The sequence below is a fragment of the Caproiciproducens puteiluti genome (assembly GCF_052442865.1).
In the GTDB taxonomy this organism is placed as follows: Bacteria; Bacillota; Clostridia; order Oscillospirales; family Acutalibacteraceae; genus Caproiciproducens.
This window is the reverse complement of the sequence record NZ_CP194790.1, coordinates 114,023-229,365: the sequence shown is the minus strand read 5'-3', so window position 1 is coordinate 229,365 and position 115,343 is coordinate 114,023. Positions and strand designations below refer to the sequence as shown.

General features: G+C 52.6%; 107 protein-coding genes and 2 pseudogenes (1 of these 109 cut by a window edge). 58 read left to right on the top strand and 51 right to left on the bottom strand.

Annotation, left to right across the window (positions count from 1 at the left end; genetic code table 11):
* Positions 1 to 13 precede the first annotated feature (13 nt).
* The 11 genes from ACRQU7_RS01095 to ACRQU7_RS01045 all read right to left on the bottom strand — a co-directional run bounded on the left by ACRQU7_RS01095 (position 14) and on the right by ACRQU7_RS01045 (position 12,438).
* Complete coding sequence (locus ACRQU7_RS01095) at positions 14 to 859, bottom strand: 3-hydroxybutyryl-CoA dehydrogenase (protein WP_444645648.1); 846 nt, start codon at positions 857 to 859, stop codon at positions 14 to 16.
* Positions 860 to 877: 18 nt separating this feature from the next.
* Positions 878 to 2,062 carry an acetyl-CoA C-acetyltransferase gene (locus ACRQU7_RS01090; RefSeq protein ID WP_444643067.1) on the bottom strand — a complete coding sequence of 395 codons (1,185 nt, stop codon included), beginning with the start codon at positions 2,060 to 2,062 and terminating at the stop codon, positions 878 to 880.
* Positions 2,063 to 2,086: 24 nt separating this feature from the next.
* On the bottom strand, positions 2,087 to 3,388 hold the full coding sequence (locus ACRQU7_RS01085; protein ID WP_444643065.1) for an acetyl-CoA hydrolase/transferase family protein: 1,302 nt from the start codon (positions 3,386 to 3,388) through the stop codon (positions 2,087 to 2,089).
* A 70-nt stretch (positions 3,389 to 3,458) separates the two neighbouring features.
* Positions 3,459 to 4,601 carry an acyl-CoA dehydrogenase gene (locus ACRQU7_RS01080; RefSeq protein ID WP_444643063.1) on the bottom strand — a complete coding sequence of 381 codons (1,143 nt, stop codon included), beginning with the start codon at positions 4,599 to 4,601 and terminating at the stop codon, positions 3,459 to 3,461.
* 246 nt (positions 4,602 to 4,847) lie between these two features.
* Positions 4,848 to 5,816 carry an NAD(P)H-dependent flavin oxidoreductase gene (locus tag ACRQU7_RS01075; RefSeq protein WP_444643061.1) on the bottom strand — a complete coding sequence of 323 codons (969 nt, stop codon included), beginning with the start codon at positions 5,814 to 5,816 and terminating at the stop codon, positions 4,848 to 4,850.
* Between the two features lie 155 nt (positions 5,817 to 5,971).
* Complete coding sequence (locus ACRQU7_RS01070; protein WP_444643059.1) at positions 5,972 to 6,493, bottom strand: DUF1097 domain-containing protein; 522 nt, start codon at positions 6,491 to 6,493, stop codon at positions 5,972 to 5,974.
* A 28-nt stretch (positions 6,494 to 6,521) separates the two neighbouring features.
* Entirely contained in the window at positions 6,522 to 7,271 is a 750-nt protein-coding gene (locus ACRQU7_RS01065) for an N-acyl homoserine lactonase family protein (protein WP_444643057.1), read from the bottom strand.
* A 297-nt stretch (positions 7,272 to 7,568) separates the two neighbouring features.
* On the bottom strand, positions 7,569 to 8,774 hold the full coding sequence (locus ACRQU7_RS01060) for an MFS transporter (RefSeq protein WP_444643055.1): 1,206 nt from the start codon (positions 8,772 to 8,774) through the stop codon (positions 7,569 to 7,571).
* A gap of 140 nt (positions 8,775 to 8,914) precedes the next feature.
* Positions 8,915 to 10,333: an NADPH-dependent glutamate synthase gene (gene gltA, locus ACRQU7_RS01055; RefSeq protein WP_444643053.1), complete on the bottom strand. Its 1,419-nt coding sequence runs from the start codon at positions 10,331 to 10,333 to the stop codon at positions 8,915 to 8,917.
* A 1-nt stretch (position 10,334) separates the two neighbouring features.
* Positions 10,335 to 11,177, bottom strand: coding sequence for a sulfide/dihydroorotate dehydrogenase-like FAD/NAD-binding protein (locus ACRQU7_RS01050; RefSeq protein ID WP_444643051.1), 843 nt, complete (start codon positions 11,175 to 11,177; stop codon positions 10,335 to 10,337).
* 121 nt (positions 11,178 to 11,298) lie between these two features.
* Positions 11,299 to 12,438, bottom strand: coding sequence for an acyl-CoA dehydrogenase family protein (locus tag ACRQU7_RS01045; RefSeq protein ID WP_444643049.1), 1,140 nt, complete (start codon positions 12,436 to 12,438; stop codon positions 11,299 to 11,301).
* Positions 12,439 to 13,180: 742 nt separating this feature from the next.
* On the opposite strand from ACRQU7_RS01045, the gene ACRQU7_RS01040 reads away from it, so the two are divergent.
* From ACRQU7_RS01040 to ACRQU7_RS01010, 7 genes are all read left to right on the top strand, one after another.
* Entirely contained in the window at positions 13,181 to 14,689 is a 1,509-nt protein-coding gene (locus ACRQU7_RS01040; protein WP_444643046.1) for an amino acid adenylation domain-containing protein, read from the top strand.
* Between the two features lie 434 nt (positions 14,690 to 15,123).
* Positions 15,124 to 15,927 (top strand): electron transfer flavoprotein subunit beta/FixA family protein, encoded by an 804-nt coding sequence (locus ACRQU7_RS01035; protein ID WP_444643044.1) that lies wholly within the window; start codon positions 15,124 to 15,126, stop codon positions 15,925 to 15,927.
* Positions 15,928 to 15,943: 16 nt separating this feature from the next.
* Positions 15,944 to 16,951, top strand: a complete 1,008-nt coding sequence (locus tag ACRQU7_RS01030; protein ID WP_444643042.1) for an electron transfer flavoprotein subunit alpha/FixB family protein — start codon at positions 15,944 to 15,946, stop codon at positions 16,949 to 16,951.
* A 605-nt stretch (positions 16,952 to 17,556) separates the two neighbouring features.
* Positions 17,557 to 18,012, top strand: coding sequence for a MarR family winged helix-turn-helix transcriptional regulator (locus ACRQU7_RS01025; protein WP_444643040.1), 456 nt, complete (start codon positions 17,557 to 17,559; stop codon positions 18,010 to 18,012).
* Positions 18,013 to 18,202: 190 nt separating this feature from the next.
* Positions 18,203 to 19,579: an MATE family efflux transporter gene (locus ACRQU7_RS01020; protein ID WP_444643038.1), complete on the top strand. Its 1,377-nt coding sequence runs from the start codon at positions 18,203 to 18,205 to the stop codon at positions 19,577 to 19,579.
* 184 nt (positions 19,580 to 19,763) lie between these two features.
* Positions 19,764 to 20,402 carry a TetR/AcrR family transcriptional regulator gene (locus ACRQU7_RS01015; RefSeq protein ID WP_444643036.1) on the top strand — a complete coding sequence of 213 codons (639 nt, stop codon included), beginning with the start codon at positions 19,764 to 19,766 and terminating at the stop codon, positions 20,400 to 20,402.
* Positions 20,399 to 21,379, top strand: coding sequence for a ketopantoate reductase family protein (locus tag ACRQU7_RS01010; protein ID WP_444643034.1), 981 nt, complete (start codon positions 20,399 to 20,401; stop codon positions 21,377 to 21,379). The genes ACRQU7_RS01015 and ACRQU7_RS01010 overlap by 4 nt, the downstream gene beginning before the upstream one ends.
* Positions 21,380 to 21,566: 187 nt before the next feature.
* On the opposite strand, the gene ACRQU7_RS01005 is transcribed toward ACRQU7_RS01010, so the two are convergent.
* The 8 genes from ACRQU7_RS01005 to ACRQU7_RS00970 form a co-directional block, all read right to left on the bottom strand.
* Positions 21,567 to 22,157: a histidine phosphatase family protein gene (locus tag ACRQU7_RS01005; protein WP_444643031.1), complete on the bottom strand. Its 591-nt coding sequence runs from the start codon at positions 22,155 to 22,157 to the stop codon at positions 21,567 to 21,569.
* The gene (locus ACRQU7_RS01000; RefSeq protein ID WP_444643029.1) at positions 22,154 to 23,158 is read right to left on the bottom strand and encodes an ABC transporter permease; all 1,005 of its coding nucleotides are present in this window, start codon (positions 23,156 to 23,158) and stop codon (positions 22,154 to 22,156) included. The genes ACRQU7_RS01005 and ACRQU7_RS01000 overlap by 4 nt, the downstream gene beginning before the upstream one ends.
* A gap of 18 nt (positions 23,159 to 23,176) precedes the next feature.
* On the bottom strand, positions 23,177 to 24,682 hold the full coding sequence (locus ACRQU7_RS00995) for a sugar ABC transporter ATP-binding protein (protein ID WP_444643027.1): 1,506 nt from the start codon (positions 24,680 to 24,682) through the stop codon (positions 23,177 to 23,179).
* Positions 24,660 to 25,775: a substrate-binding domain-containing protein gene (locus ACRQU7_RS00990; RefSeq protein ID WP_444643025.1), complete on the bottom strand. Its 1,116-nt coding sequence runs from the start codon at positions 25,773 to 25,775 to the stop codon at positions 24,660 to 24,662. Before ACRQU7_RS00990 ends, ACRQU7_RS00995 begins: the two co-directional genes overlap by 23 nt.
* Before the next feature lie 203 nt (positions 25,776 to 25,978).
* Positions 25,979 to 27,022 (bottom strand): NAD(P)-dependent alcohol dehydrogenase, encoded by a 1,044-nt coding sequence (locus tag ACRQU7_RS00985; protein ID WP_444643023.1) that lies wholly within the window; start codon positions 27,020 to 27,022, stop codon positions 25,979 to 25,981.
* 27 nt (positions 27,023 to 27,049) lie between these two features.
* Positions 27,050 to 27,994 (bottom strand): transketolase family protein, encoded by a 945-nt coding sequence (locus tag ACRQU7_RS00980; RefSeq protein WP_444643021.1) that lies wholly within the window; start codon positions 27,992 to 27,994, stop codon positions 27,050 to 27,052.
* Positions 27,994 to 28,824, bottom strand: coding sequence for a transketolase (locus tag ACRQU7_RS00975; RefSeq protein WP_141826881.1), 831 nt, complete (start codon positions 28,822 to 28,824; stop codon positions 27,994 to 27,996). Before ACRQU7_RS00975 ends, ACRQU7_RS00980 begins: the two co-directional genes overlap by 1 nt.
* A gap of 3 nt (positions 28,825 to 28,827) precedes the next feature.
* Positions 28,828 to 30,324: an FGGY-family carbohydrate kinase gene (locus tag ACRQU7_RS00970; RefSeq protein ID WP_444643018.1), complete on the bottom strand. Its 1,497-nt coding sequence runs from the start codon at positions 30,322 to 30,324 to the stop codon at positions 28,828 to 28,830.
* Between the two features lie 285 nt (positions 30,325 to 30,609).
* Here ACRQU7_RS00970 and ACRQU7_RS00965 point away from each other — a divergent pair, with 285 nt between their 5' ends.
* Complete coding sequence (locus tag ACRQU7_RS00965; RefSeq protein WP_141826879.1) at positions 30,610 to 31,422, top strand: DeoR/GlpR family DNA-binding transcription regulator; 813 nt, start codon at positions 30,610 to 30,612, stop codon at positions 31,420 to 31,422.
* Between the two features lie 212 nt (positions 31,423 to 31,634).
* Here the strand turns inward: ACRQU7_RS00965 and ACRQU7_RS00960 are convergent, their stop codons facing one another.
* The 3 genes from ACRQU7_RS00960 to ACRQU7_RS00950 form a co-directional block, all read right to left on the bottom strand.
* Complete coding sequence (locus ACRQU7_RS00960) at positions 31,635 to 31,823, bottom strand: hypothetical protein (RefSeq protein WP_444643016.1); 189 nt, start codon at positions 31,821 to 31,823, stop codon at positions 31,635 to 31,637.
* A 25-nt stretch (positions 31,824 to 31,848) separates the two neighbouring features.
* Positions 31,849 to 32,481: a GyrI-like domain-containing protein gene (locus tag ACRQU7_RS00955; RefSeq protein WP_444643014.1), complete on the bottom strand. Its 633-nt coding sequence runs from the start codon at positions 32,479 to 32,481 to the stop codon at positions 31,849 to 31,851.
* Between the two features lie 61 nt (positions 32,482 to 32,542).
* A complete protein-coding gene (locus ACRQU7_RS00950; protein WP_444643012.1) occupies positions 32,543 to 32,986 on the bottom strand; it encodes a SufBD protein in 444 nt (147 codons plus the stop codon).
* Positions 32,987 to 33,598: 612 nt separating this feature from the next.
* Between ACRQU7_RS00950 and ACRQU7_RS00945 the strand changes: the two genes are divergently transcribed.
* The 15 genes from ACRQU7_RS00945 (at position 33,599) to ACRQU7_RS00875 (ending at position 46,549) form a co-directional block, all read left to right on the top strand.
* Entirely contained in the window at positions 33,599 to 34,138 is a 540-nt protein-coding gene (locus tag ACRQU7_RS00945) for a flavodoxin family protein (protein ID WP_444643010.1), read from the top strand.
* A 15-nt stretch (positions 34,139 to 34,153) separates the two neighbouring features.
* Positions 34,154 to 35,014: a DUF362 domain-containing protein gene (locus ACRQU7_RS00940; RefSeq protein WP_038322186.1), complete on the top strand. Its 861-nt coding sequence runs from the start codon at positions 34,154 to 34,156 to the stop codon at positions 35,012 to 35,014.
* A gap of 17 nt (positions 35,015 to 35,031) precedes the next feature.
* Positions 35,032 to 35,442 carry a cupin domain-containing protein gene (locus tag ACRQU7_RS00935; RefSeq protein ID WP_444645646.1) on the top strand — a complete coding sequence of 137 codons (411 nt, stop codon included), beginning with the start codon at positions 35,032 to 35,034 and terminating at the stop codon, positions 35,440 to 35,442.
* Positions 35,443 to 35,459: 17 nt separating this feature from the next.
* A complete protein-coding gene (locus ACRQU7_RS00930) occupies positions 35,460 to 35,834 on the top strand; it encodes a MerR family transcriptional regulator (protein WP_038322188.1) in 375 nt (124 codons plus the stop codon).
* Positions 35,835 to 36,077: 243 nt separating this feature from the next.
* Positions 36,078 to 36,914, top strand: coding sequence for a BglG family transcription antiterminator LicT (gene licT, locus ACRQU7_RS00925; RefSeq protein ID WP_444643007.1), 837 nt, complete (start codon positions 36,078 to 36,080; stop codon positions 36,912 to 36,914).
* A 112-nt stretch (positions 36,915 to 37,026) separates the two neighbouring features.
* Positions 37,027 to 38,433, top strand: coding sequence for a glycoside hydrolase family 1 protein (locus ACRQU7_RS00920; RefSeq protein WP_444643005.1), 1,407 nt, complete (start codon positions 37,027 to 37,029; stop codon positions 38,431 to 38,433).
* Between the two features lie 43 nt (positions 38,434 to 38,476).
* Positions 38,477 to 39,865: a PTS transporter subunit EIIC gene (locus ACRQU7_RS00915; RefSeq protein WP_038322190.1), complete on the top strand. Its 1,389-nt coding sequence runs from the start codon at positions 38,477 to 38,479 to the stop codon at positions 39,863 to 39,865.
* 165 nt (positions 39,866 to 40,030) lie between these two features.
* Positions 40,031 to 41,479, top strand: coding sequence for a M81 family metallopeptidase (locus ACRQU7_RS00910; protein ID WP_038322272.1), 1,449 nt, complete (start codon positions 40,031 to 40,033; stop codon positions 41,477 to 41,479).
* Positions 41,480 to 41,495: 16 nt separating this feature from the next.
* Complete coding sequence (locus ACRQU7_RS00905; protein WP_444643002.1) at positions 41,496 to 42,872, top strand: M24 family metallopeptidase; 1,377 nt, start codon at positions 41,496 to 41,498, stop codon at positions 42,870 to 42,872.
* Between the two features lie 77 nt (positions 42,873 to 42,949).
* Positions 42,950 to 43,462, top strand: a complete 513-nt coding sequence (locus tag ACRQU7_RS00900) for a PTS glucose transporter subunit IIA (RefSeq protein WP_038322192.1) — start codon at positions 42,950 to 42,952, stop codon at positions 43,460 to 43,462.
* Between the two features lie 103 nt (positions 43,463 to 43,565).
* A complete protein-coding gene (locus ACRQU7_RS00895; protein ID WP_444642999.1) occupies positions 43,566 to 43,823 on the top strand; it encodes an HPr family phosphocarrier protein in 258 nt (85 codons plus the stop codon).
* A gap of 235 nt (positions 43,824 to 44,058) precedes the next feature.
* On the top strand, positions 44,059 to 44,199 hold the full coding sequence (locus tag ACRQU7_RS00890; RefSeq protein WP_156103882.1) for a hypothetical protein: 141 nt from the start codon (positions 44,059 to 44,061) through the stop codon (positions 44,197 to 44,199).
* A 249-nt stretch (positions 44,200 to 44,448) separates the two neighbouring features.
* Positions 44,449 to 45,138, top strand: coding sequence for a class I SAM-dependent methyltransferase (locus ACRQU7_RS00885; protein WP_444642997.1), 690 nt, complete (start codon positions 44,449 to 44,451; stop codon positions 45,136 to 45,138).
* The gene (locus ACRQU7_RS00880; protein WP_444642995.1) at positions 45,135 to 45,758 is read left to right on the top strand and encodes a class I SAM-dependent methyltransferase; all 624 of its coding nucleotides are present in this window, start codon (positions 45,135 to 45,137) and stop codon (positions 45,756 to 45,758) included. Before ACRQU7_RS00885 ends, ACRQU7_RS00880 begins: the two co-directional genes overlap by 4 nt.
* Entirely contained in the window at positions 45,755 to 46,549 is a 795-nt protein-coding gene (locus ACRQU7_RS00875) for a class I SAM-dependent methyltransferase (protein ID WP_444642993.1), read from the top strand. The genes ACRQU7_RS00880 and ACRQU7_RS00875 overlap by 4 nt, the downstream gene beginning before the upstream one ends.
* A 111-nt stretch (positions 46,550 to 46,660) precedes the next feature.
* On the opposite strand, the gene ACRQU7_RS00870 is transcribed toward ACRQU7_RS00875, so the two are convergent.
* From ACRQU7_RS00870 to ACRQU7_RS00860, 3 genes are all read right to left on the bottom strand, one after another.
* The gene (locus ACRQU7_RS00870) at positions 46,661 to 47,479 is read right to left on the bottom strand and encodes a MerR family transcriptional regulator (protein ID WP_444642991.1); all 819 of its coding nucleotides are present in this window, start codon (positions 47,477 to 47,479) and stop codon (positions 46,661 to 46,663) included.
* A gap of 107 nt (positions 47,480 to 47,586) precedes the next feature.
* Positions 47,587 to 48,474, bottom strand: coding sequence for a GGDEF domain-containing protein (locus ACRQU7_RS00865; protein WP_444642989.1), 888 nt, complete (start codon positions 48,472 to 48,474; stop codon positions 47,587 to 47,589).
* A 187-nt stretch (positions 48,475 to 48,661) separates the two neighbouring features.
* Positions 48,662 to 49,009, bottom strand: coding sequence for a DUF6176 family protein (locus tag ACRQU7_RS00860; RefSeq protein ID WP_038322199.1), 348 nt, complete (start codon positions 49,007 to 49,009; stop codon positions 48,662 to 48,664).
* A 409-nt stretch (positions 49,010 to 49,418) separates the two neighbouring features.
* On the opposite strand from ACRQU7_RS00860, the gene ACRQU7_RS00855 reads away from it, so the two are divergent.
* The 8 genes from ACRQU7_RS00855 (at position 49,419) to ACRQU7_RS00820 (ending at position 57,997) form a co-directional block, all read left to right on the top strand.
* The gene (locus tag ACRQU7_RS00855) at positions 49,419 to 50,024 is read left to right on the top strand and encodes an MptD family putative ECF transporter S component (protein ID WP_444642986.1); all 606 of its coding nucleotides are present in this window, start codon (positions 49,419 to 49,421) and stop codon (positions 50,022 to 50,024) included.
* A 2-nt stretch (positions 50,025 to 50,026) separates the two neighbouring features.
* Positions 50,027 to 50,695 (top strand): energy-coupling factor transporter transmembrane component T, encoded by a 669-nt coding sequence (locus ACRQU7_RS00850; RefSeq protein ID WP_444645644.1) that lies wholly within the window; start codon positions 50,027 to 50,029, stop codon positions 50,693 to 50,695.
* 13 nt (positions 50,696 to 50,708) lie between these two features.
* Positions 50,709 to 52,100, top strand: coding sequence for an ABC transporter ATP-binding protein (locus ACRQU7_RS00845; RefSeq protein ID WP_444642984.1), 1,392 nt, complete (start codon positions 50,709 to 50,711; stop codon positions 52,098 to 52,100).
* A 1-nt stretch (position 52,101) separates the two neighbouring features.
* A complete protein-coding gene (locus ACRQU7_RS00840; protein ID WP_444642982.1) occupies positions 52,102 to 53,055 on the top strand; it encodes a helix-turn-helix domain-containing protein in 954 nt (317 codons plus the stop codon).
* Between the two features lie 125 nt (positions 53,056 to 53,180).
* Entirely contained in the window at positions 53,181 to 54,962 is a 1,782-nt protein-coding gene (locus ACRQU7_RS00835; protein ID WP_444645642.1) for an ABC transporter ATP-binding protein, read from the top strand.
* Positions 54,955 to 56,703 (top strand): ABC transporter ATP-binding protein, encoded by a 1,749-nt coding sequence (locus tag ACRQU7_RS00830; protein ID WP_444642980.1) that lies wholly within the window; start codon positions 54,955 to 54,957, stop codon positions 56,701 to 56,703. The genes ACRQU7_RS00835 and ACRQU7_RS00830 overlap by 8 nt, the downstream gene beginning before the upstream one ends.
* Positions 56,704 to 56,825: 122 nt before the next feature.
* Positions 56,826 to 57,590: a peroxide stress protein YaaA gene (yaaA, locus tag ACRQU7_RS00825; RefSeq protein WP_444642978.1), complete on the top strand. Its 765-nt coding sequence runs from the start codon at positions 56,826 to 56,828 to the stop codon at positions 57,588 to 57,590.
* Positions 57,587 to 57,997, top strand: coding sequence for a peptide deformylase (locus ACRQU7_RS00820; protein WP_444642976.1), 411 nt, complete (start codon positions 57,587 to 57,589; stop codon positions 57,995 to 57,997). The genes yaaA and ACRQU7_RS00820 overlap by 4 nt, the downstream gene beginning before the upstream one ends.
* 73 nt (positions 57,998 to 58,070) lie before the next feature.
* Here ACRQU7_RS00820 and ACRQU7_RS00815 read toward each other — a convergent pair whose 3' ends face one another.
* The 6 genes from ACRQU7_RS00815 to ACRQU7_RS00790 form a co-directional block, all read right to left on the bottom strand.
* Positions 58,071 to 59,804, bottom strand: a complete 1,734-nt coding sequence (locus tag ACRQU7_RS00815) for an ABC transporter ATP-binding protein (RefSeq protein ID WP_444642974.1) — start codon at positions 59,802 to 59,804, stop codon at positions 58,071 to 58,073.
* 15 nt (positions 59,805 to 59,819) lie between these two features.
* The gene (locus tag ACRQU7_RS00810) at positions 59,820 to 61,577 is read right to left on the bottom strand and encodes an ABC transporter ATP-binding protein (RefSeq protein ID WP_444642972.1); all 1,758 of its coding nucleotides are present in this window, start codon (positions 61,575 to 61,577) and stop codon (positions 59,820 to 59,822) included.
* Between the two features lie 55 nt (positions 61,578 to 61,632).
* A complete protein-coding gene (locus ACRQU7_RS00805) occupies positions 61,633 to 62,259 on the bottom strand; it encodes a TetR/AcrR family transcriptional regulator (protein ID WP_444642970.1) in 627 nt (208 codons plus the stop codon).
* 145 nt (positions 62,260 to 62,404) lie between these two features.
* A complete protein-coding gene (locus tag ACRQU7_RS00800; protein WP_444642968.1) occupies positions 62,405 to 63,631 on the bottom strand; it encodes a GLUG motif-containing protein in 1,227 nt (408 codons plus the stop codon).
* Between the two features lie 44 nt (positions 63,632 to 63,675).
* Positions 63,676 to 64,881 carry a helix-turn-helix domain-containing protein gene (locus tag ACRQU7_RS00795; RefSeq protein WP_444642966.1) on the bottom strand — a complete coding sequence of 402 codons (1,206 nt, stop codon included), beginning with the start codon at positions 64,879 to 64,881 and terminating at the stop codon, positions 63,676 to 63,678.
* A 95-nt stretch (positions 64,882 to 64,976) separates the two neighbouring features.
* Entirely contained in the window at positions 64,977 to 65,354 is a 378-nt protein-coding gene (locus tag ACRQU7_RS00790; protein WP_444642964.1) for a metal-dependent transcriptional regulator, read from the bottom strand.
* Positions 65,355 to 65,734: 380 nt separating this feature from the next.
* Between ACRQU7_RS00790 and ACRQU7_RS00785 the strand changes: the two genes are divergently transcribed.
* The 4 genes from ACRQU7_RS00785 to ACRQU7_RS00770 all read left to right on the top strand — a co-directional run bounded on the left by ACRQU7_RS00785 (position 65,735) and on the right by ACRQU7_RS00770 (position 68,464).
* The gene (locus ACRQU7_RS00785; RefSeq protein WP_444642962.1) at positions 65,735 to 66,331 is read left to right on the top strand and encodes a TetR/AcrR family transcriptional regulator; all 597 of its coding nucleotides are present in this window, start codon (positions 65,735 to 65,737) and stop codon (positions 66,329 to 66,331) included.
* Between the two features lie 57 nt (positions 66,332 to 66,388).
* Positions 66,389 to 67,111, top strand: coding sequence for an alpha/beta fold hydrolase (locus ACRQU7_RS00780; protein WP_444642960.1), 723 nt, complete (start codon positions 66,389 to 66,391; stop codon positions 67,109 to 67,111).
* 3 nt (positions 67,112 to 67,114) lie between these two features.
* On the top strand, positions 67,115 to 67,630 hold the full coding sequence (locus ACRQU7_RS00775; protein WP_444642958.1) for a hypothetical protein: 516 nt from the start codon (positions 67,115 to 67,117) through the stop codon (positions 67,628 to 67,630).
* Between the two features lie 183 nt (positions 67,631 to 67,813).
* Complete coding sequence (locus tag ACRQU7_RS00770) at positions 67,814 to 68,464, top strand: metal-dependent transcriptional regulator (protein ID WP_444642956.1); 651 nt, start codon at positions 67,814 to 67,816, stop codon at positions 68,462 to 68,464.
* A gap of 346 nt (positions 68,465 to 68,810) precedes the next feature.
* On the opposite strand, the pseudogene feoB reads toward ACRQU7_RS00770, so the two are convergent.
* Together feoB and ACRQU7_RS00760 are read right to left on the bottom strand one after the other, a co-directional pair.
* A pseudogene (gene feoB / locus ACRQU7_RS00765) lies at positions 68,811 to 70,954 on the bottom strand (ferrous iron transport protein B).
* On the bottom strand, positions 70,941 to 71,195 hold the full coding sequence (locus ACRQU7_RS00760) for a FeoA family protein (RefSeq protein ID WP_038322217.1): 255 nt from the start codon (positions 71,193 to 71,195) through the stop codon (positions 70,941 to 70,943). Before ACRQU7_RS00760 ends, feoB begins: the two are co-directional and overlap by 14 nt.
* Positions 71,196 to 71,644: 449 nt before the next feature.
* Between ACRQU7_RS00760 and rsgA the strand changes: the two genes are divergently transcribed.
* The 5 genes from rsgA to ACRQU7_RS00735 all read left to right on the top strand — a co-directional run bounded on the left by rsgA (position 71,645) and on the right by ACRQU7_RS00735 (position 75,328).
* A complete protein-coding gene (gene rsgA / locus ACRQU7_RS00755; protein WP_444642954.1) occupies positions 71,645 to 72,727 on the top strand; it encodes a ribosome small subunit-dependent GTPase A in 1,083 nt (360 codons plus the stop codon).
* Entirely contained in the window at positions 72,727 to 72,894 is a 168-nt protein-coding gene (locus tag ACRQU7_RS00750) for a hypothetical protein (RefSeq protein ID WP_444642952.1), read from the top strand. Before rsgA ends, ACRQU7_RS00750 begins: the two co-directional genes overlap by 1 nt.
* Positions 72,895 to 73,051: 157 nt before the next feature.
* Positions 73,052 to 74,137: a helix-turn-helix domain-containing protein gene (locus ACRQU7_RS00745; RefSeq protein ID WP_444642950.1), complete on the top strand. Its 1,086-nt coding sequence runs from the start codon at positions 73,052 to 73,054 to the stop codon at positions 74,135 to 74,137.
* Between the two features lie 258 nt (positions 74,138 to 74,395).
* Positions 74,396 to 74,815, top strand: a complete 420-nt coding sequence (locus ACRQU7_RS00740) for a YjdF family protein (protein WP_444642948.1) — start codon at positions 74,396 to 74,398, stop codon at positions 74,813 to 74,815.
* A gap of 42 nt (positions 74,816 to 74,857) precedes the next feature.
* The gene (locus ACRQU7_RS00735) at positions 74,858 to 75,328 is read left to right on the top strand and encodes a VOC family protein (RefSeq protein WP_444642946.1); all 471 of its coding nucleotides are present in this window, start codon (positions 74,858 to 74,860) and stop codon (positions 75,326 to 75,328) included.
* A 118-nt stretch (positions 75,329 to 75,446) separates the two neighbouring features.
* Here ACRQU7_RS00735 and def read toward each other — a convergent pair whose 3' ends face one another.
* Positions 75,447 to 75,932, bottom strand: coding sequence for a peptide deformylase (gene def, locus ACRQU7_RS00730; RefSeq protein ID WP_444642944.1), 486 nt, complete (start codon positions 75,930 to 75,932; stop codon positions 75,447 to 75,449).
* The gene (locus ACRQU7_RS00725; protein WP_444642942.1) at positions 75,904 to 76,167 is read right to left on the bottom strand and encodes a helix-turn-helix transcriptional regulator; all 264 of its coding nucleotides are present in this window, start codon (positions 76,165 to 76,167) and stop codon (positions 75,904 to 75,906) included. The genes def and ACRQU7_RS00725 overlap by 29 nt, the downstream gene beginning before the upstream one ends.
* A 147-nt stretch (positions 76,168 to 76,314) precedes the next feature.
* Here ACRQU7_RS00725 and ACRQU7_RS00720 point away from each other — a divergent pair, with 147 nt between their 5' ends.
* Positions 76,315 to 77,862, top strand: a complete 1,548-nt coding sequence (locus ACRQU7_RS00720) for a ClC family H(+)/Cl(-) exchange transporter (RefSeq protein ID WP_444642940.1) — start codon at positions 76,315 to 76,317, stop codon at positions 77,860 to 77,862.
* 181 nt (positions 77,863 to 78,043) lie between these two features.
* Here the strand turns inward: ACRQU7_RS00720 and ACRQU7_RS00715 are convergent, their stop codons facing one another.
* On the bottom strand, positions 78,044 to 79,864 hold the full coding sequence (locus ACRQU7_RS00715; RefSeq protein ID WP_444642938.1) for a PrpR N-terminal domain-containing protein: 1,821 nt from the start codon (positions 79,862 to 79,864) through the stop codon (positions 78,044 to 78,046).
* Between the two features lie 189 nt (positions 79,865 to 80,053).
* On the opposite strand from ACRQU7_RS00715, the gene ACRQU7_RS00710 reads away from it, so the two are divergent.
* From ACRQU7_RS00710 to ACRQU7_RS00685, 6 genes are all read left to right on the top strand, one after another.
* Positions 80,054 to 81,067, top strand: coding sequence for a 4-hydroxythreonine-4-phosphate dehydrogenase PdxA (locus ACRQU7_RS00710; protein WP_444642936.1), 1,014 nt, complete (start codon positions 80,054 to 80,056; stop codon positions 81,065 to 81,067).
* A 21-nt stretch (positions 81,068 to 81,088) separates the two neighbouring features.
* The gene (locus ACRQU7_RS00705) at positions 81,089 to 82,441 is read left to right on the top strand and encodes a four-carbon acid sugar kinase family protein (protein WP_444642934.1); all 1,353 of its coding nucleotides are present in this window, start codon (positions 81,089 to 81,091) and stop codon (positions 82,439 to 82,441) included.
* An 87-nt stretch (positions 82,442 to 82,528) separates the two neighbouring features.
* Positions 82,529 to 83,494: a 2-keto-3-deoxygluconate permease gene (locus ACRQU7_RS00700; RefSeq protein WP_444642932.1), complete on the top strand. Its 966-nt coding sequence runs from the start codon at positions 82,529 to 82,531 to the stop codon at positions 83,492 to 83,494.
* 27 nt (positions 83,495 to 83,521) lie between these two features.
* Positions 83,522 to 84,133, top strand: coding sequence for a class II aldolase/adducin family protein (locus tag ACRQU7_RS00695; RefSeq protein ID WP_444642930.1), 612 nt, complete (start codon positions 83,522 to 83,524; stop codon positions 84,131 to 84,133).
* Positions 84,134 to 84,364: 231 nt separating this feature from the next.
* Positions 84,365 to 84,982 carry a lactate utilization protein gene (locus ACRQU7_RS00690; protein ID WP_444642928.1) on the top strand — a complete coding sequence of 206 codons (618 nt, stop codon included), beginning with the start codon at positions 84,365 to 84,367 and terminating at the stop codon, positions 84,980 to 84,982.
* Between the two features lie 132 nt (positions 84,983 to 85,114).
* The gene (locus ACRQU7_RS00685) at positions 85,115 to 85,675 is read left to right on the top strand and encodes a flavodoxin family protein (RefSeq protein ID WP_141826845.1); all 561 of its coding nucleotides are present in this window, start codon (positions 85,115 to 85,117) and stop codon (positions 85,673 to 85,675) included.
* Between the two features lie 164 nt (positions 85,676 to 85,839).
* Here the strand turns inward: ACRQU7_RS00685 and ACRQU7_RS00680 are convergent, their stop codons facing one another.
* Entirely contained in the window at positions 85,840 to 87,123 is a 1,284-nt protein-coding gene (locus ACRQU7_RS00680; RefSeq protein ID WP_444642926.1) for an ROK family protein, read from the bottom strand.
* Between the two features lie 262 nt (positions 87,124 to 87,385).
* Between ACRQU7_RS00680 and ACRQU7_RS00675 the strand changes: the two genes are divergently transcribed.
* The 6 genes from ACRQU7_RS00675 (at position 87,386) to ACRQU7_RS00650 (ending at position 95,671) form a co-directional block, all read left to right on the top strand.
* Entirely contained in the window at positions 87,386 to 89,032 is a 1,647-nt protein-coding gene (locus ACRQU7_RS00675) for a peptide ABC transporter substrate-binding protein (protein ID WP_444642924.1), read from the top strand.
* Positions 89,033 to 89,216: 184 nt separating this feature from the next.
* Entirely contained in the window at positions 89,217 to 90,158 is a 942-nt protein-coding gene (locus ACRQU7_RS00670; protein ID WP_141826842.1) for an ABC transporter permease, read from the top strand.
* A gap of 4 nt (positions 90,159 to 90,162) precedes the next feature.
* Positions 90,163 to 91,089, top strand: a complete 927-nt coding sequence (locus ACRQU7_RS00665) for an ABC transporter permease (protein WP_444642921.1) — start codon at positions 90,163 to 90,165, stop codon at positions 91,087 to 91,089.
* 12 nt (positions 91,090 to 91,101) lie between these two features.
* Positions 91,102 to 92,112: an ABC transporter ATP-binding protein gene (locus tag ACRQU7_RS00660; RefSeq protein WP_444642919.1), complete on the top strand. Its 1,011-nt coding sequence runs from the start codon at positions 91,102 to 91,104 to the stop codon at positions 92,110 to 92,112.
* Positions 92,102 to 93,085: an ABC transporter ATP-binding protein gene (locus tag ACRQU7_RS00655; RefSeq protein ID WP_444642917.1), complete on the top strand. Its 984-nt coding sequence runs from the start codon at positions 92,102 to 92,104 to the stop codon at positions 93,083 to 93,085. Before ACRQU7_RS00660 ends, ACRQU7_RS00655 begins: the two co-directional genes overlap by 11 nt.
* Before the next feature lie 33 nt (positions 93,086 to 93,118).
* Positions 93,119 to 95,671 carry a transglutaminase domain-containing protein gene (locus ACRQU7_RS00650; RefSeq protein WP_444642915.1) on the top strand — a complete coding sequence of 851 codons (2,553 nt, stop codon included), beginning with the start codon at positions 93,119 to 93,121 and terminating at the stop codon, positions 95,669 to 95,671.
* A gap of 86 nt (positions 95,672 to 95,757) precedes the next feature.
* Here the strand turns inward: ACRQU7_RS00650 and ACRQU7_RS00645 are convergent, their stop codons facing one another.
* From ACRQU7_RS00645 to ACRQU7_RS00590, 12 genes are all read right to left on the bottom strand, one after another.
* Positions 95,758 to 96,192, bottom strand: a complete 435-nt coding sequence (locus ACRQU7_RS00645; RefSeq protein WP_444642913.1) for a GNAT family N-acetyltransferase — start codon at positions 96,190 to 96,192, stop codon at positions 95,758 to 95,760.
* A 107-nt stretch (positions 96,193 to 96,299) separates the two neighbouring features.
* Complete coding sequence (locus ACRQU7_RS00640) at positions 96,300 to 97,007, bottom strand: effector binding domain-containing protein (RefSeq protein WP_444642911.1); 708 nt, start codon at positions 97,005 to 97,007, stop codon at positions 96,300 to 96,302.
* A 66-nt stretch (positions 97,008 to 97,073) separates the two neighbouring features.
* Positions 97,074 to 97,988, bottom strand: coding sequence for a helix-turn-helix transcriptional regulator (locus ACRQU7_RS00635; protein ID WP_444642909.1), 915 nt, complete (start codon positions 97,986 to 97,988; stop codon positions 97,074 to 97,076).
* A 144-nt stretch (positions 97,989 to 98,132) separates the two neighbouring features.
* Positions 98,133 to 99,107: a Gfo/Idh/MocA family protein gene (locus ACRQU7_RS00630; protein ID WP_444642907.1), complete on the bottom strand. Its 975-nt coding sequence runs from the start codon at positions 99,105 to 99,107 to the stop codon at positions 98,133 to 98,135.
* 67 nt (positions 99,108 to 99,174) lie between these two features.
* A complete protein-coding gene (locus ACRQU7_RS00625) occupies positions 99,175 to 100,143 on the bottom strand; it encodes an ABC transporter permease (protein ID WP_444642905.1) in 969 nt (322 codons plus the stop codon).
* A gap of 16 nt (positions 100,144 to 100,159) precedes the next feature.
* A complete protein-coding gene (locus ACRQU7_RS00620; protein WP_444642903.1) occupies positions 100,160 to 101,665 on the bottom strand; it encodes a sugar ABC transporter ATP-binding protein in 1,506 nt (501 codons plus the stop codon).
* A gap of 81 nt (positions 101,666 to 101,746) precedes the next feature.
* Positions 101,747 to 102,724: a substrate-binding domain-containing protein gene (locus ACRQU7_RS00615; protein WP_141826833.1), complete on the bottom strand. Its 978-nt coding sequence runs from the start codon at positions 102,722 to 102,724 to the stop codon at positions 101,747 to 101,749.
* Positions 102,725 to 102,788: 64 nt separating this feature from the next.
* Positions 102,789 to 103,640 (bottom strand): class II fructose-1,6-bisphosphate aldolase, encoded by an 852-nt coding sequence (gene fba, locus ACRQU7_RS00610; protein ID WP_444642900.1) that lies wholly within the window; start codon positions 103,638 to 103,640, stop codon positions 102,789 to 102,791.
* 16 nt (positions 103,641 to 103,656) lie between these two features.
* Entirely contained in the window at positions 103,657 to 104,589 is a 933-nt protein-coding gene (gene pfkB, locus ACRQU7_RS00605) for a 1-phosphofructokinase (protein WP_444642898.1), read from the bottom strand.
* A gap of 40 nt (positions 104,590 to 104,629) precedes the next feature.
* Positions 104,630 to 105,274, bottom strand: coding sequence for a dihydroxyacetone kinase subunit DhaL (gene dhaL, locus ACRQU7_RS00600; RefSeq protein WP_444642896.1), 645 nt, complete (start codon positions 105,272 to 105,274; stop codon positions 104,630 to 104,632).
* Positions 105,275 to 105,318: 44 nt separating this feature from the next.
* Positions 105,319 to 106,311 (bottom strand): dihydroxyacetone kinase subunit DhaK, encoded by a 993-nt coding sequence (locus tag ACRQU7_RS00595; protein ID WP_038322288.1) that lies wholly within the window; start codon positions 106,309 to 106,311, stop codon positions 105,319 to 105,321.
* Positions 106,308 to 107,114, bottom strand: coding sequence for a DeoR/GlpR family DNA-binding transcription regulator (locus ACRQU7_RS00590; RefSeq protein ID WP_444642894.1), 807 nt, complete (start codon positions 107,112 to 107,114; stop codon positions 106,308 to 106,310). Before ACRQU7_RS00590 ends, ACRQU7_RS00595 begins: the two co-directional genes overlap by 4 nt.
* Before the next feature lie 540 nt (positions 107,115 to 107,654).
* Here ACRQU7_RS00590 and ACRQU7_RS00585 point away from each other — a divergent pair.
* From ACRQU7_RS00585 to ACRQU7_RS00565, 5 genes are all read left to right on the top strand, one after another.
* Entirely contained in the window at positions 107,655 to 108,971 is a 1,317-nt protein-coding gene (locus ACRQU7_RS00585; RefSeq protein WP_444642892.1) for a putative DNA modification/repair radical SAM protein, read from the top strand.
* Entirely contained in the window at positions 108,950 to 109,780 is an 831-nt protein-coding gene (locus tag ACRQU7_RS00580; protein ID WP_444642890.1) for a TIGR03915 family putative DNA repair protein, read from the top strand. The genes ACRQU7_RS00585 and ACRQU7_RS00580 overlap by 22 nt, the downstream gene beginning before the upstream one ends.
* A 252-nt stretch (positions 109,781 to 110,032) precedes the next feature.
* Positions 110,033 to 111,643, top strand: coding sequence for an efflux RND transporter periplasmic adaptor subunit (locus ACRQU7_RS00575; RefSeq protein WP_444642888.1), 1,611 nt, complete (start codon positions 110,033 to 110,035; stop codon positions 111,641 to 111,643).
* On the top strand, positions 111,640 to 112,365 hold the full coding sequence (locus ACRQU7_RS00570; RefSeq protein ID WP_444642886.1) for an ABC transporter ATP-binding protein: 726 nt from the start codon (positions 111,640 to 111,642) through the stop codon (positions 112,363 to 112,365). Before ACRQU7_RS00575 ends, ACRQU7_RS00570 begins: the two co-directional genes overlap by 4 nt.
* Positions 112,352 to 113,587, top strand: coding sequence for an ABC transporter permease (locus tag ACRQU7_RS00565; RefSeq protein ID WP_444642884.1), 1,236 nt, complete (start codon positions 112,352 to 112,354; stop codon positions 113,585 to 113,587). The genes ACRQU7_RS00570 and ACRQU7_RS00565 overlap by 14 nt, the downstream gene beginning before the upstream one ends.
* Before the next feature lie 278 nt (positions 113,588 to 113,865).
* Here the strand turns inward: ACRQU7_RS00565 and ACRQU7_RS00560 are convergent.
* Together ACRQU7_RS00560 and accD are read right to left on the bottom strand one after the other, a co-directional pair.
* Positions 113,866 to 114,636: pseudogene (locus tag ACRQU7_RS00560) on the bottom strand (acetyl-CoA carboxylase carboxyltransferase subunit alpha); the annotation flags it as partial.
* Positions 114,633 to 115,343 carry the 3' portion of an acetyl-CoA carboxylase, carboxyltransferase subunit beta gene (gene accD, locus ACRQU7_RS00555; RefSeq protein WP_141826823.1) on the bottom strand. The gene runs 159 nt beyond the window's last position, so the window shows 711 of its 870 coding nt (coding positions 160–870); its start codon lies beyond the right edge, outside the window; its stop codon occupies positions 114,633 to 114,635. The gene accD and the pseudogene ACRQU7_RS00560, both read right to left, overlap by 4 nt.

Genomic DNA, 115,343 nt, shown 5'->3' with positions numbered 1-115,343 from the left:
CCGTGTTGCACATTTATCTGTAGCAGTAGAAGCCCTCGCCTGTCTTTCTGCCCAGCCTGCCGCTGCGGACCATCTTACGAAGCAGCGGATATGCGCGGTACTTTGGGTCACCGGTCTCAGTGTACAGCACGTCCATGATCGCAAGACATACATCAAGTCCCACAAGGTCGCCCAGAGCGAGGGGGCCCATCGGGTGGTTCGCACCCAGCTTCATGGCGGTGTCTATCCCCTCGGCCGAAGCAACGCCCGTCTCAACGAGGCCTACAGCCTCGTTGATCATGGGGATAAGGATCCTGTTCACAACAAACCCCGGCGCTTCGCTGACCTCCACAGGCTCCTTACCGATCTGCACAGCAAGCGCCTTTATCGTCTCTGTGGTCTCGTCAGAGGTGCTCGCGCCCTTTATAACCTCCACCAATCTCATTATTGTCGCCGGATTAAAGAAATGCATACCGATAAACCTGTCCTGACGCTTCGTGGCGGAAGCGATTGCCGTCGTGGAAATGGAGGACGTGTTGGAAGCAAGTATCGTCTCCGGCTTGCAGATGCCGTCAAGCTCCGCAAAAATATCCTGTTTTATCTTTAGGTTCTCTATTGCCGCCTCAATCACAAGGTCGGCATCCGCCGCCGCTTTCAAATCCGTCGTAAAGCGTATCTTTGACATTATCGCGCTCTTGCCTGCTTCATCCAGCCTGCCTTTTGAAACAAGCTTGTCAAGGCCCTTATTCAGCCTGTCCTCGGACCGTTTTATAATTTCGTCGGAGATATCGCGCACCGTCACCTCAAAGTCCGCGTTGGCAAAAACCTGCGCAATGTCCAGCCCCATCGTTCCGGCACCGACCACCATGATCTTCTTCATAGCCATTTCATTCCTCCTTCAGCATTTCTCATATATTGTGGCTACGCCCATGCCGCCGCCAATACACAGCGTGGCAAGGCCCCTCTTGGCGTTCCGGCGTTTGTTCATCTCATGCAGCAAAGTGACTATGATTCTCGCCCCGGAAGCCCCAACAGGGTGGCCGAGGGAGATGGCGCCGCCGTTCACGTTCACCTTGTCCATGTCGAAACGCAATTCCCGCGCCACAGCGATCGACTGAGCGGCAAAGGCCTCATTGGCTTCAATAAGATCCATGTCTTCCACCGTGAGTCCTGCCTTCTCAAGCGCGTTTTTACAGGCTGAGATCGGGCCGGTTCCCATGATTTTGGGGTCCACTCCGCCCTGGCCCCAGGCTACGATCTTCGCCATGGGCTTTAAGTTGTATTTCTTCACCGCCTCGTCCGACGCAAGGACAATGGCCGCGGCTCCGTCGTTGATTCCGGAAGAGTTGCCCGCTGTCACGATGCCGCCCTGTGCCTTAAAAGCGGGCTTTAATTTTGCAAGGCTCTCTTTTGTTGTGTTGTTCCGCGGAAACTCATCGACCTTAAACGCCATCGTCTCCTTTTTCACCTTTACGCCGACGGGTACGATCTCGTCGTCAAATCTGCCCTCAGACTGGGCCTTCGCCGTCTTCTGCTGTGAGGACAGCGCAAACTCGTCCAGTTCCTCGCGGGTAATACCCCACTTCTCGCAAACATTCTCCGCCGTGACACCCATAAGGTAATTGTTATACACGTCGATGAGCCCGTCAACCTGCATGGTGTCGATCAGCTTTTCCTGGCCCATCCGGGCACCCCAGCGCGCCGCCGGCATTGCGTAGGGTGCAGCCGACATGTTCTCTGTACCGCCCGCCACAACGATATCCGCATCCTCAAGCTTGATTGCCCGGGCGCCCTCGATCACACTTTTCATTCCGGAGCCGCAAACCATGCCCACGGTATAAGCCGGCACCTCCACAGGGATGCCCGCATAAATGGAAACCTGACGCGCCACATTCTGCCCAAGCCCACCCGTCAGCACGCAGCCGAACATGACCTCGTCCACCTGCATAGGCTTCATTCCGCTTCGCAGGAGAGCCTCCTTCACCACGATTGTTCCGAGCTCGACTGCAGACGTGTCCTTCAGCATGCCTCCGAAGCTGCCGATTGCAGTCCGGCAGCAATTGACTACATATACGTCTTTCATTACGATTCCTCCTCATTCATTTTTTCAGATGATAATGTTCTGCTTTCTGGCCGCAAAGGTCAGTTTGTCTCTGAAATCCGGATGAGCTATGGAGATGAGTTCCCTGGTCCTTTGGCTGAGCGTCTTTCCGCGCAGCTTTGCTATGCCGTATTCCGTCACGATGCAGTCCACGTCGTTTTTTCCGGTGGTCACAATCGCGCCCGTCGTAAGTGCCGGGGTAATCTTGCTCACCGTACCCTTCATCGCCGTAGAGGGAAACGCAATGAAGCTCTTGCCGCCCCTGGCGCTTATGGCCCCGCGGACATAATCCACCTGTCCGCCGGTTCCGGATACATGACGCATCCCTATAGACTCTGCGCAGACCTGCCCGTAAAAATCCACCTCAAGAGCCGCGTTTATGGAAACAAAATTCGGATGCTTCGCAATCGTTGCCGGGTCGTTCACATAGTCCACCGGCAAGATTTCGACGGCCGGATTGTCATTGATAAAATCGTAAATCCGTTTTGAGCCGAAAGCAAAAGCAGCGACCGTCCTGCCCCGGTGTACAGGCTTCTGGCTGTTGTCCACGGCGCCGCATTCGATGAGCTCCACCATGCTGTCCGTAAGCATTTCCGTGTGTATTCCGAGGTGGCGCTTACCCTTCAGGGCCAGCCCGACCGCATCCGGTATCGCGCCGATACCAAGCTGCAGCGTGGCGCCGTCCGGAATTTCCGCCGCGATGATCTCGCCGATCGCCGTGCTGATTTTGTCCGGCCTGGACTTGGGCAGCACCGGCAGGTCCTCGTCTACCTCACACAGACCGGTAACCTGCGAAACGTGTATGACCGGAGCTGCCAGAGCGCGGGGCATGTTTTTATTGACCTGTATGTAGATTCTCTTTGCCTTTCGTATGAGCGCCTCGCTCACGGACCCGTCGCAGCCCGTGCTGAAATACCCGTGATTGTCCATCGGCGACACGACGGCTAAAAAGGCATCGACATTCACATAGTCTGTGAACAGAGAGGGCATGTCTCTGTAATAGCAGGGCATCACATCCGCAAAGCCCGCATTGACGGCCTTACGCATTCGCTCACCGGAAAACCACGAAACGCCTCTAAGCGTTTCCCTGCAATCCTCGCTAAAAAACGGAAGAGGCCGCGTATCCAGCATCGTGTGCAGTGTAACGCCCGAAATTTTGCCCTCTCTGGCTTGATTTCCTATGGCGTCGCAGATGGCGTACGGTGCACCGAGGGCAATATCCGCACAGCAGACCCAGCCGGGTTCCACCTGTGACGCTATTCCCTCAGGCGTCGTCAGCCTGTTTTTATATTCTTCAACGATGTTCATGGGACTTCCTTTCCTCTGTAACCTGTATCCTTCGCGCCCCGACTTAAAAATCAGAGCGCTTTTTTATTTTTTACTTAAGTCCCATCCAGCTCGAAATGACCATGCGCTGAACTTCGGAGGTGCCCTCATAGATTTCGGTGATCTTAGCGTCGCGCATCATGCGCTCAAAGGGGTACTCCCGGGTATAGCCATAGCCGCCGATGAACTGGAGGGCACGGCGTGTTACGTCGCTCGCCGTCTCAGACGCAAAAAGCTTTGCCATTGCCGCAAGATGGCTGTAAGGTTCGTGGTCCTGCTTAGCCTGTGCCGCGCGGTACACAAGAAGTCTCGCCGCATCCACCTTCGTCTGCATATCTGCGAGTTGGAATTGGGTATTCTGAAACTGTCCGATCTTCTTGCCAAACTGTACCCGCTGGTTGACATAGCTTACGCATTCTTCTATCGCGCCCTGCGCAATACCCAGAGCCTGAGCCGCAATGCCGATGCGTCCGCCGTCCAGCGTGCTCATCGCAACCTTAAAGCCTTTGCCCTCTTCTCCGAGAAGGTTTTCCTTCGGAACCTCTACGTTGTTGAATATGAGCTCATAGGTGGCCGAACCTCGGATTCCCATTTTCTTTTCCTTCGTTCCAAATGTAAATCCCGGCATGCCTTTCTCAAGGATAAACGCGGAAATGCCTTTATGTCCCATATCCCTCTGGGTCATCGCAAAAACCACATAGGTATCGGCATAGCTTCCGTTTGTAATAAATATTTTGCTGCCATTCAACAGGTAGTGGCCGCCCTTGTCCTCCGCGAACGATTTCTGCATAGCCGCATCCGTCCCCGCGCAGGGTTCCGTGAGGGCGAAGGCCCCGAGCTTTTCGCCGCTCGCGAGCGGCGTCAGATACTTCTTCTTCTGCGCTTCCGTCCCGTATTCGCTGATGGGCCAGCTGCACAGGGAACTATGCGCCGACAACATGACGCTTGTCGAAGCGCAGTACTTTGCTATTTCCTCGCAAGCCGCGATATAGGCCAGATAGCTCATTCCCGCTCCGCCGTATTCCTCCGGAAATGCGATGCCCATCATCCCCATCTCTGCCAGCTTTTCACGGGTTTCCTCCGGAAAACGTTCGTTTTCATCGATTTCGGCCGCCAGGGGCTTTACTTCTTTTATGCAGAAGTTGTGCAGCATCCCTAATATCTCCTGCTCCTCTTCCGTAAATTTAAAATTCATCTTATTCATCCTTTCGACAGTAAATTTTGTTAATAAGGCTCATATTTTTCAATGACCACCCTCTTTTCCGGATATTTGTGGAGTATCAGTAGAAAGCGTTTAATGAATAACAGTGAGCTGCCCCAAACGGTAGGGCTTTCGTTCCGCGCCGGATGTCCTTGCCATCAGCAGGATGAGGCACGCTCCCGCCTTAGCGGGCACCGTATTTATCCGTTATACATCGCGTCCCGAATATTGCCGGAAACGTCAGCTCAGATGAATCATTCTGTCAAGGGTTTCCCTATATTCCCGCATGATGCCGTCAATAACGCCTTTAACGGTCGGGACATCGTTGATCAGACCGATCGCATTTCCGACAGGGAACAGGCCGCTGTTGACGTCGCCGGTTTCATATGCGCTAAGGCTGTGTGATCCCGAAATAACCGTCATCAGTTTTTCAAGCGTTATACCCGGCTCCTGTTCAAGTACCAGGCACTTTTGGGCACAGTCGTTATTTGCCACGCGCATCATATTGTGAATTGATTTCTGGCATAGCACCGTATCGTTTTCAGAGGACTTTACAATCCACTTTTTGAAATTGCCGTGTACTGTGCATTCTTTTGTGGCTACAAAACGGGTTCCCATTACAATGCCCTCTGCGCCCAGCGCCAGTGCCGCCGCAAGGCCCCGCCCATCGGCATATCCTCCTGCGGCAATGATCGGAACACGGCATATCCGGGCCGATTTATTTGTCAGAACCAGCGAGCTGATTTCCTCTTTTCCGGGATGCCCGGCGCACTCGAAGCCTGCCACGGTGACGGCGTCACAGCCGGCTTTTTCGGCGCTCAGAGCATATCTGGCCCCGGGAACTTTATGAATATGTATGATGCCGGCCTCGTGAACATAAGGGACCAGATCCTTTGGATTCGTCCCGGCCGTTTCAATGGCCCTGACGCCTTCCTCGCCGCAGATCCTGATCGTTTCCCTGACGTCATCCCCCACGGAAATATCGGGCAGCAGCGATATGTTCACAATAAACGGCCTATTCGTCAAAGATTTCATCTCTTGAACCGCATTTCGAAATTCTTCATTTCCGGAATAGATTGTTCGGTTAATCGTACCGCAGCCTCCGGCGTTACTCACCGCCGCAGCCAGCGTAGGAACGCCAAGATTCTGCATTCCTCCCTGAATAATCGGAAATTCGATTCCTAAAAGTTCAGTCAGTCTTGTTTTCATTTTTTCACCTTTATAACGGGCATTCCTTTTGCCGCTTTTTGTCCGTATTTAAGCTAAAAGTCATTTGCACTAAATCAATAATACCCCGGCGGTGATTACGCTGGGGTATTATTGGGTTTCTCTCGCACCAAAAAGTCGTGCGTTCAGGTATTTCCTTACATGATCTCTTTCTTCTCAGCGTCTGCATCCTCCGGCTTCGCGAAGCGGGCAAATATGAACTTCTCTCCCAGGCTGCAGGCAGCGGCAAGCAGCAGACCGGCAACCAGTGTGGAAACAAGAGCCACTTCATTCCCCCCGTTTTGAGAGAAAGTTAAAGCAACGGTTGCGAAAATGAAAGGCAGCTTGTTAAAAGGCGTTTTCCTGAGAACCGTGAGGTGCAGTCCCATGGTGATTGTAGTCATAAAAGTGATTCCAATGAACATTGCAGCCGCGGCAGGCACTCCGAAAGAGGCTTCAAAGCTGATGAAAGCATAATCAAGCTGCCCCCATATTAAGCCCGCAATGATACAGCACAGGCAGGAGGGAACATCTTTGAGTGTGGAACCCATTCCAAAAAACACCGCCAGAATGATAAAACTCATCCAGCCGATTGTAAGTCCGGTATACCCATATAGGAAGAAAAAAACCGCTGACAAAAAGGAAACCCAGAGGCTGTAAATCCAGAAGGCTTTATTCATCGATAATACCCCCAAATATGTATGTTGTTTACTTCACGATTGTAGCGACATGAAGCTTATCTTGATAACGGACGGACTCATAGGTTTCATAATTTCTCACTTCATGGTTAAAAATAAGATTTCTGATATCATGTCCCGCAAGCGCATACGCCCTGTCAATGTGTTCAATGACTGAGACAGGGGAACCAACCGCGGTAAAAGGAACATAGACGCCGTCATGATTCAGGCCAAGTACGTTTTCATAGACATATGCCACATCGCCGCTCAGAACTTTTTCGACCGCTTTGCCATCCTCTTCCACCTTAACCAGGATGATTTCTCCGCAGTAGGAATGGCCCATAGGAAGCGCAACAACGCGGATGCCGTCGAAAATTTGCTGATCGCCGTCCAGCAGCGTCATTCTTCCATCGCAAATAAAGGCGCAGGCTGTTTTAAGATCGCAGGGAAGAAAAGCGTTTTTGGCCCGATTGAATTTCGCAGGCAGCGATAGAGCCGCCAGTGACTTTAGGATTTCATCTTTCTGAACATAAAAATGCGCGTTTGGGAACAGCTTCAGGCCGCCCATATGGTCGAAATGGCAATGTGTGATAATGACTGTGTCAATATCCTCCGGTGTCAGGTCCACCTTTGCTAAAATATCTTTCGGCATCCGGGTGTTCTGGAAGGAATAAGCCTCGCAGATCGCCTTTGAATCAGGCTCATCATAGTTCACGCCGCAATCAACCAATATGTTGTGGCCATTCCCCTGAATCAGGCAATAAGACATCGTCAAATTCATAAAGCCTCCGTTGTGAGCACTCGCGATCTGCCCTGACACTGGTGCTTTATCAGTGTTCGCGTACTCCAGAATCCGAATTGAATATTTTTCCATTATTGACCCCTCCAAATAATTTCATTTTCATTCTTACTCTTTTATTGTTTGCGGAAGCGCTTTGTTTTCTAAACGGCCATTGGCATGACCACGGGAAAATATGAACAAAAGCATATCGCAGATCATAAAGGCAGAGAAATAAGGAGAGCTCTCCGGCAGTTCAAACAGGAATAACAGCAGGCAGTTTTAAGAAAAAAATTTTTATTAAGATGCCAGATTATCTGCCAACTTTTCCTTCTTGTAGAATACAGGGCTCAAAACGGTATAGACAACCGCCAGTATGATCATGCCGATCGCAGCGGCCAGATATTTGTTGGCGATCATATCGACCGGATTTCCCCCTATCGCTGTTGAGATGCCATTGATTACAAACGGGCTGCAGAACATCCCGAAATTGAGCAGTCCCATTGTAATGGAAATGCCTGTGGCTCGGATCGATGCGGGCGCGTACAGCGATACGATGAGCACCGCGCTTGGAATGATAAAAGCCTGTGCGGCACCTGCGCAAAAGCTTGCGAAAAATATCGCCGGAAGCGTCCCGATAAATTTAATTCCCAAGAACCCCAGCGCCGTCATTACAATTCCGACCTGCATGGTACTGTTGCCCAGTTTTTTTCTTAATTTCCCGAATATCAGTCCGGTCAGCATACCGGCTACCGGGAATATGGTGTTTGCGTACCCAACGATGACAGAGGTGCCCAAGCCGCTCGTCTGAATATACAGCGAGACATTCAGCTGATACGTATAAAGAAACAAATACGAAAAAAACACTGTTATGGAAGCGAAAAATACGGCTCCGTTAAGCTTATCGCCGCCTTTTGCATCCGTGCCTTTCCGTACGGGCACCGGAGCAACGAAAGTCAGGTTCTTTTGCACAAGAAACAGAGCCGGAACAAACAGGAGCAAGATGGCATACGACCATTTCCAGCTGATACCGGAGAGCAGTCCGGCACAGAAGGTCAAAATGATTGCTCCCCCGGTAGATGCAGAAGCCTGATAACCCATCATATCGTCCCGTTCCTGATTAACAAAAAAATCAGAAACCAGCGCTTTTGTCAGCGAGCCGTTCATTCCCTGATTAATCCCAATAAACGCGCTGGAAATGAACAAAGCGGCCAGACTTTGGGGTCCAAAGAAAAAGGCAAGAATACCGCCTAAAAGTCCTAAAAACATGCCGCCGAACAGCAAATTCTTTTTTGCAAACTTTATCGACATAGGACCTGCTAAAAAAGCGAACAACATGCCCATAAGGCTGGGGATCGTCAAAACCAGCTGAACGGTATTCACGCTGACATCCGAAAAATCCTGCTTGATATTCGCTAAGATCGCCGATATCACCATGGAAGACATCAGCATGAATGACCCGGCTATAATCGCTATTCGGTTTGCATTTTTTTCTTGCGCGTTCATTATAATACCCCTTTCAAATTAGAAATTTTCAGGTTCGCCAACCGCACTCTTTATCTGTCGATTGCTTTTGCGATGCAAAGGAACGATTTCCAAAAACAGGCTTTCTGCCGCCGGGGTTTTCGTAAAACTCGTCGAACCGCTCAAGCTCTGCCGCCCGAGGGACCGCAAACGCCGGAATTATTCTGAATATACCGGTCCATCGCTGCCGCGGCTTTCCTTCCTGCCCCCATAGCGAGAATAACAGTGGCCGCGCCGGTAACCGCATCTCCGCCGGCGAAGATGCCTTGACGGCTGGTCTCTCCGGATTCTTCGGAAACGGTAATGCAGCCGTGCCGGTTAACGTCAATTCCCCTGGTGGTTTTACGGATGAGGGGATTCGGAGAAGTGCCTACCGCTATAATTGCGGTATCAATATCGAGTACAAATTCACTCCCTTTCTGTTCAATCGGGCGGCGGCGCCCCGATGCGTCGGGTTCACCCAGTTCCATTTTTACGCATTCAACGCCTTTCAGCCAGCCCTTTTCATCCCCGATAAAGCGCACCGGGTTTGTCAGCAGCTGAAATTGAACACCCTCTTCCGAAGCGTGTTCGACTTCTTCGCTCCGCGCCGGCATTTCCTTCAGGCTGCGGCGATATAGGATGTACACGGTTTCAGCTCCGACTCTCAGCGCGCTCCTCGCCGCATCCATCGCAACATTGCCGCCACCGACTACGGCTACCCTTTTCCCCTTGAAGATTGGCGTTTCGTACTCCGCCTGATAGGCTTTCATAAGGTTGATTCTGGTAAGATATTCATTCGCCGAATAAACCCCGTTAAGATTCTCTCCCTTAATCCCCAGGAAGGTAGGAAATCCCGCGCCGGAGCCGATAAATACCGCCTTGAATCCCTGTTCAAACAACTCGTCTACCGTAATTGTTTTTCCAATTACAATATCCGTCTCAATTTTGACGCCCATCTTTTTCAGGTTGTCTATCTCGGCTGAAACTATTTTTTTAGGAAGCCGGAACTCTGGGATACCATAGACCAGCACTCCGCCCGGCTTGTGAAGGGCCTCAAAAACAGTCACCGCATACCCTTTCCTGGCCAGTTCCCCCGCGCACGTCAACCCGGATGGTCCTGCGCCTACAACAGCCGCTTTAGGCCCGTCCGGGTCACTATGCCCGTTCTCGCTGACAGCATTGCTCATATGGCAGTCCGCAGCAAAACGTTCGAGCCGCCCAATACCGACCGGCTCCCCTTTAATCCCTCTCACGCATTTGCCTTCACACTGTGACTCCTGCGGACATACCCTGCCGCAAACCGCGGGAAGTGCATTTGTTTCCCGAATCGTCTGGTAAGCTTCCTCAAATCTGCCGTCTTTCATATAGGCGATAAACTCGGGAATCTTCACGCTGACAGGGCAGCCGGCTACGCAGGGCCGGTTCTTGCAGTTCAGGCACCTTTTTGCCTCTTCAACGGCTGTTTCGGCGGAATATCCCAAGGCAACCTCATTAAAATTCGTTTTCCTTATCTGTGCGTCCTGTACGGGCATACCTGCTTTCTTCATGCTAACGGCCATTTTACCGAACTCCTTTCATGAGCCTGCAATTCATGTCCACGAGTCGTTCCTTTTCCTGCTCCGCATACATTTTGCCGCGGCGAATCGCCTCATCAAAGTCCACGAGATGCCCGTCAAACTCAGGTCCGTCCACGCAAGCAAATTTCGTTTCTCCGTCTACCGTAACGCGGCAGCCCCCGCACATGCCGGTTCCGTCGATCATAATGGGGTTCATGCTTATGATTGTTTTAATGCCGTATGGTTTCGTAACCTCGCTTACCACCTTCATCATGATCAGGGGGCCGATCGCAATCACGGCGTCATATTCGTTGCCATCCGCAATCAGTGACTTCAGCACATCGGACACGAACCCCTTTACGCCATTAGAGCCATCATCCGTTGTGCAAAAATAGCGGGTGCTGACTTTCTTGAATTCCTCCTCCAGAATGATGATATCCTGATTGCGAAAACCGGTGATGACATCAACATGCACACCCTTTCCGAAAAGTGCCTTGGCCTGCGGATATGCGATTGCACAACCGACGCCTCCGCCAATGATCGCCACCTTTTTCAGTCCGTCGAAATGAGAGGCCGTCCCGAGCGGTCCGACAAAATCTGCCAGCGCCTCTCCTTCTTTCTTCTGGGAAAGGAGTTTTGTCGTGGCCCCCACAATCTGAAAGATGATCGTCACCGTGCCAAGTTTGCGGTCATAATCCGCTATTGTCAGTGGAATCCGTTCCCCTGTCTCTTCCACTCTTAAAATGATAAATTGACCCGGCTGCGCCTTTGCCGCCACCAACGGAGCTTCTATTGACATTAACGTAACGGCGGGGTTGAGCTCTTTTTTCTTCACAATCCGATACATTTTAACCTCCAACTTCTATCAAGCAGATCGGCAAGCGGTTCTGGCCGGACAGCACAGGAACACTTCTGAAGATGCTGATTTTTCTGAAATATCTCTGCCTTTTACGGACCCGATACGGATGCTAATGAGCCATCTGAGAGCCTATGACAATACGCTGGATCTGATTGGTTCCCTCAAAAATCTGGAAGATTTTTGCGTCACGCATCAGCTTTTCAATCGGATACTCACGGCTGTACCCATAGCCGCCGAAAATCTGTACCGCATCTGTTGTTACCTTCATACACATATCACTGACAAATGTCTTTGTAATGGAGCCGAGCGCCGTATCATACTGGCCGGTTTTATCAATCATTTCCGCACAACGGTACAGCAGGGCGCGAGCCGCCGTACATTGAATCTGCATATCGGCCAGCATCCACTGCAGTCCCTGATTTTTGATAATCGGATGTCCAAAGGTCACGCGTTGTTTCGCGTAAGCCACCGCTGCTTCAATGGCGTGTTCCGCAATACCCAGACATCCGTAAGAATTGACGCCCCGGCTGCGGTCCAGGCTCTTCATTGCAATCTTAAAGCCTTCTCCTTCTGCCCCGATCCTGTTTGTAACAGGAATATGTACATCATCGAAAATGACATCCGCGGTATTTGACAGGCGCAGTCCCATTTTATCTTCATCCTTACCCACGCTGACACCGGGACGTTCACGCTCCACCAGGAAGCAAGTAATGCCTTTGGCACCCAGAGAACGGTCCACATTCGCAAAGACGGTGTACATATCCGCAAGGCCCCCGCTCGTGATAAAGCACTTGTGTCCGTTGATAATATATTCATCGCCTTCACGGACGGCGGTCGTGCGGGTAGCGGCGGCGTCGGACCCCGCATCTGGTTCCGTCAGGCAGAAAGCACCCAGCTTTCCCTCCATCACGCGTTCCATATAATAGGCAATCTGCTCTTCGGTTCCCGCAATGCGAATCGGGGTGGCACCGAATTCCGCAGTAGTGGCGCTCACGATGAAACCAGCGTCAACCTTGGCAAACTGTTCATTGATCAGAACCAGATCCAAAGAGCTGGCCCCGATACCGCCATATCTCTCGGGAACAAACATGGTGGAAAAACCGGCCTCATAGAATTTCTTGTACACTTCCATCGGAAATTCACCTTCGCGATCGCACTCGGCGACAACGGGTTTCAATTCCTTTTCTGCAAATTCCTTTGCAAATGCTACCAGATCCTGCTGGTCCTGTGTCAGAATGAAATCTTGCATAATGATTTCTCCTTTTCATTGTTAATTAAGTTCTTCCGATAATGACCTGAAAAGGCCCTTACTGGTTACACTTGCCGGCCAAAAAACCGAGGCACTCCCAATTCCCAAATACCGTTCAATCGAACCACATTCAGTCCGGACCCGTACTGCCTGTATTTTTTAGCGCTTTTTACAAAAGGTCCGGTACCTCAGGCGCCAATACAGATCACTTTGCAATTTTAGTTCGTTTGACTGACTTGTTTTTAATCTACCACATTATATTCCCGTTGGCAATATGTTTTGTAATACTTCTTTTCTTTAATTGATTTTTCAGCGTATTGATGGAAGTCGCTGCCTGTTTTTGTATATTTTATCTATTTTTAAAGTAATATTATATTTTATTTCATATTTTTTTACTTCATTCAATGAGTATCTCCGCGCATATACCATAAAATGAAAGATGCGCGGAGATATTATTTCAATGATAAAAGCGAAAACCACATTTTCGTTTATTTGAACTAATTATTAAAAAATTACAAAAATCATTGAAATAAATTAATTTTTGTAGTATTGTAAATATTATAAAAAGTATTAATAATTGATTTGTTTTTTGGTGCTTTTCTCTAATTTTGTTTTTAGTTTCTTTGAACAGTTTTAGACGGTCATAAAAAATATTGTACCCGGAAAGAACAGCTTATGAAAAATCAATTGGAGAAATTTGAAGGAAAATATGACAAATACCGAAAGATACGAGGGGGCCAAAATGCTAGGATTATTGTCAGATTATCTTTCCGATCATAAGGGTGAATTTGTTTCTCGTACTGTCATCGGGCTGTTTCAACAAGCTTCCAGGTGGTACCCGGACAAAGATGCCGTTTGCCTGGATTCCACACATATAACATATTCTACGCTGGACCGCAGTTCGGATCAGCTGGCTCATTACCTGACCGAATATGAACACGTCGGCCCCGGTGATATTGTGGCTGTTGTGACTGGCCGAAACATGGACACACCCGCAATTGTTCTTGGCATATGGAAAACAGGCGCCGCTTATATGATCCTTGACCGCTGCTGTCCCGAATCGCATAACAAGAATTGCATACGAAGTGTTAACGCACGCATCTGTATAGACCACGACTATTTTATCAACGCCATCAGCTCCTGTAGCCAGTGCTCTGCGTTTGAAGACCGCTCCCGTTCCCATCAGCTGGCACTTGTCCTCTTCACTTCCGGCTCAACAGGCAAGCCAAAGGGCGTACGTATCCTGCATTCGAATCTTGCCGCCAGTGTCAGCAATTTCGATTGTCTTCCGTTACGCTCCGACGACACGTTTGCGTCTTTTGCCAAATTGCTCTTTATCGCCGCGGTGTACGATTTCTGCTCCTGCCTGTCTTTGGGATGCACTTTTCGGATGGTACCGTCTTCCATCTGCAAAAACATTCAGGAGCTTGCTGCATTTTATATTCAAAATAAGATTACCGTTACGTTTCTCCCGCCTCATATGGCAACCAAGTACATAGAAATCGATCAAGGCAGTACCCTCCGCTTACTGTTGGTCGGCAGTGAGGTGACTCGCAATTTAAAGAAACGCCCTTACGAAATCGTCAACATCTACGCTTCCAGCGAAGCAATCGCCGCTATCAGCCATTACAATATTCAGGATGCGCGCTCCTCTTATCCTATCGGAAAGCTGGTTCCCGCTCTGAAGGGCTATGTTATGACCGAAGACGGCACTCCCGCTTCGATCGGGCAAAATGGGGAACTGTGGATTTCCGGTGCCCAAATATGTGACGGATATCTGAATTTGCCAGAAGTCAATATGGATCGTTTCGCACCCAACCCGTTTGAAACGGCGCCCCCGTTTCAGCGTGTCTTTAAAACCTGTGACATCGTACGCATTCTTCCGGACGGAAATATGGAATATATCGGCCGTAAGGACAATATGTTCAAAATCCGAGGCTTTCGTGTCGAACCCAGCGGCGTCGAAAGATATATGCTTGAATTTCCCCATATCAGCGAAGCCTGTGTAACCTGTTTTACCGACACTGGGGGCACCAACATTCTTTTTGGTTACTTCATCGCGGACGAAAGAATAGATCACAGGGCGCTGCGTGCCTTTTTGCAGGAGCGTATCCCATATTACACAATCCCGACCGGTTTCATTCAAACGGATACCTTCCCGCGTACGCTCTCCGGTAAGGTTGACCGTCATGGTTTTCTTCCTCCCCCGGAATTGGACGACCACAAAAAACTGGCTGTTTTATACTATTAATTTTCATAACGATTGTACCGAATCCACCCTGCAGGAACCGCGTTGTTGCAACGATCTTCAGCGCGGTTTTTTACATGCCTTTTTCCCACTTTAAAGATCGGCGCGGCAAGGGATAAGAGCCGGTGGAAATGATGGGATACAATCATCAGCTTGTTCCAGATTTTATTTTTTGATTGATTGAACTATTTTATTATTTAAAAAATATATCAAAATAAATCAGTATTATCATGGATATATCGTATTTTTTTATTTTATTTCTGATGTTTTTCATGTTGACTTTTTTTCAAACGAACTATATAATAAGGGCTGTGGAGCATCAGTATGGATCGGCGTTTTTTGTAAGATACATTCCTTTCACTTTTATTGTGATTTTCTGTCGAATCACAGGCCTGCACTCAAGGCAATCATTTATTGGGAAAGAAGGAATACTGAAAATGAACATTCTTGTTTGTATAAAACAGGTACCCGACACTACGGAAATCAGGATAGACCCCGAGAAGCACACCCTTATACGTGACGGCGTTCCAAGCATTGTCAATCCTTTTGACGGATATGCCCTGGAGGCTGCCGCAAGAATTAAGGATAAAGATTCCGGCGCTCAGATCATTATTTTATCTATGGGCCCCGAACAGGCAAAGGCCGCCCTTAAAGAATGCCTTGCAATCGGGGGCGACAGGGCTTATCTTGTTTCCGATCGTGCATTCGGCGGTTCCGATACATTGGCAACGAGTTATATCCTTTCCTGCGCAATCAGGAAGCTTGAAGAAACTGAAGGTAAGTTTGACATTATTTTCTGCGGCAAGCAGGCTATTGACGGTGATACCGCTCAGGTCGGGCCTGAAATTGCAGAGCACCTGGACTATCCGCAGGTTACATATGCACATGAAGCTTTCGTTGAGGGCGATATCGTTAAGGTCAAAAAGGAAGTGGAAGACGGTTTTGAAATAATAGGGGCTAAAATGCCTTGTATCATCACCGTTACGAAACCCTCATTTGAGCCCCGCTATCCCACAATCAAGTCCAAGATGGCCGCAAACCGGAAGGAAATCCCAACTATAACTTCCTACGATATGATCACCATCGACAGAGAGAGGATCGGTTTAAAGGGCTCTCCCACAAAGGTAAAAAAGACATTTACACCTCCTGTAAAGACCGGCGGCGTTAAGATTCACGAAGACTGCAGTGAAGATTCAGCCAAAAGGCTGTTCGAAATGCTTGTCGATGACGTCATTATTTAATAGGAGGGAACTTAAAGTGGAAGCGAAAACCAAAGATTTATGGGTATTTATAGAGACCAATGAAGACGGTACCGCTAAAAATGTCGGTATGGAACTCCTCGGCACAGGCCGAGGCCTTGCGGATAAACAGGGGGGCAAACTCGTCGGAATCGTGATCGGAAACAATGTGGATTCCACCGTTAAGGCGGCGACCGCATATGGCGCAGACACCGTCATTGTCATTGAAGGCGGGGAATATACGCACTACACGACAGACGCATATGCCAATGCCATGTATTACCTGGTTGAAAAATACGGCCCTACCAGCATTCTGATCGGTGCAACCAACAACGGCCGCGATCTCGGCCCCCGCCTTTCCTGCCGCTTAAAGACAGGTCTGACGGCGGATTGCACTTCTCTTGCCATTGATGAGGAGACCGGCAATGTCGCGTGGACCCGTCCCGCGTTTGGCGGCAACCTCATGGCAACGATCCTTTGTCCCGAAAATCGTCCTCAAATAGGTACCATCCGCCCCGGCGTTTTCAAAAAAAGCACCGCAGACGAATCCCGAACTGCGGAGATCATTAAGGAAGATTTTCACGTTGCGCCCGAAGCTATCCGTACGGAGCTTCTCGATGTTATTAAGGAAGCCTGCGGAGAACTCGTCGACCTTGAAGGTGCCGAGATCATCGTTTCCGGCGGCCGCGGTGTAGGAGGGCCCGGAGGCTTCAAGCCGATAAGAGAACTTGCGGAAGCGCTTGGCGCAACAGTTGGCTCTTCCCGTGCAGCCGTAGATTCGGGTTGGATCGCCCATTGCCATCAGGTCGGCCAAACCGGCAAAACCGTCGCCCCAAAGATTTATATTGCTTGCGGTATATCCGGTGCTATTCAACACCTTGCCGGTATGAGCGGCTCTAAAACGATTATTGCGATCAACAAGGACGAAACCGCTCCGATTTTCAATATTGCCGATTACGGGGTTGTCGGAGATCTGTTCGAGGTTATTCCCGTTCTTACCGAGGAAATCAAAAAAAGGAAAGGTTAAGGAAGTCCGTCGAACGCAAAACTGCTGCGGTTCATCATGGAAATCCTTTCGCTATACGAAATAAATACGGCATCTATATTTTAAGATTGGGTTAGCCTAACAAAGAGGACACCGGAAACGGTGTCCCTCTGTTTCTAATAGGTCTGATCAATAAAAATGCGCGGATTTGGAATTACTCCTCATCCGCGCCATTTTATCTTCCAGAAATAATGCAACAACTTGAATTTCCGGCCCCGGCAAAGATATGTATTGTCCGTCATTCCCGCTATGCTAAAATCAGAATATTCCAAGCCTTCCCGAATATATCGCATAAACCCGTATAACTCCCAGTAATAATGGCTTTCGACAGTCAGCAAAACCCTCTGTTTTTATCCGAAGGTCAATAGAGCGCAGGATATACAGCGCGGCAGTCCGACAAGCCGGTAACGTTATTACGGCCGCAAAACAGTTCGTACAAGATGGTAGTTTTTTCGTTTATAAAACATCTTCCCTTCGGATTATAAAAGCTATATTCGGATTTACCGTTCATTTTTCTTGACAACTAGAATTCGAGCTGCTATACTAAATTAGTACGTAATCGGACTATATAAAGGCGGATGCGAAGTATGGATCATAGTCAAGCACGTCGGCAGATGCAGGAATTAAATACCATTTACAAGGAAACCGATGCAATATATAGCGAATTTGCAAAACGAAGCGGTATGTCCGACTGTGCTTTCTGGCTGATGTATGCCCTTTGTGAAGCGGACGGAAAATGCACGCAGAAGGAGTTGTGCAGCCAGTGGGTCATGAGCAAGCAGACCGTCAACTCCGCACTGAACGGTCTGAAGAAAAGCGGCTATATTTCCCTGATATTATCTGAGACGGATAAGCGCAGCAAGCTTATTATGCTTACCGATAAGGGCCTTCAGTTCAAAGAGAAAAATATCGATATTGTTTTTCATCTGGAGGAGCGGGTTCTTCAACGGCTGAGCAATACTGAAATCACTGCCATGCTGGAAAGCAACCGGAAATATCAGGAATTGCTGAGGGCCGAAGCAAAACAATTTCTAAATAAATAATGGTCAATCATCGGAGGGTGATCCATCGCAATGGATGTACCGGATAAGATGCTGAGTGCGCTCAGAATCTTATCCGGTGTTTTTTTATCTGGTTATTGCCATTCGTCGTGAACTGGGCAGCGTAGGCCGGAGGGCTGGGAAGTGGACAGCCGGAGGAAACAAAAAATAAATAAAATATTGTGAGGATTTCATGGACTACAAGACCTTATATGAAAAGACAATGCCAAATAAACTGTTCGCCGTTGTAGCGATTCCCGGCGTTATCAGCATGCTCGTCTCATCGCTGTACCAGGCGATCGACGGAGCCTTTGTCGGGCAAATTTTAGGCACCAATGCATTTGCGGCGCTGAATCTTGTCATGCCGCTTGTAATCGTGAATTTTTCCATAGCCGACCTGATCGGTGTCGGCTCTGCCGTGCCGATCGCCATTAAGCTGGGGGAAAAGGATGAAGATGCGGCGAGCAATATTTTTTCCAGCGCCTGCCTGATGATCCTTGGATCAGCTGCCGCTCTTGGCACAGTCCTGTTCGTTTTTGCCGACAATTTTGTGCGGCTTATGGGTGCCGACGAACAGCTTGTGACATTGGCGACTCAGTATTTACGTGTTTACGCTGCCTGTGCACCCATGACAACTATTGTTTTCGCGGTCGACAATTACCTTCGTATCTGCGGTAAAATACAATACAGCATGATGGTCAATATCCTGATGTCGGTCATCAGCGCCCTGCTGGAGTTCCTGTTTCTCTTTGTCCTCGGTTTTGGCATCTGGGGAGCGGCGCTCGCAACCTGCATGGGTATGTTCATCTGCGCCGTTATTGCATTCCTGCCGTTTTTTCGTGGTAAAACGCAGCTTCGTTTTGTCAAGCCAAAATTTGACCGCGGGATATTGAGGACGATTTTCGTAAACGGAGCTCCCTCCTTTCTCAACAATATAGCCGGACGGATTACTTCCATCATCATAAACATATTTTTACTTCGCCTTGGAGGAGCCACAGCGGTATCAGCTTATGGGGTTCTGATGTATGCCGATGGGTTCGTTCAGCCAATGCTTTACGGCCTTTGCGATTCTTTGCAGCCTGCGGTCGGCTTCAATTACGGAGCAAAAAATTACAGCCGTATTGCGGCAATTGAGCGCAGGTGTTTCGGTGTCTCCGGAGCGCTGTCGCTCGTGATGGCCGCTGTCATGTTCTTTGCGAAAGCGCCCATTGCCGGTATTTTTGTGAAGTCGGAGGATACGGCGGTAATCGCGATGTCGGTGCATGCGCTGTCCTTTTTTGCTTTCACCTATCTGACACGTTGGATATCGCTTGCCTCGCAAAGCTATATGTCGGCAATCGGGAAAGCGGGATATGCCACTGCCATCGCTCTTTCCATGGCATTCGTCTTTCCTGTCCTGTTCATTTTCTCTCTTAGCTTTCTCGGCCTGGACGGACTTTGGCTTAACATGCCGTTTGCGTCCTTAACGGCTGCTGTTCTCGCCGCCATCCTATTAAGGATCCACCCTGTACGCGGGGATCAATCGCAGGAAAACGCAGAAGGGAATTCTCAGACGTCTACAACAGGCTGAAATGAATAACGGCCAATGCGGGATAAGCAGCCGGCGCGGTATCCAGCTACCCGTCATTGATTGGATTTTCGACAAACCGGTCGCAGTGTTAATCGCTTTGCCGCGCAAACAATTTGTAATTCCCGTTGACAGCTTGAGGGCCATGTCATATAATTAGACCATTGGTCTAATTATGGAGGTGCCTATGGCAAGAACAAAGAAAGAATTTGAAGGCAAGCGGGATGCTCTGCTGCTGAGTATATGGGATATTTTTGTCCGCAACGGTTACGAAAACACGACCCTCTCCCTGATCATCAGCGAGCTGTCCATTTCCAAAGGCGTTTTTTATCATTACTTTCATTCCAAGGAAGAGTGCGCGGACGCGGCGATCGACATGTTTATCGACCGCTGTATCGAAAGGATTCAAGAGGAAGAACTGCCGGGATTGACACCGGACCAAAAGCTGACACGGATGATTTTATCCGGGGTGGATTTTTTTCACAGTGACAGGCAGCAGGCAATCGGAATCGATACGCCGTCCAACGCGGTATTCCATGAAAAGCTGATGATTGCCGCGGTCAAGCGGCTGGCCTCGGTTTTCGCGCGGATGATCGAGCAGGGAGTGGCGGAGCAGATATTCTCCACAGAGCATCCTCTGGAATCGGCGGAAATGATTTTGACCTTATCCAACTTTTATCTGGATGATGTTTTATTCCATTGGAATCCTGAAACGATACCGGACAAAATCCGTGCCGTCGCCGATTCCGCCGAACGAATTCTGGGAGCTAAAAAAGGAACGTTCCGTTTCCTGTGTTTTTTGGCAGAAGGGAGGTCCGCACCGTGAAAATTTTGATTCTCGGTCTTGGGGTCATAGGCACAACCTATGCCTATCTCTTTCAAAAGGCAGGCGCCGAAACGGAACATTTCATCCGGGAAAGCAAAAGGACGGAATGCCCCGAAACGATTTCCGTCAGACTTCTCGACGGCAGAAAAAACCCGAGAGGCCAAGAGCTCCGGGATTCCTATACGGTTCATATGGCTCAGCGCGAAAGCACCTACGATCTGATCCTCGTCAGCGTACCCGGCGGCAGGCTGAAGGAAGCGATAGACACGCTGAACGAAAACCGGCTGAACGGACCGATTCTGGTTTTCAGCGGAATGTGGGAGGACAGAAGGTATGTGGATACCGTCATGGCAGGAAGAAAATATCTTCTCGGCTACCCCGTAGCCGGAGGCCAGATCGAATGGCAAAAGGCAGAGCTGAACAGCGTGCTTTTCGGCCACGTCATGCTGGAGCGCGAGGAGAAGGCAGCCATTGACGGCTACGCGGGTCTCATTTCCTTGTTTGACCAAGCAGAAATCAAGACGGAATGCCCCTTTGATATGCTGGAATGGATATGGCTGCACATGGCCATTAACGCCGGTGTCATCGCTAACGCGGCGGCGATCGGCGATATTCGGGACAGCGCCACGGCCGCGGGGAAACTCATGGATAATCCGTCCGCTTTAAACCGGACGATACGCACGATTCGGGAATGCACCAAAGTGGCGGCGGCAAGAGGAGCTGACCTGCGGAACTATGCTGATGAGTTGGCGTTTTATAAATTTCCGGCCGGCTTGGGCGGGATGCTGATGAAGCATATGTTCCGTACAAACCAGCTCACAAGACGGATTATGGAACTGCACGCGAACCGGGACGATTTACTTTATGTGTGCCGGAGCGTCTACCATTCGGGCCGGGAGCTCGGTGTTTCCATGCCCTTGTTTGAGAAAGACTACGCCGATTTAGAGAAGAAACTGGTACAGACAAAAGACCTCTGAGGAAACAGTGTTATTCTATCTCTTTAAAGGTCATAATTTCGCTTACAGCAATTCCATTTCAGTTTGTGGGGGAGAACGCAGCCTTGTTGCAGAATCAACTGGAAATACTGTAGCGTATGCTTATGCTGATAAGGAAGGCCGCCGGGAAACTTTCGTTTCCCGGCGGCCAAAGTTCTTTCCGGTACCTCTAAAGGATACTGAAATGACGATTCTTTAATTGTATGACGGTAACCGAGCAATTTTCCGTTTCGGCTCCCGCCCAAAAATCACGGTCGGGAAGCTGATTCACGATGCTGACCGCCGCCTTGATAAAAGCGCCGTGTGTAAAAACCATCATACTGGAAAACTGCGATTCATATCCGTTTGCTTTTTCTTCCAGAAAAGACCGGCACCTTGCTTTCAGCTCCTGAATTGTTTCCCCGCCCCGCGGCGGAAGATACTTTTCAGGGTGCTTAAAATAGTTATGTAACCTGAAAAACGGGCATTTGTAAATAAGCGGCAGGGACTGCCCCTCCCTTACTCCATAAGAGATTTCCCTCAGAAGCCGGTTTGTGTACAGGGGACAGTTCTGCCTGCCCGCCAAAAAAATCTCCGCTGTTTCCCGTGCTCTTTTCAATGGGCTTGTGTACGCGATATCCACCGGTATCCGTATCATTTTCCCGGCTGCCAGTCTCGCCTGTTTTCGTCCGGCTTCATTTAACGGGATATCTGCCTGGCCCTGAATTTTCAATTCACGGTTCCAATCGGTTTCTCCGTGCCGGATCAGATAGATTTTCATTCGCTCGTATTGGCTTTTGCCGACTTTTTGAATCGCCTGCCGAATTTCTCGCGGAATGCTTCGTTGTCCTTGACAGCGTCGATGAAAACAGCGATCAATACGACGGCGCCTGTAACGATTGTCTCCCAGTAGGAGGATACCCGCAGCAAGGTAATGCAGGTACTGATCACGCTGCTGAGGAAGCCGCCCACGATTGTGCCGACAACCGATCCCAACCCGCCGGCCATGGAAGTGCCGCCGAGCACCGCCGCCGTGATGGATTCCATCTGCCAGCTCTCTCCAATGCTTGCCTGAAAGGATGCCAGCTTACAAGACATCATGACGCCGGCAAAAGCGGACAGCAGGCCGCTGAGGCAATAGACCATAATTTCAATTTTCACCGTGGGAATTCCCACAATTTTCGCACAGTTGCGGTTTCCGCCAAGGGCGTAAACATAGCGCCCAAACCGGGTCTTTTTCAGCATGACGGTCAACAGGATGCAGATAACGACCATGAAAATAACAATGTTGGGAAGAATGCCGTTGATGATGCCGTTTGCCAGATGTTCCGCAGAATCCGGCATTCCCGTAATCGGCATTCCCTTCGTTACGACATATACGACTCCCTTGTAGATCTGCATGGTCGCAAGGGTAACGATAAAAGGAGTCATTTTGAACTTTGCAATAAAGAATCCGTTGACCGCGCCGAGGGGAATTCCCATAAAAGTCGTGATAAGAATTGCAAGATACGGATTGATTCCGTACTGAACCATGAAAATGGCATTTGCCATGCCGCATACGGAGCCAATCGTTGCTACGGAAAGGTCGATGCCGCCCGTTAAAAGGACAATTGTCTGCCCGAAACCGACGATGATCACGAACGATGCCGCCCTGGTCAGGGTACTGATATTATATGCGGTAAAGAAATTACCCGTAGCGATCTGTACAGCGACTCCCACTAATAAGGTAACAATCAGCACCATTCCCGCCGTTGACTTGAAAAATTTAATTGTTTTATTCATAATTAACGAAACCTCCCGCTACTGAAAAGCTACCTTAAGAACATCTTCCTGTGTGGTCAGATCAACATCATCAATGAACCCGCTCACTTTGCCGCGGCAAATCACCATAATTCTATCGGCCATCGCGAAAACTTCATCCATTTCGGAAGAAATCACGACTACGGCGACACCATGATCCGCAAGCTCGCGAATCAGATTATGGATTTCTCCCTTGGCATTCACATCAATGCCCCGGGTCGGTTCATCAAGGATCAGCATCCGGACGCCTTTGGCCATCCATCTGGCTACGATCACCTTCTGCTGATTGCCGCCGGACAGGTTTTTGATCAGCGTGTCTCTGGACGCGGTTTTTATGGACATTTCTTTGATATACTGATCAGCAAGAGAGGCAGCCTGGCTGTAATCAATCAACCCATGCTCCAGCATCTGCTTATAGGAAGGAAGCACCATGTTTTCCATAACCGACATGGACGGCGTAATTCCGTCATGCCTTCTTTCTTCCGATACATATCCCATCCCATGTGCGATCGCCGACATTGGGGAATTGATTGCAACTTCTTTACCTTCAATGTAAGTATGTGCGCCCGGTTCGCTCTGTGTGATTCCAAATACACATTTGAAGATTTCCGTTCTTCCCGCTCCAACCAGACCGGCCACACATAAAATTTCACCTTTGCGGATATGGAAGCTGATATCTTCAAACTCGCCTTTTCTGCTCAGGTGCTTTGCCTCATAAAAAATTTCATCCGATACATTTCTCTTGACCCGTTTCAGTTGTTGTACCTGTTTTCCTGCCATTTTTGTTATCATTTCATCTTTGGTTATTTCTGACGCAGGCACTTCTTCCACCAATTTTCCGTCCTTCATAATCGTGATCCGATCCGCCTGCTGCATCACCTCATCCAAATGATGGGTGATAAAGACCATCGCCGTACCCCGCTGCTTCAGCTCCTTCATCGACTGAAAAAGATTTTCCGCTTCCACATTGGTAAGGACGGAGGTCGGTTCATCCAGAATCAACACCTTGGGGGTATAGGCCAGCGCGCGCGCAATGGAAACCAGCTGCTGGTAGGCTGCCGACAGCTCTTTTACCGGCTGCGTAACATCGATTTCAACATTGAGGACCTTCAGAATTTCTTTTGCTCTTTTTTGAGTTTCCTTGGAGTCGATCACCCCGAACTTCACAAGCTCGTTTCCGAGGAAAATGTTCTCGGCGGCGCTGGCCTCCGCGACCAGATTCAGCTCCTGGGGAACCAGTACGATATTTTTTTTCAGAGCTTCTTCAGGGGTGGAGAGCCTTAAAGGCTCCCCCTCCATAAAGATTTCTCCTTCGTCCATGGAAATTTGCCCGGTAAGGATATTCATCAATGTGCTTTTGCCGGCTCCGTTTTCGCCGACCAAAGCATGAATTTCCCCTTTCCTTAATTTAAGGCAGATCTTATCCAATGCTTTTGTTCCGGGAAAGGTTTTGGTGATATCCTTCATTTCAATGATATAATCATCATTTTGATTGCGTGTTTGCATCTGCATTATCTCCATACAGCATCTTGATGAACTTGTCGGCGTCCGCCGCATACACGGAGGTTGAGCCGACTGCCGTCGATTCTTCGACCTTTTCGCCGTCGATGGTCTTGATTGCGTTGTAGATCAGCTTATAGCCCATATCATAGCAGTTCTGGACCTGTGCAACATACAGGGTGCCGTCTTTCAGATATTTGAGCGTGCGAAGATCGTGGTCCATGCCGCCGATGACGATCTTACCGGATTTGCCCGCGTCCTTGACTGCCTGACAGGCGCCGACCGGATTGGACATGTTGTTGCAGAGGATTCCGCCGAGGTCCGGATAGGCCTGCAGCCAGGACTCCGTGATGCTGATCGCTTTTTCGACGGCGTCATTGTCCCTCTGTTCGTCTACGATTTTGATATCCGGGTATTTTGCGATCGTGTCCTTAAACCCTTTTAATCTCGCTTCATGGGAGGCAGCGCCCATCGTTCCTGAAAGAATCGCGATTTGTCCTTTCCCGCCCATTTTTTCACAGACAGCTTTCGCGAGCGTGCAGCCGTCGCCGTAGTTATCCGTATTTCCTACAAAAAACGACCTCTTGCAGTTCTCCACGTCGGAGCTTGCGAAGGTTGCGACCGGAATCCCTTTTTCCACCGCGGCGTCGATTGCCTTTGCCGTTGTTTCAGGCTGGTTTACATCGACTGCGATCAGGTCGTATCCCTGACCCACGGCAGTTTCGATCGAATTGACCTGATCGACTGCATTCGGTTCCGCCGGTCCGTACCACTCGTAATCGACTGTGACGCCTTTGGCGTCCATATCCTTCACCGCCGCATCGACACCGGCTTTGATTGCGTCATACCAGCTATGGATGTTCTTGTATGTACAGTAGATTTTGTAGCTCTTTTTCTTCGGCGTATAGGATGTGTCAAATTTCTGGTCTGCAAGGTCGGTTTTGCCGGTGGCGCTGTCACCAGCCTTAGCCACCACGCTGTTCGTACCCTCGGTTTTCGTTCCGGAAGAAGTTGCGGCAGGCGCCGACGACGCGCAGCCCGCCAGCAGGGAAACCGCCAGCAGTGCTGCGGTTGCTACAGATAACAGTTTTTTCCTCATCTTTTTCTCCTCCAAATCAATACAATTAGCCGTATCTCGCAATTGAGTGGAAAAACGGGCACGGCGAACACCATTTTCTCCATTTATATAGAAGCAACAGGACCCCGACCGATGTGATTGAATTGATAAAATAAGGATAGAAACCTATTGCAATCTATCGGCAGACAAACAGACGGAACCTTCCGTTAAAAAGGAAACACGGTTCAGAACTTTATGACCGCTTTGATGACTTCGTCCTTATGGTTCGTACTGTATTCAATTGCATGGATGCAATCTTTAAAATCGAAAACGTGGGAAACGATTTTATCCAGAGGGATGGCACCGGAGGCGACCGCCGAGATGGCTTTCGGATACAGATTCCGATAGCGGTAAACGGAATAGACCGTCCCCTCCATTGCGTTCAGGGTGGCAACGTCGAGCTCGAGAACGGGTTCCGGCGAAACGCCGACCAGCGTGACTTTTCCGGCACGTTTGATCAGCCTGCAGGTCTGCAGGGTCGTGAGCCGGTTTCCCGCGCATTCGTATACCTGATCGACTCCGCCGCCCGGCAGCGTTTTAGCAAATTCTTCGATGCTCTCTTTCCTGCTGTTGAAGACCCTTGTCGCGCCGACTTCCATTGCCTTTTCCAGCCGCTTGTCCAGAACGTCCGCCACATAGATTTCGCTGATGCCCCTGGCTTTCAGGCTCATGATCGTACACAACCCGATGCAGCCGCTGCCGAGGACGATGGCGCTTTCCCCGATTTTCGCGTCGGACAGCTCCGTCGCGTGCAATCCTACGTTCAGCGGTTCAAGCAGTCCGCCCTCCATAGTGCCGACGGAATCCGGGAGTTTGTAGCACATGGAAGCGTCGTGGACGCAATACTCCGAAAACACGCCGTCGCGCTCGTGCGGAATCGCGAGCATTTTAACGTCCTTGCACAGGTTATAGTGGCCTTTTCTGCAGTCTTCACATTTTCCGCAGGGCACCGCTGGCTCGATCGCCACTTTATCCCCCGCCGAAAATCCCTCGACGCCTTCCCCGACCGCGGTAACAACGCCTCCCGGCTCATGGCCGAGCGCGAGCGGTCCGTCAAGCTCCCAGTTGGCGAGCCGGCCCTCCTGATAGAAATGAAGGTCCGAGCCGCAGACGCCAACATATTCCAGCTTGATCTGCAGTTCTCCGGGTTTTGGCTGGGGAATCTCCCGTTCGGTCCAGTCGAGTTTCTGCTTGCCAATCAATACACATACTTTCATTTTTCCCTGCATGGTTATTTCCTCCCTGATCATTCATTTTTACAAACTTTTCTTGATCGCGATAAGATTTCTGACCTTCTCCGCGATTCCTTCCGGGTCCATTCTGTAATATCTGAAAACTTCCTCGTCGGTTCCATTTGGGACGTCTTCATCCGGGATTCCGCATATTTTCATTGGGACGGGCCTGTTCTGTGCAAGAAATTCGGATACAGCGCCTCCCAGGCCGCCGTAGATGCTGTGTTCTTCCAGCGTAAGGATACACCGACACTCTTCCGCCACCCTGCCGAGCATTTCGGTATCCAGCGGCTTGATGGTATGCATGTCTACAACCGTGACGGCGATTCCTTCTTTTTTCAGCAGTTCGGCGGCTTCAATGGCTTTGCAGACCAGTTGCCCGCAAACGACGATGGCCGCGTCGCGGCCGTCGAACCATCTGTTCGCCCTGCCGATTCTGATTTCCGACGGGTCCCGGTACAAGACGGGGACCGCATTCCTTCCGATTCTGATATAAGTCGGTCTTCCCTCGTTCAGCAGTTCGGCGGTAACGGCCCGCATCTGCGTGGCGTCGGAGGGGATTTCCACCGTCAGGTTCGGTATGGCCCGCATCAGCGCGATATCCTGAAGGGAATGATGCGTTGCCCCCAGCGCCCCGTAGCTGATGCCCCCGCTGATCCCGATTACCGTTACATTGTTATTGGAATACGCCACGTCGACTTTGACCTGCTCCGAAGAACGTGTGCTGTAAAAGCTTGCCGGTCCGATCACAAATACTTTTTTACCTATGTAAGACATTCCGGCGGAAACCGTGACCGCATTCTGTTCCGCAATCCCCATTTCCACAAACTGTTCGGGAAGTTCGTCGGGGTAGCTTCCCAGCTTTGCGGAACCCTTCGAGTCGGTGCAAACAACTATAATATCTTTATCGCTTTTGGCTTTTTCAAGAATCATCTTGGAAAAAGCACTGCTGCAAGCTTCTTTTTCCATTAAGCCAGTTCCTTTCTGTATTCGTCCATGTCTTTTTTCAACTGTTCCAGCTGTTCTTTCGTTGGGGTCTTATGGTGCCACTCGGCCTTATTTTCCGCACAGGCGAGCCTTTTTCCCTTTATTGTATCCGCAATAATACAGATGGGACGGCCTTTTTCCCGATTGCTCAGCGCAGTAAAAATCTGATCAAAATTATGCCCGTCGATCTCAACCGTTTTAAACCCAAACGCTTCCGCCTTTTCCTTCAGCTTTTCAAGCGGCATCACCGTTTCGGTGCTTCCGCTGATCTGGAGAAAATTCCGGTCGACAATCCACGTCAGGTTGTCAAGCTGATATTTTGACGCGGACATCAAAGCCTCCCAATTGCTTCCTTCGGCAAGCTCTCCGTCGCCGGTAAGCACATACACGCGATTCTCTTTATGGTTTTTTTTCAGCGCCAGTGCAATTCCGGTGGCCAGCCCCAGACCATGCCCCAAAGACCCGGTATTCGCCTCGACGCCGGTGATTTTTTTGTTGGGATGCCCTCCGAGAGGGGAGCCAAATTTCCCGTATGTATCCAATTCTTCTTTCCCAATATACCCGTATTCCGCCAAAAGAGTATAATACGTCTCGGATGAATGCCCTTTGCTTAATACGAAATAATCTCTTTCGCTCCATTTCGGATTTTTGGGATCATGTTTGATGTAGTTGAATATGGCGACCATGATATCCACTTCCGAAAGATCGCCGCCGATATGCCCGCCTCCTCCGTTATAAATCAGTTCCACTGTCTTTTCACAGATTTCAGACGCCTGAATCTCCAATTTCCTGATCTGCTGATCGTCCAGCATTTTTTACTCCTCCTTACTGCCGAGCAGCATGTTGATTGCTTGGTTCCATCCGGAAACCTTTTCTGCTCGGATATTGCCGTTCATCCGCGGACGATATATATGATATGAAATAGCCTCGTAAATACGGGATTCATCATATAGGCCTGAAGAAATACCGGCCAGATAAGCGGCCCCAATGACGGAAAGCTCCTCCGCGTCCGGTATCTTAATGTCTATTTCGGTAATATCGCTTTGAAACTGCATGAGATATTGGTCTCTTGTAGGCCCTCCGTCCACGCACATCTGCGGGATGTTGAGACCGGTATCCTTTCTCATTGCTTCAATCACATCGTTGATTTGATAAGCCGCACATTCGCAGCCGGCTTTCACGATTTCTTTCCTGCCGGTTGTTCTGCTCATCCCGGTAATCAGTGCGCGCGTATCGTGCCTCCACCAGGGGGCGCCCAGGCCGGAAAACGCGGGGATGATATAAGTCTGATCATGCTCATCCGCTTCGCTTGCAAGCCCGGATGTTTCAGAGGCGGACTGAATAAGCCCAAGCTCATCCTTCAGCCACGAGATCACGGCACCCGTGTAATTGATGTTGCCTTCCAGCACATAGGAAACTTTTCCTTTTACTTTCCAGGCGAGCGACGTGGATAAACCGTGTTTACTGAAAAACGGTTCAAAGCCCGTGTTCAGCATGACGGACGAGCCCGTCCCGTAAGTTGCCTTGATGTCGCCTTCATTCAGACAGTGATGTCCAAACAAAGCGCCGTGGGAATCGCCCAAAACTCCGCAAACAGGAATCGGGGCTTCAAGATACCCCTCCAGATCCGTATGGCCAAAGACCGAATCGGAATCGCAGACCTCCGGAAGCGCATCCATTGGGATATGAAAGATGCCGCAAAGTTCCTCGTCCCACGCAAGATTTCCGATATGAAACAGTTGTGTCCTGCTTGCGTTGGAATAATCGGTTTTGAAAGAGGCCCCATGTGTAAGCTTATAAATCAGCCAGCTGTCTACGGTTCCCAACGCCAGGGTATGGTTTTGGATCTTATCCTTCATGTCCGGAAAGTTTTCGATCATCCATGCCATTTTGGCGGCCGGGTAATAGGGAGACAATTTTAAGCCTGTCTTGCTGTAAACGGCTTCTGTCACAGAAGGGTCCGCACCAATACGGTCACAAAGGTTCTTGGCTCTGTTACACTGCCAGACGATTGCATCCCCAACCGGACGGCCGGTCTTTTTATCCCAGCAAACCGTGGTTTCACGCTGATTGTCTATCCCCATGCAGACGATCTTTTTTCTGTCAATTCCGGTCTTTTCGACGACCGCTTTGCAGACGGCGACAACGTTACGGTAAATTTCTTCCGGATCATGTGACACCCAGCTCTTTTCATTGACGATCTGCCTATGGGGACGATCACATCTGCCAATTATTTTTCCGCGTTCGTCAAATAGAACCGCCTTGGTACCCTGCGTGCTTTGGTCAACACCCAAAATATAAAATGTACTCAAAATGTTTCTATTCCTCTCGAATTTGTTTTATAAAGAACTTTATTTTGTTTATTTTTGATTCATATGCTTTCTATATTGAACATTATAAACACATTAGCGCTAGTTGTCAATAGATTATGTTTGCTTTTTTGTACGATATGTTTGATTCGTGTTCGTTTTCAATCGTTTTAAAACAATCTGTTGTTATTTTTAAAGTTTTATATTATAATAGATTCAAATTCCATACCATGAATGTTCGAATATCCTTGATACAAAAAGTATTAAATTGATAAAGGTGTGCAAAGTATGCAAAAAGATCGACCGGCCCAAATCATTGAAATTATGCAGTCCCAAAATATCATTTCCATCAGCGAGCTTTCCAGACTGCTCAACTGTACCGAAATGACGGTTAGAAGAAATCTTGATAAGCTGCAGGAAATGAATTTTGTAAAGCGCGAGCATGGCTATGCCGTTTTGCTGAAAAACGCTCAGGAGACGGATTATTATGTTCAGATAGAGGAGAATAAAAAGGAAAAAGAAGCCATTGCCGCCATTGCGCTGCAGTATCTGGTTCCTTTTGAAAGCATCTGCCTGGATTCGGGAACTACGATCCAGCAAATGGTGACAATGATGCCGCAGAACATCCCCTTGTCGGTGATTACCTCCAGCCTGACCGCCACCTTGACTTTATCGAATTACAGCAGTGTTCAGGTTCTGCTTCCGACCGGTTTTCTGAATCATGCAAACCGCTCCATCTTATTTGCCGAACCGGAACATATTTCGCAATACAAAGCGGACATCGCTTTTATTTCCTGCCGCGCTTTCCGGGTTCCGGGAGGGGCGTATGAGCATACGCAGAATTTGACCACAACCAAAAAAGCGCTGGCCTCCATCGCGGAAAAACGCATTCTGCTGCTTGATTATTCCAAATGGGATGTCAATTCCTTATGTAATTCCATAAGCCTTGAAGAAATCAATACCATTATTACCGATGACAAGGCTCCTGCCGCATCTGTAAAAAAAGCCGCCGACTTCGGCACGGAGATCATTATTGTAAATTCAGACACGAAATCCGTTGTGGAGCATTACAATGCGGACAAGAAAACCAGCCGGCAATAACAGGATGTTTGAAAAGCAGCAGGGACAAGGCAAAGCCTTGTCCCTGCTGCTTTTTATGAGGTATATAAATCAACGGGATAGAAGTCGTCCGGCACCTTATGGCCGTAGTGATAAACACGTCCCCTTTGCAGCGAGCAAGGGCCCTATCGCTCTTCCCGCAAACCGGTGACCGGTTGGGGAATATCTGCATACCCGGGCAATGACCGCCGGCATTATGAAATGTTCTCCAATTCTCTGGTGATCAGCGCCGATGCGATACGCAGCGCTTTGATCCTGCGGATCAGCAAAGTGTGCTGGGAAGTACCTTCTTTCAATTTTGGCTGTACTTTTTCACACTTGCTGATCGTGGAAGCGATTGCCCGGAGCGCTTCCTGCAGCTCTTCCTTTGTAAAGTCCTCCACAAGCTCACTCCTTTTCCTGCGTGACTCAAGCTTTCCGTATCGGGTGACGGATGACGGTTTTCAGTTTGGACGCTTCCGTCCTGCGGGGATCACTCAAATAAATCTCGTGATGATGTCGTTTATCGGTAATTTCAACAGCATACCCGTTTTGTTTTACGTATTGCTCCATTGCCAGGACAGTTGCCGGTTCGCCGTCATAAGGACCCAGATGCATGCACTGCACGCACAGCCCCTCGTCATAGGAAAAGAATTCCACCGGAGAAAAGTCCGTCTTCTTTTTCCTCGCTGCCTCTTCCTGTGCCCATTCAAAATCGGGCTCCTTCACGAAATCCGGCAGACGAATCAGGGAAATCCACTGAAAGCGGTCCTTGCGGGAGTAGTCGACGCCACGGACGCCCTCCTGCCACCAGAGTCCTTCCAGAGGCGGCACGACATATTCAAAGAATCCTTCGATTTGACGGGTGCCCTTATAGCTCATCTTGATGGTGTAGGCCATACCATAGAGCAGTTCCATGGCCCTTTTGTATTCTCCGTCCTCTTCATTGGGGTCGCCTTTTCCCCGTACGGCCAGGAAATTCATTGCCGGAATTTCCACAATACCGGGATGCTCCGGCGGCAAATAGAATTCCCTGTACTCTTTCTTATAGTCGAACGTCATCATTTTCCCTCCTTAATATGGATATTAACAGCGCCAATTCTCCAGCATTTTGCTCAAAATTCTATTCGTTTTCCATCACCTGCAGCAGGCTTTGGACATCCTTTTGTATCAGGCTGTGCATCGTATCTTTAAACGGAAGATCATGGATGGAAAGCGCCTTGTTCTTTATTTTGCCGCGCAGCGCCTTCTTATACCGGGCCACATCCTCCATGGCCTTCAGCTTTTGACGTACGGCGGTGGGTTTTTCATCATCAACGGCCTGTAAAACAGTGTCGATTTCTCTGTCGATTTTGTTCTCCGTATCCCATTTTGCCTGTTTGCAGAGCAGCCGAAAGCCACGTACCCGAATCAAATATTTCCCGTTTCCCAGCATGTCCAGAAATTCGTCAAAATAAGGGTAAAGCGTATCCTCCGTATTCGAAATCATCTCAAGCTCCTGCAGACTTTTGTAGGCGGCAGAAGAATCCTTATCGTACAGCATTGCAATTTTCGAGCTCAATTCCATGGCACATCCTCCTTTACGGGCGCATATTCTCCTCATTAAGAATATCTTTTTTACTCCAATAAAACGGCAAAATAATTCTAAAGAAAGACATTTCAATATTATTGTACTGAATCAATATGCAATTGTAAATAAGAAACAAAATTATCCTTGGTTTTCTCCATAGAATTTAACGACTGATACCCCTATTTTGTTACACCTTTTCCAGCTTTTTATTTCATTTTTTAAGCTGTCAGCGGCGAAGATGAAAAATTTTCTGCGAGGTGGGGCCTTTGGTGTATAGAGCAGGCGGCTCCGGCGGAGCATCCCGCATATACCGGGAGGTAAAAATCATTGTCTTTCACAAATATTTAAAAAGATTTTCACTTTGCTATTGACCTGGAGTTAGCTCCAAGTGATAGGCTTATAAATGGAATAACGCACAAAAAGGGATTCCATTCGGCGGCGACGTGTTTATCATTAACGATAGGCTCAGTCATGGCCAAGAAAGCGTGCGGCAGCAGTACGCAGCCCGGTTTTAAGCCGCTGAATCAGCAGGATATTGAGAACATCTTTAAAATGTATCTGTAAGAATGCATATGAGTAAAAATACGATCAGAACGGAAGGGATAGATTATGAGCAAGAAGGTTTTCGTGATTTCCGCCAGTCCCCGCAAGGGCGGCAACTCAGATACGCTATGTGATGAATTCATTCGCGGCGCACAGGAAGCCGGCGCCGAAACGGAAAAAGTATTTCTGCGTGATAAAAAAATCGGCTACTGCACCGGCTGCGGAGTTTGCAACAGCACGCATCAATGTGTTCAGCGGGACGATATGGCTGCAATTCTTGACAAAATGGTCAAGACCGACGTCATTGTCATGGCGACGCCGGTATACTTCTACACAATGGATGCACAAATGAAAACGCTGATTGACCGCACCGTGCCCAGATACACGGAAATTTCCAACAAGGATTTTTACTTTATCGTGACCGCCGCAGATACGGATAAAAGTATGCTGGAACGTACCATTGAAGGCTTGCGGAGCTTTACTGAAGACTGCTTGCCGAACCCGCATGAAAAAGGCATCATTTACGGCACCGGTGCGTGGCAAATCGGCGAAATCAAAAACGGCCCGGCTATGCGCCGGGCTTACGAAATGGGTAAACAGATATAAAGGAGGAGAACTGCAATGTCTATCGTTTACTTTACAAAGGAGATCACGCCGGAAAGTCTGATCCACATTTATGAAGCGCTTGGCGTATCACTAAAGGGCAGGGTTGCCGTTAAGATCTCTACAGGGGAGCCGGGTGGACACAACTTTCTGCAGCCCGCGTTGATCGGGCGGTTGGTGAAGAAGCTGAACGGCACGATTGTGGAATGCAATACGGCTTATGAGGGAAAACGTTGTTCTTCAGCCGACCACTGGCAGGCGATTCGGAACCACGGATTTTTGGAGATCGCCCCCTGCGATATCATGGACGAATTCGAAGAATTTTCGATTCCTGTGAAAGGCGGAAAGCATCTGAGGGAAAACTTTGTTGGAGAACATTTGAAAAACTATGATTCCATGTTAATGCTCTCCCATTTCAAGGGGCACCTGATGGGAGGTTTTGGAGGTGCGCTGAAAAACATGTCCATCGGCGTTGCTTCCTCACACGGCAAGGCAAATATCCACGGTGCGGGCGATCCGGCTAAGCTGTGGACAGCCGACCACGATTCTTTCCTGGAATCGATGGCGGATGCGGACAAATCAGTCATGGATTACATGGGGCGTGAAAACATCGTGTACATTAATGTGGCAAACCGCCTGTCGGTCGACTGTGACTGCGATGCGAATCCACATGAACCAGAAATGGCGGATCTGGGGATTTTTGCTTCCTTAGACCCTGTGGCTCTGGATCAGGCGTGCGTGGATGCTGTTTACGCTTCACCGGATAAAAGCAAGGCCGCTTTGATCGAGCGCATGGAATCCCGCAACGGCATCCATATCGTCGAAACCGCGAAAAAACTGGGACTTGGAAGCCGAACCTATGAGATTAAGACAATTTAAGGAAGGGCGTAAAAATGATGAGCAATGTAGAATTTAATGAACAGAATCTTTTTGGCCTCGGTGCGCCGCTGCCGGAGATGCTTTCCAAGTATTTTACCGGTCATGCACATCTGAATCCGCTGACACAGACACCGAATATTGCCAATGTTACCTTTGAGCCTGGCTGCCGCAACAACTGGCATATTCATCATATGGGTGGCCAGATTCTGCTGCTGATTGCGGGTCGCGGCTGGTATCAGGCTTGGGGTGAACCTGCAAAGGAACTGCATCCCGGCGATGTAGTAGAAATTCCGCCCGAAGTCAAGCATTGGCACGGCGCGGCAAAGGACAGCTGGTTTTCCCATTTGGCGGTGGAGATTCCAGCGAAGAGCGGCTTCAATGAATGGCTTGAGTCCCTTCCCGAAGAGGAATATAATAAACTCAAATAAAAAGGAAGTGAAAGCCGATGACCATTGCGGAAACTGCGAAAAAGCATGGGCTAACCCCGGATACTCTGCGCTATTACGAGCGAATTGGTCTGCTTCCCAATGTTGCGCGCACTTCCGGTGGTATCCGCGATTATTCCGAGGAAGACTGCCGCTGGGTTGAATATATCAAATGTATGCGCTCGGCAGGTGTTTCGGTGGAAACTCTCGTTGAATATGTCACGCTTTTTCATAAAGGAAAAGAGACAATTCCGGCACGAAAGAAACTGCTTCTGGAACAGCGCGAGCAGATCGTTGCACACATTCAGGAACTGAATGACATTTTGGCAAGGCTGGACTGGAAACTGGACGGTTATGAAGAGCGAATGCTGAAATGTGAAGAGAATTTAAAATAAACCTGCTTTTGTCTTAGTGATGCCGAAAACGAATGATATCCTAAATTACTAAGCAATATAGATGAATTTTCAAGATTTTGTTTGTTATAATTATCAGTTGACACAATGAAGTAAAAAGGTTATGCTAAGTACACAAAAAGTTAACAAACTGGATTGTGACTGGTAATGCAGGCAAGACTACTTTGAAGAAGAGTAGTCTTGCCTTTTTTATTTTTCAATTATTTTGAAGGGAGTGGAATCCGTATGACGATTCAGAAAATATTAAATAATAATACAATCGTCACACGGAATGCAAAGGGACAGGAAATCGTCGCAATGGGCAGTGGAATCGGTTTTCGCAAAAGGCCCGGCGATGAAATCGATTTGGGTCAGATTGATAAAGTCTACACCTTATCGGACAAAAGCATCGCCTCGAAATTTCAGATGATGCTTGCCGAGATTCCCATGGAGCACATGCTTTTGTCCGAACGCGTGATCGATTACGCGAAAACACACTTAGGAAAGAAATTAAACGACTGCATCTACGTGACACTCCCCGACCACATCTCCACCGCGATTTCCAGATACAAAGAAAATTTGATTCTTGAAAATCCTCTTCTCTGGGATATCAGGCACTTTTATCCCGATGAATTTGCTGTTGGACTAAAGGCGAACCAAATCGTTCTGGAAGAAACCGGCATTCAATTCATTGAAGATGAAGCGGCTTTTATCACGATGCATTTCATAAACGCCGAATTGAACGGTCAGATGAAAAACACCTACAGTATGACTGAGATCATACAGGAGGTCTGCACGATTATAAAAGAATATTTTCAGATGGAGTTCGACGAGTCGTCCCTGAGTTATTCCCGCTTTATCAACCATCTGAAATTTTTCGCACAGCGTCTTCTGATGGGAGGACATTATAAGGATGGGGACGACGATTTGCTTGACGTCATCAAAAGCAAGCATCAGGATGCGCTTCAGTGTGCCGAAAAAATCCGGAAGATGATTTTGGAAAAATACCACTACGATTTCGGCAAAGAGGAGCTTCTGTACCTGACCGTTCATATCGCACGCATCACTCAGAACCCTTCGTAGCAAGGAATGATTTATTTCAGCAAACCCAAACGCTGTTCAATAAATGGAGTCAGCGCGCGATTCCATTTTTATATAGATTCAAAATAAACTCAAGGGAGGAAAATACGGAATTATGAGTGTAAACAAATTCCTGTGGGGCTCCGCAACAGCGGCCTATCAATGTGAAGGGGCCTGGAACGAAGATGGAAAAGGTTTAAATGAATGGGATGTTTTTAATCATGAAAGCCCGCTGAATATTCATAACGAAGATGGGGACGTCGCCAGTGATTTTTACCATAGATATAAAGAAGATATCGATTTAATGGCAGATGGAAATCAAAACACTTATCGATTCTCCATTTCATGGGCCAGAATCATACCGCAGGGATCAGGGGCGATCAACCCCAAAGGGATCGAATTCTATAATAAGGTCATCAATTATTGTCTGGAAAAGGGAATTACTCCGAATGTAACACTATTCCATTATGATCTTCCGAATGAAATGGCTAAAATAGGCGGATGGGAGAACAGAGAAGTCGCGGATGCTTTTCATGAATATGCAAAGGTATGTTTTAAAAATTTTGGAGACCGGGTTAAGATTTGGTCCACTATCAATGAACCAAGGTATTACGCTTATTGCAGTTATGTAGTAGGAAACTACCCGCCAAACTATAAGGCTGATTTCGGACGCTTTTGGAAAGTTCTTTATCATCTCATGCTCGGAAGCGCTAAAGCGATTCAAAGCTATAAAGAGCTGGGGATGGATGGAATCATCGGCATTGTTCATGACAATGGAAATGTGGAATTAGACCCTGATACCAAAGAAAAAGAGTTGGTAAGATTAAGAGCGGATATTTTTTACAGCCGGATGGTCCTGGATACTGCCCTGCTGGGTAAGCTGCCTGATAAACTGAATGAAGTTTTAAAAGACAACAGTGTCGATGCCTTTTTCCTTCACGAAGAAGATTTTCCTGTATTCCAAAAGGGCAGGGCAGACTATGTCGGGCTGAATGTTTACAACCGTCAGTACGTAACAGACTACTCTCAGGGAAAAACGGAAGTATTTCACAATAATGTGGGAAAAGGATCGGCAAGCAAAGAGGGGATTCGAATCAAGAACATGTTTGAGACATCTTTTGATCCGAATACAAGACGGAATCTCTGGGGAAGAGAGGTCTATCCGAAATGCATGTACGACTGTTTGATGGAAATGAAAGAAAGATATGGCAATGTATTGGTTTATATTACAGAAAACGGGCATGGCCAATACGAGACTCCGGATAACAACGGCTACATAAAGGATCCCGAAAGAATAAAGATATGCGGGGAATTTATTGATTACATGCTGAAAGCAAGGGAGGAAGGCGTTAACGTACAAGGTTATTATCTGTGGTCTACAATGGATCTTTACAGCTGGATCAATGGCTACGAAAAAAAGTACGGCATTGTCCGGGTGGATTTCAAGAATAACAACAGGCGCATTCCAAAAGAAAGCTATTATTGGTATAAGGACCTTATAGCAGCTAAAAGGGATATCTAAATGAAAACAGTTCAGAGAATTGATTTTGGTGGAGGGAAATAAAATGAAATATATTGAGATGTCAAAGCAGGTACTGGAAAACGTTGGCGGTATCGAAAACTTAAACCAAGTTGAACATTGCGCAACAAGGCTGCGTTTACACTACAACAGCAAGAAACTTATAAATGAAGAGGCGCTAAAAGGAATTGAAGATGTCCTGGGAATCGTCAACAAGGCCGGACAGGTCCAGATCATCATCGGGCCTAACGTGAATGAAGCATATAACGATTTTTTGGATGTATCGGGATGGAAAGAGGGACAGAATAGCGGAGGGGCTTCAGCCGAAGAAGAGCCAGAAGAAAAAAAGGCGATGTACTATGTCAATAAATTCGGCAGCTTCATGGCTGCAATCTTTATGCCGATTGTTCCTGCCCTGATTACTGGTGGAATGATCCTTGCAATCAGAAACTTATTGATCAACTACTTCGGTGTCAGCATGGAATCCGGCACAGCAGTCATTATGACCGCAATTTTCAGCGCCGGATTTACTTTTTTACCGATATATATAGGATATACGATGGCGAAACGCTTGAAGATGGAACCGATCATGGGTGCCTTTTTAGGCGGTCTTCTGGTCAGTTCAAGCATCAGCGGCGTAAAAGGGTTAAGCTTCCTGGGTATTGGAATCCCGACAGTAGACTATGCGAGCAGTGTATTACCCATTATGCTTGGCGTTGGACTAATGTATTTTGTAGACAGATTTTTCCAGAAGTATCTTCCTGACACCGTCAGGTACTTTTTGAAACCGTTGTTTACAATGACAATCGTTGTTCCTGTCACATTGATTGCTTTAGGCCCTGTCGGAACCATTTTAAGTACATATGTAGGGATGGGGATTACACAGTTAATGAACACGATTGGCGGAGTGGCCATGCCGATCTTTGCCGCGGTTTACCCCTACATGGTTATGCTGGGATTAGACAAAGCGATTATGCCGATTGGATTTAACAGCGTTGCAACACTCGGATATGATCCGGCAATCATGATCATGGGATTCATTTCCAACCTATGTGTCGGTGGAAGTGCCTTGGCGGTAGCCACCACAATGAAAAATGACAAAACGAAGAAAGGCATGATTGCGTCTTTTGGTGTGACCGCACTTTGCGGAGTTACGGAACCCGCCTTCTACGGATCATTGATTATGAGGCCAAGAGTGTTGATCGGCACCGCAATCGGAGCTGTAAGTGCCGGTTTGGTTGCCGGTATCTTTGGACTGAAGAGCTACGTTATGGGCGGATGCCCCGGTTTATTCACGGCTTTGTTCTTTGTCGACAAACAAGGCAGCGTTGGAAATCTGATTTTGGCTGCAGTCGTAGCAATTATCGCAATTGCCGTGTCTTTTGTCGCCAGTAAGATTATCCTTTCAAAAATGGAAGCAAAAGAAGTAAAATAAAGAAAAGGTTCTGACAGAAAAACCCACCTTTTGATATCATGATGAATGTCGAAATCATCAAAAATAGCGGAGAAAGGTGGGTTTTCATGGATAAAAGCCTACGGGAAGAGCTATCAAAGTGGAAAGCTTACCGAAATGACGAACAGCATTTATGAGGTGAATACAATGAAAGTATTGATTGCGCGATTTGTTCTTGAATCCAACGCAAATATTCCGTATAAGAGCAATTTAGAAAATTTTAATCTTTTATTTGGAGAAGACTGCATTCGGGAAATGAAATGTAAAGAGGTGTTTGCGAAAGAAGGAATCGAAATGATCCCTTCCATTTATGCCGACGGAGCAGCCGGCGGTGTTTTAGAGAAGGCTGCATTTGATTACATTGAACAGAGAATTCTGGAAGATATGAGAAAACACCTTCATGAAATTGATGGAATTTTCCTTCACCTACATGGGGCAAGTGAAGTCGAAGGCCTGGAGGGCGGCTCAGGCGATCATCACATTATGAAGATGATTCGCAATGTGGTTGGTCCTTACCTGCCAATTGCAGTAGTTTGTGATCCTCACGGAAACCTCTCTAAAGAATATGTAGAGAACACAACACTGATCCGCAGTTATCGTTATTCACCGCATACGGATATTAAGGAAACAATTGCGTTTGTTTGTGAAAAGCTGGCTGCATTGTTGAAGAATCGTCAAAATATTACGCCGGTATATCGCAAATTACCGATGATCCTGGGCGGAGAACAGAGCGTTTCTGCCGATGAACCGGTAAAATCCATCAATCAGTATCTGGATAAATTAGAAGAAGATCCAAGAATAGTAAGCTGTTCCTGGCATGTAGGATATATTCGCCATGATTGTGATGTTGTGGGATGCGGGATTGTTGTCATCCCGGCGACAGGGGGCGATCAGGAATATGCAAATGAAATCGCAGATCAGCTGGCGAAGTATATATGGGATAAACGTCATGAATTCCACTATACCGGATTCACTGCCCAGCCGGAAGAAGCGCTGAAGATGGCAATCGAATTCAAAGGAAAGCCTGTGTTCATTACCGACTCCGGGGATAATGTAACCTCGGGGGCTGTAGGATGCAATACCTTCCTATTGCGTCTGGTACTGGCCCTTGATGATACCCGCAACAAGAAATTTTTGTTCGCCGGCATCAATGATGCAGAAGTATTGGCCAAGTTGTCTAAATGTGAAAAAGGAGAGGCAACAGCCGTTTCTTTGGGGATGAATCTGGATGAGTTATCCGCACAGGTAAATTTGGACGTTGTTGTCAAAGCAAAAGGATACCTGGCTGGTTACGCTTACACGGAAGAGGGGAATTTTGGGGACTGCATTGCCGTCGGCGTAAAAGATAGGCCAATCGATATTATTGTTACAGGAAGCAATCATCCTTTTGTGGAATTACACCAGTTCCATGCCGCCGGGGTCAATTATAAAGACTATGATATCATCATTGTCAAACAGGGCTACATTTTCCCCGAATTAAAGGAAGCCGGAAAATTGAACGTTATGTCATTAACCCAGGGAGCAACGCTGCAGGATACGTCAAAACTGCCATTCAAACGCATTATGCGTCCAATGTTCCCTATTGATAATATTTAAGAAAGGATAAAACAAATTGATTCAGTTAAAAGAAATAAGCGCACCGGAATTAGAGCAGAATCTTGTACCGGTTGCACTAAGTGATGAAACCATGCGTGACAGAAAAGAAAAGCTGTTAGAGAAGATGAAGAATCATGGCTATGAAGCCATTGTTGTCTATGCCGACCTGGAACATGGAAGCAATTTTGAATACTTATGTGGTTTCCTGCCCCGTTTTGAAGAGGCGCTGCTGGTGCTTCACTCCTGCGGTAAAGCCTATATGGTCCTGGGAAATGAAAACCTGAATAAAGCAGCAAAGTCAAGAATGGAAGTGACGGCTATCCATATGCCGCATTTTTCATTGCCGAACCAGCCAATGAAAACAGAAAAAACGGTCGCTGAAATTTTAGCGCAGTGTGAATTGGAGAAAGCGAAAAACATCGGTTTGGTTGGATGGAAAAATTTCACCGGCAAATCTGACGACGATGCCGTATTATATGATATTCCTTACTTTATAGTAGAAGCCATTAAGAATACCTGCAGGGAAGCAAAGTTTTCTAATGCTGCAAGCTTATTTATTGGAGAAAACGGTCTGCGTACGACAAACAACGCCAATGAATTTGCACACTATGAATTCGGGGCTGCACTTGCTGGAAATTGTATATTAGAGACCATGGCAGAATTGGATGCAGGAAAAACAGAAATGCAGGTTGCGGAAAAATTAGCCGCATTTGGACAGCCCCACAATGTTGTAACCATCATGGCGACAGGGGAACGGTTTGAAAAGGCCAACATGTACCCCAGCAATAAAATAATCAAAAAAGGAGATCGTATCTCGATCACGACGGGATTCAAAGGCGGGTTACAAAGCCGCGGCGGATATGCAGTATCCTGCGCGGAGGAATTGCCCAAAGGTGAAAAAGACTACCTGGAAAAAGTAGCGATTCCTTATTTTGCTGCTGTGAGGACCTGGTTAGAAACGATTCACATTGGCATGAGCGGAAAAGAATTATACGACAGGATTGAAGAAGTGCTGCCGAAGGCACAGTATGGATGGTCATTGAACCCGGGCCATTTATGTGCCGATGAAGAATGGCTTTCTTCTCCAGTGTACCCGGATTCTGCGGAAGTGTTAAAGAGTGGAATGCTGTTCCAGGTTGATATCATCCCGTCCGTTCCCGGATATGGTGGGGTCAGTTGTGAAAGTGGAATCCTGCTGGCTGACGAGGTATTGCGGGAAACAATAAAGAAGGAATATCCGGAAATGTGGGAACGGATCCAGAAGCGCAGAGCTTATATCAGGGAAGAACTGGGAATCCATATTTCAGAAGAAGTGATTCCAACAAGCAATGCGGCCGCTTACTGTCGCCCGTTCCTATTGAACAGGAAAGCGGCATTAACAGGAAATAAGTAAGAAAAAGAAAGTTTAACGGTGTCAAGATATTTAGCTGCACTGCTGTGGATACCGGTGATTCATAAAGGAAGTATTTCATGCTATTCAACTTAAAAAAACAAACAACAAAGAAAGATAATCACGCCGAGGGAAAAATTTTTGCCGTACAAAGCGGGCTGGTCATCCCTATCACCGAAGTCAATGATGACGTATTCGCACAAAAGATGCTGGGGGACGGCGTGGCGATCAGACCGGAATCAGGTATCATCGTTTCGCCGGTGAATGGCAGAATCATCAATATCGCAGATACGTTCCATGCCTACGGGCTCCAAACGGAGGACGGCCTGGAAATTCTGGTACACATCGGTATTGATACGGTAGATCTCAACGGAAAAGGATTCCGGAATCACGTCCGAATTGATGAAAAAGTAACAGTCGGTACGCCGCTTTGCACGGTGGACCTTTCCCTTCTGAAACAAAACGGATATGACACAGACATTATTGTCCTGGTGACTGGTCCGACAGAATGCGACGATCCCCTTATCATCCACACAGGGGTTACTGCCAAGGCACAACAAACCTGCATCATGGAATATCACCGGAAGAAATAAGCGAATCATCGAAAGGCTTTCATTTCCTCCGCGACGGTACACTCCCCGCTGCTTCCGGCATGATTGCAGCCAATTACCCAGCGTTAAAAGAAAGGAAAACATCATGAAAACATTTACATATACGATCAAGGATGAAAACGGTATTCATGCCCGTCCGGCGGGCCTGCTGGTCAAATTTGCGCAGGGACTCCATTCAACGGTCAATATCACATTGAATGGAAAGACGGCGGACTCCAAACGCCTGTTTTCGGTCATGAGCCTCAACGCAAAACAAAACGACACCGTCACTTTTCAAGTTGAAGGAAAGGATGAACTGGCCGACTGTACGGCTTTAAAGGCATTCTGCCAAAGCAATCTTTGAAAAGGCCTTTACATTGTTGCCTCAACAACTCCACCGGAGGTTGCGTTTGTTCTATTCCGGCCACTCACGGAGATTATTTTTCCACCACCTGTTGTTGCTGCAGTTTACGTTCTCTGCCGCAATGGATTTTTCTTCATAGCGCCTGAAAGGATTGACAAAGCAGACAGGTGGGTGTATCGTATGATTGTAATTATAAATTCAGTCATACGGTGATGAAAATGGCAACGGCTTTTACATGGCAGGAAGAGGCTATTATTATCGAAAGCTGAAAAGTGCCGCGAAGGAAAGCGCTGTTTCCCTCGGCGTACGGAGAACGACCGTCGACCAGCTTGTAGCGGTCGCGGGGATTTGGCTGCCGCCGTCGTCCGGGGACTGATGCTCACCATTTCCCATCAGCATGAGATCGGTGCCCTATCCTCAGGTACTGGATACGCTAGTGCGCAGCGCGTGCCGCGAGCTGTTTTAAAAAGGTTGTCCCGCAAGGACGGCTTTTTTAACCGGCTTGAGTTAGCGTAGGCTAACCATTAATGGGCGATCAGGAAGCTGCCCGTTTCCCTGGCCGCCATGGCGGAGGGGCACACGAAAAACGCCAACGGAAAAAAAATCAGAAGGAGTGACGACAGGCATGGCGCATGAAGAAATCCGGCAGGCTTATCAGATGCTGGGACAGGAGGCTACCGCCTACGACGGTATGATCACCTGCTCCACGCTTTTTGGCAGAACCATCTGCAAACTGGTGTGGGATATGAACAAGGCGGATAATGACCGCTATCTGCAGCTGGCGCTTGCCGGAATCCGGGAGGACTTTGCCGGAAAGCTTCTGGAAGTTCCCGTGGGTACGGGCGTACTCACCGTGCCGGTATACCAGAAGCTGGCAAATGCGGACGTGACCTGTCTGGACTACTCGACGGAAATGATGGCCACCGCGCAAAAAAGGGCGGAAAAGTTCGGATTGCGGCAGGTCCGCTTTGTACAGGGCGACGTGGGGGGCCTCCCCTTTGAAAACGGCAGCTTCGACGTCGTATTGTCCCTGAACGGCTTTCACGCCTTTCCGGACAAGGGCGCGGCCTATCGCGAGACCTTCCGGGTGCTGAAGCCCGGCGGGATTTTCTGCGGCTGCTTTTATATCCGGGGCGAAACCCGGCGCACCGATTGGTTTATCCGGCATTTTTACGAACCGAAGGGCTTTTTTACTCCTCCGTTTGAAACGGCGGAAAGCCTGAAAAAACAACTGGAAAATTTCTACGCAAACGTGACCCTGGATACGGTAAAATCCATGGCCTGCTTTTGCTGCCGCAAGGGGGAATCAAGATGATGAAACGCTTTTTCCAAAACACGCGAAAGCCGGAAGGCTTTCTTGGGCGCATGATGCTCCGCAGCATGAACGGAGGGCATACGCCGCTGTCCACCTGGGGGCTTTCCCTGATTTATCCCGCGCCGGACGCCCACGTGCTGGACATTGGCTGCGGCGGGGGCGCGAACATCGCAAGGCTGATGAATCTCTGTCCCCTGGGGTTCGTGGACGGCATCGACTATTCCTCAGAAAGCGTCGCCTTCAGTCGGAAGAAAAACGCCGCGGACCTTGGCAAACGGTGTGAGATCCGACAAGGGGACGTAGGGGCTCTGCCCTATGCCGACGCAGCCTTCGATCTGGTGACCGCTTTTGAAACGGTCTATTTCTGGCCTGATCTCGAAAAAGCTTTTGCCGAGGTCCTGCGCGTACTCAAACCCGGAGGGCAGTTCCTCCTCGTATGCGAAATGGATGATCCGGCCAACACTACCTGGACCGGGCTCATCGACGGGATGACGGTCTATGCCGGCGAGGACCTGAAGGTTCGGCTGGAACAGGCGGGTTTTGCTCCCGTCCGCCTGTTACGGAACAAAAAGGGCTGGATCGGTCTGCTGGCCGGAAAAGCGGAAGGGGAACTTTCATGAAAAAGCAAACAAAAATCGACTATGCAAATTGGATACCGGCAAAGCTGCCGACTACCTTAGGCGTGACCGGCCTCCTGCTGGCCCTGCTGTTCGCCGCCAGCTTCCTGCCGGCAGCGAGCGTTCCCGTTATTATCCTTCGGATTTTTTTCGCTGCCGCGGCGCTTCTGACGCTGGCCCTTTTCGGATACATGGTCCGCGCCCGCCGGCTGCTCTCTTATGAGGGCGGCGGCGTGCAGGGCAAAATTCTGGACAATGTACTGCGCTATCTCGATTGGGACGGGCACGGTACGCTTCTGGATATCGGCTGCGGCAGCGGCGCGCTGACCATCAAGGCCGCAAAAAAATATCCGGATGCCCGCTGTGTCGGCATGGACTACTGGGGCGCAATGTGGGACTACGCAAAGGAACAGTGCGAAACCAACGCGGAGCTGGAAGGGGTTGCAAACCGTACGTTCTTTCAAAAGGGTGACGCAGCGCATCTGGACTTTCCTGACGGGCACTTCGATGCCGCGGTAAGCAATTTTGTCTTTCACGAGGTACGCACCCAGCCGGATAAACTGGCGCTGATCCGGGAGGCTCTGCGGGTACTGAAACCCGGCGCGCCCTTCGCGTTTGAAGATGTGTTTTTCTCCCAGAAGAATTATCCGAATTTGAACGCACTGGTGGAAACGCTGTCAAAAGAGGTAACGGAAATCCGCTTCGTGGACACCCGGAAGAACAGCTTTGTTCCAAAGCTGCTGCGTACGTCTTTGGTCGCCGGGGAAATGGGACTTATCTGCGGGAAGAAATAAGACTCCTGACCTCTGTTTTATTGGGTAGATACCTCCTATTAAGGAAAGAGATCGCTGGCAATAAAATACCGCCTGCTTTTTTTTGCAGGCGGTATTTTTTACTGATGACGCTTACTTCTTTTTCACGGGGTAGCAAACCTCCGTCACCCATTCGTCGGGGTTCTGCGTTTCATGAGGGCTGACATGGTCAATGTTGAAGGAAGGCCCGTTAAAATCGTATCCGTTATCGCGGACCCAGTTGGCAACAGCCTCATTGACCCCGTCGATTTTGTCATAGCCGCCCTGGTAAGTGGCTGAAGCGATCAAAACGGGCGGCTCGGTTTTGAACACCACATGCTCGGTGTTCGGGTAGCTGCCCCGCACGGATTTCTGAACTTCCACGTCCACGTCGGTTTCCTTGTACTCTGCATCGTGGAAAATCGCCAGCGTGTAGCAGGGCTCTCCGTCCTGCATGTTTAACGGGGCGGTTTCTTTCATGAGGACATGCCAGAGCCTGCCCTCGTAGTCATATGCGGGAATGATCTGCCGGACGCTGGCAACATAGCGTTCAGGCAGCGTTTTTAAAGTTACATTGTAACTCATCGCGGTTCCATCCTTTCTCAGCCGTTTAATGGCTGTTTCAAGGAGCAGCAGACGGTGCGCGGTTAACTCGGCCTCTGCTTTTACTTCGGTTTGCTTTACGGACAAAAACTCCGCCAGCTTTTGCGGATCATTGTAGATTTTCAGAATTTCCCCGATAACGGACAGGCCGAACCCCATATCCTTGAGACAATTAATCCGACCGGCCACAGGGAGCTGATCCTCGCCGTAATAGCGGTAGCCAGTGAAAGAATCGATACTTTTGGGCACCAGCAGGCCGATTTCGTCGTAATGCCGCAGCATCCGGATGCTGATCCTTGACAGTTTAGAAAAATCACCTATTTTCAGCATGATAGATCCCTCACACATGTGTTTTTTCGAGCTCAGTTACAGTATAGAGTATACCATAATGGGAGAGTCAAGAGGCATTTTACAATTTATCAGCCGAGGCTGAACCTTTATCTTTCCGTTCTTTTATGGCGTTTTTTCGCCTCATACATTTTTTTATCGGCCAGCTTGATGATCTCCTCCGCCGTTAAGCCGGAGTCCGGCATTGTCACCACTCCCAGTGATACCGTAATGCCAATATCGCTTCCCTGTATGGGGAACGCCGCTTTATCAAAATCCTGATAAATTCGCTGTGAAACGCGGTGCGCCTCTTCGCTGCCGGTATTGTTCAGGCAGATCACGAACTCGTCGCCGCCGTAGCGGGCCGCCCAGTCCGTCTCGTTTCTGATGCATTTCCGGATCGTTCCCGCCGCGAATTTCAGAACCTGGTCCCCGGCCGCGTGACCGAAGGTATCGTTGACCGACTTCATATTGTCAATATCGATGAAAATAACCGACAGCGGCTTCTGGCCCACCATCGCGCCGACAATATCGGCGGGCAGACGGTCGTCCAGAAACCGGCGGTTATACAAAGACGTCAGCTCGTCCCGGATGACCATATCGTTGATATCCCTGACCGCGTTAAACAGCACCTGACCCTTATTGTATTCGCCCGTGCCGATCATCATGGTATCCGTCGCGTTTTTCAGGATTTCCAGCACCACGGGGCACTCCTCGGAGTCGATCGGCAGGGCAGTGACCAGCATAATCACATCGGGGCTGTGCTCCAGCTTCATAAAGCTCTTCTGTTCCCGGTGCGCCCTGATCGACACGCAGTTTTCACAGATGCGCCCGCTGCTCCAATAGGCGTAACACGCCTCGCACGTTTCGGCCGTACCGTTATTGCGGTATTCCATAACCCTTTTCCGCACGGGGTCCACAAGACGGACCGCATCATACATTTTGTGAAAAAAATCCAAGTTCGCCTGCAGTTTGTCCAGCGTAATTTTTTCGGTCATACATACTCTCCTTAAGATGATAAGACGGAAACAACGGATGCGCTCAAGAGCAGAAAAACAGAGTAAAATCTGCGCAGTCGGTTAATTATGTTTTTTATTATACAATGAGAATGCAAATATGGCAAACTACAGGCAGACCATCATAAAACATCCGAAATTTCCGGCTCAGGCCGGGACGGGCAGCTTCTTAATTTTGCTGAAATACGGAAAAGTCCCCCAGCGCAAGCGCCGGGTCAATCCGTACGCAGCCCTCCGTGTCCACACAGGCCGTCATATACTCAAAATGCTTTGCATCCAGCGGGTTCCCGCTGGACTGAGCCACTTTGCTTGCATATTCCAGGTCGTCGGCCAGAACAAACAGATAGACGTACATGGACCCGTTTTCCACACTGGTAAAATAAATTTCCAGATGCTCCTTTTCATTTTTCAGCGTTTCATTGCCCGCCTCCTTGTTTTCCTTTAAAAATTCGAGCCACTCCCGGGCAAGGTCTTCCTTTCCGGATTTAATTTTCACGCGCCATAAAACAATGTCCATTTTTCTCCTCCTTGTATTTTCGTCCGATTACGATCGGTTAGTTACCGCTAACCTAATCATACAGGAACCACCGCCCTAAGTCAAGAAATGCGGGTCCATAAACGCATTTTCTTTACATGCCCGGCGGAATATGCTACCATATGATTAGTTGTCACTAACCATATAAAAACACCCCGCTGGCATTCCGCCGCGGAGGCCGCCCCGGCATCCTGCGGTGTGAGTGCGTATCCAGGAAGAAGCTTTCCCCCCGGATGCAAACAAAAAGTCCAAACGGTGCCAAACCGTCCAATCGGAGCGGAAGTCAAAACCGGCAGCCATTATACTGTTTTGTGACGGACGCTGTCAGGCGTCCTAATAAAAAGCCGCTTAGTTAGCTATAACTAACTAAGCGCTGTCAGGGGGAAACAAAATGGCTTCAAACAACTTAAACAGAGGGCTGACAGGAAAGGATCTCATTACGGTGGGAATCTTTTCCGCCCTTTACTTCGTCATTAACTTTATCTTCATGCTGCTGGGCGGACTTCATCCTTTAATCTGGATCCTGATGCCCGGTTTCATCGCCTTGTTTTCGGGAATTCCCTTTATGCTGATGTGCGCCAAGGTACAGAAGTCCTGGGCCGTACTGCTGATGGGCATTATCACCGGTCTTATTTATTTTGTAACGGGCCAGTTCACAGTGGTGATCCTTGTAACGTTCGTCATTTCCTGCGCTCTGGCGGAGCTCGCCCGCGCCGTTACGAAATATGGGAGCTTTCAGGGAAACACGACAGCTTTCGTGCTGTTTTCGCTTGGCATGACGGGATCGCCGCTTCCGCTCTGGCTGATGCGGGACAGCTTCCTTTCCCAGATTTCCTCGCAGGGAATCCCGGCGGACTACCTTGAAACCCTGAAAGCCGTTTCCTCACCCGCCATGCTGATCGTCCTTTTTTCGGCGCCTGTTGTCGGCGCGATATTCGGCGCTTACATTACCAGAGGCATGTTTAAAAAGCACTTTGTCAAGGCGGGCATCGTTTGAGCATGCAAAAACATCTGCGAATCGATCCCCGCACCGGGCTGCTTCTGCTGGTGATGTCCAACATCATCGCGTTCACCCAGAACTCCTTTCCGGTCGAAACAGGCTGGATTCTTTTCCTCTGTCTGCTGGCGGCTTTCTGCGGCTGCGGCAAGGCGGCCGCCCGGTGGCTGCTGGCCTTCTGCCTGCTTCTGGGCCTTCAATACTACGTGTTCCCGGTATCCGCAAAGATCGTCGCCACCAGCTTTTCCATTTTTGCGAATTACACGCGAAGAATGTTCCCCTGCCTGATCGTCGGTATGCTGATGGTAAAAAAGACGCCGCTTCGGGACCTGATCGTGGGGCTGAGGAAATGGCATTTCCCGCAGAAGCTGATTGTGGCGGTATCGGTGACCCTGCGCTACTTTCCCGCGATCCGTGAAGAGGCCGGATACATACGCGACGCCATGAAGCTCCGGAAGATTCACGGGCTTCAGAAAGTGGAATGTCTGGTCATTCCCCTGATGATCTCGGCGACCGGCACCGCGGAAGAGCTCGCAGCGGCGGCGGTGACGCGCGGGATTGAAAACCCCGCTCCCAAAACAAGCGTGGTGGAGCTCCGCCTGACCGCGGCGGACGGGGCGTGTATTCTGGCCGGGGTTCTCTTCACCACCGCTTCCTGCCTGATCAGATGAAAGGAGGTGCTTTATGATTTCCATTGAGGACGTATCCTTCGGCTATTCCGGAGAGCACGGCACGCTTTACGATGTTACCCTGAAAATACGGGACGGCGAGTGCATTCTGCTCTGCGGAGAATCCGGATGCGGAAAAACGACGGTCACCAAGCTGATGAACGGGCTGGTCCCGCATTTTACAGACGGCTGCGCGCTGGCAGGCAGGGTATCCGCCGAAGGCCTGGCGGTGGCCGAAACGGAGCTTTACGAGCTTGCAAAGCGGGTGGGCTCTGTTTTTCAGAACCCCAAAAGCCAGTTTTTTAACCTTGATTCCGACAGCGAGCTGGCTTTCGGTCTGGAAAATCAGGGAGCCGCGCCGGATTTCATACGTACACGGCTGAAGGAAACCGTCCGGAACCTGCGGATGGAAGCCCTTCAGGGCAGGAGCATCTTCTCGATGTCGGGAGGGGAAAAGCAGATGTTGGCCTTCGCCTCCGTTTACGCCATGGACCCGGCGGTGTTCGTGCTGGATGAACCGACCGCGAACCTTGACGAGGATGCGGTCAAACGTCTGCGGGAGCAGCTTCGGTTTTTAAAGCGGCAGGGCCATACCGTGGTCATTGCCGAGCACCGCCTCTGGTTTCTGGACGGCCTGATTGACCGGGCGGTTTTCCTGAAAAACGGAAGAATTGAGCGGAGCTTTTCCGGCGGGGAATTTTTTTCCCTGCCGGAGAGGGAACGGATCGATATGGGACTGAGGGCGCTGACGCCGCCGGACGGTGCCCTGCCCCCCGCCCTGCCCTGCGGCGCGGGGCTGTCGGTGGAAGGGCTTGCCTGCGGCTTTGGAAAAGACGAGCCGGTGCTCCGGGCGCTTTCCTTTTCAGCGGTCCCCGGGGAGATTCTGGCGGTTTCCGGAAAAAACGGAATCGGCAAAACCACCCTGACCCGGTGCCTGTGCGGACTGATGCGAGAACGCGCGGGAACCGTGCGGCTGAACGGCAGGCGGCTGAACCGGAAGCAGCGGGCGAAAGCCGCCTTTTGCGTCATGCAGGACGTGAATCACCAGCTTTTTTCGGACAGCGTATTTGGAGAGTGCCTGCTGGCGGCCCCGGAATGCACAGACGAGCGGGTCAAGGAAGTCCTGAACCGGTTTGACCTGCTGCCGTTTCAGGAAAAGCATCCGATGGCGCTTTCCGGCGGACAAAAGCAGCGGCTTGCCATAGCGACCGCCGTGCTTTCCGGCAAAGAGCTTCTGATCTTCGACGAGCCCACCAGCGGACTGGATTACGCACACATGATGGAGGTGTCGTCCGTTGTCAGGCAATTGGCAGACGAAGGGCGCATCGTACTCATCGTGACCCACGACAGAGAATTTCTCCGCTGCGCCTGTGACAGGGAGCTGGAACTCAGGGAGGAGGGCTTATAAAATGCTGGAAGACCGGATTCTGAAAAGCAGCCGGCTGGTGCTGCTGGCCCAAAGCGACGGGTGCTGCGTCTATCAGATGAAAAACGGAACCGGGGACGGCACCATGACCGTTTACGATATTTTCCCCGGCGTCATGCTGGCCTACAACGACTATCATATGGAGAACTGCTTTTCGGAATTTCAGACGGCGGAGGACCTGCTTTGCATCGACCACTGCCGGGAGGGGCGGCTGGAATACCCCTCAAAGGATGCCGCCTATTCCTACGTGGAGTCGGGCGATCTGAAAATTGACCGCAGGCTCAAGCATACCGGCCACTTTTCGTTTCCGCTCTCTCATTATCACGGAATCACGGTCTCCTTTCAGCTTTCGGAAGCCGCCCGCGCCCTGCCGGAGGAATTTCGGGACTTTCCCGTGGACCTGTACGGAATCCAGCGTAAATTCTGCGCAGGAAGCAACCCGATGGTCCTGCACGGCGCGCCTTCCATCGACCACATTTTTGACGAGCTGTACGCCGTTCCCGAAAAAATCAAACGGGCCTATTTTAAAATCAAGGTTCTGGAGCTGCTGTTGTACCTGGACGCTCTGGAGCTTCCGAAAAGCCGGGAAGAGCGGCCATATTTTTATAAGTCCCAGGTGGAGAAAATCAAGTCCATGCGCGCCCTGATGGCGGAGCATCCGGAACGGCACTATACCATGGAGGAGCTCTCCGCACGGTTCAACATCCCGCTGACGCCGATGAAAAGCTGCTTCAAAAGCGTGTACGGCAGCCCGATCAGCACCTATATGCGCGTTTTCCGTATGAACCGTGCCGCGGTGCTTCTGCGGCAGGAAAGGGGTACCGGAATCGCCGAAATCGCCGGGCGGATCGGCTACGACAGCCCCAGCAAATTTGCTGCCGCCTTTAAGGATGTGATCGGCAAAACGCCGCTGGAGTACCGCAGAAACCTCCGTTAGCCCGACCGGTGTACGAAAAAATGGTCCATCCGGGCCGGTATCGTCCTTACGGAGCGGAAAAAGCAGTCGGAATCTCTTATGATATGGGTGGCCGGAACCGGCCGCCCAATTTTTATACAGGAGGAATCCACTTGAAAAAGAAAAGCTGGTTTTCCAGTTTACTGTCCTTTGCGGCATACTGCAAGGGAAAAATCATCGCTTCCGTGATCTTTTCCGTAATCAGTGTTACGGCGGGGCTGATACCCTATCTGAGCGTTTATAAAATTCTGGAGGCGTTTATTCAGAATCGAATCGATACGGAAACGATTTTCACATGGTCGGGTATCGCCGCCGGAGCGTATCTGATCAAGACGCTGTTTTTCGGGATTTCCACGGCGCTGTCCCATATCAGCGCGTATGTCATCCTGGAAAAGCTGCGGCTTCTTGTGGCGGACAAATTCCTGCGCGCGCCGCTCGGAGAGGTCACCGCCAAGCCCATCGGGGAGATCAAGAACATGATCGTAGACAAAATTGAAAGCATCGAGCCGCCGCTGGCGCATGTGATCCCCGAGGCGTCCGGCAACTTGGTGCTTCCCCTGATCAGCATCCTCATCCTTGCCGCGATCGACTGGAGGATGGCGCTCGCGTCGCTGGTCACGGTCCCCCTGACCATGATCCCCTTTTCCATGCTGATGAAAAGCAGCGGGAACAACTACGAAAAGTATATGAAATCCAGCAACACCGTCAGCAGCGTGATCGTCGAATACATCGAAGGCATCCAGGTCATCAAGACGTTCGGGCAGACGGGCAGGTCGTATGAAAAATTTTCAAACGCGATCGTGGACTACCGGAAGTTTATTCTAGACTGGATGTCTTCAACCTGGGTCACCATGAAGCTCTGCGTCGCGCTGTTCCCGTCCACGCTGCTGGGCGCGCTTCCCGTGGGTTTGCTGCTTTGCGTAAAGGGGACCCTCACTCCGGCGGAGCTGTGCCTTTGCATCATGATCGCCATGTCCATGGTCGGCTCGCTTGCCCATTTGGAGGTGTTTATGAACGAAATCAAGCAGATGGGTTTCATCATCCATGACACGCAGAGCTTTCTGGATATGCCGGAGCTTCCGCAGCCGGCAGGGCCAGCCCCGCTGAACGGTTTTGACGTCCGGCTTTCCGGCGTCCGGTTTTCCTATACCGGAAAGGAAAAGGACGAGGTGCTGCACGGAATCGACCTGCATTTGCCGCAGGGCGGCTTTACCGCGCTGGTCGGGCCGTCGGGCGGCGGCAAATCCACCATGGCGAAGCTGATCGCCCGCTTCTGGGACGTTACGGGCGGGAACATTACCATCGGCGGCACCGACATCAGGGATATGCCGCTTTCGCAGCTTTCGTCGCTTGTCAGCTTCGTGACGCAGGACAATTATCTGTTCCAGTGTTCCCTGCTGGAAAACATCCGCATCGGGAATCCCGGCGCGACGGACGGAGAGGTCCGGGCGGCGGCGAAGGCGGCGCAGTGCGACGGGTTTATTTCAAAGCTTGAAAACGGCTACGACACGCCGGCGGGGGAAGCCGGGAGCCGCCTTTCCGGCGGCGAAAAGCAGCGGATCGCCATTGCGCGGATGATTCTGAAAAACGCGCCCATCGTCATCCTGGACGAGGCCACGGCCTTCACGGACCCGGAAAACGAGGATAAAATGCAGCGCTCGATTTCTGAACTGACCAGAGGAAAAACGCTGCTTGTCATCGCCCACAGGCTTTCCACGATTAAAAACGCAGATAACATCGTTGTTTTAAAAGACGGGGGCATCCTCGCACAGGGCAAACAGGAAGAGCTGCTGCCCGGCTGCCCGCTTTACCGGGAAATGTGGAAAGCGCATATCGGCGCCAAGGCATGGACTGTTTCGCAGAGAAAGGGGGCGGGCGCTCATGTTTAAGAGCATTCAAAGAATCATCCGCTGGTGCGGCGAGCTGAAGGGGCGCTTATACGCCGGCTTCGCGGTTTCGCTGTTTTCCACCTGGTTTTCCGCCGCGCCCGTCATGATCGCGGCCTATACAATCGGCCTGCTGATCGACGAAGCGCGGGGCGGCCCGGAATTCGACGAAAACTGGGTCTGGCTTTCTCTGATCCTGATCGTCGTCTTCGTATTTTTGCGGTTCCTGTTCGACTATCTGCGCGCGAAATTTCAGGAGAGCATCAGCTACGAGCTTGCCGCGAGGGACCGCCTTGCCGTAGGAAGCATCCTAAAGCGCGTCTCGCTGGGATATTTTCAGAAGGTCAGCACGGGAGAAATCCTGAACGCGGTCACGACCGGCCTGAACACGCTGGAAAATATGGGCATCCGCATGATCGACACGATGGTCGGCGGGTACCTCAACTGCCTTTGCATCTTTCTCTGCCTTGCGGTTTTCAACCCGCTTGTCTCTCTGATCGCTGTTGCCGGGGTCGCGCTCTCTTTTCTGTTTTTACTCGGCATTTCCCATTACAGCGTGAAAAACGCGCCCGCGGCGGCCGCAGCGGACCGGGATATGGCGACCTCCGCCGTGGAATACGCGAGAGGGCTTTCCGTGGTAAAATCTTTCGGGCAGGGCGGGGCGGCGCTGGCCTCCATGAAAAAGGCCTGCGGCGACAGCAAGCGGGTCCGGCTCAAAATCGAGTGCGGGTTCATCCCCAACAACTGCGGGCATCTGCTGGCGCTGCGGCTGGCGTCGGCCGCTCTGGTCCTTTCCTCCGCCTATCTGGGGATGAGCGGACAAATGCCGCTTTCCGTCATGCTGATGTTCTGCCTGTTTTCCTTTACCATTTTCGGCGGGGTGGAACCAATCGCCGACACGGCGCACATTCTCGGCGTGATAGACGAGGCGATGGACCAGCTCGACAGGCTGAAAACGGAGGATTACATAGACGAAGCAGGCAAAGATATCCGGCTGAAAAGCTTCGATATCAGCTTTCACGACGTTTCTTTCGGCTATGACAGCAGAAAGGTACTCGAACACGTGTCGTTTACAATTCCGCAGAATACCATGACCGCCATTGTGGGCCCTTCCGGTGGCGGCAAGACGACGGTGTGCAACCTGCTCGCCCGGTTTTACGACGTGTGGAGCGGCAGCGTTATGATAGGCGGCCGCGACGTGCGCGAGTTTACGTGCGACAGCCTGCTTTCCAATATCTCCATGGTGTTCCAGAACGTCTATCTGTTCCATGACACCATCCGGAAAAACATCTGCTTCGGCAAACCCGACGCCACCGAGGAAGAAATGGTGGAAGCGGCAAAGGCTGCCTGCTGCCATGAGTTTATTTCCGCGCTGCCCGACGGGTACGACACGATTGTCGGCGAGGGCGGCTCCACGCTTTCTGGCGGGGAAAAACAGCGCGTTTCGATTGCCAGAGTCATTCTGAAAAACGCGCCGGTCGTTATTCTCGACGAGGCGACCGCCAGCGTGGACCCGGAAAACGAGCACCTGATCCAGCAGGCCATCTCCAGCCTGACCCGGGGAAAGACCATCATCGTGATCGCCCACCGGCTGGCCACCATTGAAAACGCCGACCAGATTCTGGTGATCGACGACGGGCGTGTGGCCCAGCGCGGAACACATGCCGAGCTGATGGCTCAGGACGGGATTTACCGGAAATTCGTCTCCATCCGTCAATCGGCGGAAGGGTGGAAAATCACCTGAACCGGGCAGAAACACAGCCGGTTGTAAAAACGCCTGATATTGCATTCTTCCGTATTTTTTGATATCATTATTTTCAAATATGAAAACGATTGTGCCCATTTCAAAGACAAGGTTGGAATCCTATGCGAATCATCATCTCTCCCGCAAAGAAAATGAATGTGGACACCGACAGCCTGCCCTATGAAAGCCTGCCGCAGTTTTTACCGGAGGCGAAAGCACTGCTTTCGGCCCTGCGGGGCATGGACCGCGCCGGGTTGAGGCGTCTGTGGCGCTGCAACGATTCGATCGCCGCGCTCAACTACGGGCGGGTGCAGACGATGGACCTGTATGAAAACCTGACTCCCGCTATTCTGTCTTACGAGGGCATCCAGTACCAGTACATGGCCCCCGGCGTATTTGAGGACAAACAGTTTGCATACATCCATGAGCATCTGCGCATCCTGTCGGGATTCTATGGGCTCCTGCGCCCCTTCGACGGGGTGACGCCCTACCGTCTGGAAATGCAGGCGAAGCTGTCCGTGAACGGAAAGAAGGACCTCTATGCCTTCTGGGGAGAGAAACCGGCGCGCCGGCTTTGTTCGGAGACCGGGTTTATCCTGAATCTGGCCTCCCAGGAATACAGCAGGGCGGTTTCGCGGCATCTGCCGAAATCGGTCCGTTTTCTCACCTGCACCTTTGGGGAATTCACAGAGGGAAAGGTCATCGAAAAGGGTACCCTGTGCAAGATGGCCCGCGGGGAGATGGTCCGCTGGCTCGCGGAAAATGCGGTAACGGACCCCGGCGGGGTCAAGGATTTTGACCGTCTGGGATATACTTATTATAACAATCTTTCCACGGACGATCATTTCGTATTTATCAAAAAGAAAACACAACGGAGTTTCATATGATAAAACCAATTTGTAAAGATACTATTTTTCTGAGCCGGAAGTCGGTTCCGGCGACGAAAGCCGACCTGCCGGTCGTCGACGATTTGCTGGACACCCTGAGGGCCAATGCGGCGGGATGCGTCGGCATGGCGGCAAATATGATCGGCGTCGACAAACGCATCATCGTATTCAGCCTTGGCCCCGTGAACATTCCGATGATCAATCCAGTCATTGCAAAGCGCTCCGAACCGTATGAAACGGAAGAGGGCTGCCTGTCGCTGACCGGTGTGCGGAAAACCACCCGGTTCCGGTCCATTGAAGTGGAGTTCCTTGACCGGAGCTTCAAACCTCAAAAACAGACCTTCACCGGATGGACGGCGCAGATCATTCAGCATGAAATCGACCACTGCGAGGGAATCCTGATTTAAATACTACAGGGATATGGAGTTAACTCCATATCCCTGTTTTTATGAATAACGCCCAAAGAATCCGCGGTTTCCGTCAGGCCAGCTTCCAGCCGATCGCCTCTCTGCGGGCATTGAGAAATTCGGAATAGATGCCGGGCTGCCCCGCCAGTTCCTTATGGGTACCCCTCTGTACGATTTTCCCGCCGTCCAGAACCAGAATCTGCTCGGCCTTCTCCACCGTTTTCAGGCGGTGCGCAATCATAATAATCGTTTTATTGTGCGTCAGCGCGTCGATGGCTTTCTGCAGCTCGGCCTCGTTTTCGGGGTCTACGTTGGCGGTCGCCTCGTCCAGAATGACGATCGGCGCGTCCTTCAGCATGGCCCTGGCGATGGAAATCCGCTGCTTCTCCCCGCCCGAAAGGGAGCAGCCACCCTCGCCGACCATGGAACCGTAGCCCTGCGGAAGCGCGGAAATAAACTCGTCACAGCAGGCCGCTTTCGCTGCGGCGACCACCTGTTCATGCGTCGCGTCCGGCTTTCCGAATTTGATATTATTTTCAATCGTATCGTTAAAAAGGTAGACGTCTTGAAAGACCATGGCGATATTTCTCATCAGGCTGTCCAGCTTATATTCCCGCACATCGTGTCCGCCGACGGTGATGGAGCCGCTGTCCACATCCCAGAAACGGGCGATCAGGCTGCACAGCGTGGTTTTTCCGCCGCCGGACGGACCGACGACCGCCGTCGTGGTTTTTTCCGGGATGGTCAGGCTGACACCGTCCAGAACCTTCCGGTCCCCATAGGAAAATCCGACGTCCCGGAACACGATGCCGGAGGCTTTCGGGGCCAGCTCCCTGCCCTCGGTATCCATCGTCGGCGTATCGTCGACGGAATTGGCCTTTTCCATGGAGGCGTCCATCATCTGCAGCACGGAAGCCATATTTCCGGCGGACTCCAGCTCGCTGTAAACCATAAAGGAGGCGATAAGCAGCAGCAGGCAGTTTACCAGCGGCAGCTCCCCGTTCAGGTAGAACGCCAGCGTAGCGGTCAGAATGGCAATGCTCGCGACGCGGATCACCGCCCCTTTCAGAATATCCCACGGAATGACGTTCCGCGTAACCGCCAGATTCCGGGCACAGCTTTCATCAATGGATTTGCGGATTTCCTGATCGCCGTCGCTTTCCAGCCCAAAGGCCTTGACCACGCTCATGCCCTGCAGATATTCCATCACGGAGGAAACCAGGCTTTCCTGTGCCCTCTGGCGTTTCGGAAAGCTTTTTGAAACGCCGCGCTGCGCCGCCTCGGTCGCCAGCAGATAGACGGCCATGCCCGCCAAAACAATCAGCCCGATGCGCCGGTCGATCACGCACATGCCGAGACCCAGCGCGACGGAGGTGAGAAGCCCGCCCAGAATGCTCACCATGCACCGGGCGGCGGAGTTTTCCACATCCCCCAGCGTTGTGGTGACCACCCCGGTAATATTGCCAAGGCTGTTTTGATTGAAATACCCCATGGGGATATAGCGCAGGCGGTCCCCGATATGGATGCGTTTATCCGATACCATAAAATAGCCGATCTGCGTCTGCTGCATATTGGAGAAGAAGGAAGCGGCGGCTTTTCCGGCGATCGAGACCAGCATGACGACCAGCGCGGTCCAAGCGGTTTTCGGGTCCCGGTTTCCCGTTGTCAGCGCCTGCAGCACCAAAAGCAGCGCATAAAACTGCAGCGCGGAGAATGCCGAGCCGACAAAGGAAACCGCGATGGATCTCCACATCTGCCCCCGGCGTTCGCCGGAAAAAGCGGCAATTTTTTGAAATACATGAAACATTTTTTATCTCCTCCCTCAGCCCTGATCCCGGGCGCCTATATGCGCCGCCCACATTCCGGCGTAAAGGGGACAGTCCCGAAGCAGCTCTTCCTGTGTGCCCTGCGCCGCGATCCGTCCCTTCTGAACCACAACGATGTTGTCGGCGTCGGTGATGGTGGACAGCCGGTGGGCAATGACGATCAGCGTTTTCCCCTTTGTCAGGGCGGAAATCGCCTTCTGGATAGCGGCTTCGTTCTCGGGGTCGATCGAGGAAGTGGCTTCGTCCAGAATCACGACCGGAGCGTCCTTGAGCATTGCGCGGGCAATCGCGACGCGCTGGCGTTCCCCGCCCGAAAGACGGCTTCCGCCGCTGCCGACGACCGTGTCAAAGCCGTTTTCCAGCCGGCGGATAAATTCCCCGCAGCCGGCCGCCGCTGCAACGGCTTCCACCTCCGCGTCCGTCGCGCCTTTGTGTCCCATGCGGATATTCTCCCGCACCGACCGGTCAAAAAGATAATTATCCTGTGAAACATAGGCGATCTGCTCCGTCCACTGCCGCAGGGGGATTTTTCGCAAATCCGTTCCGTTGGCGCTGATTCCGCCGCCCGTCACGTCCCAGAAGCCCGCGATCAGCTTGGCAATGGTGGACTTTCCCGAACCGGAGGGCCCGACCAGCGCCGTCACCGTGCCGGGACGGATTTTGAGATTGACTTCGTGAAGCACCTCTTCGTTGTCCTTGCCGTAGGAGAACGAAACGTCCCTGAGCGCAATCTCCGGATTTTTCAGCTTGACCGGCGTCTGCGGGCGCTCCAGCTCGGGGGACTCCAGAATCGCTGAAATTTCCGCCACATTGGAGGAGACGACCGCCAGATCGTCTATAAAGGTCATCGCCGCCATGATCGGCCCGGTCAGGCCCAAAGACAGCACGATGATGGTCAGAAAGCTTTCGACGGAAAGGCTTCCGCCCGCCCAGAAGGCAAAGCCCGCCGGCAGCACGGACACCAGCACGGCCGGGATCACGGCTCCCCACGCGCACATGTACTTCAGGTTGTCGCCGAACCAGTCGACATAATACTGTCCGTTCGCCCTCACCGCGTCGGCGTATTTCCGGTAGGAACCGGCGGACTGGCTGAACGCCTTGACCACCTGAATCCCGCCGACATACTCCACAATGGCGTTATTCATCCGCCGCCCGGTTTCCACCGCCCCGGCCCAGCGCTTGGCATAGGTTTTTCCGCTCTGCGACACAAGGAAAAGGCCGATCACCAGCGTAATCAGGGAAACCAGCGCCATGCGCCAGTCGAGAACCAGCAGGTAGACAAAGATGGCGACGGGCACCAGCGCGTTGGAGGTCAGCTCCGGAATCAGATGGGCAAGGGTGGGCTCCATCCCTTCCACACGGTCCACAATGGTGGTTTTGTACTGGCCGGAGGGTGTGTCCAGCACCGTGCCCATCGGAACCCTTGCCAGCTTCGCGGTCAACGCCTTGCGCAGGTCGCGCAGGGTGCGATAGGTCGCAGTATGGGAAATCAAGGTCGACAGGCTGCCGAAAATCACCTTGCCTAGATACCCGGCAAGGGCGACCCCGCACCACATCAGGCAGGAATTCCAATCCGCGCGCCCCGACAGCAGCAGCCCGATCACGGACGCCGCGCAAAAATAGGGGACCATCCCGCCGGCTACCCCCAGAACCGCCAGCACCACGGAGCCGACGAAGCTTCCGCGATAGGGCGCGGCCCAGCCCCACAGTCTGGCGGCGGCACCGGGTCCTTTTTTCTCTTTTTCTTCTTTCACAACAAACATCTCCTTTAGTTAGCTATAGCTAACTCGATAGCAAAAAATCAGGGGCCTACGATTTCGGCAGCCCCAGAATTTTGAACCAGCCGGCGGAATAGAATTCCCTCAGACTGTTCATGTAGACGACGGCCTTTTCAAAAGGCATGTCGTGGCGCACCGTTTCAAACATCCCCGAGAACAGGGCGCTGGCGAGAATGTGAATCAGCCCGTCGTCAAGGGGATAGACCGGAAGCCCCGCCGCTGTCATCCGGTCGATCAGGGTACGGCTCGCGTTGACTTCGATTTCGATCAGCGTGTCGATATAATGCTCGTATTTTGTCCCGGCGGCACAGGAGCCGATCAGCTTGAACGCGTCAAAATTGCTGTAAATATGACGGATCATCCACATCTGCCCGTCATCCGAAACCTCCGGCAGACCGGCAAGCTGACGTTCGAGCGGCAGTTCTGAAAAGGACTGCTGAATCTCGCGGTAACGGGCCACCAGCTGACGGGACGGTTCCTCCACCAGCGCTTCAAACAGGGCTTCCTTGTCCGAATAGTAACGGTAGATCGCCCCGGTGGTAACGCCCAGGGAAGCGGAAATATCGCGCAGCGACGCGCCCTGAAAGCCTTTGGAAAGAAATTCCTTCTTCCCGGCCTCAAGCAGGTCGTCCGCAAGCTTTTGATTCATCAGTTTCATGACAGGCTCCCATAAGATAACTTCGTTATTCAATAACACTGTTATCATAAAGCTAAAAAATTTTTTTGTCAAGACCCCGCCCTGACACATTACGGAAAAAACGGCCGCCCCGCTGTTCGGCAGAGCGGCCGCTCAAACTTTAAAATTACTTCAGGCCGTCCAGACCAGCGGTGTTTTTGTCGCCCCCAACCAGAGGAGCTCCCTTTTTGCCGCCGACCGTCATGTCGCTGGTACAGCTGTCCTCCACCTTGGAATTGCTGTAAACGTACCCGGCGATCGTACCGGTCAGAGAACCCGCGCTGATACTTCCCGTGCTTGTGCAGTCGCTGACCACAAACGCGTTCGGCTCGGTGCGCTGTTCCTTGTACGCCTGCATAAAGAACCCGCTTCCGACGATGCCGCCGATTCTTTCTGTGCTGGCCGGCGCGGTAATGTCCGCTTTTACCGTACAGCCGCTGATCGCGGTCGGCGTCTTGGCATCATTTCCCGCGTGACCGAGCAGTCCGCCGATCATGCTGCAATTTTCCCCGACGGTCATTTTCACGTCTACGGTGCAGTCCTTCACTTCCGGCGCCGCCTGTCCGCAGGCCGCGAGCCCGCCGATCGAGTAGCTGCCGCTGCCCGTCACGGTGACCGAACCTGTCGCGGAGCAGGAGACGATGGAGCTTTCCTCCATGCCGCCGGCAAGCACGCCGATTCCCTGCGCGTTGTCCCCGTTCAAGGTGACATCGGCGTTTGCCTTACAGTTTTTAATATCGCAGAAGCCGCCCCCCACGATTCCGCCGACCAGAAAATTCCCGGCAACGCTGTTTGTACCCTGAAGCGTAATGTTTTCCACCGGTTTTTTGGAAACCCCGTAACCGATGACGCCGCCGACCAGCATATTGCCGGAGACTTTGACGTTTTCGACCACCAGATCGGTCACAGATCCGTTTTCACCAGCCACGCATCCGAAAAGGCCGACGCCGCTTTGTTTTTCAGCCGACACGGCAACGTTGGAAATTTTATGTCCGTTCCCGTTAAATACTCCGGTGAAAGCCACGGTAAGGTCCGGCGCTTCTTCGTCCTCTTTTGAGGCGGGCTCAAAATGCCCGATGGACTCAAATTTTTCATAGGACGCCAGATCGATATCGGCATTCAATGTATAACAGCCGTCCAGATGCTCTCTGACCGCGTCGAGCTGCTGTGCGGTTTCGATCACCCAGGGGGATTCCTGCGTTCCGCTGCCTCCCGCAAATTTTCCTGCTTCCGAGGAAACAGAAGCGGCGGACGCCGCCGGGGCGCTGCTTCCCTCCGGGCTGGAGCAGCCGGAAAAGCAAAGGGCAAACAGCATAACCATGCTTACAGCAATCAGTGATATTCTTTTTCTCAAGTTTCATATCCTCCTATTTTAAAATAGTTTTTAGTTAGCATATGCTAACCTTTATCTATTGTAACACGGGAGGAATTCCAAAGGTTATTCCGATCGGACGCCGAATATCCTTTCCGGACAAAATTTTTTCTGTATTCGGAGGGGGAAAGCGAAGCGGTCTGCTTAAAGGCGGCTGAAAATTTGGCGGGGCTGTCGTAGCCCACCTGCCACGCGATTTCCGCGACGCCCAGCTCTGTTTCCCGCAGCATGGCGGCGGCGGTGTGCAGCCGGTAATCGCGCAGATAAGTATAGATCGGGGAGCCCCACACACTTTTAAAGCATTGTTTCATCGACGTCAGGGGGATGTGAAACTGTTCGGAAAGCTCGGCCAGCGTAAAACGCCGGGACAGATTTTCCGTCAGGTACCGTCGGATTTCTTTGACGGTATCGATCTGCTCTTTTCGGAAATACCTGCATCTGCGCTGTTCGCAATCCGTGTTCGCGGCGCTGAGAAACAGGATCAGTTCTATGACCTTCAGTTTGATGTAAGGACACATCAGGCACTCCGGGGCATGGTAGAGCTCGGAAAAAATATGCTGGATGGAATCCGTCGCGCGAAGAATGCAGCAGCTGTTTTCCGGACACAGCTTACTCTGAATGGCGCGCAGGTCCAGCGCGGCGCTGCCAAGGATTTTGGAAACATCCCCGATTGGTTTGGAAGCCCGCTCGATATCAATGATAATCGATATCCCCTGATAGTGCGAAAGAGGGAAGCAGGACGTCTTCGGCTGATTCCACAGCATATTGACAGCCAGGTCCCCGCTTCCCAGATAAGCGAATTCATTGTTTTGGAATTCACACTCGAACCGGCCCTCGCGGCAATGATTGATTTCCATAATGTCGGAGCTTACGGGGACTCGGTGTTCAAACTTTTCAGAAAGACAAAAGTCGTTATAAAACAGCTCAATTCCCGGCAGGACTTCATATTTGGTAATACTCCCGCTGGCGGGGTCGTCCCTGAGCTGATAGACCACGCACTCCTTTTTCCGCAGCAGAAGCTTCGTCCCGTCCCCGTACAGCTCGATATTTGTTCGTATTTCCGTATCACCACGGCTGTTTTTCTTCCTCTTTTTCCCATGTTTTTCCCATGTCTGGCGTCCGGAGGCTTGCGGGTACCCGCGGGAATCGCCCAGGCGCGCCCGAAGCGGACCGCGCCGCCGACCCTGCCCTGCCCGCAAAGCTTCTGTATCCTTCGCTCCGAAACGCCCCATTGCAGCGCCGCGCTTTTGACGGAAACATAATCCGGCATATCACACCACCTCCCAAACCGTTCTTGCGTTTCACGCGCGGGCAAAACGGATTTCCGTCAGCGGCCGGAGGCTTTTCCGTCCACATGCCTGCGAATCGCCTCAAAGCTGGCCGCACTCAGGTCATGTTCGATCTTACACGCATCCTTGCGGGCCGTTTCCGCATCCACCCCCAGATTCATCAGCAAATCCGTCAGCAGGCGGTGCCTTTCATAAATGCGGGCAGCGATCTCCATCCCGGATTCCGTCAGTGTGATGAGACTCTCCTTATCCATGGTAATGTACCCGTTTTCGCGCAGCCGTTTCGTCGCGACCGACACGCTCGGTTTTTTTACCCCCAGTTTCTCTGCGATATCGACGGAGCGGATGTAGCCGTGATCCTCCTTCAGCATCAGCATTGTTTCAAGATAATCCTCGGCAGATTCCCTGATCTCCATAGGACATGACCTCCTTCTGTTTTCTGTATCTTTCATAGTGTGATTTCTTTTATCGGCGGCAACACAGCGCCCTTGTAAAATACGGCATTCCGATACCCCTGCAGCAAGCCGGAGGACTCCGACTTTTTGCGCCCTTTTGCAAGCTGTCCTTATCACAGCTCCGCGCTGCAAACGCCGGTTAGATTCAACTAACACAAATATATCACAAAACCAAAAAAAGAGCAACCGGAGCGAGACACAAGACAGGAAACGCAAGAGAAATGCAGGCTGTGAAAACGGGGCTTGACAAGGACCCGCAAAAATGTTACTCTTTTTTTGAGACCAAAATATAAATAACGGTCGTATAATTTTAAAAAACAGTCTTGCTTGAGAGGAATAAAATGTCCCCTAAAAAATTCGACTGGCAGAAACGGGAAGAAATCCGTGTTCAGATGCTGGAAGCCGGTTATGAGCTGATTCGGCAATACGGCATGACCCATACCTCAGTGGAAAAGGTGGCCGAAGCCGTGGGGCTGGGAAAAAGCACATTCTACAATTTCTTTCCCAGCAAGGAACGTTTTGTCTATGAGATCATCGTTTCTATGCGAACGCAGCTGATGGAGTATTTTGAACAGCTTCTGGCCGGGCGGCAGAAGCTACCGGTACCGCAGGCAAAGGAATTCCTGAAAAAAATTATTTTCAGCGAACGCAGCATCTACAAATATCTGACGCCGGAGGACGAAGAAAAGCTGCGCGCCGCCCTTCCGCCCGAGTACTTTCTCGATGTGGAACAGGAGTCCCGGGTCATGGTCCGGCTGTTCGGGCGTATGGAAGGAATCCGCGCCGATATGGACGAACATCTGGTGGGCAATCTGCTGAAGATCATGGCTCTGGCCCAAATCAATCAGGCCGAGCTTCACGCCGACTCGCTGGAACGCACCCTGGATAAAATGTATGAACTGCTGTTCTCCTGTATCTTTGAAGAGGGCAGGCATTGAGCCGCCCGCTTCTTTGCACAGAAGTTATTTAAAACTAACTAAGAAAGAAGGAATCCGATGCATATCGAAACCCATGGAAAGGCGGGGCGGCCCTGCATCTTATTATTTCACACCATGTTTACCACCGGCTGTCTGTTTCAGAAGATCGTTCCGCTGCTCGAACAAAACTTTCTTCTGGTGATTCCCACTCTGGACGGGTATGACCCCGCCGAGGAAACCGAGTATCCCGGCGCGGACGGGGAGCTGGAGCAGATCGAGGCCTTTCTTAAGGAACGGCAAATCCCGGAATTGACGGCTGTCGGCAGCTCCCTGGGCGCTATGCTGGCCTGGAGGCTGTGGCAGCGCGGGCGCGTTGTCATCCGGAAGCTGGTGCTGGACAGCCCGCCTTTCGGCTGGGATGCCGCGACAGCTGCCCAAAACGCGGGATATTTCTGGAAACTGGTTCAGGCTGTCCGGGCCGCGCCGGATACCCGCTGTGTCTTTGACGAGCATTATGGAGAATTCGGACCCATGATGCGGCGATCCTGCTCTGCCGTAACCGAGAACACCATCCGCCGCTCCTGCGAGACCTGCTTTGGCCCCCGGCTTCCGGAACAAATCCGGACCGGCGCGACCAAAATTCTGCTGGTTTATGGCGAAGACGACCCCAACTATCGGCATTTGGAAAAAGAACTGGCCGGGCGGACAGACGTGTCGCTGGCGGTAGAAGCAGGCTTCGGGCACTGCGGTTTCCTGATGCGGGAACCGCAGAAATTTGCAAAACTGCTAATGGAGGAATGAACGATGACACCCGTACTATCTGCGCTTTTGGAAGGACTGGTCTGGTCCGCCCTGTGGGTTGCCATGCTGATGCCCATGTTTTTCCGCTTTCCGTGGCTGCTGGTCCACGACTACCCGGAGGACGCGCGCAAAGCCGTCCGCCTTCCCAAACCCACCCCCGCGCAGCGCCGGAACGGAATTCTTTTCACCGTGTTCGGGTATGTGATTCTGCTTGGCACGCTGACGGCGGTGGGGCTTGTTCACTACGGTTCCGGTCCGGTCCTGTTCGGCGCCGTTTTTCTGCATCTGTGGATTATCTGCATGACCTGGAATGTGGTGGACCTGCTGGTTCTGGACTGGCTGGTATTCTGCACGATCACGCCCAAAAGCTTTATCCTGCCCGGCACCGAAGGCTGCAAGGGCTATAAGGACTACCGCTTCCACTTCATCGGTTTTCTAAAGGGCTGTGTTTACATGACGCTGTTCGCCCTGATTTTCGCCGGGATCGATTTTGCTGTTCTGAAATTATTGATCTGGTAAATTCCAAATACCGTCAAAGATTCCCCCATCCCGCTTGATTTGCGCAATCCCTTTTGAAGCCTCTTGCCATTCCGGCTTATTCCGTGTTACACTGTAATCAGAAATCATGTACTGCGGCCACGCGGCGAGTACATCAGCCGGAAAAACGGGACGTATCAACAAGTCCGGACAGGTAGGGGCATTATGACCACAAACAAAGAAGATTATCTGAAAGCAATTTATCACAGCGGTGGGCTGAACGAACGCGCTACAACAAAGGCAATCGCGGAACAGCTGGGAATCGCCTCCGCTTCCGTAACGGAAATGCTGGCGCGGCTGGCGCGGGAAGAGCTGATCCTTTATGAACCGTATAAGGGTTCTCAGCTGACGGAAAAGGGGCTGAGGGCCTGTATCGGCATTGTCCGCAGTCATGAGCTGTGGGAGGTGTTTCTCGTCCGCTATCTGGATTACAGCTGGAGCGAAGCGCACGAGGACGCGGAATTTCTTGAGCACGCGACGACGGAACGACTGGCGGAGCGCCTGGATCACTTTCTGCAGCACCCCGAGGTCTGTCCCCACGGCGCGGTCATTCCGCGCCTGGAAAGTATCCCGGAGGAGCGGAAACTGAGCCCGCTTGCCTTCCAGCCGGTCGGAAAGACCGCCGTAATCCGTCAGGTTGAGGAAGAAAAGGAACTGCTGGATTATCTGGAGGGGCTGGGCATGAAAATCGGCTCACACGCAACCGTCCTTTCGTTCGGAGCGTACGACGGCCCGCTGGAAATCCTTCTGGACGGGCATCCGGTGCAAATCAGCCGAAAGGCCGCTGAAAAAATCCGGGTCGAACCGGATGCATGACCCGCTGAAAGCGGCTTGAACGGTCCACAGTCCGGGATATCTTCATAAAGACTTTCGATCATAACGGCCCTCCTTCCAACAAAAAGGAGGGCTGTTTTTATGCGCATATTCCATGCTTTTGCGAAGTTTTTTATTTTCTTCCGCTGAAGTACGGAGGAATCCCCGCGCAGACGCCGGGCCGATTCATACAGGGATGCGAATTGACTTGGGAGCGATGCTTCGTTTTTTATTCAGCCGAGGAGCCATCCGTACAGCAGAATCAGCGCTGTTACCGCCAGCGCCGGGAGCCTGCGAAGGAGAATTTGTTTTGCGTATTCATCCATATCGGTTGCGCCTTCTTTCTGTGTCAGATAAACAAACGGACAATGGTGTTGAATAAAAAGCAAACGGTGATGCCGCACACGGTGGGGACCAGAAAGGATACGGCGGTCCACGGGAGGCTTTGGGTTTCCTTGCGGATGGTAAGTACTGTTGTGGCACAGGGCCAGTGCATCAGGGAAAACAGGATGGTGCTGACGGCGGTCGTCCACGTCCAGCCGTTTTGAACGAAGAGCTGCATCAGCGCGGGACCTTCCAGTTCCAGTAGGCTCCCCTGCGCCATATATGTCATGATAATGACGGGGACCACAATTTCATTGGCAGGCAGCCCCAGCAGAAAGCCCGTCAGAATCACACCGTCCATGCCCAGCGCGCGGCCGAGGGGATTCAGAAAGCCGGTCAGGTGCGCCAGCAGGGTCGCGTCCCCGACCGTAACATTGGCGAGCGCCCAGATCAGCACCCCGGCCGGGGCGGCGGCTGTGACCGCTCGGCCCAGCACCTTGAGGGTCCGGTCCACAATGCTGCGGACGATGACCTTGCCGATCTGCGGCCTCCGATAGGGCGGAGCTCCAGTGTAAAGGAGGACGGGACTCCCTTCAAAATCGTCCTGGAAAGCAGCCTGGAAACCAGCAGGGTCATTCCCACCCCGAACAAGATGACCCCGACCAGAATCACCGCTCCCAAGAACGAACCAAGCAGCCCGGTCGCCCCGCCGATCAGGAACATGGTAATAATGGAAATAATCGTGGGGAAACGCCCGTTGCAGGGAACAAAATTGTTGGTAATGATGGCGATGAGCCGCTCCCGGGGGGAATCGATGATACGGCAGCCGGTAACGCCCGCCGCGTTGCACCCGAACCCCATGCACATGGTAAGCGCCTGTTTGCCGCAGGCGGCGCAGCCTTTGAAGCAGCGGTCCAGATTAAACGCTACGCGGGGCAGATATCCGAAGTCCTCCAGCAAAGTAAACAACGGAAAGAAAATAGCCATCGGCGGAAGCATGACGCTGATGACCCAGGCCATGACCTTGTAAACCCCGTGAATCAACAGATCGGTCAATAATGCCGGCACACCGGCGGAAAATGCCGCGGCCGCCAGCCGCTCTTCCACCCAGAACAGTCCGTCGGCCAGCAGCGCCGAGGGAACGTTCGCGCCGGATATGGTGATCCAGAACACCGCCAGCAGGAGAAGCAGCATGATGGGAAAACCGGTAAGCCTGCTGGTAAACAGCTTATCCAGACGGCGGTCCCGGCGATGGCTTCCGTTTGCGGGCATTGAAATAACCCCCCGGCTGATTTCCGCCGCGCACCGCACGAAGGCACCCGCCATATCGTCCCGAAGCCGCGTCCGGGAAACGCCCGCTTCCTCCATGCCGGCCCGCACGTCCGCCAGTGCCTCCGATAGCTCAGGAGCCTGCTCTGGGTCAAAACCGAGGCAATCCGCCAGCGAGGAACGAAGGCTTTCATCCCCGTCCAGCAGCCGGGCGGCAAACCACCGGGCATCGGCCTTGCCGTCCGCGGCTTTTTCCGCCTGAGGCAGCATTGCCCGAATGCCCTGCTCCACATAGCGGGGATAGGGAACAAGCACCTGCTTTTCCTCCGGAAACGGCTCGCCAAGCAATTGCTCCACGGCGTTCATGACGTCCTCCAGCCCTTCTCCGGAGCGGGCGGCCGTACCGATTACGGGGACTCCCAGCCGCCGGGAAAGCAGGGGAAGGTCGATATCGATCTGTTTCTTCTTCGCCTCATCCAGAAGGTTGACGCAGACCACGGTCCGCGCACAGGCTTCCATCACCTGCAGCACCAGATTGAGGTTGCGCTCCAGACAGGTGGCGTCACAAACCACCACGACGGCGTCCGGCGAACCAAAACAGATAAAATCGCGGGCCACTTCCTCCTCTGTCGAGCGGGCCATCAGCGAATAGCTGCCCGGAATATCGACAAGAACGTACCCGTGTCCGTTCCGGGCACAGTACCCCTGGGCATTTGCCACGGTCTTTCCGGGCCAGTTGCCCGTGTGCTGGCGCATACCGGTCAGCGCGTTGAACACGGTGGATTTCCCCACGTTGGGATTTCCCGCCAGCGCAATGACCCGGTCGCCGGCCTCTTTTTTATGAATTACAAGCCCTGCACAGGAGGAGTTGAGCTCAGCGGCGGCTTTAAGCGCTGGCATCGGCGGCCTCCTCCAAAACAAGGACCGTATCGGAATCCTCTCTGCGCAGGGCGATGACCGCCCCGCAGATTTCATAGGCGGTCGGGTCCCCCAGAGGGCTCAATTCCACACAGGTCACTTCCCGGCCCTCCACCAGACCCAGATCCTGCAGCCGCCTGCGCAGCCCCCCTTCTGCCGAAAGACCTGAGACGGTCGCCCGCCGGCCCGGGCGTATCTGTGTTAACGGTATCGTTTGCTTCACTTCCTATCCCTCCAATCCTTTCACCTTATCGTCGATTAAAACCTTGAACGGGTTATTTTTAGGTTATCCTATATTTTATATTATAGTATACCTAATAATATGTCAAGCCCCTGTATTAAGTTTCTGATCGTTCTTGTATTGGTTTATTCCGCCCCAGCGTCTTGACAAATAAAAGCGGTTATGATAATTTAAGGGAAATAGGAAAAGGGGTGTCTGTTTGGAGACTGTTCTGTAAGGAACACGAATTGCACAAGGGCTGAAAAGGCGATATTATCAATCGCTTTGTTTGCTGTGCAATCAGGTTTTATACAGAACTGTGACAAACAGGCTTTTTATTTGATAAAGTCACTGCTTGGGCATAGTTTTGAAACTATGCCCTTTTGTTTTGCCGCAATTCGTGTTCCATCTTGTCTAAAAAAGAAAATTTTTGAATGACGAGGTGCAATCCATTGAATCAACTGATCCGTTACGGCGCAAAGGAGCGCCAGTTTTCAGAGGCGGCTCTCTATCCCGACCTGCATCTGGCGAGAGTCGTATCTCAGTATAAAGACCGATACAAAATCATCACGGCGAACGGCGAATGCTTTGCCGGGGTTTCCGGCAGGTTCCGTTATGAGGCGGCCGAGCCGTCCCGGTACCCGGCGGTAGGCGACTTTGTCATGGCGGACCGCACCGGGGGCGGCTCCGGCGACGCGGTCATCCATCGGGTGCTGCCGCGCAGCAGCGTTTTTGAGCGGAAGTCCGCGGGCGGCGGACAGCAAGCGCAGGTGGTCGCCGCCAACATCGACACCGTATTGATCTGCATGTCTCTGAACCACGACTGCAACCCGAGCCGCCTGGAACGCTATTTGTCCGTGGCATGGAGCAGCGGGGCGGTTCCCGTCGTCGTGCTGACAAAAGCCGACCTTTGCGCGGATTTACAAAGCGTCTTGGCTGAAATCACGTCGGCCGCTCCCGGTACCGACGTAGTCGTCACCTCCCGCTGCGATCAGAGCTCCTGCGATAAGCTGCTGCCCTACCTGCAGCCGGGCATGACGGCGTCCTTCATCGGGTCGTCCGGCGTCGGCAAATCCACCCTGATCAACCGGCTTGCCGGGGAAGATCTGCTCCGTACCTCCGGCATCCGGCAGGACGACAGGGGACGGCACACCACCACCCGCAGGGATCTTCTGGTTCTGCCGCAGGGCAGTATTGTCATCGACACCCCCGGCATGCGTGAGCTTGGGGTGGAATCCGTCGACCTGTCCCGGTCCTTTTCCGACATCGACGATTTGTCTTCCCAGTGCCGTTTCCGGGACTGCACCCACACCGCGGAACCCGGCTGCGCGATTTTGAAGGCGCTGGAGGCGGGAACGCTGGACGTCAGGCGGCTGGAAAGCTACCGGAAACTGAAACGGGAAGCTCGTTACGACGGCCTTTCCTCGAAACAAATCGAAAGTGAAAAGTTAAACGGCATGTTCGAGGGCATGGGCGGGATGAAAAAGGCAAGAAAGTTCATCCGCCAGAATGACAAACGAAAAGGAGAATACTAATGATATATATCAAAAGCAAGGAATATGATACAAAACGGATTCTCGACAGAATCATGGGGCCCAATCCCGTCAAGCTGGACGAAGAGCTCCTGAAAAATTACCGGATACCGCGAGGCGCGACCGCCGTTATGATAGGATTCGTTTTGGACTTTTGTCTGCCGCTGTAAGAAACTCAAAAGATGATTTTTGCCACCGCCGGTTGAATTTTTTAACCGGCGGTTAAAAATCAGAGAAAACACTCAACTACGATTCCATTGCGGCTTTCCCAGCAGGCGGTTATACTGATAACAGGAAGAAGCCGTTCCGGAAAGCGAGGAAAATGTTATGGAATTATCCATTGGAAAGAACATCCAAGATAAACGAAAAGCCCTTGGTCTGACCCAGGAACAGCTGGCGTCCGCCCTTGGGGTCTCCATCGCGGCGGTTTCCAAATGGGAAACAGGCGGCGCCTGTCCGGATATCACGCTGCTCGCTCCCCTTGCCCGCCTGCTGGACATCACGGTGGACGACCTGCTCGGGTTTGAGCCACAGCTGTCTACGGAACAGGTCATGGACTTCTGCGGACAGTGCTCCCGGGAATTTGAACACGGCTCCTTTGAGCGCGCGGTGGCATTGGCTGAAAAATACCGGAAGGAATATCCCAACAGTGCGCTTTTGAAGCTGCGTCTGGGCAGTGTCTGCATGATGCACACCCCCTGCGCCCGGACGGAAGAAGAAGCCGAAGGACTGCTGGAACAGGCGGAGGCACTGATGCGGGATGCGGCAAAAAGCGAGGAGGTTTCCACTCGGGAGGCTGCCTGGCAAAGTCTGTGCGCCCTGCTGATGCAGAAGGGACGTTACGAGGACGCGCTGAGGGCGCTCGAGCAGATTCACCAGCCGGTCATGGACCCCGCGGCGATGAAGGTTTCCGTGTATTACGCGATGGGCGACCTAGGAAAATCCAAGCAGACGGCGCAATATTTACTGACGAACCACCTGACCGCCTGCGACATTGCGCTGAATACCCTTTCAAACCTTGCAAAAAAAGAGAAGGACTATGCTCTTGCCCTGAAAATGGAGGACCTGAGCCTTCAGCTTTCCCGGATGTTTGATCGGGATAAGCTTTACGGGCAGGACCTGAACCATTATCTGATGATCGCGCAGTGCTACGCGGAGGAGGGAAAAACCCGGGAAACGCTGGACACACTGCATGACTTTGTAACGTGCGCACGAATGCCGCTCGATTTGGAAGCGGTGAAAGCAAGCCCCTTTTTCGACAGCATCGAAATGCGCGAAACGTCCTATTCCGAAAGCTATCTGAACCGCTGCGTCTGCCAGATGGTGAAGGAAAACCCCGCGTTTGATTTTCTGAAAGGCAGCCCGGAATTCAGGGGGATTCTGGAGGAACTCGCTCAGCTTTCCGAAAAATGATTCCACCGCCCGAAAGACGGCATCACTGTAAAACGCGCTTTCTCCATGGCCTGTTTTTTGTCGGGAGCCCGAAGCGAAAAAGCAACAAAAAACAGGCCAATAGCCGCCGGATTGACCTTGTTATCAGAAAAGAGTAAAATAGATCGCACAAAGATAAAAACACAGTTCCGGTTGGTAGTCCGGACGCGGCAAACGCTGTCAGTAACCTGCCTCCTTGGTTGTCCGTTCTTTGTAAGGTACACAAAAGGAGGATATCTGATGGGAAATACTGTTTTCAAACTGACCGTTCTTTTCGACGAACCGTTTTGGGTAGGCATTTTTGAGCGCAAATGTGACAGAAAGTATGAAGCTTGTAAAATCACATTCGGAGCCGAACCCAAGGATTATGATGTGTATGACTTCATACTCAAAAATTACGAAAAGCTGCGGTTCAGCCCTTCTCTGGAAGCTTCCATCCCGGATGAACCCCGTATGAATCCAAAACGCATGCAGCGGGAAGTAAAAAAGCAGCTGATGAGCACAGGGATTGGAACAAAAGCTCAGCAGGCGTTGAAGCTTCAGCAGGAACAGGGAAAAACGGATCGGAAATTCCGCTCCCGTGCTGAACAGGAGGCTGAAAAGGAACGCCAGTTTCAATTACGGCAGAAAAGGCGGAAGGAAAAGCATAAGGGACGCTAACTCTTTCCGCCTCGACAAAATTGATTTGCCGGAGGACTGATGATGAAATACAATTGTACGCTCATTGCCGTGCGCGATATGGCGCGTTCCAAACAATTTTACTGCGGCCTGCTGGAAATGGAAGTAACCGCCGACTTCGGCGCGAACGTTACGCTGTCCGATTGCGTCGCTTTGCAGACGCTGGATACCTGGAAGACGTTCCTGCACAGGGAGGAAACGGAAATCACCCTGGGGCACAACGCCGCCGAGCTGTACTTTGAGGAATCCGACATGGACCGTTTTCTGGAGAAGCTCGCATCCTATCCGGGAATCGAATACGTTCACCCGCCGAAAGAACACGCCTGGGGGCAGCGGGTGGTACGCTTTTATGACCCCGACCGCAACATCATCGAAGTGGGAGAGGAAATGACGACGGTGGCGCGCCGCTTTGCCGCGAGCGGTATGACGCCGGAACAGGTAGCCGCACGGATGGATGTCCCCATCGGGGCCGTCCGGCACTGGCTGGCCGAATAGGGGCGGCGAGTACGGCTTTTTAGGATAACAGGGAAAGCGCAGCACGTGATCGGATTCAGGGGCCGTCCTCCGGAGGATGGCCCCTGTTATAAAAGAGGCCGCCATGTTTTTGGCGGCCTCAAACTGTTTTCAGGGTTTTATTCCTCTTCTTCAATATTGACATATCCAGAATTTTTTCCGTAAAGACGATCCCGTTCAGATGGTCGATTTCGTGACAGAGACATTTTGCCATATCGCCCGTCACATCCAAAGTGATCGGCTTTCCGTTTTCATCCAAAGCCTTTACCACGACATGGGACGGCCTTTTCAACCGGCCCCAGATTCCGGGGAAGCTCAGGCATCCCTCGATCACCGTCTGCTCGCCGCTTTCTTCCGCGATTTCAGGATTCACCAGCTTAAAGAGCCCTTCCCCCATATCGGCGACCACCAAACGCCTTAAAATCCCGACCTGATTTGCTGCCAGACCGCCGCCGTTCGGGGCATGGTACATTGTCTCCGCCATATCGTCGAGAAGCTGACGGATATGGTCATCCACCTTGACAACGGGTTTGCAGACCTTACGAAGAATTTCATCGTCAAACGTTCTGATTTGCCGCAACGCCATCTGTCACCCTCCTGCTCGATTCCGCCCTCGATTTCCTCTCACTGTCCTCAAACAAAAACACGCTCTCGATCGGTTCCCCGAATACCCTTGCGATATCGTACGCAAGCCAGACGGAAGGCTCATTTTTCCTGGTTTCAACCGCATTGATCGCCTGTCTGGACGCGCCCACCAGCTCGCCCAGCTGCTCCTGGGTCAGCCCAAACAGCTCCCGAAGCTCTTTGACCCTGTTTCTCACATTCAGCCCTCCAAAGTAAAGTTTACCTTACATATATAGTAGCACCGGAATGCATTTATGTCAACTTGACCTTACATTCTTTTGATTCATTTCTTGCGCCGGAATTTATGGTATAATTATGCAAAGAAAGTAGAGGCGCGCAGACAAATGGAAAAATCGAGAATGTATCAAATGCTGTCCGATCTGAACAGACTGAAATGGAGCGTAACCTATAAGGGAATCCTTGCCGGAATGATCGCGGGGCTTTTGGTGACGCTCTACCGCCTGGGGATTGAATTCGGCACCGAAAAATCGCTGGAAGCGTATCAGTTTTTACGGCTGCATCCGATTTATATCATACCCTGGATGTTTCTCATCGCGATTGCGGGATATCTTACCTACCGGCTGGTAAAGCTGGAGCCGTACGCGAAGGGAAGCGGAATTCCGCAGGTTGAGGGAATCGTCCTGTTCGGAATGAAAATCAAGTGGCACACCGTGCTGATCGTAAGGTATCTTGCGGGAATCCTGACATCCTTCTTCGGCGTTTCGCTGGGCAGGGAGGGACCGTCCATCCAAATTGGGGCCGCCGGCAGCCAGGCGTTTGCAAAGAAGGCAGGAAAAAACAAGCTGGAGGAAAACTGCCTGATTACCGCGGGCGCTTCGGCCGGGCTTTCCGCCGCGTTTAACGCGCCGCTGTCCGGGATTATGTTTGCGCTGGAGGAAATTCATCGGACCTTTTCGCCCAATATCCTGATTGGCGCAACCACGGCCGCGCTGACGGCCGATGTGGTATCAAAATACTTTTTCGGGCTGAAGCCGGTGCTGAATTACACGGACATCCCGCAGCTGCCCATCCGGTATTACGGCCTGCTGCTGCCCCTCGGGATTCTCTCCGGGATTGTGGGAGCCGCTGCCAACAAGGGCCTGCTGAACATTGGCCTGCTCTACGCGAAGCTGCCCGCTTTTCTGCGGCCCGGCGCCGCGCTGCTCCTTGCTTTGCCCTGCGGGCTGCTGATTCCCCAGGTGCTGGGCGGCGGCCAGAATCTGATCAAGCTGTCCGAAAGCGCCCAGATCAGCGTTTCCCTGCTGGCGATCTATCTGGTTATGAAGCTCGCCTTTACCTGTGTCTGCTTCGGAAGCGGGATTCCCGGCGGTATTTTTATGCCCATCCTTTCCTTGGGGGCCATGACCGGATGTATTTTCGGAAAAATGATTACCGTATGGGGCCTGTCGGCGGACTATATTCCCGCGTTCTGCGTCTGCGCAATGGCGGGCGCCATGTCCGCTTCCGTAAAAGCGCCCGTCACCAGCATCCTGCTGATGGCGGAAATGACAGGTTCGCTGGTACACCTGCTGCCGGTCGCGGCAGTCGCTTTTATTGCGCTGCTTACCTCCGATCTGCTGAAAATCTCCCCGATTTACGAAGTGCTGCTGGAACGGCTGACCGATGAAGAAAAAGAAAGCGCCGACGGGAAAAAGTCGGGCGCCATCATTGAAATTCCGGTGGAGCTCGGCTCTATGGTTGCCAGAAAAAAGGTGAAGGACGTCGGCTGGCCGGAGGGCGCGCTGATCGTATCTCTGCACAGGGGAGAAAAGGAGCTGGTCCCCAATGGGGAAACACAGATTCTGCCCGGCGACTATCTGGTGGTCCTTTCCTCCGAACAGGCATTTGATGAAATGAACCGGTCGCTTATGGAGCTTTGCCGTTCCGACTGATTCTTTCCTCTCCCGGCGTTTGCTCCTGTTCCGGTAATTTGAACGCAGCATTCTTTATAATGTTTCTAATCGCGGCGTATTCGTCTGCTGCTTCCACAAAAAATGCGTTCCCTGACGAGGGAACGCATTTTTATTTTGCCCCGGGGCTTCTTTTCGAGTTCATCCGGGCGACGATGCCCCGCTACGGAACATTTTTCGGATGCGCGGAAGGAACCGGAAGCCTGCCGCTTTTCAGCAGCCTCCAGAGGGTTGTCCGGCTGATTCCCAGCTGGTTTGCCGCCTGTGTGCGATTCATGCCGTTTGCAATCATCGCGTCCTTAACCGCATTATGAACCGTCTCGTCAAGGGTGCATTTTTGGGCAGAAGCTTCCGCCGCGGCGGACGGGCTTTGCTTCCCGCTGATTTCCTCGCTCAGGACATCAATCACGTCCGTGACGGGAATCATCAGGGAGCCTGTAATCATAAACAGCTCTTTGAGCACTCGCTTGAACTGCTTTACGTTGTCATCCCAGCGGAAGCTTTGCAGATAGTTCATTGCTTCCGGCTCAAATCCAATGATTTTCTTGCCGTATTCCCTGTTCAGCTCGTTGATATACAGAACCGCCAGATTGGGGATATCGCCGACGCGTTCCCTTAGGGGGGTAAGGTAGAGCGGGAATGCGCTCAGCCTGCTTGTAAGAAACTCACAGACCTTGTTGTTATAGGATTCCGACACCCTGCAGGTCACGGAAAAAATGATTTTGTTTTTATGGACAAACGGGGACTGCTGCAAAAACGCCACCAGTTCATTCAGGTATTTTTCCTTAAGATAATTCAGCTCCTTAAAATACAGGGCAATCCCCTGTTCGTAAAGCGGCGAATCGGTGCTGTTGAACAGGAAGTGAAGGCTGCGCGTGCCGAGCCGCTTGCAGTCGACCAGATAGAGCGGAGCATTGCGGAAATCCGAATTGGCGTAGATGTAGTCCGCAAGCCTGCTCTTGCCCGTCCCCGATTCCCCGATAATCACAACGGTGTTGCTTCCCCCGCTGTAGGCATCCGTTTTTTGGCGGAAGTCCTTGTTTTTGGTATCGTCGTAAAAAACATTGAAAAAATCTTTGGTCAGGTTTTCCGTGTTTTTTATCATGACTCCCGGAATATTGGTCTTGCTGTCAAACAGGGATTTTTTTACCTCAAAAACAAGAAAATGCTCTTTTCCCAGGGCTACGACACTGCCTTTTATCAGATAGAGGCTCTCGTTGATTTTCTTTTCCTTTTGAATTGCCTTTTCCTGTTTCACCAGCGGGATCAGGTGCGCGGCTGCTTCCACAAGCCTGTTTTCCAGCTCCGCGTTGGCTGCGTACCGCAGCGTTCCGGAAAAATCGAACAGCAGATACGCCTTTTTGAGATGCCCCGCATATTCCTCGAGCACCGAAACCGGGAGGCGCGATCTTTCCAGACAGGAAATCAGGTTTTGCGCTTCCCACAGGCAGGAAACGGCGCTTCCGAAGCCGGATGCCAGCATGATAACGGAATTGATCCCGTTTTCCCTGCAGACACGGTTCACCTCGGAATCCCCCAGAAACATGGAATATTCCTGAGCTTTCAGCCCGTTTACCAGCCCGGCGGTGACGGTATCGGCGGCGACGGTTTCAATTTCCGACGAAAGCCCGGCCAGGTCCAGTGCCGAATCGGCCATCTCTGCCAGCCGCGGCGGCGCAATCAGTATTTTCTTCCCTGTGTAACCGGCCGCGAGCCGCGCGGCGCTGAGAAGATCGTAAAAGGAAACCGGGATTTCAATTACGGGAACCGCCCCGGCTTCCTTTAACTTCTCATATGTTTTTCTCTGGGCAAGCACCGCCGCGTACCGCAGCAGACCTTCGCCATATTTTACCAGTTGCTTTGCCTCCTCGGTTCCCTCTAGAATAACCTCAACGGCAAGGTCCGGAACCGACTGTGAGGCGGTGCGCATAATTTCGGCCATTCCTTCAGAAGGAACCATCGCCAGAACCCGGATCATCTCCATTTGAACTCCTCCATACTGTTTCTCTATGAAACATTATAGCTATATTATTTTATAACATCAATAGTTTTATTTGATATGTTTCACATCTAAACGGGTTTTCAATGTTTGGGATTCGCTATAGCTCCCGCCTTCCTGTAATATTAAATAAAAATTACACCACTAATCAAACGAAACAAGGATGAATGACAAATGAAAACAAATGATGCAAGACCGCTGGTTGTCGTAACAATGGGCGATCCCGCCGGAGTCGGACCGGAGATCTGCGCAGGCTGCATGACCGACAGCGATATCCTGAAGCAGGTTCGGCCGGTCGTGATCGGAGACCGCGGAATTTTACAAAGAGCGCTGGACCTGCAGGGAAGCAAATTTCAGATCCATCTGGTCCGGTCCCCTGAAGAAGGCGGGTACCAATTCGGAAGCATTGATTTAATGGAGACCGATCACGGCGTAACAGAGGAAATCGTATTTGGAAGCCCCAGTGTCCCGGCGGCCAAAATGGCGTACAGCTTTATATTAAAGGCAATCGAGCTTGGAAAGCAGGGCAGCACAGATGTGATTACCACCTGTCCGATCAATAAGGAATTCTTTGTCCGCGCAGGCTTCGGGGAAAAAGACCACACCGCCCTGTTCCGAAAGCACTTCGGCGGGGCGCCGACCGTCTCCATGTTCCACTGCAGGGAGCTCAGGGTATTCCATTACACCCGCCACATGTCGCTCAAAAACGCGATCGCCGCGCTGGATGTCGACAAACTGGTCGAACGCATGAAGGGAATCCACACCACGCTGCGCGGAATCGGGATCGCCTCCCCGAGGATTGCCGTCGCCGCCCTGAATCCCCATGCGTCGGATCACGGGCTCTTCGGCGATGAGGAAGAAAAATTTCTGATCCCCGCTATCCGGAAATGTGTGGAAATGGGCATCCGCGCAGAAGGACCGGTCCCTTCGGATTCCGTATTCTATCTGGAAAAGCGCGGCGTTTACGACGGGGTCCTTTCCCTTTTCCACGATCAGGGGCATATTGCGTGTAAAACGTATGACTTTGAAAAATCCGTTTCCCTGACGTTCGGTTTCCCGTTCATGCGCTCCACCGTCGACCACGGAACGGCGTACGATATTGCGGGGAAAAACACGGCAAGCTACCAAAACCTGAAGGAAGCGATTCTGATGGGTGCGAAATATTGGAAGATGCAGCAGCCAGAATAAAATAAAACGGAGGAGACAGTAATGGAAAGAATCGGAATCATTACGGACGACATGACCGGCACAATGACATGCGGAGTTTTGCTGGCAAAGAAAGGGATCAGCGCCTGTTCCTATTTTTCGGGCGACGATTTAAGAGGGGCGGAAGAACAGGAAGCGCTTATTCTCAGTGCGAACAGCAGAAACCTTTCCAAAGAAGACGCGCAGGCACACGTCCGGTCGGCTTATCACGCGCTGGCGCAGCGCGGAGCCAAGTATTTCACCAAGCGGATCGACACCACGTTTCGCGGGGGGATGGGCTACGAAGTGGACGCTTTGCTCGACGAGCTGCCGGACGACGCCATTGCGGTTATGGCCGCGACCATGCCCGACACCAGAAGAATTGTGGTCGGCGGTTATTCCGTTATCGACAATGTGGTCCTGACGGAAACCGGGGCGGGGAGAGACGTTTTATCCCCCGTAAAAGAGGCCCATATTCCAACGCTGATGCAAAGTCAAAGCCGTCGGAAGGTGGGAGCGATCTATCTTCAAACCGTGCTGTCGGGGGAAGAAGCCCTGCGCACCGCGCTGGAACAGCAAAAGGCGGACGGGAACAAAATCATCGTCATCGACGCGGTTTCGACAGAGCATCTTCACCGCATCGCACAGACCGTACATAACCTCGGCTGGAACACCGTCTGCGTCGACCCGGGCGCGTTCACCCAGCAGATGGCGCTTTGCAGGGGCTTCGGCCATCCCGACCGCGTCCCGGAAGGGCAGAAAGAGCAAGTGGATATCCCCTCCTGTTCAGAGAAGGTCCTTGTGGTCGCCGGCAGCGCGACGGAGGTTACACGCAGGCAGATCGAGAAACTGGCACAGTCCGACTACGCCGCGGATGTATCCATCCACGCTGGTGAGCTGATCGACCGCAGCAAGGAAGACAATCCGGAAATCCGGAGGAGCATCGAGGAAGCGAACCGGTACCTTCACGACGAAACCAGCCGTGTTGTGGTGCTTGAGACCGCTTCCACAGGCGAGCGCCTTGTCCTGCAGGACTGGGAAAAGAAGCTCGGGCTGCCCTCCCGTCAGGCGTCCGCCAATATCAACCTCGGGCTCGGAGCAATCGTCAGGGGAATCGCGTTTGACCCGGCCAATAAAGACAAAATATCCGGAATCTACATGACCGGAGGAGACACCCTTGTCACGGTGCTCAAAGCGCTCGGCGCCGCGGGAATCCGTCTGGTGGACACCGTGCAGCCCCAGACCAACCTCGGCCGGATTATCGGCGGCGATTTTGACGGGGTCAGAATCGTCGGAAAAGGCGGGCTGATCGGTGACGACGAAACCGCTGTCCGGGTAGTCAGCCGCCTGTACTACGAGCTGCAAAAGAACCGGTAAGCCTGACACGATGCACCCACAGCAGAACGCCGCGGAGCAGGAGAAATGCTCGTGTGAATCCGCTGAATTTGGAGAGGAGTTAATCAAATGAATTTTATGAAAAAGGTCCCCGGCGGACAAATTATCGTTCCCATGCTGCTTGCAATGATCATCAACACCGCGTTTCCCACCTTTCTGGGAATCGGCGGTCCGACCACCGCGCTGTTTCAAAAAGGCACCCAGACCTTGATGGGGCTGTTCCTCATCATCTGCGGTTCCTCCATTAAAATCAAGGAAGCGGGCATGCCGCTTTACAAGGGAACCCTGATGCTCGTTATGAAGCTGGCGCTGGGCGGCGCAATCGGGTGGCTGGCAAGCTACCTGTTCGGTGCCTACGGCATTCTTGGCCTGACGCCCTTCGTTCTGTTCTGCGCGCTTCCCAGCAACAACAGCTCGCTTTATGTGGCGCTGTGCGGTGAATACGGCGACGCCACGGACATGGGCGCCGTTTCCATGCTGGCGCTGAAAAACGGTCCCTTCGGAAGCATGCTCGTCATGGGCATGAGCGGAGCCGCCCATATTCCGGTCACCGATATCATCGGCACACTGATTCCGATTCTGATCGGCGTGATCTGGGGCAATCTGGATGAGAATTTCCGTACCCTGTGCTCCAAGTCGCAGCCCATCGTCGTTATCTTCCAGTCCTTTGCCATCGGCGCCAGCTCCAGCCTGCTTACCCTTTGGGACGCGGGTCTCAGCGGGATTCTGCTCGGCTTTATCTCCCTTGCCCTCGGTCTGATCATCCAGTTCCTTTATAACCTTTTCCTCAAAAAGAAATCTCCTCTCGGCGTTTCCATGGGTACCGTCGCCGCAAACTCTGCGCTGACGCCTTCCGTCATTGCGTCCGCCGACCCGACCTTCCAGAGCATGGTCCCGGTCGCCGCGGCCCAGTGCGCCACCGCTTCCGTAGTCACCATGATTATCTGCCCGTTCCTTGTGAACTTCTTTAATAAGAGGATCCTGAAAAAGCAGGGCGCGGAGCAGCCGCTCGAAGAGGCCGCGGCTTCCAAATAGGCATCAACTATCAGAAAGGTCTTAACAATGGATAACGAATTACTGCAAAGCTATCAGGACGCAGTCTGGATTGCAAAAACCCTGTTTCAGAAAGGGACGGTAACGGGTTCCGCCGCCAATATCAGTTTCCGGTGCGGCGATTCCGTCTATATTTCGCAAAGCGGCTCTATTTTCGGGCTGCTGTCGGAAAAGAGCTTCGCTCAGGTCGACCTGAACGGACAGCCTGTGAACGGCGGCCGGCCCAGCAAGGAGCTGCCGATGCACTTAACTTTATACCGGGAATTCCCCTCGGTAAAGGCAGTGATCCATACCCACAGCTTTTATTCCACCATTTGGTCCACACTGCCCTTTGTCAATCCCGCAGACGCGATTCCGGAGGATACCCCCTATCTGAAAATGCAGCTGGGGGCCATCCGGCTGGTCGGATACCACAAACCGGGTTCCGAGAAACTGTTCGAGGCTTTCCGGAAGGCTCTGGGAAGTACGACCGGATATTTGCTGAAGAATCACGGGCCGATTGTCGGAGGAAGCTCCCTGCTGGACGCGTTTGCAAAAATCGAAGAGCTCGAGACCAGCGCCAAAGTCGCCTGGTACCTGCACCGCGACGGTAATTTTGCGGCCGGTCCGGACGGACGGTGATATATAAATACAGGTCCACGAGCAGAAACAGCTTGCTCCATTTATCTCCCCAAAGGGGCTGCCGCAGAACATTTGCGGCAGCCCCTTTGACGCTTCCCTATTCAACCAGGCACACGGATATGGTAATCTCAAGCGATAATGATCTCAGCTTCGCCAATTTATAAATATCCCGCGACGGCGCGCTGCGCCTGTGGTATAATACTGTTATTCTATCGAATGCGGGTGAAACGGATGGACGAGAAAATTGAACAGACCCTCCGTCAGCTGCAAAGGAACCGCATGACGGGTTATTTCGCGGAAAGCCGCGAGGAAGTAACCGGACTGCTTTCAAAGCTCCTCCGGCCCGGAGAAACGGTCGGCTGCGGGGATTCCGTCACGCTGGAGCAGCTCGGCGTGTATGATTTTCTGCGGAAGGGGGATTTTGTTTTCCTCGACAAATACCGCGAAGGACTCTCCCCGGAAGAAAAGCGGGAGCTCTACATTAAAAACTTTTCCGCGGACACGTTCCTTACCGGCACAAACGCGGTGACCCGGGACGGCAGGCTGTTCAACATCGACGGAAACGGCAGCCGGGTGGCCCCCATGGTGTACGGCCCGAAACAGGTGATCGTTGTCGTCGGGATAAATAAAATCGTCGGCTCCGTGGAGGAAGCGGTGGAGCGTGCCCGACAGGTCGCGGCGCCCCTGGACGCGAAAAGGCTTGGCAAAAGCACCCCCTGTGCAAAGCTCGGCCGGTGTATCGACTGCCGCCACGAGCAGCGGATCTGCAACGACTTTGTCCTCATTTCCGGAAACTTTGACAAAAACCGATTTAAAATCATCCTTGTAAATGAAACCCTCGGCTACTGAAGCGATAATTGTTTCTGTTTCGGCAATTTCACGGCGGACACAGCATAAACGTTGAATAAGCGGGTCCTATCCTACAGCGATCGGATTTTGCGGTACGCCGTTAAAAAATACAGAGAAAAGGGGATTTTTCAAATGAAGGTTTTGATTCTGTCGGGCACGCCCAAAAAGGAAGGCCTGTGCTGCTCCTGTGTGGAAGCGGCTTCCGCCGGCGCGAAGAAGGGGGGAGCGGACTGCGAAATCATCCGGCTGTCCGATTACGGCCTCGTCCGCTGTGCCATGTGCGGCGACGGCTGGGGAATCTGCCGCGACGAACACACCTGCATCTTCGGTGTGGACGGCTTCACGCAGATCCAGCAAAAAATTGCCAAGGCGGACGCCCTGATCCTTGACACACCCGTGTACTGGGGCGATATGACCGAAGCGATGAAGGCTTTCTTCGACCGGTTCCGCCGCTGTGAAGCAAGAAAGGGCGAGTCTGGAGCAATGGCCGGAAAATCCGTCCTGCTGATTGCTTCTCCCGGCGGCTCCGGCAACGGGATGATCAGCTGTCTGGAGCAGATGGAGCGGCTCTGCCGTCATCTGAGCGCGAAGATATATGACTTTATCGGCGTGAACCGGTGGAACAGCTCCTATAAAATCGCCGCGATCGAAGAGGCGGCGGCTTCCATGGTACGCGGCGCAAAAGAAGCCTGACGAAAGGGGCTGCTGCAAAACAGCTCTTCAACAAAATAGCGCACAAAAAATGCACCTTGAGCGGGCTTTAAAACCTGTTTCAAGGCGCATTTTTCTTGTTATGGAAGCTGTGCTATCGCAAATTCATTTTGCAACGGCCCTTTGATTGATTCCCTTGTTTACCGTTATATCCGTTCGTGGCCCTGATTGCACAGCCTGTCGAAGATGACCTCCTTGGAGAGCGCGAAAAGGCCGTATATTCCAGAATTTTTTTCCAGCAGAGCGGGAACCACCTGTACCGGGGCAAATGCGTTTTCCCGTACGATCCGGTTGATGATCGGAAGCATCTGCGCGTGAAAAACGGTATATTCCCCGCCGAATATCACCAGATCGCAGTTCAGCAGGCAGACAATGTTGGAAATGCTTCCACCGATAATGACCGCGATATCGTCCACACATTCTTTCAGAAACGGATCGCCGTCCCGCCACACCCGGATAATATCCTTGAATCCGATTTTTTCGGGGCTTTTCCCCAGCGCGGCAAAAGCGTCCCGCGTGCTCTGCGGCGCCTGTGCGCAGATTCTGTCCGTCAGCCCGTGGATGTTGGCCGAACCGCCCAGATTGTTGAAGGACATCCCGCGCGCGCGGGCCGTTTCGTTTTGGATGGTGATCTCGTTCGCGATTTCACCGGCGCAGTTGGCGCTCCCCCCGTAAAGCTCCCCGTTCAGGATAATTCCCGCGCCCAGCCCCAGGCCGCCGCTGACGTATACGAGGTCCCTGGAATTCTTTCCCGCGCCGCTGGTGAACTCCCCCACCGCCGCCGCGTTCACGTCATTGACCACCAGCACCGAGGTGCCGAAGCACTCCTCCATCTGCCGTGAAAAATCGCCCATGTTCCAGTTGGCAAAATTGGAATTGGCAAAAAAGGTCCTGTTGACCGGGTCATAGATGCCGGGGCACGAGATGGCGATGATGGCCAGGTCCCCGCTGGTCAGGTTGTTGGAGGAAAGCAGAAGCCTGACCGCGTTCAGCACCAGCTCCAGTCTGGTGGCGTAGGGGGAATCATTGGAAATATTTACCGTAAATTTATTGATGATTTCCCCGCCCAGATTGGCAAGCACGAAAATCGGGTCCTCGAAATTCAGCTCAATCGCGATCATATACTGGTATGTTTTGTTAAATTTCAACAAAATCGGTTTTCTGCCTCCGGAGGACATAGAAACCCCCTCGCCGAACTCCTGTATGATTCCCCGGTTCAGCAAAGCTGCAATATTTTCCGTCATAGCGGACTTGCTGATGAACAGCTCACGCGCCAGCTCGGCCCTGGAAATCGGCTCGTCGCTACAGATTTTGTCCAGAATCACTCTTTGGTTGATTGACCTGATATGTGTTTGGTCTACAGTCTGTTTGATGTTCATCACGATCCGTTCAAAAAGGTTATAGTTCGTACTCTGGACGAACTTTTTCATTAATCATATCACGAGAGAATATTAATTACAATACCTGGATTTTAAATAAAAAACAGTTATTTCGATTGACATTTCACTGAGTTGGTGGTAATATCAAATCTGTTAATAGTTCGGAAACAAAACAAACTAATGATTTTGCATCTTTCACATGGCAATCATTCACCCGCCGCGCTCCCCATCAGCGGTATTCTGTAGAAAGAAACTGTTTACTTTGTACAGAATTCAACAATATCAACTATAAAAGAAAGAAGTGATTCCTTTTATGAAAAAGAGCAAACTGCTTGCGCTGATTCTTGCGGCTTCCATGGTACTGGCAACCAGCGGCTGCGGCTTTACCGGCACAGCGAGCAGCGCCGCGGCATCCGGCCCGGCCCAGTCCGAAGGCACCGCAAAAACCTCGGACGGCACCATCACCGTCTACGACACCAATGAAATCAGGACCCTGGTGCAGTGGGCCGCGTCCGACAACAACTCGTTTACCATCCTGAACAACGTATCCGAAGGCCTTTACCGCCTGAACGAAAAGCACGAGCCGGAACCGGCGCTGGCGGAAAGCTACAAGGTATCCGACGACAAGCTGACCTACACCTTTACCCTGAGGGACGGCCTGAAATGGAGCAACGGCACCGCGCTCACCGCAAAGGACTTTGTGTTCTCGTGGCTCAAGCAGATGAGCACGGACGCCACCAACGGCTATTCCTTCATTATGACGGATTACATAGTAAACGGCGCCGAGTACCTTGACAACAAGGCCAAGGCGGAGGACGTCGGCGTGAAGGCGCTCGACGACAAGACTCTGGAAGTAAAACTCAAGCAGCCCACCCCCTATTTTGTCAGACTGACCGTTCTGCCCATGTTCTTCCCGCTCAACGAGGAATATGTCAAGTCACAGGGCGCAAACTATGGCTTGAAGGCGGACAATATGGTCTACTGCGGCCCGTACACCCTTGCCACCTATGACCCGGCAAGCGGCAGCACCCTCAAGAAGAACGACAGCTACTGGGACGCGGCAAACGTCAAGGTTTCCAATGTCAACGTCCGCATTATCAAGGAGCAGGCCACCGCGCTCAACGCTTACAAGTCCGGCGAGCTCTCCCGGGTAACGCTTTCCTCTTCCGATGTACCGGCAATGAAATCCAGCGCTGAATTCAGCTCCACCAGCGAGTTCAGGACCACCTACCTCCAGTACAACCTTGCCAACAAAGCGGTTTCCAATAAGAATATCCGCCTTGCCCTCGGCTACGCCGTGGACCGCGCGACTCTGGCGGACGTTGTTCTGGCGGACGGCTCCGCTCCGGCTACCGGCCTGATTGCCAACGGCATGTTCGGCGACGGCACCAAATCCTTCCGCGAGCTGAACGGCGACATCACCACCTTTGACGCCGCGAAAGCCAAGGAATACTGGGAGAAGGGCGTAAAGGAGCTGGGCAGCGCGCCTTCCCTGGTCCTTCTGACGGAAGACGATTCCGTGACAAAAACGGTCGCCACCTATATTCAGGGTGAATTTAAGAAGAATCTGGGAATCGACGTGAAGATCGACTCCAAAACAAAGAAAGCAAAAAATCAGCTGATGGACGACAACAACTACCAGATGGCCGTCACCGCGTGGGGCGCCGACTATGACGACGCCATGACCTACATGGACCTCTGGACCAACGGCACACCGTACCGCGGCAACTACAAGAGCGACACCTACAACTCTCTGATTACCGACGCGAAGAAGCAGACCGACGACGCGAAGCGCCTGCAGGATATGCTCTCCGCCGAAAAGACGCTGGTTTCCGAAGACGCGGTTGTTTCTCCGCTGTTCTACAGAGGCTTTGCCTACCTGACAAAACCGAACGTAGAGAATCTGGTCACCCATCCGTTTGGGCCGCCGATCGAATTCAAATATGCTTCCTTGAAATAATTTTACCTTATATTCTATAAAGACAAAGAGGAGGATCGTCAATGACCTCCTCTTTGTCATCACTGCAGCAAATCCATTTCAGTTCGCGAGACAAAACACGTTTCTCCCACCAAAGGCGGGGAGAAACGCAAACTTGTTGCAGAATCAACTGGAAATGCTAATAAGATAAAGGAGGGCATACGGAATGTTCAAATATATCTGTAAACGGATTGTGTATCTGCTGATTACTCTGCTGATCATCGTCACCACGACCTTCTTTCTGATGAAGAAGCTGCCGGGAACCCCGTTCGACGCGGAGCGCTTCTCTCTATTGTCGGCGGCGCAGCAGGCGCAGTTCCTTGAAAAATACGGCCTGAACGATCCGGTAATCGTACAGTACGGGAAATATATCGGCAATGTGTTCAGGGGGGATTTCGGGACTTCCTTTTTCTACACGGGCCAGCCGGTTTCCGGGGTCATTCTGGGGCGTATCGGCCCGTCCGCGCTGATCGGCCTCCAGGCGATCCTGATCGGCCTTTCCATCGGCTTGATTCTGGGAATCATCGCCGCCTGGCGGCACAACAGCGGCATCGACTACTTTACCATGGTGGTGGCCGTCTTGGGCGTTTCCGTGCCGAACTTTGTCGCCGCGGCGCTTCTGCAATACTTTGTGGGCTTAAAATGGGGCGTGCTGCCCGTCGCCTTCTGGCAAAGCTGGAAAAGCTCCGTTTTGCCTTCCATCGCATTGTCGTTCGGCGTGACGGCAATGATCGCGCGGTTTATGCGGACCGAAATGCTGGACGTACTGGAGCAGGACTATATCATCACCGCGAGAGCGAAGGGGCTGAACCAGTTCAAGGTGCTGATGCGCCACGCGGTGCGCAATTCCATCATCCCCGTCGTCACCATCCTGGGGCCGATCGTGGTCAATCTGCTGACCGGCTCCCTGGCGGTGGAAAACATCTACAGCATCCCGGGCATCGGCAGCCTTTTTGTCGATTCCATCAAGACGAACGACTATTCCACCATTATGGGCATCACCATTTTCTACAGCGCGTTCTACATCTTTGTGGTGATGGTGGTCGATATCCTTTATTCGGTAATCGACCCGAGAATCCGCCTGGCCTCCGGCGGGAAAGGGGAGTGACGGTATGGCGCAGAAAATGGAGATTCCACAGAAGCTTTTCGTAAAAGCCGCAGTAGACAAGGACGAAAGAGAACATATTGCCCGCCCCAACCTGACCGCCTTTCAGGACGGCTGGCTGCGGCTGAGAAAGAACAAGGCGGCGGTCGTCAGCCTGGCGATTCTGGCTGTGATTATTCTTCTGGCCATATTCGGGCCGATTTTCTCAAAGTACACCTTTTATGACACCGATTATCTGCACACCTACAACGGACCCGGCGCGGCGCATCTGTTCGGCACCGACCAGTTCGGGCGCGACCAGTGGGCGCGCATCTGGCAGGGCACGCGCATTTCCCTGCTGATCGCGGTCGCCGCCGCGTTTATCGATCTGTTCATCGGCGTTACCTTCGGTGCGGTTTCCGCTCTGTTCGGCGGCAAGGTGGACGCGGTGATGCAAAGAATCATTGAAATTCTGGTCGGAATCCCGCAGCTGATTATCGTCATCCTTTTGATGATGGTCATGCCCGCCGGCATCTGGACCATTGTCGTGGCCCTTTCCATCACCGGATGGGTCAACATGGCGCGATTGGTGCGCGCGCAGATTTTAAAGCTGAAAAATCAGGAATTTGTTCTGGCCGCCCGCGTTCTTGGCACCGGAAACAGGGAAATCATTCTGAAACATCTCATCCCCAATACCGTGGGCGTCATTGTCATCAACGCCATGTTCACCATTCCGTCGGCGATTTTCACCGAAGCGTTTCTGAGCTTTATCGGAATCGGTCTGGCGGAACCGCAGGCCTCGCTCGGCGTTCTGATCAACAACGGGTATCAGGTGCTTCAGAATTTCCCGTTCCTGCTGATTTTCCCGGCCGTGGTCATCGTGTTAATCATGGTCTGCTTCAGCATTTTGGGCGACGGGCTGCGCGACGCGCTTGACCCGAGAATGAGACAGTGAGGAGGGCGCGCTATGAGTAAGCTTCTGGAAGTGGAAAATCTAAACGTCCATATCCATACACAGCACGGGATCGTGCAGGCGGTGCGCGGCGTGAGCTTTTCGCTGGAAAAGGGAGAGACCCTCGCCATCGTGGGGGAATCCGGCTCTGGAAAATCCATCACGGTCAAGGGCGTAATGGGCCTGCTGCCCACAAACGGCAAAATCGCGGAGGGCTCCGTCCATCTGGAGGGCAGGGACCTTGCCGCGCTGAGCGAGCATGAGATGCAGAAAATCAGGGGCTGCGACATCTCGATGATTTTTCAGGACCCGATGACCTCCCTGAACCCGACCATGACGGTGGGCAAACAGATCATGGAGGTCCTGCATGAGCACCGCAGCGACCTGACAAAGGAGCAGCTGAAGGAAAAGGCGATCGAGCAGATCAGGCTGGTCGGCCTGTCCAACCCGGAAACGCGCTTTTCCCAGTATCCCCACCAGCTGTCCGGCGGCATGCGCCAGCGCGTAGTCATTGCGATCGCGCTTGCGTGCAGCCCGAAGGTGCTGATCGCGGATGAACCCACCACCGCGCTGGACGTTACCATTCAGGCGCAGATTCTGGACCTGATGAAGGATCTGCAAGGAAAAATCGACACCTCCATTATCATTATCACCCACAATCTGGGCGTGGTCGCCAACATCGCGAACCGCGTGGCCGTCATGTACGGCGGCAAGCTGGTCGAAACCGGCAGCGTGCGCGACCTGTTCTACCGCACCGCCCATCCTTATACGAAGGGGCTTCTGGCCTCCATCCCGAAGCTGCACGAGGACGACCAGCAGCTTTTCTCCATCCCCGGCACGCCGCCCGACCTGATGGACCCGCCGAAGGGCTGTCCGTTCGCCGCGCGCTGCCCGCACACCATGAAGGTATGCCAGGAATTCATGCCGGAATACACCCAACTTTCCGACACGCACCGCGCCGCCTGCTGGCTGCTGGACAGCCGGGCGCAGCAGGACGACGCAAAGGACGGTGAAGATGATGACTGATAACAAAGTGATTTTGCAGGTAAAAAACCTGAAAAGATATTTTAACGTAGGAAAAAACCAGACCCTGAAAGCGGTGGACAACGTCAGCTTTGAGGTCTACAAAGGGGAAACCTTCGGCCTGGTCGGCGAGTCCGGCTGCGGAAAATCCACGCTGGGCCGCACTATTATCCGGCTTTACGGCGCAACCGGGGGCGAAGTCCTGTTTGACGGGGCCAACGTCCACGGAAAGCTGAGCGGCGCGCAGAGCCACGAGCTTTCGCGCCGGATGCAGATGATTTTTCAGGACCCGTACGCTTCTTTGAACCCGCGCATGAAGGTCATGGACATCGTCGCGGAGGGAATCGACGCGCACGGGCTGGCGAAGTCCGCGCAGGAGCGCGCCCAGATGGTCGTCGACCTTCTGGAGGTCGTCGGCCTGCAGGAGGAACACGCCAACCGTTTCCCGCACGAATTTTCCGGCGGCCAGCGCCAGCGCATCGGCATTGCCCGCGCGCTGGCGGTCAACCCGGACTTCATCATCGCGGACGAACCGATTTCCGCGCTGGACGTCTCCATTCAGGCGCAGGTCATCAACCTGCTGAAAAAACTGCAGGAGCAGCGCCAGCTGACTTATCTGTTCATTGCGCACGACCTTTCCATGGTGAAGCACATCAGCGACCGCGTGGGCGTGATGTACCTTGGCAGCATGGCGGAGCTGGCTTCCAGCCGGGAGCTGTTTGAAAATCCCCTGCACCCCTACACGCAGGCGCTCCTGTCCGCCATCCCCCTGCCCGACCCGGATCTGGAGCAGTCCCGCAGCCGCGTCGTGCTGGAGGGGAGCATCCCCAGTCCGATCAATTTGCCGGAGTGCTGTCACTTCTGTTCCCGCTGTCCGAAAGCCACGGAGCTCTGCAAAAAGCAGGCCCCGGAAATGGTGGAGGCGGAACCGGGCCACTGGGTGGCCTGCCATCTGATTCAGGCCCCCGGCAAATGAGCGGTCCGGGCGTATGTTAGGAGGATCATGTAAATGATATTTTCACAGGAGTTACAGGACTCCGTTCACCGGCAGTTCCTCAAAACGCAGTCCACTCTGGGGCTGCGCGGCGGGGAAATCCTTTCGCGGCTGGACGGCTGCGAGGGCGGCCGGCGGACCGCCATGGAGTTTTTTTACAGCACCATGCCGTCCGCCGACCTGGGGGACTACGATTTTTCCCTCTATCTGAGCTATGTGGATTTCGGCCTTTTCCTGAGGGAGCACTCCCCGTGGGGCGGCCGAATTCCTGAGAATATTTTTCTGAATTATGTTCTGTATTACCGGATCAACAACGAAAAGATAGAAGAGTGCCGCAAATTCTTTTACGACGCCCTGAACGAAAGAATCCGGGGCATGAGCATGAAGGAGGCCGCGCTGGAGGTAAACGTCTGGTGCGCCGAGCACGTCACCTATCAGGCCACCGACGAAAGGACCGTGTCCCCCCTTACCGCGCTGAGGTCCTCTTACGGCCGCTGCGGCGAGGAATCCACCTTTGCCGTCACCGCCCTGCGCAGCGTGGGGATTCCCGCACGGCAGGTCTATACGCCCCGCTGGGCGCACTGCGACGACAATCACGCATGGGTGGAGGTCTGGTGCGACGGGGAATGGTACTTCCTCGGCGCGTGCGAACCGGAGCCGGTGCTCAACCGCGGCTGGTTCACGGAAGCCGCCGCGCGCTCCATGCTGATGGACAGCAAATCCTTCCTGCCGATCGAGGGCGAGGAGCCCATCTGCACGGACGGGCAGACCATTATTCTGAACGAAATCCGGAGATACGCGGACGCGCGCCGCTTTACCGTTACGGTTACGGACGGTTCGGGGCCGGTTTCCGGCGTGACCGTGGGGTTCGAGCTGCTCAACGGCGCAGAATTTTTCCCGGTGGCCGCCGTCGTCACCGACGAAACGGGCCGGGCCGGGGTCACGCTTGGCTTCGGCAGCGTTCACATTCACGCGGAAAAGGACGGGAGCTTTGTGGAAGCCTTTGCCGATACGGAGGAAACCGACGGCATTACCGTCGACTTTTCCGGCGCGGTGCGGGCCGAACCGGACGCGCGGGAGGATTTCTGCTTCCGCGCGCCGAAGGACAGCACCCGGAATCTGGTGCTGCTCTCCCCGGAGCAGAAGGAACGGCGAAAGCAGATCGTCGACGGCGCCGAACGGAAACGTCAGCAGTACGCCAAAAGTTTCTATCAAAAGGAAAAAGCCGAGAAGCTCGCCGCGGCTTTTGCCCGCCCGCAGGAGGTGCTGGCCGTCCTGAAAGCCGCCGAAGGCAATTTTGAGGAGCTTTACCGTTTCCTTTCCATGGATTTCGGAAGGGGAAACCGGGAGCTACAGCTGAAAATGCTTCAATCCCTTCCGAAAAAGGACTGGCGGGATGTCGGAGCCGCCCTTCTCGCGGAGCACTTCACGCATTCGCTCCGGTATCAAGCGGATTATCCCGAAGAAATCTTTGTTCCTTACATACTTTGCCCCCGGGCGCATTTTGAGCAGCTGACGCCTTACAGCAGGCTGCTTTCCGGCCTTTTGGACGAACAGGCGGCGGCGTTCCGCAGGCAGCCCGGGCTGGTGTGGGAATACGTTTCCCGCTTTGAGGGTCCGTCGGAACGCGACAGCGAACGGCTGCCCGGCACCCCGGCGGGAATCCTTTCCAGCGGACAGGCAAACGAAATGGGGCGCGGCGTGCTGTTTACCGCTGTCTGCCGTACACTGGGAATTCCGGCACGTATCAATTCTATTAATTTATACCCACAGTATTATCAGAACGGCGGGTTCAAAAATGCGCAGGAGGCTTCCGGGGAGTCCTGCGGCAAGGCCGTGCTGACCCTTTTGGGCGGCGAGGAAAACTGGTCGTATCTGCACAACTGGACCATCGCCGTGCTGAAGGACGGCGTGTACCGGACTCTGGAGCTGTCGGACTCCGTCTGGACGGACACAACGCTGACGCTTTCCCTGCTTCCGGGCCACTACCGGCTGATTACCTCCAGCCGCACGCCCAACGGCAACCAGTTTGCCAAAAAGTACTGCTTCCGCCTGGCGGATAAAGAATCGAAGGAGCTTTCCGTTTCCCTGTTCCAAACGCAGATTTCCGACCTGTTCGTGGATATTCCGCTGCCGCCCTTCCAGCTTACCGGCGACGGGGACGAACCCGTTTTGTCCGCCGCCGTCACAGACGGAAAAACCGCCGTATTGATCTGGCTGGAAGAGGGCCGCGAACCCACGGAGCATATCCTCAATGAATTGATCGGGGCGCGGGAAAAGCTGAATGCCCTCGGCTGCGAGCTGGTCTTTATCCTTCGCGGCCGCTCCGCGTGGGAGAACGAAACCTTCGCGAAAGCGTACAGAGCCATTCCCGGAGCGCGCGTCTATTATTCGGACTTTGCCGAAACCGCCGCCCCGCTGGCGCGCAGAACCTTTGTGGACCCGGAAAAGCTGCCGCTCACCATTGTCGCGCGGGACGGCCGGGGGATTTACGCCTGCAGCGGCTACAACGTGGGCGTTGCCGACCTGCTGATCAAAATCATTGCAGCCGCCGGCGAAAAGCGTTAATTTGGGACAAATCAGAATACATCAGAACACCGCATGTCCACGGGATCGCCGTGAACATGCGGTGTTTATATTTTACAGAAATAATACTATATGTATATTTTATTCTTTCTAAACCACTGCGACATTCCGGCGCCCACTTCGTCATTGGGGCGCTCCGCGAAGCCGAGCTGTTTATAAAACGACTCCCTGCCCTTGGCGGCCATCAGATTAAAGAGGATCGCCTGACCGCTTTTCAGCCGGGAGGTGAAAAAGTCCATCAATTCCTGTACCATCGTCTTTGCAATGCCGTTTTTCTGATACTCCGGACGGACGATCACATCTGAAATCAGCACGACGTACCCGCCGTCGCTGACGGCGCGGGCATGTCCGACGATTTTATCCCCGTCCGCCGCACAGATGATGTACGCGGAATTGTGAAGCCCTTCCTTTGCCTGAGCGGGCTCGATCGGGTCCCATCCCACCGCTCTGCGCAGCGCGTTGTAATCCTCCACCGTAATTTCATGCCGGTACTCTATTGACACATAGCCTCATTCCCTTCGTTTTTTTAACATTATAACATGGGAATGTTAATTTTTCTGCTGTTTTCCATATCGGCAGTGATCCTCTTTATAGATCCGCTTTCCGGTCCTTACGTTGCGCTCCATCTTTTCAGGGTCGGGAACCACCTCAGCATATCCGCACGGGCCTGGTCCCTGTCCTGATACCTGCCGGAATCCTTCTCATAGTCCAGACAGAAGTCGATCATCTGCTCCATGGTGCAGTCAGCGGTAAACGCGCCGTTCTGATAGCAATAACAGCAGTAATCCGTATTTTGAGAACCGTCCTTCTCCGTTCCGTACTGATCCTCCCGCGTCATCGGCATGCCGCAGCTCTGGCAGAAATCGTGCAGGGCAACATAAATATTGACCCGCGCGTTGGTGTAGTCGGCGTCCGGCAGATATTCCTCAAAATCGCAGGAAAATTTTCTGCAGAGCTCCGTATTCCATATTTCCTGCCAGAAAGCCGCCATGCCGCTGCGCGTGTTCCCGCGGAACGAAAATTTTGCGTATTTTCCCGCCGGAATCACGGCGGCCTTCCCGTTTTCCGGAAGTTCCCCGATTCCCGACACTTCACAGCACGCCATCATATCATAGTTTCCCTGCGTGCCGTTTTCATAATTTGTATACAGGCCGAAGGCAGTTTCTCCCGTTCTGTGGGGTATTTTCTGAATCACCCCATCGAAGAACGACTGCCACAGACCGCCGATTTTTTCCGGCATATCCGTTTCGGAATTTCCCGTGCGGGTACAAAGCCCCACCACCGTTTTCTGCTCTAATTCAACAATTTCATAATCCATAGGGTTCCCTCTTTTCCATTTGATGAAACAAGGATACCATACGGAATATGACATCAGAGCGTCATATTATCCATCTTTTTGATACAGCGAAACAATTTTTTTCGCTTTCTCCTTCAGAACGTCACGGATATGCTGCGGGGAAACCACTCTGACGTCCTCCCCGAAGGAAAGCAGATAACCGTATACCCAGCCGTCTTCTATGTATTTCACCGTCACGGAAAAACTGCCGTCTTCGTTTTTCTGAACCAGCCTGTGATCAAAATCGTCGTAAATGCGGTAAGCCATCCGCGAGGAAAACCAAAGCGAAAGCGTGACCTCCGCGCCCGGACCAAGGCCCTGCGGCTCCAGCTCCGGAAGCGAGCGGCTCCTGCGCGCAAAAGGCTCCTCCGTCAGGCACACATCCTGCATCCGCATGATTTTGAAGGTACGGAAAGCCTGCTTATCCAGACAAAAGCCCTGCAAATACCATGCCGCGCCCTTAAACCGCAGCTTTACGGGTTCCACTTTGCGGAAGCTTTCTCCACCGTTGGAGGCATAATAGTTGAAAGTTACCACGCGCCGCTCCAATATGCCTGTTTTCAGGGCTGAAAATTTCCGGCGCTCGTTGTCTCCACCGCCCCAGGCGGAGAAATCCACGTCGATCCAGTCGCCGCTCTGCCTTTGGAACAGCGCGCTCAAATGGGAAAGCACCGCGCCGCCCTCCCCGGTATTGGTCGCTTTCAGGCTTTGCAGAGCAAACAGAATCTCGTTCTGCTCCTTTTCGGACAATAAAGATTTATCCAGTACAAAATCGGGAAGCAGGCGGATGCCGCCCCCTTTTCCCTTGCTGGCGTAAACCGGGATCCCTGCCGCCGAAAGCTTGTCGATATCCCGGTAGATGGTCCGCGCGGAAACCTCAAAGCGCTCCGCAAGCTCCCCGGCGGTCGTGCCGGAATGCGTTAAAAGCAGATAGATAATTTCAAACAGCCGGTCGCTCTGCATGGATGGCGCCCCCTTTTTCTTTCAGTATAGCACAGGGGGACGAAATGATAAATGGAAACAGCAGGAGGGGACCGTCCCGGCCGATTGCCGAAACGGTCCCCTCCCGAGAAATAGGGATTTTATTGAAAGAAAAAGATTGGGAACTTAATTCTGAATTTGTTTCAGCGCGTTTTCGATGACCTCCGCATTGCCCAGAGAATCCCCGAAAGAGATCAGCCCGGGTTCCTGCCCCAGCACCGCCCTGCCGAACTGCTCGATTTCGAGCCGGTAGTTGTCCGGACAGTTTACGGTCAGCTCTTCGGTTTTTCCCTCCGAAGCCAGAAGGATTTTTCCCTCGCCCTCGGTATTGAACTCGGTCGGTACGGTCAGCGATCCTTTATCGCCGATGACCAGATACCGGTGGGAACGGAAGATCGTCAGGCTACAGTAAGAAACGGCGCGGATGCCGTTGGGAAATTCCATCATGATGCAGCTTTCCGTATCCACCGCATGTTTTTCGGAAACTTTCCCAAACGCGCTGACCCGGACGGGCTCGGCGCCGGCAAGGTAACGGATCAGGTTCAGGTTGTAGCAGCCGACGTCATAGGTCGCGCCGCCGTACAGCGCTGCGGACAGACGGACATCCGCCTCGTTTTCCAGATTGTAGCCGTAACAGGATTCTATATATTTTACCGTACCCAAAGCGCCCGACTCCACAATGCTTTTCGCCTTTTGGGTCAGGGGGCTTTGCCGGTAAGCGAACGCCTCCATCAGGAGCACGCCGTTTTCGTCGCACGCCGCCTTCATTCGCCCGACCTCTTCGACGGACACGCCGAGAGGCTTTTCGCAGAGGACATGCTTTTTCTTTTCCGCGGCGCGCAGCACCCATTCGCAGTGCAGCCCGTTCGGAAGGGGAATATAAACCGCGTCCACGTCGGGGTCGTCCAGCAGCGCTTCGTAGCTTTCATAGGTCTTTTGCGGATGGAACTTTTCCGCGAACCGCTTCAGCTTTTCACTGCTTCCTCTGCTGGAAAGCGCCTGCAGTACCGCGTTTTCCGCATGCAGCATTCCCGGGAGCACTTTACGCTCCGCGATTCCCGCGCAGCCGAGGACTCCCCATCGAACCGTTTTTTCCGCCATTGCAGCAACATCCTTTCCGGGCCGAATTTTGTATAAATCTTAGCGGAGCGCAAGGGCCCCGCCTGTTTTACAGGTCTTTTTTATTCTGATCGAAGATGACCGCGATCAGGATAATCGCGCCCATGGCAATGGTCTGCCAGTAGGAGGAAACGCCCAGAAGACTGAGCGCGTTGTTGATGATCCCGATGACGCACAGGCCGAGGACGGTCTGGCTGATGCCGCCGCGTCCGCCGCTCATGCTGGTGCCGCCCATGGCGACCGCCGCGATCGCGTTCAGCTCATAGCCGTTGGCCGCCGCGGGCTGGCCCGCCTGCAGCCGGGAGGAAAGCACTGCGCCGGCAAGGGCCGCCAGAACGGCGCAGATGATGTATACGTAAAATTTAACCCGTTTTACATTGATGCCGCTCAGCTGGGAAACATCCTCGCTGCTGCCTACGGCAAAGACATAGCGGCCGAAGCAGGTCCTGCGCAGGATCAGGAAAGCGACCGCGAGAATGATGATCATAATGATGACCATGACCGGAATCGGCCCGATATAGCCGAGGCCGAGCCACGCGTAAGCGTCCGGAAGCCCGAACACCGGCTTTGCGTTGGTATAGACATAGGCAAGGCCCCTCGCGATGCTCATCATGGCCAGTGTCGCCACAAAGGGAGGCACGCGCAGCTTTGCAATGTTAAACGCCGTGACTGTGCCGCAGATGCCGCCGACCACAAGGGAGGTTCCGAAGATCACCAGCAGGCTCATCGGGATTCCGGCGTTCGGCACAAGCTGAATCAGGGATGTGGACACGATGCCCGAAAGCGCCGCGACCGAACCGACGGAAAGGTCGATGCCGCCGGTCAGGATGACAAAGGTCATGCCCGTTGCGATCAGCGCGTTGATGGTGATCTGCATCAGTACGTTAATCAGGTTGCCCACTTCGGAGAAACGCGGTACAAAGATCAGGGAAACAATAAACAGCGCCGCCAAAAAGAGCACCATGGTGTAATCCTGGGTAATATGTCTGAGCTTTTTCATAGCAATTTCATTTTTCATTTTTATGCCTCCCGGCTCAGCCAGCGTTCAGGCTGGCAAGCTTCATTATATCTTTTTCGGCGACATTGGTATTGTCGAGCGTACCCGAAACGTGACCCTCGCGCATGATCATGATGCGGGTGGAAACGCCGATGACCTCCGGCATTTCGGACGACACCATGATGATGCTTCCGCCGTTTTCCACAAACTCTTTCATCAGGGCGTAGATTTCGGCTTTCGCATTGACGTCGATGCCTCTGGTCGGCTCATCCATAATCAGGATTTTCGATTTCGCGACCAGCCATTTGGCGATAACCACCTTTTGCTGGTTTCCGCCGGAAAGGTTCTTGGTCCGCGCGTTTTCGTCCGGGGTTTTGGTATGGAGCCGCTTAATGTAGTCGCGGGCGACGTCCGTTTCCCATTTCCGGTCGATCACTCCGCGGGTGGAATTTGCGTAAAGGCTGGCGAGCGAGGTATTTTCCTTCACGGATTTCTGCAGCAGCAGGCCCTGGCCCCTTCTGTCCTCGGGAATCAGCCCGATTCCCGCCTTGATCGCCTGACGCGGAGATTCAAAGTAGACCTCTTTGCCAAAAACATAGCATTTTCCGCCGTCCAGCTTATCCGCTCCGAAAATCGCGCGCATCACTTCGGTTCTGCCCGCGCCGATCAACCCGGCTACGCCCAGGATTTCGCCCTTTCTGAGTTCGAAGGACACATCCTCAAATACGCCGCTGCGTGTCAGATTCTCCACCTTCAGCACGACTTCGTCCTTGACCGCGTCCTTTTCCGGCCGGTAATAAAACTGGGTCATCTGCCGTCCGACCATCAGGGTAATCATGTCGTCCTCCGAAATTTCGGATAACAGGGCCGTCTTAATCAGTTGCCCGTCGCGCAGGATGCTGATGCGGTCGCCGATGGCCGTAATTTCTTTCAGTCTGTGCGATATATAAATAACTGCGACATTGTTTGTTTTCAATTTATTGATGACGGTGAACAGTGCGTCCACCTCTTTGTTGGAAAGAGAGGAGGTCGGTTCGTCCATAATGACCAGCGAACTGTCCTGCGAGACCGCCCTGGCGATTTCCACCATTTGCCTGTCGGCGTTGTTCAGGCGGCGTATCATGGCCTTTGCGTTGATTTTGACTCCGATGGAATCCAGAATTTCCTGTGTTTTCTGATTCATGGCCTTTTTATCGATCAGATTGGTTCCCCTGATCTTCGGCTCGCGCCCGAGAAATATGTTTTCCGCTACGGTTAAATCGGGAATTACGCTCAATTCCTGATGGATTACGCTGATCCCGTGCGCCAGCCCCTCGCGGGTGTTCATAAAGCGCACCTCTTCACCATTGACTTTCAGGCTTCCGCTGTCGGTCTGGTATACTCCGGAGATGATCTTGATCAGCGTGGATTTTCCGGCTCCGTTCTCGCCTAAAAGGACATGGACTTCGCCCGGATAAAAATCTACCGAAATATCGGACAGCGCTTTAACCCCGGGAAAGGACTTATTGATATTGGACAACTCTACAATCGGTTTCTGCCCCATTTGTATGCTTCCTTTCCATACAAAATTAAATGGCGGGGACAGGCAATGGCTCACCCATCCCCGCGGAAAAATCAGGTAGGCTTATTTGGCGTTGGATTTATCGATGATATACGGAGAAATCGCGATCAGTTTTTCGACGGTCTTGCCGTTTACGGTGTCAACAGCCGCCTGAAGGGCGGTTTCACCGATCTTCGCAGGATCCTGTGCAACGTCTGCTACCCAGAGGCTGCCTTCCTTCTTGATTTCGGCAACGCCTTCCGCGTTTCCGTCAAAGCCGATGATTTTGACCTGCTTGTTGGCCGATTTGACGGAGGACAGAGCGCCCATCGCGGCCGGATCGCCCACGCAGAAAACAGCGTCGAGGTCGGCGTGCTTCTGGAGCATGTTCTGCATAACGTCGGCAGCCTTCGCCTGGTCGCCGGAGTAGTTCTGAACATCTACGACCTTCACGTCCGGAGCGTTCTTTGCGATCCACTCGGTAAAGCCCTTTTCACGGTTGACGCAACCTTCGATCTCGGAATAGGTAATGACGGCGGCGTTGCCCTTTTTGTTGGCAAGCACGTTGTTTACCAGATATTCGGCAGCCAGCTCGCCGCCCTTGTAGTTATCGGTGGAAACGTGGCACACGGTGTTGCCGTCGGACGGAACGTCCATCGTCAGAACCGGGATGTTTGCTTTTTCCGCAAGCTCAACCATGGATTTGCTGCCGGCGGAGTTGGTGGGGCAGAGGATGATCGCGTCAACCTTCTGCGTGATGAAGTCCTGAACCTGGCTGAGCTGTTTGCTGGCGTCCTGATTGGCGTCCTGAACAACGAGCTTTACGCCGAGTTCTTTTGCCTTGCTGTTTAACGCTGTTTCAATATTATTGTAGAAAACGTGTTCTCTGGTCAGAAGGCTGACACCGACGGTGATCTCCTTCTTGGCGCCGTCCGCCGTGGAAGCGGGCGTGCTCGCGGCTGCGCTGCTGGCGGCGGTACCCGGGCCGGAACAGGCAGCAAGAGTGGAAATAAGGGCCGCTGCTGCTAAAACGATACTTAATAATTTGCCAAACCTTTTCATTATTAATCCTCCTAAAAATTTATGAAAATGGATTTACTCCAAATTCGTCTTTTTAAAATATTTTTCAGGCTCTGTTGTCGCACCCGCACACCTGGATTTTGTGCCTTACGATTTCCTCGACCTGTTTTTTGCCCAGCTTCATAAACACCTTCGGGTCATAGACGGCTTCGTCCCTGAGGGCCTCGCGCACGCCTTTGGTCAGTGCGGCGCGCAGCTCCGTCGCGAAATTCACCTTGCAGATACCCAGCCCGACCGCGCGGCGGACCGCTTCGTCCGGCACGCCGGAAGCCCCGTGGAGCACGATCGGAATATTGACGAGCCCGATGATTTTTTCCAGGCGGCCGAAATCGAGCTTCGGCTCCCCTTTATAAAAGCCGTGCGCGGTGCCGATGGCGACCGCCAGCGAACGGACGCCCGTCCTTTCGGCGAAGTCCTTCGCCTGCTGCGGATCGGTGTAGATATCCTCTCCGGCCTTTACCTCGTGGGTATCCTCTTTGCCGCCGACTCTGCCGAGCTCGCCTTCCACGTCGATATTCTTTTTTGCCGCGAGGTCGACAACCGCTTTGGTGACGGCGATATTTTCCTCGTAGGGAAGCTTGGAGCCGTCGATCATGACGGAGGTGTAGCCGGAATCGATCGCCGCGGCGCACCGCTCGTAGCTGTCGCCGTGGTCAAGATGCACGGCCACCGGCATATCCGTCTTTGCCGCTTCCACCGCGACCATCGCGCGCAGCATGTCGAAGCCCGCGTAATTCACCGTTCCCGGCGTGGTCTGTATGATGACGGGGCTCCTCATTTCGTCGGCCGTCCGGATGACGGCCTGAGCCATTTCCATGTTTTCGATATTGAACGCGGCAACCGCGTAGCCGCCGCGCCTTGCGTCCAGCAAAAGGTCCCGGGTTGTTACTAATGGCATAATCAAGACTCCTATCTTATCCTATTTCCTCGGTATGAATCAGCGGAAGCATTTTTTGGAAGCTTTCCAGCGTACACATCTGGGTGCCCTCCAGCGTCAGGGAACCGTGCGCCACGGCTACGCCGTAACGGAGCATCTCCGCGCAGGAAAGGCCGTGCACAATCGCGTAGCACATGCCGGCCACCAGAGAATCCCCGGCCCCCTGCACGCCCTTTACCTCGATGTCCGTCCCCGCGCAGAAGTAAGCTTTCTCTTCGGTAATCAGCATCGCGCCGCCCTTGCCCATGGATACGCAGACCATGCCGACGCCCTGGCCGATGATTTTCCGGGCAACGCGGACGGCGTCTTCCTTTGACTGAATCTTTTCTCCGAAAGCTTCCTCAAGCTCGTCCTTGTTGGGCTTGATCAGGTACGGTCCGGCTTTGATCCCTTCCAGAAGCAGCTCGCCGTAGGCGTCGATCACGGTTTTCACGCCGTATTCCCTCGCCTTGTCCGTCAGGGTCTTATAGATATCTTTGGAAACGCCCGGCGGCACGCTGCCGTCCAGCACAAGCAGCGAGGTTTTGGGAAGATATTCCTCCACTTTCTTCACAAGGTCCGCGATGCAGTCCCCGTTTACGAAATTTCCGCTTTCGTTCAGCTCGCTCATCACACTGGCTTTTTTGTCAAAAATCTTGATATTGGTGCGGAGCTGCCCGTTTACGTTTAAAAAATCGTTGCTGATCTTTTCGCTGTTTAAAAAATCTGTCAGAAGCGATCCGCCGTCCATATAATTGAAGCCCAGACAGCGGGTTTCTTCCCCTATATTGTTCAGCGCGATGCTGACATTGATTCCCTTGCCGGAAACATCGCACCGGAAATTTTCCACATGATTGGTTCCCCCGTAGGTAAAGCCGTCAACGGTTACGGTTCTGTCGATGCACGGGTTCAGCGTAAGTGTGGTTATCATTCTTTGTACCCACCTTATTAATGTTATTGGTTCAAATTAGTCAAATATTTTCTGAAGCCCAGTCCGACATTGCCTGAAAAATGATCCACACAGAAGTCGCTCCGGCGTCCTGAAGGCCGATCGCCTTAGTCCCATAGGATTTTGCGCGGCCGAACCGGGCCACACATTCCCGGGTGTATTCCATTCCTTTTTTCGCGCCCGCCGCGCACAGGACGAGGCCTTCTTTCAGGGAAACACCCTTCGCCGCGCCTTCTTCCAGCCCGGCGGCCGCCGGTTCGAACGCGTCCACCATGGTTTTGTCGCCGACCCGCGCCTTGCCTCTTTGCTTCAGCGCTTCCAGCGCCCGGCGGAAAATTCCGGCCAGCAGCGCCAGATCGGCCTGCTCATGGGGTTCCTGACGGGCGACGCCGCTGATGAACATAGTGCCGAAGAGCACGCCCGAAGCGCCGCCCATCGTGTCCAGCAGGGTCATGCCCACTTCCTGGAAAAGAGCTTCCACCGTAGGGAACTCCTTTCCCTCCAGAGCCGCTTTCACTGCCTTGAAGCCGAGCGCCATGCCGAAGCCGTGGTCGCCGTCCCCTATTTTCAGATCGATTTCCGTCAAAAAGTCTTCACTTTCCACAACCTTGCGCGCGACCGAAAGGAACATGTCCCGCAGCTGACGCGTATTCATGGTATTTTCCATACTCTGTCTCCTAAAATTCCGGCGCTTGTAGAGCGCGTCCGTATTTATCTGTACTTTTTAAAGAACGGCGAATAGGCGGGCGCGTCGTAATACGGTTTCAGCTCCTCGTCCAGCTTCAGGATCGAAATGGAAAACCCGCCGGTCCCCTGCGGCTGGAAAAGCGTGTCGATAAAAATATCGTGCAGAATGATTCCTTTTTCCCTGAGGCTTTCGGCCACCCTGCGGTTGACGATGCTCAGCTCCAGCAGGCTGGTAAAGCCGAACCCGTTCACCATGACGGCGATCTCGTCTCCGCCGGAAATCCCGCTGTCGTCCAGCAGGTATTTCAGCATGGTATCCGCGATCTCATCCGCGGGCTTCAGCTCCGTGCGCAGGACACCGGGCTCCCCGTTGAAGCCCATGCCGTACTCGATGAAGCCGTCCGGCAGCTCGCACATGGCCTTTCCGCTGGGAAGATAGCCCGGAGAGGTGGTCACACTGAACGTGAACGTGCTGCGGTTCGCTTTCTGAATGACCCGCACCGCGTCGTCCAGCTCCAGCCCGGCGTCGCACGCCGCGCCCGCGACCTTCATCACCATCGCGATTCCCGCCACGCCGCGGCGTTCGCTCTGCTGCTCCCGCGGGGCGCTGGTGATATCGTCCGCGACAAACACGCAGCGCGTACGGATGCCGTCCATTTCGGCGAGCTCGCCTACCAGCTCGAAATTCAGCACGTCGCCCGCGTGATTCGTACAGATATAAATAACGCCCTTTTCGTGGCGGACTGCTTTCGTCACATTTAAAATTGCCCGCGCGGGGGGCGCAATATACACATTGCCCAGCGCTGCGCCGTCCGCGAGCCCTTCACCCACGTAACCGATGATCCACGGCTCGTTTCCCGAACCACCGCCCGTCACGATGGACACCTTGTCCTTTTTCCGCTTTGTCAGAATGCCTTTGGACTGGGGCAGCGCTTCCAGCAGATCCGGGCAGGTGGCAATATAGCCTTCGAGCATCTGCTCTATCATCTGTTCCGGCTGGTTGATGATCTTATTCAAAATGCATTGTCCTTTCGCGTTTCATTGTTTTCCTCCGGATTGACCACGACAAGATCGACTCCCGTACCTTCGATCTGGCTTCTCAGCTGCTGGGGAATCCGGCTGTCCGTAATCAGCCGCGTCATATTTTTGATCGGGCTGATCCGCGCCATGGACGTATGCCCGAATTTGGTGGAATCGGAGATCAGGATGGTTTCGCGCGCGGCTTTGAGCACGCACTGTTTGACCTGTGCTTCATAAAGATTCGGGGTTGTAATTCCCGTTTCCACGGTAATACTATTACACCCGATAAACGCTTTATCCATACAGAGGCTGTTAATTGTGTTTTCCGCGAATCCGCCGACACAGGACATAATTTTGTGGCGGACGCTCCCGCCGATAAACACCAACTCGATGTCGTCGGCGTCCAGAAGCTCAAACGCGATGTTCAGCGCGTTGGTAATCACCACAATATCGCGCTTGCTTCCGTTTTTAATCAGCTTGACAAGCTCCAACGTGGTAGAACCGGCGTCGATAAAAACGGTATCCGTGGGATCGATGTACTCATACGCTTTTTTTGCGATCGCCCGTTTTTCGCCCGTGTTCTTCTTCTCTTTTTCTTTTTCTTCAAATTCACGAATGGTAGAGATGTTGACCGCACCCCCGCGGGTACGTCTTAAAAGGCCCTGCTCGTCCAGTTCATTCAGGATCTTGCGCACGGTCACCTCAGAGGTTTCCAGCGCCTGGCTCAGCTCCGGTACGGTTACGACCGGTTTTTCTTGCAGCATGGAAAGGATCAGGTTCTTTTTTTCTACAGTAAGCATAACGCTCTCCCTTTCGTTGTGTTTTAATATTATATCATTAACTTTCAAAAGTCAATATATTTTATAAAAAAATAAATTTATGAAACTTTTTGCTTTCTTTCTTCGAAACCTGTCCGATTTTGCCTTATTTTCTTATAAAATCTGCATTTATTATATAATATATAGGAATATTAGTCAAAGAATTTCCGCTTGTATAAGATTTTTATTTTTTCTTCTGTGTAAATATCAGTTTCCCGAGCTTAAAAACAGGATCGGTAGCTTTCGAAACATTACGGTTATGGAGAATGGCTCTCCAAATTGACAAAGATCTAAAATGCAATCGAAATGCTTCTCCGCTCAAAATTTTTTCTCTGCCTTTACAAGAACGTATGTTCTGTGTTATGATAAAGAAAAGCCCTCTAAAGAGGGAAAAATCCCTGCCTCCCTCCGCGAGGGAGGTGGCGCGCCCGGCGCAACGGAAGGAGTTTCCCTGCTTCATGAGCACATCGCCGCAAGTAGGCGCCAAAAGGAACGGGACCCCATCATAAGGAGCTGAAAGACATGGACGTCTTCGATAAACTGAAAATTCTGACCGACGCGGCAAAGTACGACGTGGCCTGCACCTCCAGCGGAGTGGACAAAAAGGCTTCGCGCGGCGGGATCGGAAACGCCACCGCCTGCGGCATCTGCCACAGCTTTGCCGCGGACGGGCGGTGCATCTCGCTTTTGAAGGTGCTGATGACCAACGCCTGCACCTACGACTGCCAGTACTGCGTGAACCGCCGCTCCAACGACACGCCCCGCGCCGCCTTTACCCCGCGCGAGCTGGCGGAGCTGACCATCAACTTTTACCGCCGCAATTATATAGAAGGGCTTTTCCTCAGCTCGGGCATTCAGCGGAACCCGGACTACACCTGTGAGCAGATGATCGAGGCGCTGCGGATTCTGCGGGAGGAATACCGGTTTTCGGGCTACATCCACGCAAAGGCCATCCCCGGAGCGGACAGCGTGCTGATTTCCCGTCTGGGGATGCTAGCCGACCGCATGAGCGTCAACATTGAGCTGCCGTCCCAGAGCAGCCTGAAGCTGCTGGCCCCGGACAAATCAAAGCATTCCATTCTGGCGCCCATGGGATATATTCAGAACCGGATTCAGGAAAACACCACCGACCTTGTCAGATACCGGCACGCTCCCAGGTTCGCCCCCGCCGGACAGAGCACGCAGATGATCGTAGGCGCCACGCCGGAGACGGATTTTCAGATTCTGAACCTGACCGAGGGTCTTTATAAAAAATACAAGCTGAAACGCGTTTTCTTTTCCGCCTATATGCCCGTTTCCGACAGCGCCCTGTTGCCCTCCACGGACACAAAGCCCCCGCTCCTGCGGGAGCACCGCCTGTACCAGGCGGACTGGCTTCTGCGATTTTACGGCTTTACCGCCAATGAAATCCTGGATCCCGGTCATCAAAGCTTTAACCCTTATATAGACCCGAAATGCAACTGGGCGCTCAATCATATGGAGTGCTTTCCCATGGAAATCAACCGCGCGCCGTACGCGGAGCTGCTGCGCGTACCGGGAATCGGCGTGACCAGCGCCAAACGCATCGTTACCGCCCGGCGTACCGGGCCGCTGAATTTTGACGGGCTGAAAAAGCTGGGCGTCGTGCTGAAACGGGCGCAGTATTTCATTACCTGCGGCGGAAAAATCGCGGACGGGCTGAAAATCACGCAGGACGCCGCGCTGCGCTCGCTGATGTCCGATACCGCGCTGGGCATGTACCGTCAGGGCGCGGGCTTTGAACCGGAGCAGCTTTCCCTGTTCGAACAGCCGCGCCTGACACAGGAGGATGTGCGAAAATGCCTGACCGGTCAAATCTGATTTACTGCTACGACGGAAGCTTTGACGGGCTTTTATGCTGTGTCTTTGAGAGCTACGAAAAGCGTGAAATTCCCGCGGATATTTTTTCGCCCGACGCGGAGCAGACCGTTCTGCTGCCGCAGAAGGAGATCGTCACCGATCCCAAAAAATCGGCCCGGGTGCTGGCTTCCATCCCGGGGAAAATGGGGATGGAAGCGCTGGACTTCGTGCGCCACGCTTATCTGACGTGCCTGCCCCGGAAAGAGCTTTTTATCCTGCTGTTTCTCCGCATGGGCTTTTCCTGCGGTCCCCGGGTGATGAATATGCTGGCGGACGATGTGGTAAACACGCTTTTTAAAGCGGTCAAGCACCTGACCAACGAAGCGCACCTGCTGAAAGGCTTCCTGCGCTTTTCCGTCTTTGACGGCGCGCTGGCCGCCGAGATCGAGCCCAAAAACCTCGTGCTGCCCCTGCTGGCCCCGCATTTCCGAGAACGGTACCCGGAGGAACGCTTTTTGATTTACGACCGCACGCACTCCATGGCGCTGATCTATCAGCCCTACCGCTCCAAAATCATTTCCGCGGACGATTTCCAGATGCCCGAACCGGACGAGGAAGAACGTTCCTTCCGGGAGCTTTGGCGTCTTTTTTACAACACCATCGAGGTGCAGGGCCGCCACAACCCGAAGTGCCGTATGAGCCATATGCCAAAGCGCTACTGGAGCTGCATGACGGAATTCAGCACGGAGAGAAATACCCGAAAAAAGCAGGAGCTGCCCGGGGGGCCGAAGCTTCTGAACGGTTCCGGTCCGGAATCGTCAGGCCGATGATCATCTGTTTTTTATTTGCCGCCGCGCCTTGCTTTGCGGGCCTTTTTCCGTTAGGAAAAGGCCCGCTTGTAATTGTTCACAGAATACACCATTTCTTTTCACAATTATTTAAACTCTTTTTTGCCCAATTCCTATAGTCTTAATATTGACATTTTTACCCCTCGGCTGTATGATTGTATTAATCAAATAGTACATACTGGATAGAACTGTCAACGTGCTTTTTGTTCCACAAACGAAGGAGTGACTACCACTGTGAAGAAAAAAAGGAAAAAGATTATTTTGATCGCCGTCGCGGTGATTGTTGTAGCCGCGGTTGCGGTCAACGCATTTCTGCCGAAAAGTTCCGCGGTACCATCGGTGCAGAGCACCCCCCTAAGCAAAACCGAACTGCGCAACACGGTCAGCACTACCGGAGTGGTGGAAAGCACCAACTCCGTAAAGGTATATACGGACCTGAATTATTCCGTCAAAACGTTGCCCGTGGAAGTCGGCGACCGCGTCAGCGCCGGAGACGTGCTCTGCAAGCTGGATTCTGGGGACCTGGAAGATACCATCGGGCAAAAGCAGGCCGCTTTGAGCAGCAACGCGAAGCTGGCTTATCAGAAGATACAGGCGAGCGAGAAGAAATACAACGATACCTCCAGCACTCTGAACGCCGGGCTGAATACGCAGATCAACGCCGCACAGGACAAAGTGGACTCCGCCAAGCGCGATCTGGAGAATGCGCAGCAGAAACAGAGCGACGCGGAAAAGCATATACAGGAAAACCTGAACACGTCGCTGCTTTCCGCCAAACAGACGCTGAGCAGCGCCAAGCTTCAGCTTGACAACGCAACAAAAACATATAATGATTACAAGAAAGAATATAAGGACGACATGGACGGCACCTATGAATATGAATCTCAGCTGTCCCAGTACAGAAACGCCATGGAATCCGCCCAGCTTTCCTACGACAACGCGCAGAAAAACCTGAACGCCGTGGCAACCGCCGCGGACGAGGAGCGCGACCAGTACGTCAAATCGACCGCGGCAGCGCAGTCCGCGTATGACAGCGCGGTCAAGTCGCTCACGGCGACACAGACCTCCGTCAATCAGGACCTGAAAACGGCGCAGGACGACATTATTACCTCGAAGCTTTCCGCCGATGACACGGCGTCGGTAAAAGAACTGCAGGCGCTGCAGACCAAGCTTGACAAGTGCACGGTCACCGCCCCGAATTCCGGCACGGTCACCGCCGTTTACGCGGTGCAGAACGCCCCCGCGAGCAGCCTGATGTTTGTAATAGAGGACACCGCCGCGCTGAAAATGACCGTGAAAATCAAGGAGTACGACATCACCAACGTAAAAGAAGGCATGAAGGTGGCTGTGACGGCCGACGCGATCGCCGATAAGGAATTTGAGGGCGTGCTCGAAAGGGTTTCTCCCGCTTCCGTCAAGGGAGCCGACGGCAAAGCCGCCAGCAGCAACGACGCCGAATTTGAGGCCGACGTTCTGATCACCTCAAAGGATACCCCCCTGAGAATCGGCATGAACGGAAGCGCGGACATCATTCTGGAACAGAAGAAGGACGTTTTCGCAGTGCCGTATGACGCGGTATCCGCCGACGCTTCCGGAAAGAGCGTTGTCTACGCCGCCGTGCCGCAGAAGGACGGAACCTTTAAAGTGCAGGCCGTCACCGTAACAACGGGAATTGAGACGGACGCGGAGGAGGAAATTTCCGGGGACGGACTGAAGGAAGGCATGCAGATCATTTCCGACGCCAAAGAGATCAAGCCGGGCGAAACCGTCAAGCTTTCCGGCGCGGTGGAAGGAACCGAATCCGGAGGCGGCGCGGGATTCAGAGCGGCGGGTATGAGACCATGAATACTGTAATCGATATGCACGATATCGTTAAAACCTTTTACATAGGAACGCCCAACGAGCTGGAAATCCTGCACGGCATCACCCTGGACATTTACGAAGGGCAGTTTGTCTCCATTGTCGGCGCGTCCGGCTCGGGCAAATCCACCCTGATGAATATCATCGGCGCGCTGGACCGACCGACCGCCGGCGACTACATCCTGGACGGCGTGCCAATCAGTAAGATGAGCAGCAACGAGCTTTCGGAAATCCGCAACAAAAAAATCGGGTTTGTTTTTCAGACCTTTAACCTGATTCCGCGTTCCACCTCGCTGGGCAACGTGGAGCTCCCCATGCTTTACGCGGGGATGCCGAGTAAAAAAAGGTCCGCCCGCGCCATGGAGCTTTTGAAGTTGGTGGAGATGGAAGACCGCTCAAAGCATATGCCCAACGAGCTTTCCGGCGGACAGAAGCAGCGGATCGCCATTGCCCGCGCCATGGCGAACGACCCCGCGATCATCCTTGCGGACGAGCCGACCGGCGCGCTGGACAGCTCCACGGGCCGCCTGGTCATGGACCTGTTCCACAAGCTCCACCGGGAGCAGGGGAAGACGATCGTCCTGATTACCCATAACAACGAGCTGGCGATGGAAACCGAACGGATCATCACGATTCACGACGGCAGAATCCAGAGCGATAAAGACAACCAGCCTGTTTTTCAGGAGGAAAATCATGAATCTGCTTGAAAATATTTCTCTTGCCATCAACGGGCTGATCTCCAATAAAATGCGCGCCCTGCTCACCATGCTGGGCATTATCATCGGCATCGGCTCCGTCATCGCCATCACCTCCGTCGGCAACGCGATGACCACCTCCGTCAACGACGCGCTTTCAAATTTCGGCATTACCAACATTTCGGTTTATCTCTCCAGCAAGGAAGGCGGCGGAGGCGGCTCCGCCATGACGAAAGACGATTATATTTCAACCGATATGATCGCGAAATACCAAAAGAAATACGCCGACAAGATCACCGCAATCGGATTGAGCGCAAGCGCGGGGACCGGAAAAATCAAGAACGGCCACAAAACGTCCAATGTTTCCCTTTCCGGAGTCAATGAAGGCTCGATGCTGGTCGACAACATCACCGTGATCCGCGGCCGGTTTATTGCCGAAAAAGACGAGCAGCGCGTCAGCAAGGTCGCCGTGATCTCCGAGCGGCTGGCTGCGGAGCTGTACGGCTCGGCCGATAACCCGATCGGCAAGCAGATCCGCATGGAGACCAATTACGGATATAAGACCTACACGGTCGTCGGGGTTTATCAGGAAGCTTCCTCTTCCATGTTTATGCGGCAGGACACGCGTACCACCTTTTACATTCCGGTAACGGCCGCAAAGGAGCTGACCGGCGACGACGACGGATATCAGAGCCTGACGGTCATGGCCGCGCGCGGAATCGATTATACCCAGTTCGCCGACGATACGCAGAATTTCTTCAACACTTTTTATACCAAAAATAAATTCTTTCAATGCTTTGCTATGAGCCTGGAATCCCAAATTTCCGAAATGAATTCGATGATGGGCACCCTGACCCTTGCCATTTCCATTATCGCGGCCATTTCGCTGCTGGTCGGCGGCATCGGGGTCATGAACATCATGTTGGTGTCCGTCACGGAGCGCACAAGGGAAATCGGCGTGCGCAAGGCGCTCGGCGCGCCGGACAGCGCCATCCGCACCCAGTTTATTGTAGAGTCCATGATTATCTGCCTGATCGGGGGTATTTTCGGAATCATTCTGGGAGCCGGACTCGGTTACGCGGGCGGGCTGCTGCTGAAGCAGGCGGCTTATCCCACCCCCTCCGCCATTGCGGTCGCCGTGGGCTTCTCCATGGCCATCGGCATTTTCTTCGGCTACTACCCCGCGAACAAAGCCGCAAAGCTCGACCCGATCGAAGCCCTGCGGTACGAATAAAATGATCCTATCATCATAAAAAACGCGTCCTGCCCGGGTTTTAAGTCCGGTTGCAGGACGCGTTTTTATTTGACTCCCCCAATCGGTCTTCTCCCTCCTCCGCGCGCGGCACCTCCCTCACAGAGGGAGGCAAAGAGAGGCCCCATCCCTGAGGGGGCTGGCAGGCATAGCCTGACTGAGGGAGTCGCTCCTTGCTTCCTTTAGAGCATCGCCGTAGGCGCGTGCCGACCGCATGGTCCCGCAGGCGTTTCCTGACCGGCAGGTCTCCCGGCGGGTCCGGAGCCGATGCCGCGAAAGCGCTCGTAGCGTTTCTGAACCAGCTCCTGCGGGTCAAGATTTTTGTTTCTCACAAGCGTTTCCCACAGGCCCTGTTTGATCTCCTGATAAGTCCTGTGGAAATTCCTGCCGCTTTCCCCGACGACGCGCTCAATTACCTTCAGCTCCAGAAGATCCTGCGCGGTGAGCTTCAGGCATTCCGACGCTTCTTTCACCCGGGAGGAATCCTTCCAAAGAATGCTGGCGCATCCCTCGGGGGAAATGACGGAGTAAACGGCGTTTTCCAGCATCCAGACCTCGTCGGCAACGGCGAGCGCGAGCGCCCCGCCGCTTCCGCCCTCACCGATCAGCACGGAGACGACCGGGACCCTCAGCGTCATCATTTCCATCAGGTTCTCTGCAATTGCCTGCCCCTGCCCGCGCTCTTCCGCAGCAATGCCGCAGAACGCGCCGGAGGTGTCCACAAAGCACACCACGGGACGCCCGAATTTTTCCGCGAGCTTCATCTGCCGCAGGGCCTTGCGGTATCCCTCCGGATGGGCGGAACCGAAATTGCGGAAGACCTTTTCCTTGGTATCGTGTCCCCGTTCCAGAGCCACCACCGTCACCGGCATGGTATTCAGCCGGGCAATGCCCGCCACGACGGCCTTGTCGTCGCCGAAACGGCGGTCGCCGTGCAGCTCGACAAAGTCCTCAAAGATATTGGCGATAAAATCCGTCCCCGTCGGTCTGCCCTTGGCCCGGGCGGCGGCCACCTTGTCATAAGCGCTCATCCGCATTCCCTCCCCGTGTGCAGGGAAAGAAGCCTGGCAATCTGCTTTCTTTGGTTCTTACGGTCGACAATCGCGTCGACAAAGCCTTTTTCCAGCAGGAATTCTGCCCGCTGAAAGCCCGAGGGCAGCTTCTGGCGGATGGTCTGCTCAATCACGCGCGGCCCCGCAAAGCCGATCAGCGCGTTCGGCTCGGCAAGGATGATGTCGGCCTCCATGGCAAAGCTGGCGGTCACTCCGCCGGTGGTCGGGTCGGTCAGAACGGCAATGTACAGGTTCCCCGCGTCGCTGTGCAGCTTGACGGCCCCGCTGGTTTTGGCCATCTGCATCAGCGAAAGGATTCCCTCCTGCATTCTGGCCCCGCCGGAAACGGTGCAGCCGACGACCGGCAGGGAATGGTCACGGGCGTACTCGAAAATCCGTGTGATTTTTTCGCCTACCACTGTACCCATGCTGCCCATCATAAAGTGGGGCTCCATGACGAACAGCGCGCAGTCGTTTCCGCCGATTCTGGCGGTGCCGCAGACAACGGCCTCTTTCTCGGCGCTTTCCAGCCTTGCGTGCTTGATCTTTTCCGGGTAGCCGGGAAAATCAATCGGATTTTTGGAAAGGATTCCGCCGTAAAGCTCCTCAAAGGTATTCTCATCCGTCAGCATACTGATGCGCTGGCGGGCGTTCATACGGAAATGATACCCGCATTTCGGGCAGAC

What these genes read in the sequence shown, in the direction of transcription:
- ACRQU7_RS01095 (WP_444645648.1), bottom strand. Translation starts at nt 859, where the DNA reads ATGAAGAAGATCATGGTGGTCGGTGCCGGAACGATGGGGCTGGACATT.
- ACRQU7_RS01090 (WP_444643067.1), bottom strand. Translation starts at nt 2,062, where the DNA reads ATGAAAGACGTATATGTAGTCAATTGCTGCCGGACTGCAATCGGCAGC.
- ACRQU7_RS01085 (WP_444643065.1), bottom strand. Translation starts at nt 3,388, where the DNA reads ATGAACATCGTTGAAGAATATAAAAACAGGCTGACGACGCCTGAGGGA.
- ACRQU7_RS01080 (WP_444643063.1), bottom strand. Translation starts at nt 4,601, where the DNA reads ATGAATTTTAAATTTACGGAAGAGGAGCAGGAGATATTAGGGATGCTG.
- ACRQU7_RS01075 (WP_444643061.1), bottom strand. Translation starts at nt 5,816, where the DNA reads ATGAAAACAAGACTGACTGAACTTTTAGGAATCGAATTTCCGATTATT.
- ACRQU7_RS01070 (WP_444643059.1), bottom strand. Translation starts at nt 6,493, where the DNA reads ATGAATAAAGCCTTCTGGATTTACAGCCTCTGGGTTTCCTTTTTGTCA.
- ACRQU7_RS01065 (WP_444643057.1), bottom strand. Translation starts at nt 7,271, where the DNA reads ATGAATTTGACGATGTCTTATTGCCTGATTCAGGGGAATGGCCACAAC.
- ACRQU7_RS01060 (WP_444643055.1), bottom strand. Translation starts at nt 8,774, where the DNA reads ATGAACGCGCAAGAAAAAAATGCAAACCGAATAGCGATTATAGCCGGG.
- gltA (WP_444643053.1), bottom strand. Translation starts at nt 10,333, where the DNA reads ATGGCCGTTAGCATGAAGAAAGCAGGTATGCCCGTACAGGACGCACAG.
- ACRQU7_RS01050 (WP_444643051.1), bottom strand. Translation starts at nt 11,177, where the DNA reads ATGTATCGGATTGTGAAGAAAAAAGAGCTCAACCCCGCCGTTACGTTA.
- ACRQU7_RS01045 (WP_444643049.1), bottom strand. Translation starts at nt 12,438, where the DNA reads ATGCAAGATTTCATTCTGACACAGGACCAGCAGGATCTGGTAGCATTT.
- ACRQU7_RS01040 (WP_444643046.1), top strand. Translation starts at nt 13,181, where the DNA reads ATGCTAGGATTATTGTCAGATTATCTTTCCGATCATAAGGGTGAATTT.
- ACRQU7_RS01035 (WP_444643044.1), top strand. Translation starts at nt 15,124, where the DNA reads ATGAACATTCTTGTTTGTATAAAACAGGTACCCGACACTACGGAAATC.
- ACRQU7_RS01025 (WP_444643040.1), top strand. Translation starts at nt 17,557, where the DNA reads ATGGATCATAGTCAAGCACGTCGGCAGATGCAGGAATTAAATACCATT.
- ACRQU7_RS01020 (WP_444643038.1), top strand. Translation starts at nt 18,203, where the DNA reads ATGGACTACAAGACCTTATATGAAAAGACAATGCCAAATAAACTGTTC.
- ACRQU7_RS01015 (WP_444643036.1), top strand. Translation starts at nt 19,764, where the DNA reads ATGGCAAGAACAAAGAAAGAATTTGAAGGCAAGCGGGATGCTCTGCTG.
- ACRQU7_RS01005 (WP_444643031.1), bottom strand. Translation starts at nt 22,157, where the DNA reads ATGAAAATCTATCTGATCCGGCACGGAGAAACCGATTGGAACCGTGAA.
- ACRQU7_RS01000 (WP_444643029.1), bottom strand. Translation starts at nt 23,158, where the DNA reads ATGAATAAAACAATTAAATTTTTCAAGTCAACGGCGGGAATGGTGCTG.
- ACRQU7_RS00995 (WP_444643027.1), bottom strand. Translation starts at nt 24,682, where the DNA reads ATGCAAACACGCAATCAAAATGATGATTATATCATTGAAATGAAGGAT.
- ACRQU7_RS00990 (WP_444643025.1), bottom strand. Translation starts at nt 25,775, where the DNA reads ATGAGGAAAAAACTGTTATCTGTAGCAACCGCAGCACTGCTGGCGGTT.
- ACRQU7_RS00985 (WP_444643023.1), bottom strand. Translation starts at nt 27,022, where the DNA reads ATGCAGGGAAAAATGAAAGTATGTGTATTGATTGGCAAGCAGAAACTC.
- ACRQU7_RS00980 (WP_444643021.1), bottom strand. Translation starts at nt 27,994, where the DNA reads ATGGAAAAAGAAGCTTGCAGCAGTGCTTTTTCCAAGATGATTCTTGAA.
- ACRQU7_RS00975 (WP_141826881.1), bottom strand. Translation starts at nt 28,824, where the DNA reads ATGCTGGACGATCAGCAGATCAGGAAATTGGAGATTCAGGCGTCTGAA.
- ACRQU7_RS00965 (WP_141826879.1), top strand. Translation starts at nt 30,610, where the DNA reads ATGCAAAAAGATCGACCGGCCCAAATCATTGAAATTATGCAGTCCCAA.
- ACRQU7_RS00955 (WP_444643014.1), bottom strand. Translation starts at nt 32,481, where the DNA reads ATGACGTTCGACTATAAGAAAGAGTACAGGGAATTCTATTTGCCGCCG.
- ACRQU7_RS00950 (WP_444643012.1), bottom strand. Translation starts at nt 32,986, where the DNA reads ATGGAATTGAGCTCGAAAATTGCAATGCTGTACGATAAGGATTCTTCT.
- ACRQU7_RS00945 (WP_444643010.1), top strand. Translation starts at nt 33,599, where the DNA reads ATGAGCAAGAAGGTTTTCGTGATTTCCGCCAGTCCCCGCAAGGGCGGC.
- ACRQU7_RS00940 (WP_038322186.1), top strand. Translation starts at nt 34,154, where the DNA reads ATGTCTATCGTTTACTTTACAAAGGAGATCACGCCGGAAAGTCTGATC.
- ACRQU7_RS00935 (WP_444645646.1), top strand. Translation starts at nt 35,032, where the DNA reads ATGAGCAATGTAGAATTTAATGAACAGAATCTTTTTGGCCTCGGTGCG.
- ACRQU7_RS00930 (WP_038322188.1), top strand. Translation starts at nt 35,460, where the DNA reads ATGACCATTGCGGAAACTGCGAAAAAGCATGGGCTAACCCCGGATACT.
- licT (WP_444643007.1), top strand. Translation starts at nt 36,078, where the DNA reads ATGACGATTCAGAAAATATTAAATAATAATACAATCGTCACACGGAAT.
- ACRQU7_RS00920 (WP_444643005.1), top strand. Translation starts at nt 37,027, where the DNA reads ATGAGTGTAAACAAATTCCTGTGGGGCTCCGCAACAGCGGCCTATCAA.
- ACRQU7_RS00915 (WP_038322190.1), top strand. Translation starts at nt 38,477, where the DNA reads ATGAAATATATTGAGATGTCAAAGCAGGTACTGGAAAACGTTGGCGGT.
- ACRQU7_RS00910 (WP_038322272.1), top strand. Translation starts at nt 40,031, where the DNA reads ATGAAAGTATTGATTGCGCGATTTGTTCTTGAATCCAACGCAAATATT.
- ACRQU7_RS00900 (WP_038322192.1), top strand. Translation starts at nt 42,950, where the DNA reads ATGCTATTCAACTTAAAAAAACAAACAACAAAGAAAGATAATCACGCC.
- ACRQU7_RS00895 (WP_444642999.1), top strand. Translation starts at nt 43,566, where the DNA reads ATGAAAACATTTACATATACGATCAAGGATGAAAACGGTATTCATGCC.
- ACRQU7_RS00890 (WP_156103882.1), top strand. Translation starts at nt 44,059, where the DNA reads ATGGCAGGAAGAGGCTATTATTATCGAAAGCTGAAAAGTGCCGCGAAG.
- ACRQU7_RS00885 (WP_444642997.1), top strand. Translation starts at nt 44,449, where the DNA reads ATGGCGCATGAAGAAATCCGGCAGGCTTATCAGATGCTGGGACAGGAG.
- ACRQU7_RS00880 (WP_444642995.1), top strand. Translation starts at nt 45,135, where the DNA reads ATGATGAAACGCTTTTTCCAAAACACGCGAAAGCCGGAAGGCTTTCTT.
- ACRQU7_RS00875 (WP_444642993.1), top strand. Translation starts at nt 45,755, where the DNA reads ATGAAAAAGCAAACAAAAATCGACTATGCAAATTGGATACCGGCAAAG.
- ACRQU7_RS00870 (WP_444642991.1), bottom strand. Translation starts at nt 47,479, where the DNA reads ATGCTGAAAATAGGTGATTTTTCTAAACTGTCAAGGATCAGCATCCGG.
- ACRQU7_RS00865 (WP_444642989.1), bottom strand. Translation starts at nt 48,474, where the DNA reads ATGACCGAAAAAATTACGCTGGACAAACTGCAGGCGAACTTGGATTTT.
- ACRQU7_RS00860 (WP_038322199.1), bottom strand. Translation starts at nt 49,009, where the DNA reads ATGGACATTGTTTTATGGCGCGTGAAAATTAAATCCGGAAAGGAAGAC.
- ACRQU7_RS00855 (WP_444642986.1), top strand. Translation starts at nt 49,419, where the DNA reads ATGGCTTCAAACAACTTAAACAGAGGGCTGACAGGAAAGGATCTCATT.
- ACRQU7_RS00850 (WP_444645644.1), top strand. Translation starts at nt 50,027, where the DNA reads ATGCAAAAACATCTGCGAATCGATCCCCGCACCGGGCTGCTTCTGCTG.
- ACRQU7_RS00845 (WP_444642984.1), top strand. Translation starts at nt 50,709, where the DNA reads ATGATTTCCATTGAGGACGTATCCTTCGGCTATTCCGGAGAGCACGGC.
- ACRQU7_RS00840 (WP_444642982.1), top strand. Translation starts at nt 52,102, where the DNA reads ATGCTGGAAGACCGGATTCTGAAAAGCAGCCGGCTGGTGCTGCTGGCC.
- ACRQU7_RS00830 (WP_444642980.1), top strand. Translation starts at nt 54,955, where the DNA reads ATGTTTAAGAGCATTCAAAGAATCATCCGCTGGTGCGGCGAGCTGAAG.
- yaaA (WP_444642978.1), top strand. Translation starts at nt 56,826, where the DNA reads ATGCGAATCATCATCTCTCCCGCAAAGAAAATGAATGTGGACACCGAC.
- ACRQU7_RS00820 (WP_444642976.1), top strand. Translation starts at nt 57,587, where the DNA reads ATGATAAAACCAATTTGTAAAGATACTATTTTTCTGAGCCGGAAGTCG.
- ACRQU7_RS00815 (WP_444642974.1), bottom strand. Translation starts at nt 59,804, where the DNA reads ATGTTTCATGTATTTCAAAAAATTGCCGCTTTTTCCGGCGAACGCCGG.
- ACRQU7_RS00805 (WP_444642970.1), bottom strand. Translation starts at nt 62,259, where the DNA reads ATGAAACTGATGAATCAAAAGCTTGCGGACGACCTGCTTGAGGCCGGG.
- ACRQU7_RS00795 (WP_444642966.1), bottom strand. Translation starts at nt 64,881, where the DNA reads ATGGGGCGTTTCGGAGCGAAGGATACAGAAGCTTTGCGGGCAGGGCAG.
- ACRQU7_RS00790 (WP_444642964.1), bottom strand. Translation starts at nt 65,354, where the DNA reads ATGGAGATCAGGGAATCTGCCGAGGATTATCTTGAAACAATGCTGATG.
- ACRQU7_RS00785 (WP_444642962.1), top strand. Translation starts at nt 65,735, where the DNA reads ATGTCCCCTAAAAAATTCGACTGGCAGAAACGGGAAGAAATCCGTGTT.
- ACRQU7_RS00780 (WP_444642960.1), top strand. Translation starts at nt 66,389, where the DNA reads ATGCATATCGAAACCCATGGAAAGGCGGGGCGGCCCTGCATCTTATTA.
- ACRQU7_RS00775 (WP_444642958.1), top strand. Translation starts at nt 67,115, where the DNA reads ATGACACCCGTACTATCTGCGCTTTTGGAAGGACTGGTCTGGTCCGCC.
- ACRQU7_RS00770 (WP_444642956.1), top strand. Translation starts at nt 67,814, where the DNA reads ATGACCACAAACAAAGAAGATTATCTGAAAGCAATTTATCACAGCGGT.
- ACRQU7_RS00750 (WP_444642952.1), top strand. Translation starts at nt 72,727, where the DNA reads ATGATATATATCAAAAGCAAGGAATATGATACAAAACGGATTCTCGAC.
- ACRQU7_RS00745 (WP_444642950.1), top strand. Translation starts at nt 73,052, where the DNA reads ATGGAATTATCCATTGGAAAGAACATCCAAGATAAACGAAAAGCCCTT.
- ACRQU7_RS00740 (WP_444642948.1), top strand. Translation starts at nt 74,396, where the DNA reads ATGGGAAATACTGTTTTCAAACTGACCGTTCTTTTCGACGAACCGTTT.
- ACRQU7_RS00735 (WP_444642946.1), top strand. Translation starts at nt 74,858, where the DNA reads ATGAAATACAATTGTACGCTCATTGCCGTGCGCGATATGGCGCGTTCC.
- def (WP_444642944.1), bottom strand. Translation starts at nt 75,932, where the DNA reads ATGGCGTTGCGGCAAATCAGAACGTTTGACGATGAAATTCTTCGTAAG.
- ACRQU7_RS00720 (WP_444642940.1), top strand. Translation starts at nt 76,315, where the DNA reads ATGGAAAAATCGAGAATGTATCAAATGCTGTCCGATCTGAACAGACTG.
- ACRQU7_RS00715 (WP_444642938.1), bottom strand. Translation starts at nt 79,864, where the DNA reads ATGGAGATGATCCGGGTTCTGGCGATGGTTCCTTCTGAAGGAATGGCC.
- ACRQU7_RS00710 (WP_444642936.1), top strand. Translation starts at nt 80,054, where the DNA reads ATGAAAACAAATGATGCAAGACCGCTGGTTGTCGTAACAATGGGCGAT.
- ACRQU7_RS00705 (WP_444642934.1), top strand. Translation starts at nt 81,089, where the DNA reads ATGGAAAGAATCGGAATCATTACGGACGACATGACCGGCACAATGACA.
- ACRQU7_RS00700 (WP_444642932.1), top strand. Translation starts at nt 82,529, where the DNA reads ATGAATTTTATGAAAAAGGTCCCCGGCGGACAAATTATCGTTCCCATG.
- ACRQU7_RS00695 (WP_444642930.1), top strand. Translation starts at nt 83,522, where the DNA reads ATGGATAACGAATTACTGCAAAGCTATCAGGACGCAGTCTGGATTGCA.
- ACRQU7_RS00690 (WP_444642928.1), top strand. Translation starts at nt 84,365, where the DNA reads ATGGACGAGAAAATTGAACAGACCCTCCGTCAGCTGCAAAGGAACCGC.
- ACRQU7_RS00685 (WP_141826845.1), top strand. Translation starts at nt 85,115, where the DNA reads ATGAAGGTTTTGATTCTGTCGGGCACGCCCAAAAAGGAAGGCCTGTGC.
- ACRQU7_RS00680 (WP_444642926.1), bottom strand. Translation starts at nt 87,123, where the DNA reads ATGAAAAAGTTCGTCCAGAGTACGAACTATAACCTTTTTGAACGGATC.
- ACRQU7_RS00675 (WP_444642924.1), top strand. Translation starts at nt 87,386, where the DNA reads ATGAAAAAGAGCAAACTGCTTGCGCTGATTCTTGCGGCTTCCATGGTA.
- ACRQU7_RS00670 (WP_141826842.1), top strand. Translation starts at nt 89,217, where the DNA reads ATGTTCAAATATATCTGTAAACGGATTGTGTATCTGCTGATTACTCTG.
- ACRQU7_RS00665 (WP_444642921.1), top strand. Translation starts at nt 90,163, where the DNA reads ATGGCGCAGAAAATGGAGATTCCACAGAAGCTTTTCGTAAAAGCCGCA.
- ACRQU7_RS00660 (WP_444642919.1), top strand. Translation starts at nt 91,102, where the DNA reads ATGAGTAAGCTTCTGGAAGTGGAAAATCTAAACGTCCATATCCATACA.
- ACRQU7_RS00655 (WP_444642917.1), top strand. Translation starts at nt 92,102, where the DNA reads ATGATGACTGATAACAAAGTGATTTTGCAGGTAAAAAACCTGAAAAGA.
- ACRQU7_RS00650 (WP_444642915.1), top strand. Translation starts at nt 93,119, where the DNA reads ATGATATTTTCACAGGAGTTACAGGACTCCGTTCACCGGCAGTTCCTC.
- ACRQU7_RS00640 (WP_444642911.1), bottom strand. Translation starts at nt 97,007, where the DNA reads ATGGATTATGAAATTGTTGAATTAGAGCAGAAAACGGTGGTGGGGCTT.
- ACRQU7_RS00635 (WP_444642909.1), bottom strand. Translation starts at nt 97,988, where the DNA reads ATGCAGAGCGACCGGCTGTTTGAAATTATCTATCTGCTTTTAACGCAT.
- ACRQU7_RS00630 (WP_444642907.1), bottom strand. Translation starts at nt 99,107, where the DNA reads ATGGCGGAAAAAACGGTTCGATGGGGAGTCCTCGGCTGCGCGGGAATC.
- ACRQU7_RS00625 (WP_444642905.1), bottom strand. Translation starts at nt 100,143, where the DNA reads ATGAAAAATGAAATTGCTATGAAAAAGCTCAGACATATTACCCAGGAT.
- ACRQU7_RS00620 (WP_444642903.1), bottom strand. Translation starts at nt 101,665, where the DNA reads ATGGGGCAGAAACCGATTGTAGAGTTGTCCAATATCAATAAGTCCTTT.
- ACRQU7_RS00615 (WP_141826833.1), bottom strand. Translation starts at nt 102,724, where the DNA reads ATGAAAAGGTTTGGCAAATTATTAAGTATCGTTTTAGCAGCAGCGGCC.
- fba (WP_444642900.1), bottom strand. Translation starts at nt 103,640, where the DNA reads ATGCCATTAGTAACAACCCGGGACCTTTTGCTGGACGCAAGGCGCGGC.
- pfkB (WP_444642898.1), bottom strand. Translation starts at nt 104,589, where the DNA reads ATGATAACCACACTTACGCTGAACCCGTGCATCGACAGAACCGTAACC.
- dhaL (WP_444642896.1), bottom strand. Translation starts at nt 105,274, where the DNA reads ATGGAAAATACCATGAATACGCGTCAGCTGCGGGACATGTTCCTTTCG.
- ACRQU7_RS00590 (WP_444642894.1), bottom strand. Translation starts at nt 107,114, where the DNA reads ATGCTTACTGTAGAAAAAAAGAACCTGATCCTTTCCATGCTGCAAGAA.
- ACRQU7_RS00585 (WP_444642892.1), top strand. Translation starts at nt 107,655, where the DNA reads ATGGACGTCTTCGATAAACTGAAAATTCTGACCGACGCGGCAAAGTAC.
- ACRQU7_RS00580 (WP_444642890.1), top strand. Translation starts at nt 108,950, where the DNA reads ATGCCTGACCGGTCAAATCTGATTTACTGCTACGACGGAAGCTTTGAC.
- ACRQU7_RS00570 (WP_444642886.1), top strand. Translation starts at nt 111,640, where the DNA reads ATGAATACTGTAATCGATATGCACGATATCGTTAAAACCTTTTACATA.
- ACRQU7_RS00565 (WP_444642884.1), top strand. Translation starts at nt 112,352, where the DNA reads ATGAATCTGCTTGAAAATATTTCTCTTGCCATCAACGGGCTGATCTCC.